This is a genomic window from Streptomyces sp. NPDC050806 (assembly GCF_055586425.1).
This window is the reverse complement of the sequence record NZ_JBVJIF010000009.1, coordinates 230,153-345,495: the sequence shown is the minus strand read 5'-3', so window position 1 is coordinate 345,495 and position 115,343 is coordinate 230,153. Positions and strand designations below refer to the sequence as shown.

The 115,343-nt window shown below is 73.2% G+C and carries 92 protein-coding genes, 4 tRNA genes and 1 pseudogene (2 of these 97 running past the window's edge); 53 read left to right on the top strand and 44 right to left on the bottom strand.

The genetic code is table 11. From position 1 onward, the window contains the following. Positions 1-629, bottom strand: the 5' portion of a protein-coding gene (locus ACZ6WH_RS28725) for a Gfo/Idh/MocA family oxidoreductase (RefSeq protein ID WP_469731790.1). The gene continues 490 nt to the left of window position 1, outside the view; only the first 629 of its 1,119 coding nucleotides appear in the window; its start codon is at positions 627-629; the stop codon falls past the left edge of the window. A gap of 56 nt (positions 630-685) precedes the next feature. On the opposite strand from ACZ6WH_RS28725, the gene ACZ6WH_RS28720 reads away from it, so the two are divergent. The 13 genes from ACZ6WH_RS28720 (at position 686) to ACZ6WH_RS28660 (ending at position 13,551) form a co-directional block, all read left to right on the top strand. Further along, entirely contained in the window at positions 686-1,846 is a 1,161-nt protein-coding gene (locus ACZ6WH_RS28720; protein ID WP_469731788.1) for an ROK family transcriptional regulator, read from the top strand. 34 nt (positions 1,847-1,880) lie between these two features. Next, the gene (locus ACZ6WH_RS28715; RefSeq protein ID WP_469731786.1) at positions 1,881-2,645 is read left to right on the top strand and encodes a GntR family transcriptional regulator; all 765 of its coding nucleotides are present in this window, start codon (positions 1,881-1,883) and stop codon (positions 2,643-2,645) included. Positions 2,646-2,830: 185 nt separating this feature from the next. Continuing rightward, positions 2,831-3,955: a TIGR03364 family FAD-dependent oxidoreductase gene (locus ACZ6WH_RS28710; RefSeq protein ID WP_469731785.1), complete on the top strand. Its 1,125-nt coding sequence runs from the start codon at positions 2,831-2,833 to the stop codon at positions 3,953-3,955. Positions 3,956-3,960: 5 nt separating this feature from the next. Beyond that, positions 3,961-4,671, top strand: coding sequence for a phosphonatase-like hydrolase (locus ACZ6WH_RS28705; RefSeq protein ID WP_469731783.1), 711 nt, complete (start codon positions 3,961-3,963; stop codon positions 4,669-4,671). Then, positions 4,655-5,776 (top strand): ABC transporter ATP-binding protein, encoded by a 1,122-nt coding sequence (locus ACZ6WH_RS28700; protein WP_469731781.1) that lies wholly within the window; start codon positions 4,655-4,657, stop codon positions 5,774-5,776. Before ACZ6WH_RS28705 ends, ACZ6WH_RS28700 begins: the two co-directional genes overlap by 17 nt. Further along, positions 5,769-6,677: a 2-aminoethylphosphonate ABC transporter permease subunit gene (locus ACZ6WH_RS28695; protein WP_469731779.1), complete on the top strand. Its 909-nt coding sequence runs from the start codon at positions 5,769-5,771 to the stop codon at positions 6,675-6,677. Before ACZ6WH_RS28700 ends, ACZ6WH_RS28695 begins: the two co-directional genes overlap by 8 nt. Then, positions 6,658-7,455 (top strand): ABC transporter permease, encoded by a 798-nt coding sequence (locus tag ACZ6WH_RS28690; RefSeq protein WP_469731777.1) that lies wholly within the window; start codon positions 6,658-6,660, stop codon positions 7,453-7,455. The genes ACZ6WH_RS28695 and ACZ6WH_RS28690 overlap by 20 nt, the downstream gene beginning before the upstream one ends. Before the next feature lie 33 nt (positions 7,456-7,488). Continuing rightward, positions 7,489-8,556, top strand: a complete 1,068-nt coding sequence (locus tag ACZ6WH_RS28685; protein WP_432854791.1) for a 2-aminoethylphosphonate ABC transporter substrate-binding protein — start codon at positions 7,489-7,491, stop codon at positions 8,554-8,556. Between the two features lie 149 nt (positions 8,557-8,705). Continuing rightward, positions 8,706-10,211, top strand: a complete 1,506-nt coding sequence (locus tag ACZ6WH_RS28680) for an alkaline phosphatase family protein (RefSeq protein ID WP_469731775.1) — start codon at positions 8,706-8,708, stop codon at positions 10,209-10,211. A gap of 107 nt (positions 10,212-10,318) precedes the next feature. Then, positions 10,319-11,098: an HAD-IIA family hydrolase gene (locus ACZ6WH_RS28675; RefSeq protein ID WP_052867035.1), complete on the top strand. Its 780-nt coding sequence runs from the start codon at positions 10,319-10,321 to the stop codon at positions 11,096-11,098. Between the two features lie 118 nt (positions 11,099-11,216). Then, on the top strand, positions 11,217-11,534 hold the full coding sequence (locus ACZ6WH_RS28670) for a hypothetical protein (protein ID WP_432854784.1): 318 nt from the start codon (positions 11,217-11,219) through the stop codon (positions 11,532-11,534). Further along, entirely contained in the window at positions 11,524-12,159 is a 636-nt protein-coding gene (locus ACZ6WH_RS28665; RefSeq protein WP_469731773.1) for a class F sortase, read from the top strand. The genes ACZ6WH_RS28670 and ACZ6WH_RS28665 overlap by 11 nt, the downstream gene beginning before the upstream one ends. Positions 12,160-12,486: 327 nt before the next feature. After that, positions 12,487-13,551 (top strand): glycoside hydrolase family 6 protein, encoded by a 1,065-nt coding sequence (locus ACZ6WH_RS28660; RefSeq protein WP_469731772.1) that lies wholly within the window; start codon positions 12,487-12,489, stop codon positions 13,549-13,551. Between the two features lie 69 nt (positions 13,552-13,620). On the opposite strand, the gene glxA is transcribed toward ACZ6WH_RS28660, so the two are convergent. The 4 genes from glxA to ACZ6WH_RS28640 all read right to left on the bottom strand — a co-directional run bounded on the left by glxA (position 13,621) and on the right by ACZ6WH_RS28640 (position 18,782). Next, entirely contained in the window at positions 13,621-15,594 is a 1,974-nt protein-coding gene (glxA, locus tag ACZ6WH_RS28655) for a radical copper oxidase GlxA (RefSeq protein WP_469731771.1), read from the bottom strand. Then, positions 15,591-17,522, bottom strand: coding sequence for a glycosyltransferase family 2 protein (locus tag ACZ6WH_RS28650; RefSeq protein ID WP_469731770.1), 1,932 nt, complete (start codon positions 17,520-17,522; stop codon positions 15,591-15,593). Before ACZ6WH_RS28650 ends, glxA begins: the two co-directional genes overlap by 4 nt. 396 nt (positions 17,523-17,918) lie before the next feature. Continuing rightward, positions 17,919-18,599 (bottom strand): FadR/GntR family transcriptional regulator, encoded by a 681-nt coding sequence (locus ACZ6WH_RS28645; protein ID WP_432854765.1) that lies wholly within the window; start codon positions 18,597-18,599, stop codon positions 17,919-17,921. A gap of 109 nt (positions 18,600-18,708) precedes the next feature. Then, positions 18,709-18,782, bottom strand: a tRNA-Lys gene (locus ACZ6WH_RS28640). 316 nt (positions 18,783-19,098) lie between these two features. Here ACZ6WH_RS28640 and ACZ6WH_RS28635 point away from each other — a divergent pair. The 4 genes from ACZ6WH_RS28635 (at position 19,099) to ACZ6WH_RS28620 (ending at position 23,075) form a co-directional block, all read left to right on the top strand. Next, positions 19,099-20,397 (top strand): peptidoglycan-binding protein, encoded by a 1,299-nt coding sequence (locus ACZ6WH_RS28635; RefSeq protein WP_469731769.1) that lies wholly within the window; start codon positions 19,099-19,101, stop codon positions 20,395-20,397. 11 nt (positions 20,398-20,408) lie between these two features. Beyond that, the gene (locus ACZ6WH_RS28630) at positions 20,409-21,911 is read left to right on the top strand and encodes an SPFH domain-containing protein (RefSeq protein WP_469731767.1); all 1,503 of its coding nucleotides are present in this window, start codon (positions 20,409-20,411) and stop codon (positions 21,909-21,911) included. Between the two features lie 9 nt (positions 21,912-21,920). Continuing rightward, positions 21,921-22,337: an SsgA family sporulation/cell division regulator gene (locus ACZ6WH_RS28625; RefSeq protein ID WP_469731765.1), complete on the top strand. Its 417-nt coding sequence runs from the start codon at positions 21,921-21,923 to the stop codon at positions 22,335-22,337. 144 nt (positions 22,338-22,481) lie between these two features. Beyond that, a complete protein-coding gene (locus ACZ6WH_RS28620; RefSeq protein ID WP_361562755.1) occupies positions 22,482-23,075 on the top strand; it encodes a lytic polysaccharide monooxygenase auxiliary activity family 9 protein in 594 nt (197 codons plus the stop codon). A gap of 66 nt (positions 23,076-23,141) precedes the next feature. Here ACZ6WH_RS28620 and ACZ6WH_RS28615 read toward each other — a convergent pair. From ACZ6WH_RS28615 to ehuB, 6 genes are all read right to left on the bottom strand, one after another. After that, positions 23,142-23,215, bottom strand: a tRNA-Lys gene (locus ACZ6WH_RS28615). 72 nt (positions 23,216-23,287) lie between these two features. Continuing rightward, the gene (locus ACZ6WH_RS28610) at positions 23,288-24,046 is read right to left on the bottom strand and encodes an IclR family transcriptional regulator (RefSeq protein ID WP_469731763.1); all 759 of its coding nucleotides are present in this window, start codon (positions 24,044-24,046) and stop codon (positions 23,288-23,290) included. Between the two features lie 285 nt (positions 24,047-24,331). Then, the gene (ehuA, locus tag ACZ6WH_RS28605; RefSeq protein ID WP_432864369.1) at positions 24,332-25,102 is read right to left on the bottom strand and encodes an ectoine/hydroxyectoine ABC transporter ATP-binding protein EhuA; all 771 of its coding nucleotides are present in this window, start codon (positions 25,100-25,102) and stop codon (positions 24,332-24,334) included. 34 nt (positions 25,103-25,136) lie between these two features. Then, positions 25,137-25,787 carry an ectoine/hydroxyectoine ABC transporter permease subunit EhuD gene (gene ehuD, locus ACZ6WH_RS28600; RefSeq protein WP_432854753.1) on the bottom strand — a complete coding sequence of 217 codons (651 nt, stop codon included), beginning with the start codon at positions 25,785-25,787 and terminating at the stop codon, positions 25,137-25,139. Continuing rightward, positions 25,784-26,539: an ectoine/hydroxyectoine ABC transporter permease subunit EhuC gene (gene ehuC / locus ACZ6WH_RS28595; RefSeq protein WP_469731761.1), complete on the bottom strand. Its 756-nt coding sequence runs from the start codon at positions 26,537-26,539 to the stop codon at positions 25,784-25,786. Before ehuC ends, ehuD begins: the two co-directional genes overlap by 4 nt. Beyond that, a complete protein-coding gene (gene ehuB, locus ACZ6WH_RS28590) occupies positions 26,536-27,468 on the bottom strand; it encodes an ectoine/hydroxyectoine ABC transporter substrate-binding protein EhuB (protein WP_469731759.1) in 933 nt (310 codons plus the stop codon). Before ehuB ends, ehuC begins: the two co-directional genes overlap by 4 nt. A 268-nt stretch (positions 27,469-27,736) precedes the next feature. Between ehuB and ACZ6WH_RS28585 the strand changes: the two genes are divergently transcribed. Beyond that, positions 27,737-28,258: a DUF3830 family protein gene (locus ACZ6WH_RS28585; RefSeq protein WP_432854744.1), complete on the top strand. Its 522-nt coding sequence runs from the start codon at positions 27,737-27,739 to the stop codon at positions 28,256-28,258. Positions 28,259-28,288: 30 nt separating this feature from the next. Here ACZ6WH_RS28585 and ACZ6WH_RS28580 read toward each other — a convergent pair whose 3' ends face one another. Together ACZ6WH_RS28580 and ACZ6WH_RS28575 are read right to left on the bottom strand one after the other, a co-directional pair. After that, positions 28,289-29,695 (bottom strand): amidase, encoded by a 1,407-nt coding sequence (locus ACZ6WH_RS28580; protein ID WP_469731756.1) that lies wholly within the window; start codon positions 29,693-29,695, stop codon positions 28,289-28,291. Between the two features lie 92 nt (positions 29,696-29,787). Continuing rightward, complete coding sequence (locus tag ACZ6WH_RS28575; protein WP_432854738.1) at positions 29,788-30,753, bottom strand: D-2-hydroxyacid dehydrogenase; 966 nt, start codon at positions 30,751-30,753, stop codon at positions 29,788-29,790. 200 nt (positions 30,754-30,953) lie between these two features. On the opposite strand from ACZ6WH_RS28575, the gene ACZ6WH_RS28570 reads away from it, so the two are divergent. The 3 genes from ACZ6WH_RS28570 to ACZ6WH_RS28560 all read left to right on the top strand — a co-directional run bounded on the left by ACZ6WH_RS28570 (position 30,954) and on the right by ACZ6WH_RS28560 (position 33,905). Continuing rightward, positions 30,954-31,847: a maleate cis-trans isomerase family protein gene (locus tag ACZ6WH_RS28570; protein WP_361562769.1), complete on the top strand. Its 894-nt coding sequence runs from the start codon at positions 30,954-30,956 to the stop codon at positions 31,845-31,847. A gap of 78 nt (positions 31,848-31,925) precedes the next feature. Beyond that, the gene (locus ACZ6WH_RS28565; RefSeq protein ID WP_432854735.1) at positions 31,926-32,654 is read left to right on the top strand and encodes a maleate cis-trans isomerase family protein; all 729 of its coding nucleotides are present in this window, start codon (positions 31,926-31,928) and stop codon (positions 32,652-32,654) included. 171 nt (positions 32,655-32,825) lie between these two features. Continuing rightward, positions 32,826-33,905: an LLM class flavin-dependent oxidoreductase gene (locus tag ACZ6WH_RS28560; RefSeq protein WP_469731969.1), complete on the top strand. Its 1,080-nt coding sequence runs from the start codon at positions 32,826-32,828 to the stop codon at positions 33,903-33,905. A 51-nt stretch (positions 33,906-33,956) separates the two neighbouring features. Here the strand turns inward: ACZ6WH_RS28560 and ACZ6WH_RS28555 are convergent, their stop codons facing one another. Continuing rightward, positions 33,957-35,879 carry a putative bifunctional diguanylate cyclase/phosphodiesterase gene (locus tag ACZ6WH_RS28555; RefSeq protein WP_469731753.1) on the bottom strand — a complete coding sequence of 641 codons (1,923 nt, stop codon included), beginning with the start codon at positions 35,877-35,879 and terminating at the stop codon, positions 33,957-33,959. A 314-nt stretch (positions 35,880-36,193) separates the two neighbouring features. Here ACZ6WH_RS28555 and ACZ6WH_RS28550 point away from each other — a divergent pair, with 314 nt between their 5' ends. Then, positions 36,194-37,432: a M6 family metalloprotease domain-containing protein gene (locus tag ACZ6WH_RS28550; RefSeq protein ID WP_469731751.1), complete on the top strand. Its 1,239-nt coding sequence runs from the start codon at positions 36,194-36,196 to the stop codon at positions 37,430-37,432. 76 nt (positions 37,433-37,508) lie between these two features. Here the strand turns inward: ACZ6WH_RS28550 and ACZ6WH_RS28545 are convergent. From ACZ6WH_RS28545 to ACZ6WH_RS28515, 7 genes are all read right to left on the bottom strand, one after another. Further along, a tRNA-Lys gene (locus ACZ6WH_RS28545) sits at positions 37,509-37,582 on the bottom strand. Between the two features lie 68 nt (positions 37,583-37,650). After that, the gene (locus tag ACZ6WH_RS28540) at positions 37,651-38,247 is read right to left on the bottom strand and encodes a hypothetical protein (protein WP_469731749.1); all 597 of its coding nucleotides are present in this window, start codon (positions 38,245-38,247) and stop codon (positions 37,651-37,653) included. Positions 38,248-38,423: 176 nt separating this feature from the next. Continuing rightward, positions 38,424-38,807, bottom strand: a complete 384-nt coding sequence (locus ACZ6WH_RS28535; protein WP_399711270.1) for a hypothetical protein — start codon at positions 38,805-38,807, stop codon at positions 38,424-38,426. Between the two features lie 90 nt (positions 38,808-38,897). Next, a complete protein-coding gene (locus ACZ6WH_RS28530) occupies positions 38,898-40,256 on the bottom strand; it encodes an AAA domain-containing protein (RefSeq protein ID WP_469731747.1) in 1,359 nt (452 codons plus the stop codon). After that, the gene (locus tag ACZ6WH_RS28525) at positions 40,253-41,839 is read right to left on the bottom strand and encodes a hypothetical protein (RefSeq protein WP_469731745.1); all 1,587 of its coding nucleotides are present in this window, start codon (positions 41,837-41,839) and stop codon (positions 40,253-40,255) included. Before ACZ6WH_RS28525 ends, ACZ6WH_RS28530 begins: the two co-directional genes overlap by 4 nt. After that, a complete protein-coding gene (locus ACZ6WH_RS28520) occupies positions 41,830-43,122 on the bottom strand; it encodes a hypothetical protein (protein WP_469731743.1) in 1,293 nt (430 codons plus the stop codon). Before ACZ6WH_RS28520 ends, ACZ6WH_RS28525 begins: the two co-directional genes overlap by 10 nt. Next, positions 43,031-43,969 (bottom strand): phosphatase PAP2 family protein, encoded by a 939-nt coding sequence (locus tag ACZ6WH_RS28515; RefSeq protein ID WP_469731741.1) that lies wholly within the window; start codon positions 43,967-43,969, stop codon positions 43,031-43,033. Before ACZ6WH_RS28515 ends, ACZ6WH_RS28520 begins: the two co-directional genes overlap by 92 nt. 207 nt (positions 43,970-44,176) lie before the next feature. Here ACZ6WH_RS28515 and ACZ6WH_RS28510 point away from each other — a divergent pair, with 207 nt between their 5' ends. After that, a complete protein-coding gene (locus ACZ6WH_RS28510) occupies positions 44,177-44,770 on the top strand; it encodes a histidine phosphatase family protein (protein ID WP_469731739.1) in 594 nt (197 codons plus the stop codon). Positions 44,771-44,795: 25 nt separating this feature from the next. Here ACZ6WH_RS28510 and ACZ6WH_RS28505 read toward each other — a convergent pair whose 3' ends face one another. Next, positions 44,796-46,223, bottom strand: a complete 1,428-nt coding sequence (locus ACZ6WH_RS28505) for a tetratricopeptide repeat protein (RefSeq protein WP_469731737.1) — start codon at positions 46,221-46,223, stop codon at positions 44,796-44,798. Positions 46,224-46,456: 233 nt separating this feature from the next. Here ACZ6WH_RS28505 and ACZ6WH_RS28500 point away from each other — a divergent pair, with 233 nt between their 5' ends. Together ACZ6WH_RS28500 and ACZ6WH_RS28495 are read left to right on the top strand one after the other, a co-directional pair. Beyond that, positions 46,457-46,897 (top strand): hypothetical protein, encoded by a 441-nt coding sequence (locus tag ACZ6WH_RS28500; RefSeq protein ID WP_469731735.1) that lies wholly within the window; start codon positions 46,457-46,459, stop codon positions 46,895-46,897. Between the two features lie 48 nt (positions 46,898-46,945). Next, positions 46,946-47,806, top strand: a complete 861-nt coding sequence (locus ACZ6WH_RS28495; protein ID WP_469731734.1) for a spermidine synthase — start codon at positions 46,946-46,948, stop codon at positions 47,804-47,806. Between the two features lie 25 nt (positions 47,807-47,831). On the opposite strand, the gene ACZ6WH_RS28490 is transcribed toward ACZ6WH_RS28495, so the two are convergent. Continuing rightward, entirely contained in the window at positions 47,832-48,407 is a 576-nt protein-coding gene (locus tag ACZ6WH_RS28490; protein WP_469731732.1) for a hypothetical protein, read from the bottom strand. A 154-nt stretch (positions 48,408-48,561) separates the two neighbouring features. On the opposite strand from ACZ6WH_RS28490, the gene ACZ6WH_RS28485 reads away from it, so the two are divergent. The 4 genes and pseudogenes from ACZ6WH_RS28485 to ACZ6WH_RS28470 all read left to right on the top strand — a co-directional run bounded on the left by ACZ6WH_RS28485 (position 48,562) and on the right by ACZ6WH_RS28470 (position 53,140). Continuing rightward, positions 48,562-49,254 carry a response regulator transcription factor gene (locus ACZ6WH_RS28485; protein ID WP_432854704.1) on the top strand — a complete coding sequence of 231 codons (693 nt, stop codon included), beginning with the start codon at positions 48,562-48,564 and terminating at the stop codon, positions 49,252-49,254. Positions 49,255-49,294: 40 nt separating this feature from the next. After that, entirely contained in the window at positions 49,295-50,707 is a 1,413-nt protein-coding gene (locus ACZ6WH_RS28480; protein ID WP_469731730.1) for a HAMP domain-containing sensor histidine kinase, read from the top strand. 318 nt (positions 50,708-51,025) lie between these two features. Next, a pseudogene (locus tag ACZ6WH_RS28475) lies at positions 51,026-51,916 on the top strand (chitinase); the annotation flags it as partial. A 186-nt stretch (positions 51,917-52,102) separates the two neighbouring features. Next, positions 52,103-53,140, top strand: a complete 1,038-nt coding sequence (locus ACZ6WH_RS28470; RefSeq protein WP_469731728.1) for a LacI family DNA-binding transcriptional regulator — start codon at positions 52,103-52,105, stop codon at positions 53,138-53,140. 7 nt (positions 53,141-53,147) lie between these two features. Here the strand turns inward: ACZ6WH_RS28470 and ACZ6WH_RS28465 are convergent, their stop codons facing one another. Continuing rightward, positions 53,148-54,041 carry a helix-turn-helix domain-containing protein gene (locus ACZ6WH_RS28465; RefSeq protein ID WP_469731726.1) on the bottom strand — a complete coding sequence of 298 codons (894 nt, stop codon included), beginning with the start codon at positions 54,039-54,041 and terminating at the stop codon, positions 53,148-53,150. Between the two features lie 122 nt (positions 54,042-54,163). On the opposite strand from ACZ6WH_RS28465, the gene ACZ6WH_RS28460 reads away from it, so the two are divergent. Then, on the top strand, positions 54,164-54,814 hold the full coding sequence (locus ACZ6WH_RS28460) for an NAD(P)-dependent oxidoreductase (RefSeq protein ID WP_469731724.1): 651 nt from the start codon (positions 54,164-54,166) through the stop codon (positions 54,812-54,814). Positions 54,815-54,893: 79 nt separating this feature from the next. On the opposite strand, the gene ACZ6WH_RS28455 is transcribed toward ACZ6WH_RS28460, so the two are convergent. The 4 genes from ACZ6WH_RS28455 to ACZ6WH_RS28440 all read right to left on the bottom strand — a co-directional run bounded on the left by ACZ6WH_RS28455 (position 54,894) and on the right by ACZ6WH_RS28440 (position 57,670). Beyond that, a tRNA-His gene (locus tag ACZ6WH_RS28455) sits at positions 54,894-54,969 on the bottom strand. 107 nt (positions 54,970-55,076) lie between these two features. Next, complete coding sequence (gene orn / locus ACZ6WH_RS28450) at positions 55,077-55,709, bottom strand: oligoribonuclease (RefSeq protein WP_469731722.1); 633 nt, start codon at positions 55,707-55,709, stop codon at positions 55,077-55,079. A 5-nt stretch (positions 55,710-55,714) separates the two neighbouring features. Beyond that, positions 55,715-56,995, bottom strand: a complete 1,281-nt coding sequence (locus ACZ6WH_RS28445; RefSeq protein ID WP_469731720.1) for a GlxA family transcriptional regulator — start codon at positions 56,993-56,995, stop codon at positions 55,715-55,717. A gap of 369 nt (positions 56,996-57,364) precedes the next feature. Continuing rightward, the gene (locus ACZ6WH_RS28440; protein ID WP_361562804.1) at positions 57,365-57,670 is read right to left on the bottom strand and encodes a hypothetical protein; all 306 of its coding nucleotides are present in this window, start codon (positions 57,668-57,670) and stop codon (positions 57,365-57,367) included. Between the two features lie 444 nt (positions 57,671-58,114). On the opposite strand from ACZ6WH_RS28440, the gene ACZ6WH_RS28435 reads away from it, so the two are divergent. Further along, the gene (locus ACZ6WH_RS28435; protein ID WP_361562806.1) at positions 58,115-58,636 is read left to right on the top strand and encodes a universal stress protein; all 522 of its coding nucleotides are present in this window, start codon (positions 58,115-58,117) and stop codon (positions 58,634-58,636) included. 411 nt (positions 58,637-59,047) lie between these two features. On the opposite strand, the gene glmS is transcribed toward ACZ6WH_RS28435, so the two are convergent. Both glmS and ACZ6WH_RS28425 read right to left on the bottom strand, forming a co-directional pair. Continuing rightward, the gene (glmS, locus tag ACZ6WH_RS28430) at positions 59,048-60,868 is read right to left on the bottom strand and encodes a glutamine--fructose-6-phosphate transaminase (isomerizing) (RefSeq protein WP_469731718.1); all 1,821 of its coding nucleotides are present in this window, start codon (positions 60,866-60,868) and stop codon (positions 59,048-59,050) included. Between the two features lie 43 nt (positions 60,869-60,911). Further along, entirely contained in the window at positions 60,912-61,187 is a 276-nt protein-coding gene (locus ACZ6WH_RS28425) for a hypothetical protein (RefSeq protein WP_052867002.1), read from the bottom strand. 200 nt (positions 61,188-61,387) lie between these two features. Here ACZ6WH_RS28425 and ACZ6WH_RS28420 point away from each other — a divergent pair, with 200 nt between their 5' ends. Beyond that, entirely contained in the window at positions 61,388-62,989 is a 1,602-nt protein-coding gene (locus ACZ6WH_RS28420) for a beta-N-acetylhexosaminidase (RefSeq protein ID WP_469731961.1), read from the top strand. Between the two features lie 50 nt (positions 62,990-63,039). Here ACZ6WH_RS28420 and ACZ6WH_RS28415 read toward each other — a convergent pair whose 3' ends face one another. Genes ACZ6WH_RS28415 through ACZ6WH_RS28400 form a run of 4 tightly spaced genes read right to left on the bottom strand, consistent with a single transcriptional unit; the run spans position 63,040 to position 68,751 of the window. Further along, complete coding sequence (locus tag ACZ6WH_RS28415; RefSeq protein WP_469731959.1) at positions 63,040-64,194, bottom strand: acyl-CoA dehydrogenase family protein; 1,155 nt, start codon at positions 64,192-64,194, stop codon at positions 63,040-63,042. Between the two features lie 11 nt (positions 64,195-64,205). Further along, complete coding sequence (locus ACZ6WH_RS28410) at positions 64,206-65,162, bottom strand: hydroxymethylglutaryl-CoA lyase (protein WP_469731716.1); 957 nt, start codon at positions 65,160-65,162, stop codon at positions 64,206-64,208. Beyond that, positions 65,159-67,123: an acetyl/propionyl/methylcrotonyl-CoA carboxylase subunit alpha gene (locus tag ACZ6WH_RS28405; RefSeq protein WP_469731714.1), complete on the bottom strand. Its 1,965-nt coding sequence runs from the start codon at positions 67,121-67,123 to the stop codon at positions 65,159-65,161. The genes ACZ6WH_RS28410 and ACZ6WH_RS28405 overlap by 4 nt, the downstream gene beginning before the upstream one ends. An 11-nt stretch (positions 67,124-67,134) precedes the next feature. After that, positions 67,135-68,751 (bottom strand): carboxyl transferase domain-containing protein, encoded by a 1,617-nt coding sequence (locus ACZ6WH_RS28400; protein ID WP_469731712.1) that lies wholly within the window; start codon positions 68,749-68,751, stop codon positions 67,135-67,137. 85 nt (positions 68,752-68,836) lie between these two features. On the opposite strand from ACZ6WH_RS28400, the gene ACZ6WH_RS28395 reads away from it, so the two are divergent. From ACZ6WH_RS28395 to ACZ6WH_RS28380, 4 genes are all read left to right on the top strand, one after another. Continuing rightward, complete coding sequence (locus tag ACZ6WH_RS28395) at positions 68,837-69,442, top strand: SACE_7040 family transcriptional regulator (protein ID WP_432854678.1); 606 nt, start codon at positions 68,837-68,839, stop codon at positions 69,440-69,442. A 218-nt stretch (positions 69,443-69,660) separates the two neighbouring features. Next, on the top strand, positions 69,661-70,818 hold the full coding sequence (locus ACZ6WH_RS28390) for an acyl-CoA dehydrogenase family protein (protein WP_469731709.1): 1,158 nt from the start codon (positions 69,661-69,663) through the stop codon (positions 70,816-70,818). Positions 70,819-70,841: 23 nt separating this feature from the next. Next, the gene (locus tag ACZ6WH_RS28385) at positions 70,842-71,732 is read left to right on the top strand and encodes an acyl-CoA thioesterase (RefSeq protein ID WP_469731707.1); all 891 of its coding nucleotides are present in this window, start codon (positions 70,842-70,844) and stop codon (positions 71,730-71,732) included. A 46-nt stretch (positions 71,733-71,778) separates the two neighbouring features. After that, complete coding sequence (locus tag ACZ6WH_RS28380) at positions 71,779-72,762, top strand: cation diffusion facilitator family transporter (RefSeq protein ID WP_469731705.1); 984 nt, start codon at positions 71,779-71,781, stop codon at positions 72,760-72,762. Between the two features lie 16 nt (positions 72,763-72,778). Here ACZ6WH_RS28380 and ACZ6WH_RS28375 read toward each other — a convergent pair whose 3' ends face one another. Further along, the gene (locus ACZ6WH_RS28375) at positions 72,779-73,576 is read right to left on the bottom strand and encodes a phosphatase (RefSeq protein ID WP_469731703.1); all 798 of its coding nucleotides are present in this window, start codon (positions 73,574-73,576) and stop codon (positions 72,779-72,781) included. A 125-nt stretch (positions 73,577-73,701) separates the two neighbouring features. Between ACZ6WH_RS28375 and ACZ6WH_RS28370 the strand changes: the two genes are divergently transcribed. The 6 genes from ACZ6WH_RS28370 (at position 73,702) to speB (ending at position 80,249) form a co-directional block, all read left to right on the top strand. Next, positions 73,702-74,775 (top strand): trypsin-like peptidase domain-containing protein, encoded by a 1,074-nt coding sequence (locus ACZ6WH_RS28370; protein ID WP_469731701.1) that lies wholly within the window; start codon positions 73,702-73,704, stop codon positions 74,773-74,775. Between the two features lie 180 nt (positions 74,776-74,955). Next, positions 74,956-76,089, top strand: coding sequence for a hypothetical protein (locus ACZ6WH_RS28365; protein ID WP_469731699.1), 1,134 nt, complete (start codon positions 74,956-74,958; stop codon positions 76,087-76,089). Continuing rightward, positions 76,089-77,027 carry a putative Ig domain-containing protein gene (locus tag ACZ6WH_RS28360; RefSeq protein WP_469731697.1) on the top strand — a complete coding sequence of 313 codons (939 nt, stop codon included), beginning with the start codon at positions 76,089-76,091 and terminating at the stop codon, positions 77,025-77,027. Before ACZ6WH_RS28365 ends, ACZ6WH_RS28360 begins: the two co-directional genes overlap by 1 nt. Before the next feature lie 32 nt (positions 77,028-77,059). Next, a complete protein-coding gene (locus ACZ6WH_RS28355) occupies positions 77,060-78,787 on the top strand; it encodes an SUMF1/EgtB/PvdO family nonheme iron enzyme (RefSeq protein ID WP_469731695.1) in 1,728 nt (575 codons plus the stop codon). Positions 78,788-78,823: 36 nt separating this feature from the next. After that, entirely contained in the window at positions 78,824-79,174 is a 351-nt protein-coding gene (locus tag ACZ6WH_RS28350) for a CU044_2847 family protein (RefSeq protein ID WP_469731693.1), read from the top strand. A 94-nt stretch (positions 79,175-79,268) separates the two neighbouring features. Further along, positions 79,269-80,249 carry an agmatinase gene (gene speB, locus ACZ6WH_RS28345; RefSeq protein WP_030614061.1) on the top strand — a complete coding sequence of 327 codons (981 nt, stop codon included), beginning with the start codon at positions 79,269-79,271 and terminating at the stop codon, positions 80,247-80,249. Positions 80,250-80,319: 70 nt separating this feature from the next. Here the strand turns inward: speB and ACZ6WH_RS28340 are convergent, their stop codons facing one another. Then, entirely contained in the window at positions 80,320-80,529 is a 210-nt protein-coding gene (locus ACZ6WH_RS28340) for a hypothetical protein (protein ID WP_469731691.1), read from the bottom strand. A gap of 259 nt (positions 80,530-80,788) precedes the next feature. Continuing rightward, positions 80,789-82,282, bottom strand: a complete 1,494-nt coding sequence (locus ACZ6WH_RS28335; RefSeq protein ID WP_469731689.1) for a PucR family transcriptional regulator ligand-binding domain-containing protein — start codon at positions 82,280-82,282, stop codon at positions 80,789-80,791. Between the two features lie 125 nt (positions 82,283-82,407). Between ACZ6WH_RS28335 and ACZ6WH_RS28330 the strand changes: the two genes are divergently transcribed. The 6 genes from ACZ6WH_RS28330 (at position 82,408) to ACZ6WH_RS28305 (ending at position 95,190) form a co-directional block, all read left to right on the top strand. After that, positions 82,408-83,868, top strand: a complete 1,461-nt coding sequence (locus ACZ6WH_RS28330; RefSeq protein WP_469731687.1) for a sodium:solute symporter family protein — start codon at positions 82,408-82,410, stop codon at positions 83,866-83,868. Further along, positions 83,808-85,607, top strand: a complete 1,800-nt coding sequence (locus ACZ6WH_RS28325; protein WP_469731685.1) for a thiamine pyrophosphate-binding protein — start codon at positions 83,808-83,810, stop codon at positions 85,605-85,607. Before ACZ6WH_RS28330 ends, ACZ6WH_RS28325 begins: the two co-directional genes overlap by 61 nt. Positions 85,608-85,711: 104 nt before the next feature. Next, positions 85,712-88,474: a discoidin domain-containing protein gene (locus ACZ6WH_RS28320; RefSeq protein ID WP_469731683.1), complete on the top strand. Its 2,763-nt coding sequence runs from the start codon at positions 85,712-85,714 to the stop codon at positions 88,472-88,474. A gap of 105 nt (positions 88,475-88,579) precedes the next feature. Then, a complete protein-coding gene (locus tag ACZ6WH_RS28315; protein ID WP_469731681.1) occupies positions 88,580-89,617 on the top strand; it encodes an esterase-like activity of phytase family protein in 1,038 nt (345 codons plus the stop codon). Between the two features lie 64 nt (positions 89,618-89,681). After that, positions 89,682-93,641 (top strand): ABC transporter ATP-binding protein, encoded by a 3,960-nt coding sequence (locus ACZ6WH_RS28310; RefSeq protein WP_469731679.1) that lies wholly within the window; start codon positions 89,682-89,684, stop codon positions 93,639-93,641. A gap of 106 nt (positions 93,642-93,747) precedes the next feature. Beyond that, on the top strand, positions 93,748-95,190 hold the full coding sequence (locus ACZ6WH_RS28305; protein WP_469731677.1) for a S28 family serine protease: 1,443 nt from the start codon (positions 93,748-93,750) through the stop codon (positions 95,188-95,190). 154 nt (positions 95,191-95,344) lie between these two features. On the opposite strand, the gene ACZ6WH_RS28300 is transcribed toward ACZ6WH_RS28305, so the two are convergent. From ACZ6WH_RS28300 to ACZ6WH_RS28275, 6 genes are all read right to left on the bottom strand, one after another. Then, on the bottom strand, positions 95,345-97,168 hold the full coding sequence (locus tag ACZ6WH_RS28300) for a phosphodiester glycosidase family protein (protein WP_469731675.1): 1,824 nt from the start codon (positions 97,166-97,168) through the stop codon (positions 95,345-95,347). Positions 97,169-97,420: 252 nt separating this feature from the next. After that, positions 97,421-98,212 (bottom strand): hypothetical protein, encoded by a 792-nt coding sequence (locus tag ACZ6WH_RS28295; RefSeq protein WP_469731674.1) that lies wholly within the window; start codon positions 98,210-98,212, stop codon positions 97,421-97,423. A gap of 279 nt (positions 98,213-98,491) precedes the next feature. Continuing rightward, a complete protein-coding gene (locus ACZ6WH_RS28290) occupies positions 98,492-100,363 on the bottom strand; it encodes a glycoside hydrolase family 3 protein (protein WP_469731672.1) in 1,872 nt (623 codons plus the stop codon). A gap of 1,791 nt (positions 100,364-102,154) precedes the next feature. Then, positions 102,155-102,964 (bottom strand): sugar phosphate isomerase/epimerase family protein, encoded by an 810-nt coding sequence (locus ACZ6WH_RS28285; protein ID WP_469731671.1) that lies wholly within the window; start codon positions 102,962-102,964, stop codon positions 102,155-102,157. Between the two features lie 200 nt (positions 102,965-103,164). Next, positions 103,165-104,298, bottom strand: coding sequence for a GNAT family N-acetyltransferase (locus tag ACZ6WH_RS28280; RefSeq protein ID WP_469731669.1), 1,134 nt, complete (start codon positions 104,296-104,298; stop codon positions 103,165-103,167). A gap of 32 nt (positions 104,299-104,330) precedes the next feature. After that, positions 104,331-105,461: a LacI family DNA-binding transcriptional regulator gene (locus ACZ6WH_RS28275; RefSeq protein WP_469731667.1), complete on the bottom strand. Its 1,131-nt coding sequence runs from the start codon at positions 105,459-105,461 to the stop codon at positions 104,331-104,333. A gap of 284 nt (positions 105,462-105,745) precedes the next feature. Between ACZ6WH_RS28275 and ACZ6WH_RS28270 the strand changes: the two genes are divergently transcribed. The 5 genes from ACZ6WH_RS28270 (at position 105,746) to ACZ6WH_RS28250 (ending at position 112,955) form a co-directional block, all read left to right on the top strand. After that, a complete protein-coding gene (locus tag ACZ6WH_RS28270; protein WP_432854614.1) occupies positions 105,746-106,897 on the top strand; it encodes a Gfo/Idh/MocA family protein in 1,152 nt (383 codons plus the stop codon). After that, positions 106,894-108,018, top strand: coding sequence for a dihydrodipicolinate synthase family protein (locus ACZ6WH_RS28265; protein ID WP_469731665.1), 1,125 nt, complete (start codon positions 106,894-106,896; stop codon positions 108,016-108,018). Before ACZ6WH_RS28270 ends, ACZ6WH_RS28265 begins: the two co-directional genes overlap by 4 nt. After that, positions 108,015-108,872 (top strand): sugar phosphate isomerase/epimerase family protein, encoded by an 858-nt coding sequence (locus tag ACZ6WH_RS28260; protein ID WP_469731663.1) that lies wholly within the window; start codon positions 108,015-108,017, stop codon positions 108,870-108,872. Before ACZ6WH_RS28265 ends, ACZ6WH_RS28260 begins: the two co-directional genes overlap by 4 nt. 372 nt (positions 108,873-109,244) lie before the next feature. Beyond that, positions 109,245-111,488 (top strand): SF1B family DNA helicase RecD2, encoded by a 2,244-nt coding sequence (recD2, locus tag ACZ6WH_RS28255; RefSeq protein ID WP_469731661.1) that lies wholly within the window; start codon positions 109,245-109,247, stop codon positions 111,486-111,488. A 177-nt stretch (positions 111,489-111,665) separates the two neighbouring features. After that, positions 111,666-112,955: a citrate synthase gene (locus ACZ6WH_RS28250; RefSeq protein WP_469731659.1), complete on the top strand. Its 1,290-nt coding sequence runs from the start codon at positions 111,666-111,668 to the stop codon at positions 112,953-112,955. 689 nt (positions 112,956-113,644) lie between these two features. On the opposite strand, the gene ACZ6WH_RS28245 is transcribed toward ACZ6WH_RS28250, so the two are convergent. Further along, a protein-coding gene (locus ACZ6WH_RS28245; RefSeq protein WP_469731657.1) for a heavy metal translocating P-type ATPase crosses the window boundary here: on the bottom strand, positions 113,645-115,343 show its 3' portion. 611 nt of this gene lie beyond the right edge of the window; 1,699 of the gene's 2,310 nt are visible here — the last part of the coding sequence; its start codon lies off the right edge, out of view — the gene reads right to left on this strand; its stop codon occupies positions 113,645-113,647.

The following is a 115,343-nucleotide window of genomic DNA, read 5'->3' as shown; positions in this document are numbered from 1 at the left end:
ACCGGGCCGAAGAGGGCCAGGGCCTGGTCGGCGACGTGGCTGCCCAGGTCGTACAGCAGTCCGCCGATCTCGGCCGGGTCGCCGGACTCGCGCCAGCCGCCCTTGGGCTTGGGCCGCCACCGCTCGAACCGGGACTCGAAGCGCCACACCTCGCCGAGCGCGCCCTCCTCGACCAGCTTGCGCAGGGTCAGGAAGTCGTTGTCCCAGCGGCGGTTCTGGAAGACGGAGAGGAGCAGCCCGCGCTCCTCGGCCAGCGCGGCGAGCCGCTCGGCCTCGGCCGCGGTCGCCGCGAGCGGCTTGTCGACGACGACCGGCAGGCCGGCCTCCAGGGCCGCGGTGGCGAGCGGGACGTGGGTCTTGTTGGGGGAGGCGAGGACGATCAGATCCAGCTCCGCCGCGCGGGCCAGCACCTCGTCGGGGGCGGCGACCGTACGCACCTGCGGGTGCTCGGCGCGGGCCTGCGCCTGCCGGTCGGGGCTGGAGGTGGAGACCGTGTCGAGGACCAGGCCCTCGGTCGCGGCGATCATCGGGGCGTGGAAGACGGAGCCGGCCAGGCCGTAACCGATGAGGCCGACGCGGAGGGGGCTGCCGGGGAGTGCGGTACCGGTGGAGTCGCTCGGGCTGCTCATGACTCCCACTTAAGCAACGCTGTTGCCAAAGTGCAAGCGATGCGGAGAATGGAGGAGTGAGCAGCGAAAACCCTCCCCACTCCGACCCGGCACCGACGACGCCCGGCGGCGCCAACCTCCCCCTGCTCCGCGGGCACAACGCGGCCGTGCTGCTAGGGCTGCTGCGCGCCGCGGGCGACGGCGGTGTCAGCCGGCTGGAGCTGGCCGAGCGCAGCGGGCTCACCCCGCAGGCGGTCAGCAAGATCACCGCACGGCTGCGGGAGGACGGGCTCGCCACCGAGGCCGGCCGGCGCGCCTCCACCGGCGGCAAGCCCCGTACGGTCCTGCGACTGGTCCCCGGCGCCCGGCACGCGATCGGGCTGCACCTGGACCGGGACGAGAGCGTCGCGGTCCTCGCCGACCTGGCCGGCGAGCCGGTCGCGGTCCGCCGCGCGCCGCTGGACCTGGGAGCCGGGGCGCACGAGGTGCTGGCGGCCGCCGCCGACCGGGTCGCCGAGGTGCGTGCCGCGGCGCCCGAGGCGCAGGTGATCGGCGCGGGCGTCGCCTGCCCCGGCCCGCTGGACCACCGGACGGGCGTCCTGCACCGGGTCACCGGCCTGCCGCAGTGGGACGGCTACCCGCTCCGCGACGCGCTCGCCGAACGGCTCGGCCTGCCGGTGGTGCTGGACAAGGACACCAACGCGGCGGCGCACGGCCTGGCGCAGCACGCGCGCGGCGCCGGCTCGTTCGGCTATCTGCACCTGGGTACGGGGCTGGGCGCCGGGCTGGTGCTCGACGGCGCCGTGCACCGCGGGGCCAGGACCGGAGCGGGCGAATTCGGGCACCAGGTGGTGCAGCTGGACGGGCCGCCGTGCGGCTGCGGCAAGCGCGGCTGCGTCGAGGCGCTCTGCCTGGCCGCGGTGGCGGTGGGCGACCCGGCGGAGGCGGCACGCGTGCTGGGCGTCGGCGCGGCCAACCTCGTCGAACTGCTCGACGTCGACCGGGTCCTGCTCGGCGGGCGTACGGTCCTGGCCGACCCCGATACGTACGTACGCGGGGTCGCCGCCTCGCTCGACGGCCAGCTGCGCGCGCACGGTGCCGGGGGCGCCCGCGCCGTACCGGTCGTGGCCGCGCCCGGAGGCCCGCACGCGGTGGCGCTCGGCGCGGCCCACCTCGTCCTCGCCTCCCTCTTCGCCGCGCCGCACGGGCCGTTCACCGCGGCGGGCCCGGCACGCTGAGCCGCGCGCCGGACGGGCGTGCGAGGATCGGCCGGTGGACTACCCGAAGGACCAGGCGCCCGGTGCGCCGATCAGAGCCGGCATCCCCGAGCACGGGCGCATCCCCAAGTACTACGCCGCGAAGGTGCGGATCGGCGAGCTGCTCGCCGAGCTGGGGGAGGGCGAGCCGCTGCCGACCGAGCGCGAACTGGCCCTGCGGTTCGAGGTGTCGCGGGAAACCCTGCGCCAGGCGCTGCGCGACCTGCTCCTCGAAGGCCGGATCCGTAGGCTCGGCCGGGGCACGGTGGTGGCCGGGCCCAAGCTCGAACAGCCGCTGGCGCTGGCGAGTTACACCGAGGGCGTGCGCAAGCAGGGCCGCCGCCCCGGGCGGCATCTCATCGGGCTGGACCGCTTCCCGTGCCCCGACCTGCTCGCCGCCGACCTCGATCTGCCGCCCGGCGAACCGGTGTGGCACATGGAGCGCGTGCTGCTCGCCGACGACGAGCGGGTCGGGCTGGAGAGCACGTACGTCGCGGTCGAACGGGCGCCCCGGCTCGACGCGGACTTCGAGCCGGACTCCTCCTTCTACGCCTACCTCCACGACCGGCTCGGCATCGGCTTCGGCGACGCGGACGAGCGGCTGGAGACGGTGCTCGCCACGCCGCGCGAGGCGCTGCTGATCGGTACGCCGGGGGCGCTGCCGATGCTGCTGATCCACCGGATCAGCCGCGATACGGCCGGGCGGCCGCTGGAGCGGGTGCGGACGCTGTTCCGGGGGGACCGGTTCTCGTTCACGGCGCGGCTCGGCGGCGCTCCCTAGAGGCGCGGGGAACTGCGCGCGCAACCACCGCGGTGGGGACGTGGACCACCGGCCGTACCCCTACGGCGAGTGCTGTCTCCAGATCACAAAAGGGTAACGGGTCTAGGCCAAGCTTGATGGCCTGTTAACCGTCCCGTTGCTGAACGGTCGGGGTCGGGTCACCCACCACGGCGAGCGTTTCGGCCATGCGAGTCATAGTTGTCGGAGCCGGCGTGCTGGGGACCATGCACGCCTGGCAGGCGGTCGAACGCGGCCACGAGGTCGTGCACATCGAGCGGGAGGCCGAGGCCCGCGGCGCCTCGGTACGGAACTTCGGACAGATCTGGGTGAGCGGCCGCGCGGGCGGCGAGGAGCTGGACACCGCGCTCCGCGCCCGCGCGCTGTGGGAGGAGATCGGCGCCCGGGTGCCGGGGCTCGGCTTCCGCGCCATCGGCTCGCTGACCGTCGTGAGGAACGCGGCCGAGCGGGCCGTCGCCGAGGCCGCCGCCCGCCGCCCGGACGCAGCCGCGCGCGGCTACAAGCTGCTGGACGCGGAGGAGGCCCGCGCGCTCAACCCCGCGCTGCGCGGCGACTTCCTCGGCGCCCTGTGGTGCGAGCGGGACGCGGCCGTCGAGCCCCGTGTCGCCCAGCGCGAACTGAAGCAGGCGCTGCTCGCCTCCGGCCGCTACACCTACCTCGGCGGGCGCGAGGTCCGCGACGTCCTCGACAACGGCATCGGCGTACGGGACGACCACGGCGACGTGCACCGCGGCGACGCGGTCGTGCTCTGCACCGGCGCCTGGCTGAGCGGCCTGGTCCGCGAGCTGCTGCCGGACCTCCCGGTCCGCCGCGTACGGCTGCAGATGATGCAGACCGACCCGCTCGGCGAGCCGCTGACCACCTCCGTCGCCGACGCGGACAGCTTCCGTTACTACCCCGCGTACGGCAGCGAGGCGCTGGACGCGCTCAACGCCGGCCAGCCGCAGGCCCCGACCGCCGCCGCGCACAAGATGCAGCTCCTGATGGTCCAGCGCGCGGACGGCGGGCTGACCATCGGCGACACGCACGAGTACGAGACGCCGTTCGCCTTCGACACCGTCGAGGAGCCCTACGAGCACCTGACCGGCGTCGTCGAATCGATCCTCGGCCGCCCGCTGCCGCGCGTCCGGCACCGCTGGGCCGGGGTGTACGCGCAGTGCACCGACACCGGCCGGGTGGTGCACCGCCAGCAGGCGAGCGACGGCGTGTGGCTGGTCACCGGGCCCGGCGGGCGCGGCATGACCTGCTCCCCGGCCATCGCCGAGAAGACCGCGAACGAACTGGGTTGGTGATCCCGTTGCACACGAACGAATCCATTGAGCTGGTCGTGCTCGACATGGCCGGTACGACCGTCGCCGACGGCGGCCTCGTCGAGCAGGCCTTCGACGCCGCGGCCCGTCAGCTGGGCGTCGAGCCCGGCACCCCCGACCACGCCGAGAAGCTCGCCTACGTGCGCGCCACCATGGGCGAGTCGAAGATCTCCGTCTTCCGTCACCTCTTCGGCGACGAGGACGCGGCCCGGCGCGCCAACGCCGCCTTCGAGCAGGCCTACGGCGAGCTGGTCGACGGCGGGCTGATCGCGCCCGTGCCCGGCGCCCGCGAGGCCGTCGAGGCGCTGCGGGCCGCGGGGATCACCGTCGTCCTCAGCACCGGGTTCGCCCGGGTCACCCAGGACGCGATCCTCGCCGCGCTCGGCTGGCAGGACCTCGTACCGCTCACCCTCTGCCCGGCCGACGCCGGCGGGCGCGGCCGCCCGTACCCCGACATGGTGCTCGCCGCGCTGCTGCGCACCGGTGCCACCGACGCGGTGCAGCGGATCGCGGTGGCCGGTGACACCTCCTACGACATGCTCTCCGGCCGCCGGGCCGGTGCCTCCGTCGTCGCCGGCGTGCTCACCGGCGCCCACGACAAGGAGCAGCTGACCTCCGCGGGCGCCACCCATGTCCTCGGCTCGGTCGCCGAACTGCCCGCCCTGCTGGGAGTGGTGAGCCATGACCGCCCCGCCTGACACCGCCGCGGCGCCCGCGGCGGCATCCGCCACGAAGCCCGCCGCCTCCGGCATCCGCTTCGAGAACGTCTCCGTCGCGTACGGCACGCACACCGTGCTGGACGGCCTCGACCTGACCGTCGAGCCCGGCGAGGTGATGGCCCTGCTCGGGCCCTCCGGCTCCGGCAAGACCACCGCGCTGCGGGCCGTCGCCGGATTCGTGACGCCGGCCTCCGGGCGGGTGCTGATCGGCGGCCGGGACGTCACCGGGCTCCCGCCGTACAAGCGCGGCATCGGCATGGTCGTCCAGAGCTACGCGCTCTTCCCGCACATGCGCGTCGCCGACAACGTCGCCTTCGGACTGAAGGCGCAGAAGGTGCCGCGCGGCGAGATCGCGGCGCGGGTCACCGAGGCGCTGGAGCTGACCGGCATGGCCGGGTACGCCCGGCGCTACCCGCGCGAGCTCTCCGGCGGCCAGCAGCAGCGCGTCGCCATCGCCCGCGCGCTGGCCATCCGGCCCGGCGTGCTCCTCCTGGACGAGCCGCTCTCCGCGCTGGACGCGCAGCTGCGCTCCGGGATGCTCGCCGAACTGGCCCGGCTCCACCGCGAACTGCCCGACGTGTCGATCCTGTACGTCACCCACGACCAGGTCGAGGCGCTCACCCTCGCCGACCGGATCGCGGTCATGGACCGGGCGCGGCTGCGGGACTGCGGTACGCCGAGGGAGCTGTACCGGGCGCCGCGCACCGAGTTCACCGCCTCCTTCGTGGGCAACGCCAACCTGCTGCCGGTCACGGCGGGGCCCGGCGACGCGGCCGTGACCTTCGGGGACACCGAGCTGGCGGTGCGCGGCACGGAGGGCGTGGCGCGCGGCGCGGCGGCCACCCTGTGCGTACGGCCGCACCTGGTCGGGCTGGGGGAGGGGCCGAACGCGCTGCGCGGCAGGCTCGCCGAACTCCAGTGGCGCGGCGCCACCCACCGGCTCTACGTCGAGGTCGCCGGGCACCGGGTCATGGCCGACGTGCGCGAGCTGCGGGAGGTGCCCGCCGTGGGTGCCGACGTGACCGTGCACTTCGCGCCGGACGACGCGGTGCTGATCCCCGCGGGGGCGGGTGCCGATGGCTAGCGTCACCCAGCGGGCGCGCCTCGGCGTCCCGCCCCGGTCGCGGATCCGGGCCGTACCGCGCGGCCTCTGGGCACTGCCGCCCCTCGCCGGTCTCGCGCTGGTGTTCCTCTACCCCCTCGTGCTGCTGGTGCGGCAGTCGTTCACGCCGGACGACGGCGGGCCGGTGACAGCCGCGTACGGAGAGGTGCTGGCCGAGGCGTCCTTCCGGGACGCGCTGGTCAACACCGTCCTGATCGCGGCCGGGGCGACCCTCGGCTGCCTGGTGCTCGGCTTCGCCCTCGCGCTGGTCGTCGCCTTCGTGCCGTTCCCCGGGGCGCGGGCGCTCGGCCGGTTCATCGACATCTTCCTGGCCTTCCCCTCGTTCCTGATCACCCTCGCCCTGCTGTTCGTCTACGGCTCGACGGGCGTGGCCAACGGGCTGTGGACCTCGGCGACCGGCGCCGCGAGCGGCCCGTTCGACTTCCTGCACACGCCCTGGGGCGTGCTGCTGGCGGAGATCACCTACTTCACGCCGTTCGTGATGCGCCCGCTGCTGGCCGCGTTCTCGCAGGTGGAGACCGGGCAGCTGGAGGCCGCCGCGTCGCTCGGCGCCCGGCCGTTGCGGATCGTGCGCACGGTGATCCTGCCCGAGGCGCTGCCCTCGCTCGCGGCGGGCGGGGCGCTCGTCCTGGTGATGTGCCTGAACGAGTTCGGGATCGTGCTGTTCACCGGTGCCAAGGACGTGGTCACGCTGCCGGTCCTCGTCCACACCAAGGCCATCCTCGACGGCGACTACACCGGTGCGTGCGTCGTCGCGGTCGTCAACATCGCGCTGTCCGTGGCGCTGTACGCCGGCTACCGGGCCCTGGTGGCGCGCACCGGCCGCGAGGGAGGTGCCCGCCGTGCTCGTGCACAGCAATAAGGCCAAGTGGACGGTCTGGGCGGGCTTCCTGCTCCTCTTCCTGCCGCTGTTCGCGCTGCCGTTCGCCGTCATCCTGGCCGCGTCCTTCGCCACCACCTGGAGCGGGGCGCTGCCCTCCGGGACGACGATGACGCACTACCAGGACATGGCCAAGGGCGACTCCCTGGACGCGCTGGTCACCAGCCTGCTGACCGCGCTCGCCGCGAGCCTGCTCGCGCTGGCGGCCGGGACCTGGGCGGCGCTGGCGGCGCAGCGCCTGGGCGGCCGGGGCAAGAAGGTGATCGACACGCTCTTCATGCTGCCGGTGGCGGTGCCCTCCGTCGCCGTCGGCCTCTCCCTGCTGGTCGCCTTCTCGCAGCCGCCGCTGCTGCTCAACGGCACCCGGCAGATCGTGATCATCGCCCATACGGTGCTGGTCACCGCGTTCGCCCACCAGTCGGTGAGCGCGGCGCTGGACCGGCTGGACCCCGCGTACGAGCAGAGCGCCGCGGCCCTCGGGGCCCGCCCCGCGTACGTCCTGTGGCGGGTCAAGCTGCCGCTGCTGCTGCCGTCCCTCACGGCGGCCACCGGACTCTGCTTCGCGCTGTCCATGGGCGAGCTGAGCGCCACGATGATGATCTATCCGCCCGACTGGCTGCCGCTGCCGGTCCAGATCTTCGCCACCACCGACCGGGGCGCCCTCTTCAGTGGCGCGGCCCTCGCGGTGGCCCTGATGGCCGCGACGCTGATCGTGCTCTTCGGCGTCTCCCGCATCCGTACCAGAGCCTCCTACCGCTGACGCGTACCGTTCCCCGAGGAGTCACGACCCGCCATGCGCAGTCACTCGTACCTCAAGCCGGTCGCCGCGACCGTCTCCGTCCTGGCGCTCGGCGCCGGGCTGACCGCCTGCGGCTCCACCGCCGCCGACCCGAACGCCAAGGAAGTCACCGTCTACAGCGCCGACGGCCTGAAGGGCGAGAAGGGCGACGGGTTCTACGACAAGGTCTTCAAGGACTTCGAGAAGAAGACCGGGATCAAGGTCAACTACGTCGAGGCCGGCTCCGGCGCGGCCGTGCAGCGGCTCGCCCGCGAGAAGATGAACACCCAGGCGGACGTGGTCGTCACGCTGCCCCCGTTCATCCAGCAGGCCGACGGCAAGGGCCTGCTGCAGAAGTACGAGCCCAAGGGGTACGACCAGGTGGCCGCCGCCGACCGGGACCCGGGCGGCAAGTGGACCTCCGTCGTCAACAACTACTTCTGCTTCATCCACAACAAGAAGCAGCTCAAGCAGCCCCCGGAGAGCTGGCAGGACCTGCTGGACGCCAAGTACAAGAACAAGCTCCAGTACTCCACGCCGGGCGTGGCCGGGGACGGCACCGCCGTCGTCATCAAGGCCATGCACGACCTCGGCGGCACCGACCGGGCCATGGACTACTTCAAGAAGCTCCAGGCCAACAACGTCGGCCCGTCCTCCTCCACCGGCCAGCTCGCGCCCAAGACCGCCAAGGGCGAACTGCTGGTCGCCAACGGCGACGTGCAGATGAACTACGCCAACATGAAGTCGATGCCGGACCAGGGCATCTTCTTCCCGGCGGCGAAGCCGGGCGGGAAGCCCTCCACCTTCGCGCTGCCGTACGCAGCGGGCCTGGTGAAGGACGCCCCGCACACCGAGAACGGCAAGAAGTTCCTGGACTACCTGCTCAGCCCGGAGGTCCAGCGGGAGGTCTCCTCGGTCGGCGGCGGCTTCGCGGCCCGCAAGGACGTCAAGGCCACCGACGAGAACGCCCGGAAGCTCGCGGAGATCATGAAGGGCGTCGAGATCTTCGAGCCGGACTGGCAGGACATCGACAAGAACCTCGACACCTACGTCGACGCCTGGAAGTCGGCCACCGGCAGCTGACGGCTCACCTCCCGTTCCCGCACTTCTCACCGCACGGCCCTGGCGCTCCGCGCAGTATCGCGGAATGGTAACGGGTCCAGACCCAACGCCCCTGTTCCGGCAGGGGCGTTGGAGTGTGCCGGGCGCATCGCACCCCACGGAGGAACACCTTGTCCGAGCTCAGCAGAAGATCCCTGCTCGCCGTCGCCACCGCCGGTCTCGCCGGCGCCGCGCTGGCCGCCGGGCCGCTCGCCGCCGTCGCCACCGCCGCGGCCCGCACCCCCAAGGTCCTGTTCATCGGCCTGGACGGGGCCGGCCGGCTGGACCGCGTACGGGACGCCGACACCCCCGTCCTCGACTCCCTCATGGCCGCCGGGATCACCGCGCCCACCAGCCTCTACGCGAGCCCGATGGCCCGCACCGAGTCGGCGCCCGGCTGGTCGACGCTGCTCACCGGCGTCTGGCCCGACAAGCACGGCGTCCGGGACAACAGCTTCAGCGGTGCGGACTACGGCAGCTACCCGGACTTCCTCACCCGCGTCGAACGCGCACGCGCCGCCCTGCGCACGTACGCCGTCGCCTCCTGGGCCCCGATCACCGAGCGGATCGTCTCGGCCGAGGTCGACACCCGCGTCGCCACCCCGTCCGCCGAGTACGACAAGGGCACCACCGCGCGGGCCGTCGCCGAGCTGACGGACGGGAACCCCGACGCGGTCTTCGTCCAGCTCGACAACGTCGACCACGCGGGCCACTCGTCCGGCGCCGCGAGCCGGGCGTACCTGGACGCGCTCCGCACCGCGGACGCCCAGGTCGGCGAGATGCTCACGGCCGTGAAAGCCCGGCCCTCCTACGCCGCCGAGGACTGGCTGGTCCTGATCAGCGCCGACCACGGCCACACCGACGCCGGCGGCCACGGCGGGAACAGCTGGGGCGAGCGGCAGACCTTCGTCCTGGCGTCCGGCGGCGGGCTGCCGGCCCGCACGGTCCGCGAGGACGTCCGGATCGTCGACGTGGCCGCCACCGCCCTGCGCCACCTCGGCATCACCGCCGACCCGGCCTGGCAGCTGGACGGCCGCCCCCTGCAGACCTCCGCGGCCGACGACTTCGACGCGCTGCGGCCGAAGCTGACCGGGCCCGTCGACGAGACCGGCGTCGGCTCCGGCGTGCTCGGCTTCACCCGCACCCCGCCGCCCGGCTGGTCCGTCGACAACTCCGCGATGGGCGGCGGCGGGATCACCGAGTGGCGCGGCTGGTCCTTCACCACCGACGAGTTCTGGACCAAGGCCGCCCCCGGCCAGCAGCGCGAGTCCAACGTCCGGGCGCGCGGCGTCTTCGCGGTCGCCGACGGCGACGAGTGGTCCGACGCGGCCACCACCGGCACCTTCGACTCCACCCTGGTCAGCCCCGCCTGGCCGGTGCAGGGCGGCGCGCCGGCCACGCTCTCCTTCTCCTCCCACTACCTCCAGGAGGGCACGCAGCGGGCCGAGGTGCTGGTCTCCTACGACGACGGCACCCCGGCCCCCGTCCGCACCTACACCGCCGACGCCGTCGCCCGGGCCGAGACCGTCGCCCTGGACGTGCCGTCCGGCGCCCGCACCGTGCGGGTCCGCTTCCGCTACACCGGAGGCAACAACTGGTACTGGGCGGTCGACGGGGTCAAGGTCACGGCCGGCTGACTTAGGCTGTGGGCGTCGGTCGTACGTACGTTTCGCCTGAGACGTGCGGCAACGGCCGGCGCCCTCGGCAGTCAGGCAGCAGTTCCCCGTACGGCAGGAGTCCGGCAGTGGCAGAGCGCAAGCCGATCGAGTCATGGCTCACCGACATGGACGGTGTGCTGATGCACGAAGGTGTGCCGGTGCCCGGCGCCGACGCCTTCATCAAGCGGCTGCGGGAATCGGGCAAGCCGTTCCTCGTGCTCACCAACAACTCGATCTACACCCCGCGCGACCTCCAGGCCCGGCTCGCCCGCATCGGCCTCGAAGTGCCGTACGAGTCGATCTGGACCTCGGCGCTGGCCACCGCGAAGTTCATGGACAGCCAGCGGCCGAACGGCACCGCGTACGTGATCGGCGAGGCCGGGCTCACCACGGCCCTGCACGACATCGGGTACATCCTCACCGACCACTCGCCGGACTACGTCGTCCTCGGCGAGACCCGCACCTACAGCTTCGAGGCCATCACCAAGGCCATCCGGCTCATCAACAACGGCGCCGCCTTCATCGCCACCAACCCCGACGAGACCGGCCCCTCCAACGAGGGCCCGCTGCCCGCGACCGGCTCGGTGGCCGCGCTGATCACCAAGGCGACCGGCCGCGCGCCGTACTTCGTCGGCAAGCCCAACCCGCTGATGATGCGGCACGGCCTGAACGCCATCGGCGCCCACTCCGAGACCTCCGCCATGATCGGCGACCGGATGGACACCGACGTGCTGGCCGGCCTGGAGGCCGGGATGGAGACCTTCCTCGTGCTCACCGGCCTGACCGGGCCCGGCGACATCGACAAGCACCCCTTCAAGCCGTCGCACGTCGTGGACTCCATCGCGGACCTCGTCCAGCTCGTATAGCCGGCGGCCGCACCACCCGTACGGAAGACCCCGCTCACCCCGACGGCGCACGGCCCGGGCCGCTCCGGATGCGGGCCGGGCCGCCGGGGCCGACCTTCGGAGATATCCGGAGGTGCGCATGAGTCCACCACGATTCACCGTCTGTACGTGCACGGCCGTCACCGCCTGCGTGGTGCTCGCCGGCACCGCGCAACCGGCGGGCCGCCCGGACACGCGGCCAGGCCCGGCCGCCACCGCGGGGGTGGCGGCACGGTCCGCGGTGCCCGCTGCCCAGGTCTCCACCCGGCCCCTCCCGCCGGCGGCGGACCGGAAGTCCGAGGGCGGCATGAACTCGGGCCGGTCGGCCGGGCTCGTGGTGGCCGGCGGCGTCGCCCTCGTCGTGATCGGCCGCATCGTGCACGTCGTGCGGAAGCGGGGTGGCGGTGATGCCGAATGAGCCCCTGGCCGCCACCGACGGATACGGCCGGCTGCTGACCGGTGTGGCCTGGGCCGTACTGCTGATCGGACTGTGGGTGTGGGGCCGCGGCCCGGCCGAGGGACAGCTGCCGGCCGCCACCACCGGGGACGTCGCCGCGGTGGGCCGCCCCCTCCTCCAGGAACTTCCCCGGGCGATCGACCCGCTGCCCGCCGCCCGGCCCACCGCCGTCGGCATCGGCGCGCTGGGCATGGCCCACGCGGACGTGATCCCCGGCGGCGCGGGCGCCACCGAGGGGACGCCGCCGGGCCGGGAGCCGGACGAGGTGGTCTGGGACGCGACGGGGACACAGCCGGGGCGGCCGGGCGTGGCGGTGCTGACCGGGCGGGGCGAGGCGGGGCCCGGACACGGCCCCTTCGCCGGACTGGCCGGAATCCACGCGGGAGAGACCGTACGGGTGGCCCGCTCGGACGGCAGCATCGCGGAGTTCACGGTGGAAGACGTACGGTCCCGCCCCGCAGGCCCGGCCGGCGCCCGGTGGACCCACGGGGCGCACGAGCGCGGCCGCGCCGAACTCCGGATCGTCGCGGAGGACCGCCCGCGCACCGTGGTCTTCGCGTATCTGACCGGCGTCAGCGGACCCTGAAGGAAGTGAGAGACGTGCGGAGGACGGAACGCGGATCGCCCGGCCCGGCCGGCGGTTCGCTCCCCCCTGAACCACCGGCCGACCGGTCCTCGACCGCCGCGATTCAGGACTGCGGGAGTTGCCCTGCCGCCGGCGGGAGGCGCCATGAAGCGCGCGTTCCAGGCCGGGGGCCGGGGCCAGAATCACACTTTAGAACGCCTGCGCGTCGCTCGTACAGGGGGCGACGAAAGCGGACCGTAACAGGTTGCCCACTCGCCGTCGCCGCACCACACGCATGTGCCAGGATTGCTGCGACCGGCCAAGTTCCGTGCTCCGAGGGGGGAGTGGATGTACGGCGTTGTACCCGGGTCCGGGGGGACTTCGAGCGGACGGCGCGGTGACCGCGGCGGACGAGGCGTCACCGTACCGGCGCTGGCGGCCCTGCTGCTGGCAGCCGCCGGCCTGGCGGGATGCTCCTCGTCCGACGAGCCCGACGAGGGTGCCGGGCCACCGGGCCAGCGGCCCAGGGCCACGGTGCCGTACTGGGTCAACCCGGACGGCAAGGCCGCCCGGCAGGCCGCCGCGTACCGCAAGAACGGCAAGCAGGACGACGCCCGGCTGATCAACCGCATCGCGGCACAGCCCGTCGCGGAGTGGATCGGCATCGACGACCCGCAGGGCGAGGCCCGCGGCTTCACCGAGGCGGCCGCGAAGGCGGACCGCGACGCGCTGCTGGTGCTCTACAACATCCCGCACCGCGACTGCGGCAGCTACTCCAAGGGCGGCGCCGCCGACGGCAACGCCTACCGCGCCTGGCTGGACGGCGTGGTCAAGGGCATCGGCGACCGGGCGACGACGGTGATCCTGGAGCCGGACGCGCTGCCGCACATCGAGGACAAGTGCACCCCCGAGGAGTTCCACGAGGAGCGGTACGCGCTGCTGACCGAGGCCGTCGGCAAGCTCAAGGCGCTGCCGCACACCAAGGTCTACCTCGACGCGGGCAACCCGCACTGGATCAAGGACCCCGGGCGGATGGTGGAGCCCCTGAAGCGGGCCGGCATCGAGAAGGCCGACGGCTTCGCTCTGAACATCTCCAACTACCAGACCACGGCGGAGAACGAGAAGTACGGCCGGCAGCTCTCCGCGATGGTGGGCGGCAAGCACTTCGTCATCGACACCAGCCGGAACGGCAACGGCCCGGCGCCGGGCGGCGACGACGCGGAGAACTGGTGCAATCCGCCGGGCCGGGCGCTCGGCGAGCCGCCGACCACGAAGACCGACGACGGGCTGGTGGACGCCTACCTCTGGATCAAGCGCCCCGGTGAGTCGGACGGCACGTGCAAGGGCGGCCCGCAGGCGGGCGCCTGGTGGCCGACGTACGCGCTGGCCCTGGCCCGCAACAGCCAGCAGTGACGCGGCGCGCAGGGACACGATGAGGGGGCGCCCCGCCCGCGGGGCGCCCCCTCCGTGCGTACCCGACGGTCAGCCGCGGTCCTCGGCGGCGGACGCCGCCGGCTTCGCGGCGGGCACCTTCAGCCACACCGCCTTCGACGGTGTGCCGTCCGCGTCGACGGCCATGACCATGTACCAGCCGGGCGGGACCAGGGACGGGTCCTTGGGCAGGGTCGCGGTCACGGTGTCGCCCTTCGTCGTGAAGTCCAGCGCGACGGAGCGCTGTTCGACGTTGGTGACATGGGTGAACGAGCCGGGCCGGATCAGCCGCAGCTTCTTCAGGGACCCGCTGTGCGCCGAGGTGAACGTCGCCGTGCCGCCCAGCCGTACGGTCGTGGGGCCCGCGGCCTTCAGGCCGGGGCGCGTCCCGTGGAAGAGGTACGGCGGGGTGTAGAGGTCGATCTGCTGCTGGAAGACGCCCGGCCTGGTGTTGTCCTTGTCGGCGAAGAGCGAGTCGGAGCCGAAGGTCATCACCCGGCCGTCGGGGAGCAGCAGCGCGCCGGAGTGGTAGTTCCGGCCGACCAGGGGGTCGGCGACGGGGCGCGAGGTGTTCGCCGCCGGGTCGTACAGCTCGGCCATGAGGACGTTGGAGTCGCTGCGGCCGCGGTAGTCGCCGGAGCCGTTGGTGGTCAGCACCGTGTCGTCCGGCATGATCACGCTGCTCGGGTAGCGGGCCTTCGCGTACAGGTCGGGGCCGTCGTGGAAGCGGGGCTTCGGGTCGGTGAGGTCCGCGATCCGGGTCCTGGCCGTGGCGCGCGGGTCCTCGCCGACTCCGCCGCCGCCGAGGACCATGTACCGCTGGTCCTGCGCGGGCGGCAGCAGCACGGACATCGACGTCTCCAGGATGTCCGGGTCGCTCATCCCGGGCACCACCCGGAACCTGTTGCTCTCCAGGTCCCAGATGCCGGGCGTGCGGCCCTTGTTGTCGGGGCCGTACCCGGCGTTCGAGCCGGTGTAGAAGACCTGGCCCCTGCCGGAGAGGAAGAGCGTCGGGTAGGTGGGGAAGAACCGCTGCTTCGGCAGGTAGGTCCACTTCTTGGTCTTCGGGTCGTAGAGCTCGTTCTTGCCGGGGACGACCTGGCCGATCTCGTCGAGGCCGGAGACCGAGAGGACCTTGCCGTCCTCCATGGAGGTCAGCGTCGGATACCAGCGGGCCTCGTTCATGGGGTCGACGCGGACGTACCGCTCGGCGACCGGGTCGAACTCGAAGGAGTCCTTGATGCCCTGGAAGTCCTTCTTGTCGAAGGACAGCTTCTGTGCGATGCCGTAGAAGTTCCGGGCGTCCGCGCCGGTCAGGCCGTGGATGCGGTAGTTGTCCTGGGCGCCGGTGGCGTGCGCGCGGCCCTCCTTGCGGGCCTCGACGTAGACCCGGCCCTCGCTGTGCTCGACCCGGACCTTCCCGGTGACCTTGTCCTTGATCTTCTTCGCTCGCGGCACCACGACCGGGTCCTTGGAGACGAAGGTCTTGCCGTTCTCCTTGCCGGTGAAGAGCGTGCCGGCGGGGAAGGTCTTCGGGCCGTCCGGGTCCTCGTTGTAGACGATCATCAGGCCACCGGCCTTCTTCACATCGCCCTTGAGGGTCTCGTAGCGCTGGGTGCCGCCCGCGACCAGCAGCTTGCCGTCCGGGAGCTGGGTGTGGCCGGAGCAGAAGAGGTCGACGGGCGTGGGGATGTTCTTGAAGGTGTTCTTCGCCGGGTCCCACAGGACCGTGCGGAAGGACTTGGCCTTGAAGTTCGCCGCGTTGTTGCCGGAGCCGGCGACCAGCAGGACCTTGCCGGTGTGCAGCAGGGCCGCGTGGATGGTGTTGATCCGGTACGCGTCGGGGACGTCGACCACGTCCCAGTGGCCGTTCCGCTCCTTGTACTCCGGCTGATTGATCTTGTACGAGTGGTACTGCTCCGAGGCGAAGCCGTACACCGCCGGGCCGTTCATCGCGGCCAGGGCGATCACCACCACCGCACCCACTCCCAACCGGCGGGTACGGCGGCTCGGTCGGTATCTCATCGGTTGGTTCCCCCCACGGGAATCTGCACGGTCTGCGCGATCCGGTCATCGGTGGCCGCGGGCACCGTGTCCACGGCGGCCGGTGGCTGTGGCTCTGGCTGCCGCTGCGTGGGCGGCGCGGCCGGGCCCGCCCGGTGGCGCGCGTCCCGGCGCAGGGTCCAGCGCCAGACGCCGATCGGGGTGCAGCAGACCAGCAGGGCCAGTACGGCCCAGACGATCATTGCCGGGTGGGCATGGCCGAAGAAGAAGGAGGCGATCAGGGAGGCGCCGAAGACCAGCAGGAAGAAGAGGTGCACCCGGAAGGTCCCGAAGAGGGTGTCGGGGCTGGAGGAGTCGCCCTTCGGGGTCACCACGAACTTGCTCTTGCGGCGCAGCGCCGCGTCGAAGAGGGAGCGCGCGTAGATCGGCGCGGAGAGCGCGGACATCAGCATGCCGGCGACCCCGCCGGAGCCCTCCGGCTCGTGGGGGGAGACGTTGTGCCGGCGGTTCCACACGTACAGGCCGATCTGGAGCGCCGAGGCGTTGCCGTAGAGCATCATCCACACGGCGGGGTCGATCTGGACGCCGGAGGCGCCGAGCCCGAGGAAGAGCGCGCAACTGAGGGCGGCGAGGATCCAGTTCAGCGCGGACATCGGGTAGAAGATGACCATCATGGAGTAGTTGAAGAGGCGGCCGGGGGACAGCGTGAAGGGCGCCTTCCAGAACTGATTGAGCAGCGTTTCGTACGTGCCGCGCGACCAGCGCAGCTGCTGGGTGAAGAAGTCCGTCCAGGCGGTCGGGCCCTCGCCGACGGCGAGCACGTCGGGGGTGTAGACCGAGCGCCACTTCCGGCCCGTCGCGGGGTTGCGGTGGCGGTGCATCTCGAAGCCGGTGGCCATGTCCTCGGTGATCGAGTCGTACAGCCCGCCGATCTGCTGCAGGGCCGTGATGCGCACCGCGTTGGAGGTGCCGACGAACATGGGGGCGCCGTAGCGGTTGCCGGCCCGCTGGATCAGCGCGTGGAAGAGGAACTGCTGCGACTCGGCGGCCTTGGTGACGAAGGTGTCGTAGTTGCCGTAGACCTGGGGGCCGATGACGAAGCCGACGTCGGGGTCGCGGAAGTAGCCGAGCATCCGCTCCAGGTAGTTCGGCAGGGGGACGTGGTCGGTGTCGACGGAGGCGAAGAAGTCGTAGTCGTCGCCGTGCGCCTGGAGCCAGGCGTTGTAGTTGCCGTGCTTCGTTCTTGCGCGGTGCGGGCCCTTCGCGCGGTTCCACTCCGGTATGCCGTGCCGGGTGAAGTGGTGCACCCCGAGTCTCGCGCAGACCTCTCTGACCGCGGGGTCGTCGCCCTCGTCCAGCAGCCAGACGTGCAGCAGGCCCCGGTGGCGGACCCGGACCGCGGCCTCCAGCGTCCTGGTGACCATCTCCAGCGGTTCCTTGCCGGGCACGAAGGAGGTGAGGAAGGCGACGCGGGTGCCGCTCTCGGGTATGACCGGTATCGGGTCACGGGCGACGAGAGTGGCGTGGGCGTTGGAGAGGACGTTCATGCAGCGAAAGAATTCGATCAGGCCGATCGAGACGAGCATGACCACGTCGAGGACGGGGAGGAAGGCGAACTGCGGGTAGTCCCGCTCGGTCCAGTGGGCGGGCTGGAGCAGCCAGGCGAGGAGTCCGAGGGAGACCAGCGGCGCCGCGCCGAGCAGCAGGGCGGCGCGCAATCGGTGCGGCTCGTCGGCGAGGAGGCTGCGGTACCGCACCTTGTACGGCTTGCCGGGCTCGGGCCTGGTCAGCGGTCCGGCGAGCCGGCTGTAGTGCTCGTAGTCGTAGCGCGGCAGCGGCGCGGGCTGCTGCGGGCGCCTGCGGTGCTGGCGCGGCAGGCGTAACCGCGTCGTCGCGGACGGGTCGTACTGTTGTTCCTGCCGGGCGCCGTGAGGCGTCGACGACGTCATGACTCCATCCCCCCGCACGCAGAACTGGCTGCGTGTCCGTCTGTTCCCCGCCCGAGCCGCTGGTCCCCCTGACCGGCTCGGGCTCCGTGGTCTCGGCCGCCCGCGCACTCAGCAGTGCGCCGCCCGCCTTCCGGTTGCCCGGTCGTGCCTCGCCATCATGGCAGCGCGCGGAGTTCCCCAACTCCTCGTTCGGCGCAGCCGATGGCCTTCCCCCACATGCTCGTCAAGGCCATCTTCGACCCATCCGCCACGTCAGGGTCCCTAACCGGCCTTCATGATCGCAAGGGCGGAATGAGGTGCTTACGGAAGGTGTGGGCGTATGAGTGGACTCGGAGTAGTGTGCGGCGGTCCGTGCGCCCCTCCGTCCGGCGGCCCCTCACCCGCCGGACGCACCCGTCAGCGCTCGCCTGAACTGCGCAGTCTGTGGCGGATGTTGTCGAAGTGGTGGCGGACGGCCCGCTCCGCGCGGGGCCCGTCGCCCTCCCGTACCGCCGCCACGATCTCCTCGTGCTGGCGCACCGTGGCCTCCGGGTCCCCGTGCGCCGGGACGAGGTCGGTACGCACCCGGTGGAAGGCGTCCCAGAACGCTTCGAGCACCTCGCTGAGCAGAAGATTGTCCAGGCCGCGATGGAGAGTGGCGTGGAATGCTCGGTCGGTGCCGGCCCGTACGCCGCCGGCCGCCGCCTCTGTCCGCATCCGCGCCACGATCGCGTCCAGCTCTGCCAGGTCCGCCGCCGGCACCCGCCCCGCCAGCCGCGCGATCAGTCCGGTTTCCACCGCCTCGCGCAGCTCCAGCAGCTGGAGCAGGCTGTCCTCGCCGCGGTAGTGCCCGGCCACCGTGCGGAAGGTCAGGCCCTCGATCATCGGGGCCATCGACATCGGCCCGACGTAGGTGCCGAAGCCGTGCCGGATCTCCACGATGCCCATCGCCTGGAGTGCCTTCAGCGCCTCGCGCACGGAGTTCCGGCTGACCCCGAGCAGCTCCATCAGCTCCGGCTCGGTCGGCAGGGGTGCGCCGGACGGCAGCCGCTGGTCGATGATCAGCCTCTTGATGCGCTCCTGGATGTCCCTCGCCATCCCGTGACTCTGCACCCCGGCCCACCCTTTTGACCAGCACTCCCGCGCAAAGCGCCGGTAAGAAACGACCGAGGCCCCCTCGTCGTGACGAGGGGGCCTCGGCCCTACGTGCGCCGCCAGGGACTCGAACCCCGGACCCGCTGATTAAGAGTCAGCTGCTCTAACCAACTGAGCTAGCGGCGCGCGCTGACCTGGAAAACTCTACACGAACTCCAGGGGTGCTCCGGGCCGCGTAAACCCGTCGGCGCCCCGCCGAACGTGTGAGGTGTGACACGCCTGCCGGAATCGGGGCAGGGCGGCTTTTCCTCCGCGTGTCGCGATCTCCGCCACGGTGCCCCGGCGCATTTCCGCCTGGTGGTTCGCCGGTTTTTGTACGGGGAAGAGTGTTTCAGCATGCAAGGTCATCAGTTGCCCCGTCAGCATGCGGTATGCGCCGGTAGTTGAGAGGCTGTGCCGGTGTGAGGCCTATGAGAAAGAAACGGCCGGAAGGGGAACGGGAATGACGGTGCCGGTGTTCGTCGAATTCGAGCCTGCGGACGACTGCCCCTGCGCGGGCTGCGCGCAGGAGCGGCGCCTCCTCGCGCTCGGGCGGCTCAGGGACGGCGGCCACCCCGCCGCGCACGGCGCCCGCCGCGCGCTGGTGCTGGCCGCCGCGGCCGGTACGGTCCTCGCCGGCTCGGCCGGCGACGGGCTGCCCGCCGATGTGCTGCCCGACGCCGGTCCGGCCGGCCGCGCGGCCGCCGACGCCGAGCCGGCGACGGCGCCGCAAGGGCAGGTCAGCGGGTTGTACGGCGGGGCGGGCAGCGGGCGGGCCCGGCTCGCAGCCGAGCCCCGCCCCACCACCCGCGCGGCGATCATCGCGCGGGCGAAGACCTGGATCGCGGCGCGGGTGCCCTACAACATGAACGGCTTCTGGTCCGACGGCTACCGCGAGGACTGCTCGGGCTTCGTCTCGATGGCCTGGGGGCTGGGCAGCAGCCAGTGGACCGGATCGCTCGACCGGTACGCCGTGCGGATAACGAAGGACGAGCTCAAGCCCGGCGACATCCTGCTCTACCACAACGCGGCCAACCCCTCGGCCGGCTCCCACGTGACCATCTTCGGCGGCTGGGCGGACGGCTCGCACTCGAAGTACGTCGCGTACGAACTGGCACCGGAACACGCCCGGAAGCGGGTCACCCCGTACGCCTACTGGAGCAACGCCGGCAAATACGTGCCCTACCGCTACCGGGGCCTGACCGGCGGCGGGCTGCCCGACACCGGGCTCCCGGACGTGGTGGCGGACGCCTTCCCGGGGCTCGGGCACTTCGGCCCGGGGTCCGACAACTCCTGGGTGACCCGGCTCGGGAAGCTGCTGGTCGCCCGGGGCGGCAGCGGTTTCTACCGCTCGGGGCCCGGCCCGCGCTGGAGCGCGGCGGACCGGGACGCCACCCGGGCCTTCCAGCGCGCCCAGGGCTGGCGCGGCGCGGAGGCCGACGGCATTCCCGGGCCCGACACCTGGGCGTACCTGATCGGCGGCAAGGGCCGGGACATCGGCGGCCGGGCCGCCGGCGCCAAGAGCGGCGGCTTCCCCGGCGTCCGCCACTTCCGGCCGGGCGCGGCCGGCAAGAACGTCACACAGCTCGGCCGGCAGCTCGTGAAGAAGGGCTACGGCAAGCACTACCTCTCCGGCCCCGGCCCGCGCTGGACGGAGGCGGACCGGCGGAACGTCGAGGCGTTCCAGCGCGCGCAGGGCTGGCGCGGCCGGGACGCCGACGGCTATCCGGGCCCCGAGACCTGGCGGCGACTCTTCCAATGACGGAGCACTTCATGGCAGGCAGAACGGACGGCGGACGCCCGGAGACCGCGTTCCCGGCGGAGCCGGCGGGCGGCGCGGGACAGACGTACGGGGTGGCGCCGCGGATGGTCCCCCTGATGGACCCCGACACGGGACTTCCCTTCGTGGACGAATTCGGCGTCGCGTCGGACGCCGTACGGCAGGCCCCGGCCGGCGCGCGTGCGGCGGACGCGGCCGGTGCCGAGGTCCGGTACCCGGCGCCCGAGGACGCCCGGCCCCCGGTCCCCGGCTGGGCGGCCGGCGAGGGCGAGCCGATGCCGGACCCGGCGCCCGTCCCGAGGCCGGAGCCCGGGCCCAGCCCGGAGCCGACCCCGGTTCCGGGGCCGGAGGACCTGCCGCCCACGGCCGGTATCGAGGCGGCCGAGGAGCTGCTCGACACCGCCGAACGCGCGGTCCTCAGCGACGCCCTCGGGGTGGTCGACGCCGGCAGCCGGGTGGCCTCGCCGGCCGCCGCCCCCGCCGACGCGGAGCCCTGGCCCGATGACGGGACGGAGCCCGCCGGGCCCGTGCCGGCCGGTGGTCTGCGCGCCCCCGCGGAGGACCCGTACCTCAGCGAGCGGCGCGGGCCCTCGCTCCCCGGTGGCGTCGCCCTGGTCGCCGGGCTGGCCGCGGCCGTCTGCTGCGGGGCGCTGCTGTGGTGGCACGGGATGCTGCCCGAGCAGGCGGCACGGCTGCTGCGGCTGCCGGCCCGGGGCCATTCCCCGCTGGCGGTCCGGGACGCGGCGCTGCTCGGCCTCGGTGGCGCGGCGGCGCTGTTCGCGCTCGGCGGGCTGGCCCGCGGCCGGGTCGGCAGCGCCTGGGTGCTCAGCCGCTTCGGGCGGTACCGCGGCACCGTCCGGCGGACCGGGCTGGTGTGGATCAGCCCGGTGCTGCGCCGCCGCCGGATCGACGTGCGGCTGCGCCACTGGCGGAGCGAGCCGATGCCGGCGGTGGACGCGGCCGGGGTGCGGCTGCGGGCCGTGGTGCTGGTGGTGTGGCGGGTCGTGGACGCGGCCCGGGCCCGGTACGAGGTCGACGATCACGTCGCCTACCTGCGCGAACAGGTGGAGGCTGCGACCGCGCGGGTGATCGGCCGGCTGGCCGCCGACGCGCCGCCCGCCGGCCCCGGAGGGCCCTCGCCGCAGAAGGGCGGCGCCCCGAGCGTCTGGGACGCGGAGGCGGTGGGCAACGCGCTGACCGCGCAGCTCGCGGCGGACTGCCGTCCGGTGGGCATCGAGGTGTTCTCCGCACAGCCCACCCGTGTCGAGTACGCGCCGGAGGTGGCGGCCGCCATGCACCGCAGGCAGGTCGCCGCGCTCGACGCCCGGCACCGCGACACCGTACTGACCTCGGTGGTGGACGCGGTGGACGACACCGTGCGGCGGCTCACCAGCCGGGGGCTGGTGGAGCTGGACGACTACGAGCGCAAGGCGCTGGTCAAGGACCTGACCGTGGCGTTCTACACCGCCCGCGGCAGCGCGGCGGCGCAGGAGTGAGGCGCCGTGGTGGCCGCCACGACCCGCACCCTCGAACTGCAGCTGCTGCTCGGTCCGGACACCGTCGTTCCGGTGGCGGGCCGGTTCGGCTACCGCAGTGACCGCCCGTACGAGGTCAGGGTCGCCTTCGTCAGCCAGGGCCGTACGGTCACGACCTGGGTGTTCTCGCGGGAGCTGCTGCTCGCCGGGCTGCGCGGCCCGGCGGGGGAGGGGAACGTGCGGATACGGCCCTTCCGGGACTCGGTCGGGCTCCGCCGGGTCCACATCGAGCTGCGGGCCGACGGCGGCGCGTGCGCGCTGACGGCCGAGGCCACCGACCTGGCGGCCTGGGTGCGGGCGACCGCCGAGGTGGTGCCGCCCGGGCAGGAGACCCGGTACCTGGATCTGGACGCGCACCTGGCGCGGCTGTTCGCCGAACGGAACTGACAGGTCCGGCTGAACGGGGGACGGGGGGCGGGTGACGAGCCGTGGAAATTGGTCTGGACAACTGCAACAGCCCTCATTACGCTGCGGCTTGGTCTAGACCGCAATGCAGCTCGGCGAACCCGCCCCCACGTTCAGGAGCGAAGCATGCGCAAGAAGATCAGTGTTGCCGTGGTCACCCTCGGCATAGCCGGCGCCTCCCTGGTCGCCACCGGCAGCGCCTCCAGCCACGGGTACGGCACCCAGCCCGCGAGCCGTCAGTCGCTGTGCGCCGCCGGCACCGTCAAGAACTGTGGCGCCATCCAGTACGAGCCGCAGAGCGTCGAGGGCCCCAAGGGCTTCCCGGCGGCGGGCCCCGCCGACGGCAAGATCTGTGCCGGCGGCAACTCCGGATTCGCGGAGCTCGACGACCCGCGCGGCGGCCAGTGGCCCGCCACGAACCTCAAGGCGGGCCAGGGCTTCAACTTCACCTGGAAGATGACCGCCCGGCACGCCACGACGGACTTCCGGTACTACATCACCAAGCAGGGCTGGGACCCGAGCAAGCCGCTCACCCGCGCGTCCCTGGAGTCGCAGCCCTTCATGAACGTGCCGCTCGGCGGCAAGCAGCCGCCGGAGGTCTGGAGCCAGCAGGGCACCGTGCCCACCGGCCACACGGGCCGCCACATCATCCTCGGCGTCTGGAACATCGCCGACACCGGCAACGCCTTCTACTCCTGCGCCGACGTCAACCTGTCGTAACGGCCGGCGGCCGGTCACCGCACACGACGAAGGCCCTCACCGGAGTGAGGGCCTTCGCCTTGTCTGTGCGCCGTCAGGGACTCGAACCCCGGACCCGCTGATTAAGAGTCAGCTGCTCTAACCAACTGAGCTAACGGCGCCTGCTGACGACGTAAATACTACCTGCTCCCGAGGGGTGCTCCTGACCATGTGGTCCCGGCCACACCCGGCGGTCAGATCGCCAGCGACAGCAGGACCGGGGCCGCCCTGCGGTTCAGGGTGTCGGCCGCCTTGCGCAGCCGGTGGGCGTGCTCCAGCGGCATCGACAGCGCGAGGCAGCCCACCGTGGCGCCGGCCGTGATCGGGACGGCCGCGCAGACCGTGCCGACGGCGTACTCCTGGAGGTCCAGGACCGGGACGGAGGCCGGCTGGCTGTCGAGCTTGTGGAAGAGCACCTTCTCGTTGGTGATCGTCCGGGAGGTGAGCCGGGCGGTCTTGTGCCGGGAGAGGTGGTCCCGCCGGCCGTCGTGGTCGAGCTGGGCGAGCAGGCATTTGCCCATCGCGCTCGCGTGCGCCGTGCGGTGGAACTCGGCCCACTCGTTGACCTTGGGGGCCTGCGGGCCGTCGGCGTAGTGCAGGATGCGCACCTCGCCGTCGATGTAGCGGCTGATGTAGACCGCGGCGCCGACGGAGTCGCGCAGCTCGTCCAGCGAGCTCTGGAGCTTGTCGTTGAGCGCCTGGGCCCGGCCGACGCCACCGCCCAGCAGGGTCAGCGACTCGCCGACCACGTACGCGCCGTCGGACAGCTGCTTGAGATAGCCCTCGCGGCGCAGCATCGCCAGCATGTGGCTGAGGTGGGCGGCGGGCAGCCCGGTCTCGCGCGCGATCTGGGTGTCGGTCGTGCCGGTGGCATGCCGGGAAACCGTTTCGAGAACGCGAAGTGCGTAGCGCACCGAGTGATAAGGCGCGGTGGGCTCGTACGTCGGCGCCACGGTGTCCCCCTAGCAGGTTGTGACCGTTTGCATCATCACCGTCGCCGCCCGTCACGGACAGCATGCGTCGCGCGGCCTTACCGGGTGGCGTGGCTCGTACCACGATAGCGGCCAACCTGGCGGACAGGAGGGGGTCTTGAGTGAAAATCGGCGTTCGGCGTCCTTCTGTTCAGCGATTCACCACCATGGCATATGCCCTGGTCATAGCCTCAACGGAAAAACAGCGGTCCGCCGCCCCCTGCCGGGGCGGCGGACCGCTGCCTTCCGTACGTACGGCGCCGTGCTTCAGAGCACCGCGCTGAGGAACTCCCGGGTGCGCTCGTGCTCGGGCTCCGTGAAGATCTTCTCCGGCGGCCCGGACTCGATGACCCGGCCGGAGTCGAACATCAGGACGTCGTCCGAGATGTCCCGGGCGAAGTTCATCTCGTGCGTGACGCACAGCATCGTGATGTCCGTGGTGTGCGCGATGTCCCGCAGCACGTCCAGGACGCCGGCCACCAGTTCCGGGTCGAGCGCCGAGGTGACCTCGTCCAGGAGCAGCACCTGCGGCCGCATGGCCAGGGCGCGCGCGATGGCGACCCGCTGCTGCTGGCCGCCGGAGAGCTGGGTGGGGTACTTGTCGACGTGCTCGGTCAGGCCCACCAGGTCCAGCAGCTCGTGGGCGCGCTCCTCGGCCGCCTCCTTGGACATCCCCAGCACGTGCACCGGCGCCTCGGTGACGTTCCGCAGCACCTTCATGTTGGGGAAGAGGTTGAACTGCTGGAAGACCATGCCGATGTTCTTGCGCACCTCGCGGGTGTGCCGCTCGCCGGCCGGTACGAGCCGCTCGCCCTTCTTCTCGTGGGTGAGGTACTCCCCGCCCACCCGGATCGTGCCCTCGTCCGGCTTGAGCAGCGTCATCAGCAGCCGCAGGATCGTGGTCTTGCCGGATCCGGACGGGCCGATCAGGGTGACGTGCTTGCCCGAGGAGACCGTGAAGTCCAGCGAGTCCAGGACCGTGTTGGTACCGAAGCGCTTGGTGACGCGGTCGAAGCGGATCAGCTCGCTGCCGTCCACCGCCGGGTTGGCCGTTGCTTTCGAGAGGTTGCTGTCAGCGGACAAGACGACGCTCCAGGGCTCGCAGGAGAAGGGAAGCCGGGTAGGCGATGACGATGAAGGCGATGCCGACGATCGTGTAGGGCTCGATCGTGTGGAACGTCTGCGAGGAGAACTGGCGGGCCTCGCCGAGCATCTCCAGTACGCCGATCACGAAGATCATCGGCGTGTCCTTGAGCATCGCGACGACGTAGTTGCCCAGCGCCGGCACGACGCGGCGGATCGCCTGCGGCAGGATCACCGCGCCCCAGGTCCGCGTGCGCGGCAGGCTGAGCGCGGTCGCCGCCTCCCACTGGCCCACCGGGACGCCGTCGATGCCGGCGCGGTAGACCTCGGCGATGTACGTCGAGTAGTGCAGGCCGAGGCCGATCACGCCGGTGGTCAGGGCCGAGAGCGTGATCCCCCACTCGGGGAGCACGTAGAAGAGGAAGAAGAGCTGGACGAGGAGGGGGGTGTTGCGGATGAACTCGGTGACCCCCACCACCGGCCAGCGGACCACGGCGTGCTCGGAGCGCTGCGCCATGGCCCAGACCAGCCCGAGGGCGAAGGCGATCAGCGAGCCGAGGGCCAGGGCCTCCAGGGTGACCAGCAGGCCGTGCCAGAACATCGGCATGAAGTCGCCGACGGCGTTCCAGTCCCACTTCACTGGCTCGCACCTCCCGCGGGGGCCGCGCCGGAGCGCGCGATGTCACCGACCTGGTCGGGGCCGAGCCTGCTGCGCAGGCCCGACCGCTTCTCCGGTGCCTTGCCGATGCCCGCCTTGGCGTGCCGCTCCACGACCCGCATCCCGCGCGTCAGGATGAACGCGAGGACGAAGTACATGACGAGGATGATCGTGTAGACGGGGGCGCTCTGGCCGGTGGCGTTGCGGACCAGCGAGGCGCCGAAGGCGATGTCGGCGACGCCCATGATCGAGACCAGCGCCGTGCCCTTGAGGAGCTCGATCAGCAGGTTGTTGAAGGGCGGCACCATCTCCGGCCAGGCCTGCGGAAGGATGATCTTCCGCAGCTGCTGGGCCGGGCTGAAGCTGAGGGCGATGCCCGCCTCGCGCTGGGCGGGGGCCACCGCGTTGAGGGCGCCGCGTACGACTTCCGAACCGTACGCGCCGTAGCTGAGCCCCAGGGCCAGCACGGCGGCCCACATGGGGACCAGCTGCCAGCCGAAGCCGATCGGCAGGACGAAGAAGATCCAGAACATCAGGATCAGCGCGGAGGTACCGCGGAAGATCTCGAAGTACGCGCCGGAGAGGAAGCGTACGATCCACATCCGGTGGGTACGCGCAAGGCCGATGACGAAAGCGACCACGGCGGCGAGTGCGGCGCTGAAGACCGTCAGCTGGACGGTGATCCAGACGCCTTTGAGGAGGAGTTCCCACAAACCCCAGCTGATTTCGCTCACGGCTTGCACCTCTCCTTGGCGGTGATGGTCGTCATCTGGTCCTCCGTGAAGCCGAAAGGCCGCATGACGTCGAGGAGTTCGCCGGTCTTCTTCATCTTGTGCAGCTCGCGGTTGAAGGCATCCCGCAGATTTGTCTCCGGGCTGCGGAAGGCGAAGGCGCCGACGTCGACCATCGGCTTTCCGCCCACGTACGGCGTGACCTCCTGGGTGGCCTCCGCCTTCGTCGTCTCGGTCTCCTTCACGACGTTGCGCACGGTGACCGCGGTGCCGACGAACACGTCGACCCGGCCCTGCTCCACCGCGAGCAGGCCGGCCAGCTGGTCGGGCAGGGTCGTGATGCGCTTGACCCCGGCCTCCTTGGCGTATCCGATCTCGGCGAAGCCGACGCCCGTCGCCATATGGGCGCCGGTCCTGGCTATGTCCTTGTAGGTGCGCAGGTTCTTCGGATTTCCCTTCGGCACGATGAAGGCGTCGAGCATCTGGTATTCGGGGTCCGCGAAGATGACCTGTTCGCAGCGGTCCGCGTTGATGTACATACCGGCCGCCACGACATCGAACTGGAGGGAATTCAGGCCGGTGATGAGCGAGCCGAATTCCGTGGCGAACGGTTCGACCTTCGCCACGCCCAGCCGTTTGAAAATGCGCTCGGCGATGACCGGCGCCGAGCCGGTCATCCTCCCGTCCTTGCCGATGTAGCTGTAGGGCTGCTCGCCCGCCAGTCCCAGCCGTACGGTGCCCTTGGCACGCAGCTGTTCCAGCAGATGTCCGCCGTCGCCGGTGTCGGCCGTCGACACCCGGCTGCAGGCGCTCGTCGCGCCCATCGCACCCGCCGCGCCGAGCGCCGCTACCCCCGCGAGCAGCGTGCGGCGGCGGAGGCCGCTTCCCGAACTTCGCCTGGATTGTTTGGTGTTCCCCATTGATGGAGCCATGGGCGCGCGACTACCCGAAGGCGGGGAACCTATGCCGATCGTTTCCGGCCCTTGATGCTTCCGGTACCGAAGGGGTTGTACACGGAGTTGCGGGGGAAAGTCCGGGTAACCACCGCTGTGTGCGGGGCGGTTGGGGCGGATGGGAAATGACTTGCCCCGAGTCCCCGGGGAAGTGTCCGTCGACGCCCTACGCTCGTCATGCCGGGTGATACATCACTAATGACCGGCAGTGACCGGTAAGCATGGTAATCAACCAAGAGGGGTCATCATGGCCGACCGATTCATCGAGGTCTCCCTGGACAAGCGCGGCGTGCGCTGCACGGCGAAGCTGCTCGACGACCGCGCCCCCGTCACCTGCGCCGCCATCTGGGACGCGCTCCCGCTCGGCGGCGACGTCTACCACGCCAAGTACGCCCGCAACGAGATCTACGCCCTGGTGCCGCCCTTCGCCCCCGAGGAGCCGCCCCTGGAGAACCCCACGATCACCCCGATCCCCGGCGACCTCTGCTACTTCACCTTCACCGACACCCAGCTGGCCACCTCCTCGTACGGCTACGAGGCGGCGGCCGAGGGGCAGGGCGGCAAGGCGGCGCACGCCGAGCGCGCCACCGTGATCGACCTCGCGCTCTTCTACGAGCGCAACAACCTGCTGATCAACGGTGACGCCGGCTGGGTGCCCGGCATCGTCTGGGGCTCCGTCGTGGACGGCCTGGACCGGATGGCCGACGCCTGCCAGGACCTCTGGCGGGCCGGCGCGATCGGCGAGACCCTCAGCTTCCGCCGGGCGTGAGCCGGCCCTGACCGCCGGCCGCGGCCGGGGTCAGCCCGCCAGTTCGGGGGCCGGGATGTCCGCCACCCCGGCCCCGTAGAGGGCGTGCGCGGCGCGCAGCACCAGCGCGTCCGCGTGCCGCGCCCCGACCAGCTGGAGGCCGATCGGCAGCCCGTCACCGTCCACGCCGCAGGGCAGCGACGCGGCGGGCTGCTGCGTCATGTTGAACGGGTACGTGAACGGCGTCCAGCCCGTCCAGTGCTCGTGCCCGGACCCCTTGGGCACCTCCACGCCCGCCTCGAACGCCGTGATCGGCTCGGTGGGCGTGACCAGCAGGTCGTACGTCTCGTGGAACCGGCCCAGCTGCCGGCCGAGGGCCATCCGCACGTCCACCGCCGCGAGATAGTCCAGCGCGCTGTAGCGCGTGCCCTGCTCGCAGACCACGCGCAGCGCCGGGTCCAGCAGCTCGCGCGCCTCCTCCCCGAGCGGCTGCACGACCCGCGCCGCGCCGCTGAACCAGAGGGTGTGGAACGCCTCCACCGGATCCTCGATCCGCGGGTCCACCTCCTCCACGTGCGCGCCCAGCTCGGCCAGCTTCTCCACGGCCCGCCGGACCGCCGCCGCCACCTCGGGCCGTACGTTCACGTCCCAGCCCAGGGCCGGGCTGTACGCCACCCGCAGCCCGGCCACCGGGCCCGACAGCTGTTCCAGGAAGGAGCCGGGCACCGGGGCCAGCTGGGACCAGTCCCGCGCGTCCGGCCCGGAGATCGCGTCCATCATCAGCGCGGCATCGGCCGCGTCCTTCGTCATCGGGCCCGCGTGGGCCAGCGTCCCGAACGGGCTCGACGGGTACATCGGCACCCGCCCGTACGTCGGCTTCATCGCGAAGATCCCGCAGAAGGAGGCGGGGATCCGGACCGAGCCGCCGCCGTCCGTGCCCAGGCTCAGCGGCCCGGCACCCAGCGCCACCGCCGCGGCGCTGCCCCCGCTGGAGCCGCCCGCGGTCCGGGACGGGTCGTACGGATTGCCGGTCACGCCCTGCAGCGGGCTGTCGGTGACGCCCTTCCAGGCGAACTCCGGGGTGGTCGTCTTCCCGATGAAGACGACGCCCTGCTCCCGCAGTCGGGCGACCGAGGGCGCGTCCTCGTCCCAGGTCTGGTTGGCCCGGACGGTCCGCGAGCCGCGCAGGGTCGGCCCGCCGCGCATCAGGAAGATGTCCTTCACGGTGACCGGCACGCCGTCCAGCGGCCCGGCCGTCGTGCCCGTCCGCCAGCGTTCCGCGGACTCCTTCGCGGCGGACAGCGCCTCGTCGGCCTCCAGCCGGGTGAAGGCGTTGACGTGCGGCTGCACCCGCTCCGCCCGTTCCAGCGCGGCCCGCGCCGCCTCGACCGGGGAGAACTCGCCGGCCGCGTAGCCGGCCGTGAGCCGCAGTGCTGTGAGATCCGCCAGTTGGGTCATCGAGCCCTCCATCGGGGGAGCGGAGTGTGCGGAATTTCCGGGCCCCGGCGGCTGGCCGGGGCCCGGCGGCATGGCGGGCGGCCGTACGGCGGCTACTGCACCGGCACGTACCCCAGCCGCTTGTCGACCACGTTCAGCAGCGGCTCGCCGGCCGCCCAGCGGTCGTAGTTGTCCATGAACTGCTCGGCGAGCGCGTCCCGCCAGCCGAGGGTGTCGCCGCACATGTGCGGCGAGACGATCAGGTGCGGGACGTCCCACAGCGGGCTGTCCGACGGCAGCGGCTCCTGCTGGAAGACGTCCAGCGCGGCGGCCGCGATCCGCCGGCCCCGCAGCGCCTCGACGAGGTCCGGCTCGACCACCATCGGGCCGCGTCCGACGTTGATGAACCGGGCCGACTCCGTCATCCGGCCGAACGCCGCCCGGCCGAAAAGTCCGTGCGTCTCGTCGGTCAGCGGCGCGGCGCACACCACCCAGTCGGCGGCCGGCAGCAGCCCGTCCAGCGCATTGCTCGCGTGCACCGTCCCGAACTGCGGATCACCCGTCCGCTCGCGCCGGCCGACCAGGTCGACCTTTACGCCGAGGCCTTTCAGCGTCTGCCCGATGGCCCGCCCGATCGGCCCGGAGCCGACCACCACGGCCCGGGAACCGGCCACCCGAAGAGTTTCCCGGTGCTGCCAGCGCCGCTGCCGCTGGAGTTCCCAGCTGCCATAAAAATCCTTGGCCATGGCAATCACGAGACCGGCGACGTACTCCGCGATGGGCTGCTCGAAAACGCCCCGCGCATTGGTCACAACGGTCTCGTCCTCGATGAGCCCGGGACAGAGCAGGCGGTCCACGCCGGCGCTCGCGGTGTGCACCCAGCCGGGCCGCGGGCCGCCGGCGGACCAGGCGTCGCGGATCGCGTCGGAGGTGAAATCCCAGGCCAAGAGCACATCGGCGGTAGGAAGTTGCTCGGCCAGGGTCTTCTCGTCCGCGAAGATCACCTCGGCCCTTCCGGACAGTCTGCCGAGCTTCGGCGGAGGGTCGGATCCGAGGACGAGGACGGTGTTTTCGGTCATGAGCCAGAAACCGTTCTGAAACGAGTGCCCCTTTAACTGAAAGAGGCGCCGACAGATGCCTGAGATGCGAGGATTGACCACGCTAGGAAGCCGTATCTACCGTGTCAACAACGGCTCTGTCCCGACGTCCCGGCTTGTGCCGGTTGTTTCAAAATCCCTGGCCAATGGCCTAGCCCTTTTCGTTCTTCTAGGGGCCATTCATGGACGTCTCTTTTCTGGGCGGCCCACAGCCGCAGTGCGGCGTGGGTGTCGTTGCACCCTTCGACTTCGCACTCGACCGCGAGCTGTGGCGCTGGGTCCCCGACGACGTGTCCCTCCACCTCACCCGCACCCCTTTCGTACCGGTCGAGGTCTCCCTCGACCTCGCCCGGCTCGTCAGTGAGCACGAGACGCTCCGGGAGGCGGTACAGGCACTGTCCGCGGTCGCCCCGCGGGTGGTCTCCTACGCCTGCACCTCGGGCAGTTTCGTCGGCGGCGTGGCGGGCGAGCGCGCCATGTGCTCCGCCATGCGGCAAGCCGGCGAAGTGCCCTCGGTGACCACCTCGGGGGCGCTGCTGGACGCGCTGTGCGAGATCGGCGCGCGGCGGATCGCGCTGGTCACGCCGTACACCAAATCCGTCACCGACTCCCTGGAGGACTATCTGGCGGAAGGCGGCATCACGGTCACCGGCCGCGCCTACCTCGGCCTGACCCGGCACATCTGGAAGGTGCCGTACCGGGACGTCGTCGACATGGCACGGCAGGCGGTGGTGGGCGCGGCCGACGCGCTCTTCATCAGCTGCACCAACCTCCCGACCTACGACGTGATCCCGCAGCTGGAGGCCGAGCTGCGGATGCCCGTCCTGTCGGCCAACCAGGTCACGATGTGGGGCGCGCTGCGCGCCATCGGCATCCACGCGGTAGGCCCCTATCAGGCCCTGCTCGACCCCGTCGCGAGACGCGGTCCCGCGGCGATGTCCGGATCACCGGAGATCCCGCAGCGGCACCACCCGGAGCCGGAGGCGGCCTTCGCCGGCCCGCCGGCGGCTCCGGAGGCCGAGCAGGCCGAGGGGCTCGACGCCCCGCCCTTTCCGGACGACCCGTACGAGGCCTGACCGCCCGTACGGCCCCGAACAGCACATCGGCGCACTCCGTCAGCACACCCGCACCCGCACGACGCATGGGAGTTCTGCATGGCAACGGTCGGCTTCCTCTACCCCGGCTACTCCGCCGAGGACGACTATCCCCGTATCGAGTCCCTCCTCGGCGGCGGCATCCGGCTGCCGCTGGTCCACACCGACATCGGTGAGGACGCGCACCGGGTGGACGCCCTGCTCGAAATGGGCTCGGCGGCGCGGCTGGCAGCCGGGGTCGCCGACCTGAAGGACCAGGGCGCGGAGGCCGTCGTGTGGGCCTGCACCAGCGCCAGCTTCGTCTTCGGCTGGGAGGGCGCGCAGGACCAGGTGCGGGAGCTGTCGGCCGTCGCCGGGCTGCCGGCCTCCAGTACGTCCTTCGCCTTCGCGCGGGCCGTACAGGCGCTGGGGGCCGAGCGCGTGGCCATCGCGGCGACCTATCCGGAGGACGTGGCCGAGCACTTCCACGCCTTCCTGAAGTCGGCGGGCACGGAGGTCGTCCAGACCCGCGGCAGCGGCATCATCACCGCCGCCGAAGTGGGCACCTGGGGCCTGGACGAGGTGCTGCACCTCGCGCGTACGGGGGACCACCCGGACGCCGAGGTGGTCCTGCTGCCGGACACCGCGCTGCACACCGCGGCGTACCTCCCCGCCGTGGAGGAGGCGCTGCGCAAGCCGGTGCTGACCGCCAACCAGGTCACCGTGTGGGAAGGGCTGCGGCTGCTGGACCGGGAGATCGTCCGGCCGGAGCTGGGCACCCTCTTCGCGGGACCCCGGCGGGAGGAGTGACCGGGGCCGCGGGAACCGGCCGCCGGGAATAAACGGAGTTCTACTCCGGTTGGCCGCGGGGAAGACCCGCGACCTAGGAGGACCCGCACCGTGAGCGGCCACCACGACGAAAGCCGGGGCCCGGCCCCAGAACCCGCCCGGGCCTCCGGCACGCCCGGCACCGACGAGGAGATCCGGGGCACGGCCCAGGGCACCGCGCCCGTACCGCTGTCCGTCCTGGACCTGCTGACCGTCGGCGCCGGGAACACCGCCACCGACGCGCTGCGCACCGCCGGTGAGATCGCGCGGACCGCGGAGCGCCGCGGCTACCACCGCTACTGGGTGGCCGAGCACCACTCCATGCCCGGCGTCGCCTCCTCCTCGCCGGCCGTCATCCTGGCCCACCTCGCCGCGCAGACCGAGTCCATCCGGCTCGGCTCCGGCGGCGTGATGCTGCCCAACCACGCCCCGCTGGTGATCGCCGAGCAGTTCGGCACCCTCGAAGCGATGGCTCCGGGCCGTGTCGACCTCGGCCTCGGCCGCGCGCCCGGCACGGACGGCGCCACCGCCGCCGCGCTGCGCCGCACCGACCGGCTCAACGAAGGTGCCGACGACTTCCCGCAGCAGCTCGCCGAGCTGATCCGCTTCCTGGACGACGACTTCCCCGACGGGCATCCCTACGCCCGCATCCACGCCGTTCCGGGCCCTGTGCAGGCGACCTCGCCCGGCGGCGTGCAGTCCGCGCACCGCCCGCCGGTCTGGCTGCTCGGCTCCTCCGGCTTCAGCGCCCGGCTGGCCGCGCAGCTCGGCCTGCCGTTCGCCTTCGCGCACCACTTCTCCGCGCAGAACACCATTCCCGCGCTGGACCTGTACCGCGAACACTTCCGCCCCTCGGCCGTACTGGACGAGCCGTACGCGCTGATCGGCGTCGGGGCGCTGGCGAGCGACACCGAGGCCGAGGCCCGCCGCCAGGTGCTGGCCGGCGCGCTCTCCATGATCCGGCTGCGCACGGGCCGCCCCGGCCTGGTGCCCACGCCGGAGGAGGCGGAGAGCCACCCGTACAGCATGGTCGAGGAGGACTTCGTCGAGAGCTGGCTCGGCAACGTCGTGTACGGCACGCCCGACGCGGTCCGCCAGGGCCTGGACGACCTCGCCAAGCGCACCGGCGCGAACGAGCTGATGATCACCGCCAACGCCCACGGCGGCGCGGCCCGCCTCCGCTCCTACGAGCTGATCGCGGACGCGTACGGGCTGCCGGGCGGCGGCGACTGACGGGGGGCCTCGGGACGGGGGACGGGGCTGCCGGGACGGTGACGGGTCCCGTCAGCCCCGCTTCCCCTCTTCGCCGTTCGCCGGCGGGTCCTCCCCGGTCATCGGCGGGCCCGCGAGCAGCGCCGGGACCCGGTCGGCGGGCAGCGGGCGGGAGTACAGCCAGCCCTGGCCGGTGTCGCAGCCGATGCGGCGCAGCCGTTCGGCCTGCTCGGCGTTCTCCACGCACTCCGCCGTGACCGTCAGGCCCAGCCGGTGGGCCAGCGCCACCAGCGCCTCGACGATGGTCTCGTCGGCCGGGTTCGGATGCTCGGCGGAGCGGAAGCCGCGGACGAAGGAGCCGTCGAGCTTCAGTACCGAGACCGGCAGCCGGCTGAGGTAGGCCAGGTTGGAGTAGCCGGTGCCGAAGTCGTCGATGGCGATGCGGACCCCCATGTCGCTGAGGGCCTGGAGGGCCTGGAGCGGCCGGCCGGCCGAGCCCATCACCGCCGACTCGGTCAGCTCCAGCTGGAGCAGCTCGGGCGGCAGGCCGGTCTCGTCCAGGATCCCGGCCACGTCCGCGACCAGGTCGGAGTCCCAGACCTGACGGACCGCCACGTTGACGCTCACGAAGAGCGGCGGCTCGTCGGGGCGCTCCAGCTGCCACGCGCGCGCCTGGTGGCAGGCGCGCTCCAGGACCCAGCGGCCCAGCTCGACGATGGCGCCGTTCTCCTCCGCCAATCCGATGAACCGATTCGGCGGAAGCGTTCCGAACTGCGGGTGCCGCCAGCGCACCAGCGCCTCCACCCCCTCGGCCCGGCCGTCGCCGAGCCCGACCAGCGGCTGGTACTCCAGCGTGAACTCGCCGCGGTCCACGGCCGGGCGCAGCGTGCTGGAGAGCGCCTGCCGGGTCATCCGGTGCGCGTTGCGCTCGGGGTCGAAGAGGGTCCAGCGGGCCTTGCCGTCCGCCTTGGCCCAGTACAGCGTGGTGTCGGCGGCCTGCATCAGGCCCGTCGCTGTCGTGCCGGCCGCGGCCCGTTCCACCACGCCGATGCTCGCCGAGACCGAGAGCCGCTGCCCCGCCAGGTCGAACGGGCGCTGCAACGCGTCCAGCACGGACTGCGCCAGGTCGGCCAGCTGTTCGGTACCGGTGGAGTCCTCGACCAGCAGCGCGAACTCGTCGCCGCCCAGCCGGGCCACCAGCTGACCGCCGCGCCCGGCCCGGCCGGCGGGGCGCTCGGCGCAGCGGGTCAGCCGCTCCGCCACGGCGCCCAGCAGCCGGTCGCCGACGCGGTGCCCGAGCGTGTCGTTGACCGCCTTGAAGCCGTCCAGGTCGAGGTAGCAGAGGCCGATCCGGCCGGTGCCGCCCCGGTCGTACGTCGCCGTCTCCAGCGCCGCGGCCAGCCGCTCGAAGAAGAGGGCGCGGTTGGGCAGCCGGGTCACCGGGTCGTGCATCTGGAGGTGGCGCAGCCGGGCCTGGAGGTCGTGCCGGTCGCTGACGTCCGTGACGGACAGCAGGACGTCGTCGCCGCCGGGCAGCGGCTCGACGCTCACCTCGGCCCACACCGAGTGGCCCGCGGGGTGCTTCAGCCGGCGGGTGCAGCGCAGCCGGTCGCTCCGGCCCGCCAGGACGTCGCGGTACGCGGCCCAGATGTGCGGGTCGCCGCCGAGGTCGGTGAGGTCGGCGGCGGAGGCGTCGGCCAGCGCGCGCGGGTCCTTGCCCAGCAGCTCGCCGAAGGCGGGGTTGGCGGCGATGACCAGCCCGTCCCGGCCGAGGACGGCCATCGGCAGCCGGGCGGCCTCGAAGGCGGCGCGGTAGCCGCCGGGGGAGGCGGGGAGGGGGGCGGGGGCGCCGGCGGGCGTGCCGTCGGGGGCCGCGGAGTGCTCGCCGCCCGTCCGGGTCTTCCCTGCGCTTCCGTTGGCCGAACCGTCACTCTGGGTGACCGTAGGCAGTGTGGCTCCGGAGGCGCGGCTCGTGCCGTCGGAGTGTCCGCTCACTGCTCGCTCCCGCTGGCGCTGGTCCGGTCGGTCGATCTCGGGGAAGGGGAATCCGCGGTGTAAGTGTGGCGATCATAGAGGTTTCCCGGACGGGCTAGCCAGCAACACAACCGTGAGTATCGGCATCTGTGGCAGATGTTTGATGGATTCTGTGCGCGTCTGTTCGCTGACTTGCTCTGACCGATCGATTGTGACGTTGGGTGATGACGCAGCGGGATGCCGCTGTCACTCAACTGGCTCCATGGAACAGGACGAAACCCCACGAACCCCCACAGGGTGGATGGGATGTTCCGACTGCGTTCCGGGAGGTCGATGTGCAGCACTCCCAGACACCCGACGGGGTGGACCACGGACCGCTGCGGCGGTTCGCCGCCATCGCCACGTCGTTGATCGCGCTCATCGCCACCTCCATCGTCGCCGCTCCGGCCACCGCCTCCGAGGCCACGCTCTCCTGCGCGCTGCCGCGCACCGGCGTCCACCACTCCGAGGGCCTGAACTCCTGGAACGGCACCTACGCGCGCCCGCTGCGCACGCTCGACGCCGTCATGATCTTCCTGTCCTTCCCCGACGCGCGGCCGCGCACGGCGCCCCGCCGGCTCGCCGCCGACTACTTCCCCGCCACCAGCCGCTTCTTCAGGACGGCCTCGTACGGAAAGTTCCGGCTGCGCCCGCACGTCCAGCGGGGCTGGGTGAAGATGCCGCGTACGTCCGCCGCGTACGGGATACAGCGCGACTGGGACGCCGCGGGGCGCACCGCGTACCTCGACGACGCGGTGGCGGCGGCCGACGCGCAGGTGGACTTCGGCCGGTACGACGTGGTCTACCTCGTCGCCGACCCCGAGGCGCCCGGCGTCGACCCCGACGCGACCAAGGTCGTCAACCTCGACCGGCCGCTGACGGCGGACGGCGCCCCGCTGCACCGTTTCGTCACCGTCTTCGAGAGCAACCCGCCGGACCGCAACGTCCTCGCCCACGAGACCGGCCACGTCTTCGACCTGCCGGACCTCTACCACCGGCCGGCCGACGGCATGGGCGACTGGGACACCTATGTAGGGGACTGGGACCTCATGGGCAGCCAGTTCGGCATGGCTCCCGAGCCCTTCGCCTGGCACAAGTGGAAGCTCGGCTGGATCGGCGACCGCCAGGTCGACTGCATCCCGGCGACCGGCAGCACGGTACGCACCCTGCGTCCGCTGGCCGCGCCGATGACCGTCGGCGGTGCGCAGCGGCCGCGGCTGCTGGTGGCCCGTACCGGGGAGAGCGGCGCGATCGCCGTGGAGGCGCGGGTCGCGGCCGGCAACGACCGGGGCCTGTGCCGCGAGGGCGTGCTCGTCTACCGCATCGACGGCGCGACGTCGTCCGGCGAGGGGCCCGTACGGGTGCTCGACGGCCACCCGGGCACCTCGGCCTGCTGGGGCGCCTCGGTCCACCCGCCGCTCGCGGACGCGCCGCTGGGCGTCGGCGAGAGCATGGACGCGGGGGACGGCGTACGGGTGGCGGTGACGGGCCGCACGGCGGCGGGTGACTGGTCGGTCCGGGTCACGCGGGAGTGACCGGCGGGGCCGGTGGACGGGCCGGGCCGGCATACGACGAAGGCCCTCACCGGAGTGAGGGCCTTCGTCTTGTCTGTGCGCCGTCAGGGACTCGAACCCCGGACCCGCTGATTAAGAGTCAGCTGCTCTAACCAACTGAGCTAACGGCGCCTGCTGACGTGGAAAACATTAGCACCCTGATCGGGGAGGGCAAAAATCGATTCGCCGCCGGTGGCCGTTCAGGCCCGGGCGGGCGCACGGGGCGGGGCCGGGCGTACGGCGTCCGGGGTGGCCGGGCTCTCCGCGGGGGCCGAGCGCGCCGCGCGTACGCACGCCCACAGCAGCACGTCCGGGCCGGGCAGCCAGGGCTTCCGCACATCGGGGGCGACCAGCCAGCGGGAGGCCGGCGGCGGCGCGCCCGGCGCGGCGGGACGGGGGTACAGCGGCGGGATGCTCACCGCGTCGCCCGCGCCGTGGCACAGCAGCGGCGGCACCGACCGCGCCCACTCCTCCCAGGCGAGCAGGGACGGCAGCCGCTGGGCGGTGCCGCGCGCGGCGAACAGCAGCAGCCGGTCGCGGTGCATCGCCACCGGCCCGGAGCCGGGGCCCGCCGCCCATAAACAGTCCGCCATCCGGCGGCCGAAGAGGGCGGGGGCGCTGATCACGTCGAAGACGGTGCCGCAGGGCAGCACGCTGGGCGCCGAGGGGTGGGTGGCCCACAGGTGGTGGACCCGGCGCGGGTGCGGGCTCGCCGAGGCGAGCCAGTCCGCGCCCGCGAGCGTGACGTACGACGCGTGGTGCAGGTCGGGGGCCGGGGGCTGGGGCCAGTCACTCATGCCGACAGGTTTACCGGTGGATGAGGTTCCGTTTCTGCGGTTCGGCGGAAATCGGGACACGGGAGAGTGAGTCGGAGTATCTTCAGGCCCGCATATGCCAACGGCCCATGATCAACACTTTGGTGATCATGAGCCGCGGTGCTGCGCCGCGCGCGCCGTCGGTCCGGCCGCCCCGGCTATCCGGCCTCGTCCGGGAGGCTGCCGCCCTGCCGTATCAGGGACCGGCCGAACTCCACCATCTTGCGGGCGTAGTCCTCGGTCCACTCGGCCCGCTCGGCGAGCACCGCCAGGGTCAGCCGGTCGAACCGCCGCGGGTCGGCCAGCTGCGCCGCCGCCATCGCCTGGAACTCCGTCGCCCGGTCGGCCGCCGCGCGGAAGGCCAGCGCCAGCTCCGTGGAGCGGGACAGCAGCTCGCGGGGGTCCTCGATCGACTCCAGGTCGAAGAAGTGCTCCGGATCCGCCGCGGCCTCGGGCGGCTCGAACAGCAGCGGCGCGGGTTTCAGCCGCCGGGGCGCGGAGGCCGCACCGCGCGGGTCGGGAGCCGACTGCGGCTCGGACATGTACCTACCTCCAGAATCGTCTGCCGCGTCCCATTGTCCCGCGCTCCGCAAGTACGCCCTGGCAGCGGCCGTACGCCCGCACCGCCACGGCTACGGCCGCCACGGCACCCGGTGCTCCGCCAGATGGGCCAGCACCGCGTGGTTCGCCTCCCAGCCGTCGGGGAACTTCACCGTGACCCCGAGCTGTACCGGCTCGGTGGACGGATGCTCGTCCAGCAGCTGGGCCACGCCCTCCCGGCACACCACGATGCAGGCGTGGCGGTGGCGCGAGGCCAGCACGCACAGCCGGCCGGTCTCCAGGTGGAAGGCGGTGGCGTCCGGGCGGCCGGACAGCGGGTGCAGGACGACCGTGACGTCGAACTCCCGCCCCTGGAGGCGGTTGGCCGTGTCCACCGTGACGCCCGTGACGCCCAGGCCGGCCAGCGCGGCCCGCACCGCCGACGCCTGGTCGCGGTGGGCCGTGCCGACCGCGAGCCGGTCGGCCGTCAGCGGCGCCGGGTCCGGCCCGCGCTCGCTGACCGTCGCGCCGCCGCGGTCCAGCAGCCGCCGCACCACCAGGGCCACGGCGTGCACGGCCTCCGGATCCGTACGGGGCGTACGCCGGGCGGGCAGTTCGAGCAGGCCCCAGCCGGTCTCCGCCGCCTCGTCCACCACCCGGTCCACCGCCGAGCCGTCCGACGGCACGCCCAGCGTCAGCCGCCGGTCGCCGTGGTCGGTCCCGCTGCGGAACGGGGTGTACGGGTAGAAGGCGTGCGACACCAGGGGCGCGGCCGAAGCGGGCAGCCGCCAGGACACCGGGAGGCGGTGCTGCGGCAGGTCCGGGTTGTGCGCCAGCAGGGTCGAGACCGCGCTCGCCGACGGGTCGTACGACAGCCCCGCCCACTGGTCGGCGCCCACCACGCTGAACGGGTCCAGCTGCCCCGGGTCGCCGACGAACAGCGCCCGCTCGAACAGGCCCGCCACGGTCAGCAGCGCGTCGGACCGCATCTGGTACGCCTCGTCCACGATGGCGTGCGGCCAGGGCTCGTCCACCTTCGTGTAGGCCCACTTGGCCGCGGTCGCGACGACGATCGGGAGGCCCTTGAGGTCGGCGGCCTTCGCGGCCGTACGGACCGAGGGGACCTCCTCCAGCGCCGGGTCGTACGCGCCCGGTTCGCTGCTGTGCAGCCGGCCGACGGGCAGCTCGGGATCCTTCTCGGCCAGCCGCAGCACGAGGTCGTCGACCTGCGCGTTGGTCTGCGCGACGACCATCAGCGGGCGCCCGGCGGCGGCCAGTTCGCGCGCGGCGCGCACCACGAGCGTCGACTTGCCCGCGCCCGGCGGCGAGTCCACGACGACGCCGCGCCGGTCGCCGTGCAGCGTGTCGTGGAGGATCGCCCCGGTCGCGGCGGCGGCCGCGGCGCCGGGGTCGAAGTCCGTACGGTCCGGCGCGGGGATTCCGCGGCTCACAGGAAGTCCTCCGCGGTCACGGGGTCGGGGTCGGGGAGCGGTACGGCGGCGGGCTCGGGCACGGCGGTCCGGGCGGCACCGTCACCGCCGGCGGACGGCGGCCCGCCGTGCGTCCACGGCGTCTCCTCCGGGTCGGGCAGCTCCGGGCCGCCGCGCGGCGCGTGCTCGAAGAGCGTCCAGCACACCCGGTCGCCCTTCTCCGGCACCGAGCCGGGCTCCGGGGTCCTGCCCCGCCCCATGCCGCCGGTCAGCCGCACCACCAGGGTGCCCGGCTGCTCCGGTACGTACGCCACGAACTCGGCGGTCTGCGTCTTCCCGCCGTCCATCGGGCGGTACAGCTTCGCCCGCTCCTCCAGCTGGGGCCGGTCGCCCGTGCGCAGCGTGACCAGCGGCCGCGGCATCGGGCGCCTGCCCTCGGACATCGCCATCTCGACCTCGGTCACCTCGCCCTCCACGGCCTCGCCGGTGAGCCGGCGCGCGGCCATCACCAGCGGGTCGTCCAGCGCCTCCTGCGCGTCCAGCCGGCCCTGCGCGGCCTCCCGCGAGGCGAGCTTCTGCGCGGCGGTGACCGCGTCGTCCAGCCGGGGCTGCGGCGGCTCGCCGGCCCGCACCCGGTCCCGGTGCGCGGTGTAGGACCAGCGGTCCCGCTTCCAGCGGTCGGCCACCCGCGCCCCCTCGGGCAGCGTGCGCAGCAGGTCGGCGGCGTGCCAGACCGCGTCCCACGTCGGCCGCAGCACCCCCGCCACCAGCGCGTCGAACTCCTCGCGCGCGCCCGGCACTCCGGCGTCGTACCGCCCGATGGCCGGCGCCAGCAGACCGTTGTCGAACGCGGGGTCCGTCGCGGGCCCGGCCGGCGGGCACCGCAGCTGCCCGGCCGCGTCCCTGGCGGTCTCGGCGCGGAGCGCGGCGTCCTGCCCCGACTCGCTCTCGGGTGGATCGATCCAGGCGAGCAGCGCCCCCAAGTGCTGGTCCTCGGCCAGGCTCTGACCGGTCGCCCAGTGCCGCGCGAGCAGGCCGGTCATCGGGAGCAGCAGGCTCGATCCGGGCACCCGGGCGCGCTCGCCGAAGTGCGTGAGCCAGCGGCCGAGCAGCGGGACGTGCGGCGGCGCGGGATGCGGGGTGTCCGGATCCTGCTCGGCGGTCCGCCGGAACCGCATGGACCGGCCCAGCAGCCGTACGAACTCCACGCCCGCCGCGCTCGGCACGAGCACCTGCGGCGCGTCGGCGCACAGCTCGGTCTCGACCGTGACCCGCTTGCCGGTCTCCGGGTCGGTCTCCTTGCGCTCGGCGGGCTCGACGTCGTCGGCGAAGGAGTCCACGTACGGCAGGACCGCGTCGGCCAGCTCGGAGAAGAAGGCGAACCGCAGGTCACGGTCGCGCGGCTGCGGCACCGTCAGCAGCAGCGGCCGCTCGCGGTCCGTCCCGACCAGCGCGCCGAGCGGCGCACCGGTCTCACCGGCGGTCGTCAGCGGGACGAACACCAGGGGCCGGTCGGTGAGCCGGCGGTGCCGCACGGTCGCCAGCGGCGTGGCCCGCCCCGCCGCCACGGCCTCCATCCTGGCCAGCACGTCGATCAGCGACATTCCGTCTCCTCACGCGCGTCGCGCTCGGCCGCAGGGGGCGGGGCCGGGGCGGGGACCGCGGGCGTCGGCCCCGCCGCGGCCAGTGCTTCGGCGCGCAGGGCCGCGGCGCGCCGCAGCGCCTCGGCGGCGGGGTCCGGCTCCTGCCCGTCGTCCGCCGGGCCCGACGCCGCCGCCAGCACCTCCCCGACCGTGCGCAGACCGCCCAGCTCGCCCCGGACACCGCGGCCCAGCGACTCCACCAGGTCCGCGTCCCGGGCCCGGCCCCGGCAGTGGAACGCCAGCTCGCACGCGGCCAGGCACTCCGGTGCGTACGCGGCGCCGACCGACTCCACGGCCTCGGCCAGCTCCTCGGCGGGCCGGGTGGCGGTCTTCCCGTCGTCCGCGAGCCGCAGGTCGAAGGTGGTGCCCTCGGGGAGCGCCGCGGCCAGCTCGTCGACCCGGGTGAGCCGGCCGAGCTGGCGGCGGGTCGTGGCCAGCTGCTTGCGGAGGTCGACCGGGGCCGCGGCCGGGAGGTTGGAGAAGTCCTTGGGGCAGACCAGCAGCGCCCGTTCGCCGACCCGCGGCGCGGGCCGGGCGTCCTCCTCGGCGGTGTGCCGCGCGACCTGCTCGGCGACCTGCTCCAGCGCGAGGGCGTACACGGCGGCCTGGCGGGCGGCCGCGCCCACCTTGGCCGTGTCGGCAGCGCCGTCGATCATCGGGAAGGACTTGATCTCGATGACGCTCCAGAGGCCGTCGGGGTGCACGACCACGGCGTCCGGCTCCAGATACGCCGGTGAACCGGCCACGTCCAGCGCGAGCATCGGATGGTCCAGGAAGGTCCAGCCGCCGCGCGCCGCCGCCTCCCGCAGCTCCAGCGCGGTCCGCGCGGCACGGCCCTGCGGGCCGGCCGCCGAGAGGTCGGGCGTGGCCGCCGCGCCGGGCTCCGGGTCCGCCGCGCCGCCGAGCTGCTCCCGCGCCAGCCGGACCAGCTCGGCGCCGCCGTCGGCCTTGACCCGCGCCTCGAAGGAATGGCCGCGCGCGATGGCGAACTGGGACTGGCCGAAGGGCGCGGGCGAGCCCAGCGCCCGGGCGAGCCCGGCCTTGTCCACGCCGGCGCCGTCCAGCAGCGCGCGGCGCCGGCAGCCGGGGTTGGCGGCCAGCGCCGCGAGCGCCCTGGCGTCCAGCGGGCGGGGCGGTACGGGGCCGCGCAGCTCAGCCAGGCGTGCGCGCAGCCCCGTCGCCGGCCGCGGCCGCGCTGCGCGTGCCGCTGCCGGCTCGGGCCGACTGTCGCGGAAAACGTTCACCTGCGGAAGTCTCGCATCCGTCACCGACATTCGCGGGAGGACCAGGCGTACCTCCGCTCGCGCGGGGAGCGATCACGCCACGCGCGGCGGCGGTGAGCCGGAGCGCCGGGCGGGCGAGCAGCAGCCCGAGGACCATGACGGCGCTGCCGGCGAGGGTGTCGAGAAAGTAGTGGTTGGCGGTGCCGAGGACCACGACCGTGATGAGCAGCGGATAGGCCATGCCCGCCGCCTTCGTGAGCCGCGAGCCGCCGTACAGCCAGAGCGCGACGCCGCACCACAGGGCCCAGCCGACGTGCAGGCTGGGCATCGCGGCGTACTGGTTCGTCAGCGCGCCCAGCCCTCGTGGCGCGCTCGCCTCGCCGCCCCACCAGCCGTACGAGGCGTACTCCGCCATCGTGTCGGTGAAGCCGTGCACCGCGGCCAGCAGCCGGGGCGGGCAGGTGGGCAGCAGGGTGAAGCCGGCCAGGCCGATCGTCGTGGAGAGCAGCAGCCAGGTCCGCATGAGGCGGTACCGGCCCGGGTGCCGGCGCCACAGCCACACGAGGACCGCGGGCGTGACCAGATAATGCAGGGCCGCGTACACGAAGGCGGCGGGTATGCCGAGCGCGGGCAGGCCCGAGAAGAGGCGGTTCAGCGGCCGCTCGAAGTCGATGTGCAGGAGTTGTTCCGCGTCCAGCAGCCGCACCCCGTGGCCGGTCGCGGCGGTCACGTCGCCCCTGGCCAGCAGCCGGCCCGCGGAGTACGCGGCGTAGACGAGCGCGAGGAGCGGCAGCTCGGCCCACCAGTGCGGCCGGGTGCCGCGCGCTACGGGGGTGTGCGGTGCGGCGTGCACCCGGAACGTACTCACCGTTTCCAGCCTTCATGTCAGTCGCTGTCAGCAGCGGTCAACCATACGCCTTATGTCCTGTTCGTTCCCTATGGGGGTGGCGTGGCCAGGGAGAACGCATGCGCGATGATGGGACGGACGGAGCGAGACGTACCGCCGCCGGCCCGTCCGGCGGCCGAACGAGCAAGGCCGGCGGCGAGCGGGTTCGCCCCGGTGAGAGGTAACCCCATGGCACCGCGCATCCTGCTGGCCCGGCACGGGCAGACGGAGTGGTCCCTGTCCGGCAAGCACACCGGCCACACGGACATCCCGCTCCTGGACGAGGGGCGGCGCGGCGCCAAGCTGCTCGGTGAACGGCTGCACCGCGCGCCCTGGAACGGGCTGCCGGGCGTCGAGGTGCGCACCAGCCCGCTGATCCGCGCCAAGGAGACCTGCGAGCTGGCCGGCTTCGGGGACCGCGCGACGGAGTGGGACGCCCTCAAGGAGATCGACTACGGCGCGTACGAGGGCCGGACGCCCGCCGAGATCAAGGCGGACCGGCCCGACTGGCTCATCTGGCGGGACGGCGTGCCCGAGGGCGAGACGCTCGCCGAGGTGTCCCGCCGGGTGGACGGCGTCATCGAGTGGGCCCGCTCGGCCGACCGCGACGTCCTGCTCTTCGCGCACGGCCACATCCTGCGCTCGCTGTGCGCCCGCTGGCTCGGCGAGGACATCTCCTTCGCCGCCCGGGTGCGCCTCGACCCGACCTCCCTGTCGGTGCTCGGCTGGGCCTACGGGGCCCCGGCCGTCGAGCGCTGGAACGACACGGGCCACCTGGGCTGAGCACGCGCCGCCGGACCGGCCGCGCTCAGGCCGTCCGGGCCGCCGCCAGCGCCTGTCGGTCCAGGAAGTCGGCGACGGCCGGAATGCGCCGCCGGGCCCGCAGCGTCCGCGCCGTACCGGCCAGCATCGAGCGGATGCGGGCCGAGCCGACCTCGCCCAGCAGGTCCAGGGCGCGCAGCCCGGCGGCGGCCGCCTCGTCGGGCGCGCCGCTGTGCGCCAGGTTGCCCGCCAGCTCCGCGGTGTACAGCGCGGTGTTGCGCGTGAAATGCGGGTCCTGGAGGGCGACCGCCCGACGCGCGTGCTCCGCGGCGCGCCCCTGTTCGCCCAGTGCCGACCAGCACTGCGCCTCCAGGCCGGCCAGCTCCGCCTCCCCGTAGAAGGACATCCACTCCGGGTCGGCGTCGGACGGGCCCCGGGCGAAGAGGCGGTGCGCACGCACCAGCGCCGCTTCGCAGGCCGCCCGGTCGCCGAGCCCCGCCCAGCCGCCCGCCTCGCGCAGCGCCAGCAGGGACAGCAGCCGGCGCGAGGAGAGGTGCTTGGCGGCGTGCTGGGCCGCCTGTGCCGCACGGACCGCCTCGCGCGGGCGCCCCGCGTCGCGGGCGAGGAACGCGGTGTTGCAGAACGCGTGCGACTCCAGCGCCGGATCGCCCGCCACCCGGGCGGTGGCCAGCGCCTCCGCGTAGTGCGAGCGGGCGTCCCCGAAGCGGCTGGAGTCGTGGGCCAGCCAGCCCACGGAGATGGCCAGTTCGCCGGCGCCCGAATGCAGCCGGTCGGCGACCGACTGGCGCTGTGCTCCGGCGTCCAGGAGCGCGTACGCGGCGCGCAGCGGCTGGGCCGCCCGCCGGTAGATGCCCTCCGCGCCGTGCCGGTCGTCCAGCAGCCGGATGCGGCGGACCGCGTCCTCCACGGCGGCGGCCTCGGCCCCGCCCACGTGGCGGGCACCCCCGGCGGGGGCGGTGCCCGGCAGGCCGTCGGCCGTGGCGCGGGTGGCGGGTACGGACCCCAGGGCCGCCAGGCCGGCGATCCCCAGGGCGGCGGCCGGGCCGCCGGTCATGAACGCGCGACGCAGCACGTCGCTCTCCTCGCAGCTCTCGGTGATGTGGTCGCGGTGCTCGGGTGGTGCTGCCGGAGGTGCGGCGCCCGTCTGCGTGCGCGCCCCTCGCCCGCGTACCCATTCGCGGGGGGCGAACCCCATGTCGGCCGGTGTGAGGCCGGGGAACATGTGCCGGAACACCCGTTCGTAGGCGTAGTTGGGACACCTGATCTCCCCGGCCTCGACGCGCCCCACGTAGCGCGCGTCGCACGAGACCTGCTCGCCGATCTCCCGGGCGGCCCGGCGCACGGCGGCCGCGAACTCGCCGGGCGACAACCGGCCCCGCAACTGCCTGAAAGCGGTGTTCGGCCGGGGCGGAACGTCGCGTACCGACTTCGACGGATCTGTGGGCGACGTCATGGCGGGCCTCTCCATGCCATCCGTGCGGCGACGCCGTGCCCTGGGCGGCACGGCGGGGAAGACCGTACCGTCTGTGATGGCCACGGCACGGAGAGTTTGTTTACAAAAGGGGTATCTCACGCGCCATCCGCCATGAAGTGCCATCCTTTACAGCGGTCCGACACCGTTGCTGTTGACGCCCTTTCGCGTTGCTCCAGGTGTAGGGAGCGGCGCGTCATGAGGAGGGGTTTCCCGTGCTGGAAGCCGGCGTGGACAAGAGTGTCGTAGGGACCGCTTCGCAGCCGTCGGGGGGCACCGGGGCCGCGGCGCCGGCCGACGACCTCGACCTCGATCTGGTCACGGTGCCGGCCCGGCAGGGCCTGGAGGCGGTGGACATCCTCCGGCTGCGGGACGGTGTCGGCCCGGTCCTGCACGACGGCGCGTGCGACACCCTCGGATTCCTGGTGCCGCCGGGCACGGCCGCCGGCTGGGACCTGCCGGGCAGTGCCTGTACGCAGACGTACGGCGGCGGGCGGGGGAGCGGCCGGCGGGACGCGGACGAGCCGCCGGTCGCGGGCACGGGCTGGCTGGTCCCCCCGGAGGGCGCGTTCGGCGCGGCCACCGACCCCGTGGTGCTGCGCGCCGCGCTCGGCGAGGCGGCCCGCACGATCGAGGCCGTCGACCGCTGCCGCTGAGCGGCACCTCCCCGGGCCCGCCCCGGACCTGCCGGGGATACTGGCCGGATGGCGAGGAACAGGCGGACGCGGGCGGCATCGGAGCCGGTGACGGCGGAGGTGACCGGCGGCCGGGCCGAGCTGCGGCCCGACCGGGACCGGCCGCGCGGCTGGACGCTGCTGATCGACGGTGCCCCGCAGTCGTTCGTCGACCTCGACGACCCGGCGTACCTGGACTTCGCCTACCAGCGGCGGCTGGGCCATGTCGCCGATCTCGCGGCCCCGGCCGGCAAGCCGCTTCGCGTCCTGCACCTCGGGGGCGGCGCGCTCACCCTGGCGCGTTACGTCGCGGCGACCCGGCCCCGCTCCACGCAGCAGGTCGTGGAGATCGACGCGCCTCTCGTGCAGTTCGTCAGGGAACGGCTGCCGCTGGACTCCGGTGCCCGTATCAAGGTGCGCGGCGGCGACGCCCGTGCCGGGCTCGCCAAGGTCCCGGACGGCTGGGCCGACCTGATCATCGCCGACGTGTTCGGCGGCGCCCGCACGCCCGCCCATCTGACCAGCACGGAGTTCGTCACCGAGGCGGCGCGGGCGCTGGCCCCCGGGGGCTGGTACGCGGCCAACCTCGCGGACGGCCCGCCGCTGGCGTTCGTCCGGTCCCAGATCGCCACCGTCGGCGCGGTCTTCGGCGAGCTGTGCCTGACCGCGGCGCCGCCCGTGCTGCGCGGCAAGCGCTTCGGGAACGCCGTACTGCTGGCGGCGGACGGGGCGCTGCCGGTGGCCGAGCTGACCCGGCGGGCCGCCACCGACCCGGAGTCCGGGCGGGTGGAACACGGCCCCGCGCTGCGGGACTTCGCCGGGGGCGCGGCGCCGGTCACGGACGCCACCGCGGTCGCCTCGCCCGCACCGCCGCCGGGCACGTTCGACTGACGGCGGCGGGACCCGAGGGCGGGTGCTACCGGGCGTGGTTGTCCGTCGTGACGACCGGCGGGTGGCCGTTCCAGGCGCAGATGACCGAGGTGCGGTCCTGGCCGCGGGTGAAGTCGACCCGGAGCCAGCCGTCCTGTTTCCACACCTGCATCTGCCAGCCGGCCCCCGGGGTCGCCGAGACCAGCTCCGCGTACGAGGACCGCACGTCCAGCACGACCCGGCCGCCGTCGGTGCGGTAGCCCTTGACCGTGCCGGTGCCCTCGTCCGGCGGGGGCGCGCTCGGGTCGGTGGTGGAGCGGGTCGGGGCCGGGCTGCTCGGGGGTGTCGCCGGCTCCTCCGGCCGCGTGGACTTGCGAGTGGGGGAGGGCGAGGGGGTGCCGGAGGGCTTGGGGCGGTGGGTGGAGGACACGCGGGGCGTGGCGCTGCTCTCGCCTCCGGGCTGCGCTCCGGGCGCATCGTCGGAGATCGGGAGCGCGCGCGGCGGGTCGTACGCCGTACCGGAGACCACGGTGTGCACGCCGAACCACGACAGCGTGACCGCGGCCCCGGTCGCCAGCGTCCAGGCCGCCGCGTGAACCAGTCCTCGTCGCACCCGGGCCATACTGCACCACCCCGATGCCGGGTACGAGCCGGGCCGGGGCTCGTACCGGAACGGCCGCACCGTGTACCGGACCGGGCCGCACTTCGTACGGAACGGACAGCGACCGTCAATGGCCGGTCAAGAAGCACACTCGAATGGCGTACGGTGCCGTCCCATGGCACGTGTGCTCGTGGTCGAGGACGACCAGTTCGTCCGCTCGGCCCTCATCCGGCATCTGTCCGACGCCGCCCACACCGTGCGCAGCGTCGGCACCGCCCTGGAGGCGCTGCGCGAAGTGGCGCAGGTCGGCTTCGACGTGGTCGTCCTCGACCTCGGCCTGCCCGACCTGGACGGCCGCGAGGCGCTGAAGATGCTGCGCGGGATCACCGACGTCCCCGTGATCGTCGCCACGGCGCGCGACGACGAGGCCGAGATCGTCCGGCTGCTCAACGACGGCGCCGACGACTACCTCACCAAGCCGTTCTCCGTGGAGCACCTGTCCGCGCGGATGGCCGCCGTACTGCGCCGGGCCCGCGCCCAGGGCCCCGGCGGTGGCCCGCCCTCCCGGGCCCTCCGGGTCGGCGGCCTGACCGTCGACCCGCTGCGCCGCCAGGCCGAGCTGGACGGCACACCGCTGGACCTCACCCGCCGCGAGTTCGACCTGCTGGCCTTCCTGGCGGAGCGGCCCGGCGTGGTCGTGGCCCGCAAGGAACTCCTCGCCGAGGTGTGGCAGCAGTCCTACGGCGACGACCAGACCATCGACGTCCACCTGTCCTGGCTGCGCCGCAAGCTCGGCGAGACCGCCGCCAGCCCCCGCTACCTGCACACCCTGCGCGGCGTTGGCGTCAAGCTGGAGCCCCCGCGGTGAGCGCCGCCGGCAGACCCGGCGCGGACGGGGGAGCGGCGGCATGAGGTGGGCGCTGGTCAAGGTCGCCCTCGCCGTCACGGCCATGGTGGTGATCGCCTTCGCCGTCCCCCTCGGCCTGGTCGTCAAGGAGCTGGCCAGGGACCGCGCGTTCGCCAACGCCGAGCGGCAGGCCGCAGCGATCGGCCCCGTACTGGCCATCACCACCGACCGCGCCGAGCTGACCCGCGCCGTCGCGAGCGCCGAGACCGGGCCCGGCGGCCAGCTCGGCGTGCACGTACCGGCGACGGGCCGGGGCGGCGCGCCCGCGGTGATCGGCGCGGGCCGGGCGAAGGACGCGGACGTGGCGCGCGCGGCCCGGTACGGCCGGGCGTCCGTGGCCACCGTCCGGGGCGGTTCCTCGCTGCTCCAGCCCACCGCCGTGGCCTCCGGCACCGCCGTCGTCGAGGTCTTCGTGCCCGAGGAGGCGGTGACCAACGGGGTGGCGACCTCCTGGGTGCTGCTCGCCGGCGTCGGGCTCGCCCTGATCGTCGGGTCGGTCGCGGTGGCCGACCGGTTGGGCACGCGGATGGTGCGGCCCGCCGAGCGGCTGGCGGGCGCCGCGCTCGACCTCGGCGACGGAAAGCTCGGCGTACGGGTCCTGGAGGACGGCCCGAAGGAGCTGCGGTCGGCGGCCGTGGCCTTCAACTCCATGGCCGACCAGGTCGTCCAGCTGCTGGCCAACGAACGCGAGCTGGCCGCCGACCTCAGCCACCGCCTCCGCACCCCGCTGACCGTGCTGCGGCTCAACGCGGCCTCGCTCGGCGAGGGTCCGGCCGCCGAGCACACCAGGGCCGCCGTCGCCCAGCTGGAGCGCGAGGTCGACCAGATCATCCGGACCGCGCGCGAGCAGCAGGCGCTGACCCAGCCGGCGGCAGCGGCGGCCGGGTGCGACGCGGCGGAGGTGATCCGGGAGCGGATGGGCTTCTGGTCGGCGCTCGCGGAGGACGAGGGGCGCACCGTACGGGTCGCGGGCGCGGACCGGCCGGTACGCGTCCCGGTGGCGCGCCCCGAGCTGGCCGCCGCACTGGACGCGCTGCTCGGCAATGTCTTCCGGCACACCTCCGAGGGCACCGCCTTCGCGGTGGACGTGCACAACGCCGAGGACGCGGTGATCGTGCTGGTGTCGGACGCCGGGCCGGGCATCGCCGACCCGGCGGCGGCGCTGCGCCGCGGCCACGGGGGCGGCGGCGACGGCTCGACCGGGCTCGGCCTGGACATCGTCCGCCGGCTCGCGGAGTCCACCGGCGGCGACGTCCGCATCGGCCGCTCCGTCCTGGGCGGTACCGAGGTACGCATCTGGCTCGCGCTGGACGGCCGGCGGGGCGCTCGGACGGGCCGCCGCCACCGGGCCCGCCGCCGGCTGGGCCGGCTCCGCCGGCGCACCCTCGCGGCCTCCCGCCGGGCCCGCGCTTAACCGGTCCCTTTCGGTTCCTTAAGCGGGCCATAAGTCCGCCGACCGGCGTGGCTTACCTGCCGATTGTCCGTTTCCAGGTCGCTAGCGTGCGGGACGTCACACCCCCCAGGACACGTCACCCCCCACGACAGTCACCCCCCCCACGAAATGACAGGCAGGCACCAGATGACTTCTCCGGCACACCGCCGCCGCACGAGCCGCACCGCCAAGCTGATCGGCGCCGGCGCCGCGGCGGCGCTCGCGGTCGGCGGCGGGTTCGCGGTCGCCGGCGCGGCCCGGGCGAGCAAGGCCGGGCCGGCCGAACAGGCGGCGGCCAAGGGCGCGTTCGCCCCGTACGCCGACACCTCGCTCAGCCCCGCGTACGACCTCGTGGACACGGCGGAGAAGACCGGCGTGCAGACCTTCAACCTCGCCTTCGTCACCTCCGGCGGCGGCTGCGACCCCAAGTGGGGCGGCAGCGGCGCACTGGACAGCGACCCGGTCGCCCAGCAGATACCGAAGCTGCGCGCCCAAGGCGGCGACGTACGCGTCTCGTTCGGCGGCGCCGCGGGATCGGAGCTGGGGCTCGCCTGCAAGTCGGCGGACGAACTGGCCGCGGCGTACAGCAAGGTCGTCGACGCCTACGACCTGAAGAAGGCCGACTTCGACATCGAGGGCGGCGCGCTCCCGGACACCGCGGCCAACACCCGCCGCGCCCAGGCCATCGCGCAGCTCCAGAAGGACCACCCGGACCTGGACGTCTCCTTCACCCTCCCCGTCATGCCCGAGGGCCTGACCCAGGACGGCGTGAACCTCCTGGCGGACGCCGAGAAGAACGGCGTCAAGATCTCCGCCGTCAACATCATGGCCATGGACTACGGCGCCTCCTACGACGGCGACATGGGCAAGTACGCGATCCAGGCCGCCACCGCCACCCAGAAGCAGGTCAAGGACGCGCTCGGGCTGAGCGAAGCGGACGCCTGGAAGGCGGTCGCGGTGACCCCGATGATCGGCGTCAACGACGTGGCGACCGAGACCTTCACCCTCGACGACGCCAAGGAGCTGGCGGACTTCGCCGCCACCAAGCACCTCGCGTGGCTGTCGATGTGGTCCGGCACCCGTGACAAGGCCTGCGAGGGCGGCTCGTCCGGTACGGCGCAGCCGACCTGCAGCTCCATCGACCAGCAGCCGCTGGACTTCACCAAGGCCCTCGGCGCATACCAGGGCTGACCCCGGACCACCCCCCACACCCCCCACACCAGCGGGGCGCAGCGGATCCCCACCCCCCCACGGCCGCTGCGTCCCGCTCCTCCGCTTGCGCCGTACCGCGCCGACCTGACGCCGCTTTCCGCCATTGCGTCGCGTTCCGCTGTGTAATGGCGGGAAACATTCGCGGCCGGGAGTCCGGAGGCAGCCATGGCAGCGGCAGGGCGCGGTGGACGGCGCGGCGGACGCCCCACACTCGAAGAGGTGGCGGCGCGGGCCGGCGTCGGCCGGGGCACCGTGTCCCGCGTGGTCAACGGCTCGCCCCGGGTGAGCCCGCGCACCCGGGCCGCGGTCGAGCGGGCCATCGCCGAGCTGGGGTACGTGCCGCACGGCGCGGCCCGCGCGCTGGCCGCCGACCGGACCGACGCGGTCGCGCTGGTCATTCCCGAACCGGAGACCCGGCTGTTCGCCGAGCCGTACTTCTCCGGCATCGTCCGCGGGGTCGGCGCCGGGCTCGCCGACACCGATCTCCAACTGCTGCTGATCCTCGTCCGTACGCCGAAGGAGCGCGAGCGGCTGGGCCAGTACCTCGCCGCGCACCGCGTGGACGGCGTACTGCTGGTCTCCGTGCACCAGGACGATCCGCTGCCCGACCTGCTGTCCCGGCTGGATCTGCCCGCGGTCCTGAGCGGTCGCCGTTCGGCGCGGGAGACCGTGCCCTACGTCGACTCCGACAACGCCGGCGGGGCCCGCGCCGCCGTCCGGCACCTCCTGGAGCGCGGCCGGCGGGTGGTCGCCACGGTCGCCGGGCCACCGGACATGTACGCCGCGCAGTGCCGGCTGGCCGGCTACCGCGAGGCGCTGGCCGACGCCGGGCACGGCGCCGACGAGGCGCTGATCGTCCCGGCGGACTTCACCGAGGACGGCGGGCGGCGGGCGATGGCCGCGCTGCTGGACCGCCGGCCGGACGTGGACGCGGTCTTCGCCGCCTCGGACGTGATGGCGGCCGGCGCGCTGGCCGTACTGCGGGAACGCGGCCGGCGGGTGCCGGCCGACGTGGCGCTGGTCGGGTTCGACGACTCGGCCGTGGCCCGCCATCTGGACCCGCCGCTGACCAGCGTGCGGCAGCCGATCGAGGAGATGGGCCGGGCGATGGCGCGGGTGCTGGTCGAGGAGCTCGGCGAACGCTCCCGGGAACGCCCGCAGCTCGTCCTGCCGACGGAACTGGTGGTGCGGGAGTCCTCGTAGCGGGCGCTCAGGCCGTCCCGCCGCGTACGCCCTGCCGGAAGGCGATCGGCGTGCTCCCCGTCCGGTGCAGGAAGAACTTGCTGAAGTTGGTCGCGTCCTCGAAGCCGAGGCGGCGGGCGATCCCGGCCGCCGGCTGGTCGCCGTGCGCGAGGAGCCGCTTGGCCTCCAGCACCACCCGGCGGTCGATGAACTCCTTCGCTCCGACGCCGGCGGCGGCCTCCGTCGCGCGGGAGAGGGTGCGCGGCGAATAGCCCAGCGCCCGCGCGTAGTCGGCGACCCGGCGGCTGGCCGCGAAGTCCCGCTCGACGGCGTCCCGGAAGCGCAGGAACGTCGCGGTCGCCGTGCAGTCGGCGGCGTCGCCCGCCGGGTCCCGCACCAGGTGCGCCGCGCGCAGCACCAGGACCGAGAGCAGGTGCCGCAGCACGTCCAGGTGCGCCTCCAGCGGCAGTCCGCACAGCGCGCCGAACTCGCGGTGCAGATGGTCCAGGGCGGCCCGCGCGGCCGCTCCGGCGGCCTCGTCCGGACGGCGCACGGCCGGGTCGTACCAGTCCTCCAGCCGGGCGGCCGCGGCCGTCGCCGGATCCAGGAAGCCCGACTCGAAGAGCACCAGGACGCCCTCGGCCGCCGTGAGGTCGCCGAAGTGCTGGACCTGGCCCGGCCGTACCCACAGCCAGTCGCCCGGCTCCAGCCGGTACCCGCGGAAGTCGGCGGTGTGGGAGAGCCGGCCCGCGTCCAGCGCGAGGAGGTGGTGGAAGCCGGGGCGGTGCGGCACGGCCAGCGCGCAGACATCGGCGCGGGCGCGCAGCTCGGCCAGCGTCATGACCTCCACGCCGGTGGGCCGCCCGGCGGGCGCCGAGAACGGGACCTCCGGGATGCCCTCCGGACGCTCATCACCGTGCATGTCGCATTCTCACCATCTCTCGTCTCACTCCTACCCCGGAATGTCCAGTTTCTGGCTCTAGCGTAGAAGAAGCCGCCACAAGCGTTGACGGAAAACGGAAATCAGCTCACCGGAGGAACCCCATGTCCAAGATCGCCCTCTTCGGCGCCAACGGCACCATCGGCAGCCGCGTCCTCGACGAGGCCCTGGAGCGCGGCCACCAGGTCACCGCGGTCGTCCGGGACCCCGCCAAGCTCACCCGGACCCACCCGAACCTCACCGTGACCACCGGTGACGTCCTGGACCCCGGCTCCGTGGCCGCGGCCGCCGAAGGCCAGGACGTACTGATCAGCGCGGTCGGCGGCGGCGACGGCCCGGGCCATGTCGCCACCATCGCGCCCTCCGCCGAGTCCCTGGTGGCCGGTCTGCGGAAGCTGGGCGACGCGGCGCCGCGGCTGATCGCGGTCGGCGGCGCCGGCTCGCTGCGCACGCCCGGCGGCACGCGGGTCTGGGACGCCGAGGGGCTGCCGGAGTTCCTGCTGCAGATCATGCACGCGCACGGCGACGCGCTGGACTTCTACCGCACCGTCACCGACGTGCGCTGGACCAACCTCAGCCCGGCGGCCCTGATCGAGCCCGGCACCCGTACCGGCGGCTATCGCACCGCCGTCGACGACCTCGTCACCGACGCGGACGGCAGCAGCCGGATCTCCACCGAGGACTACGCCGTCGCTCTCCTGGACGAGCTGGAGCGGCCCCGCCACACCGGCGAGCGCTTCACGGTCGGCTACTGACGGGCCGGACCCCGAACTCCCGGGGCAGGAAAAACGAGTGAGGGCCCCGGACGCCAAAGCGTCCGGGGCCCTCACTCGTTGGGGTGAGTAACGGGACTTGAACCCGCGACATCCTGGACCACAACCAGGTGCTCTACCAGCTGAGCTATACCCACCATGGCCGGTGCTGTGTGGTGTCTTGTTCCCCACCGGCTGAAGAAAAGTGTACAGGGTCCGAAGGGGTGCTCGCTCCCGGTTTCCCCCTGGCCGGGAGCGAGCTGCGTCACGATCCGCCGGCGCGCTCCGCCGCGGGGGTCTCCGCGGGCAGGACGTGCTTGGCGGCGATCGCCTTGGCGGTGTCGGAGTCGGGCCCCGGCTGCGGCACGAAGACCGCCTCCCGGTAGTACCGCAGCTCCGCGATCGACTCACGGATGTCGGCGAGCGCCCGGTGGTTGCCGTTCTTCTCCGGGCTGTTGAAGTACGCCCTCGGGTACCAGCGCCGCGCCAGCTCCTTCACCGACGAGACATCGACGATCCGGTAGTGGAGATAGTCCTCCAGCTCCGGCATGTCGCGCAGCAGGAAGCCGCGGTCGGTACCGACGGAGTTGCCGCACAGCGGGGCCTTGCCCGGCTCCGGTACGTGACTCCTGACGTAGTCCATGACCTGCCGCTCGGCGTCGGCGAGGGTCGTCCCGCCGTCCAGCTCCGCGAGCAGTCCCGAGGTGGTGTGCATGTCACGCACCACCTCGGGCATGGTCTCCAGGGCCTCGGCGGGGGGACGGATCACGATGTCCACCCCCTCGCCCAGGATGTTCAGCTCCGAGTCGGTGACCAGTGCGGCCACCTCGATGAGCGCGTCGTTCGCCAGCGAGAGCCCCGTCATCTCGCAGTCGATCCACACCATGCGATCGTTCATGCGTCTCACCCTACGGGGCGCTCCCGCTGGCTGGGCAGCACCGGGCGTCCGGTGGAGCGGCCGACGGCGGGCTCCCCGAGCCGGGACGCGTACGCGTCCGACTCCGGTTTGCCCGGTTCATGAGCGCCCAGTGGACCCCCCTGACCCGGCACCTGCGCGTGCGCCCCGAAGCGCTCGGCCGCCGGGGTCCCCGTGCGGTCCAGGCGCTCCGGCCGGTCGGACGAGCGGACCGCGGCCCCTGGTGGCTCCGCGGCGCCGTTCTGTGGCCGCCGGGCGCGGTAGGCCGCCCGGTAGGCCGCGGGGGAGGAGCCCAGCTGCCGCCGGAAGTGACCACGCAGCGCGACGGGGGAGCGGAAGCCGCAGCGGCCCGCCACCTCGTCCACCGAGTAGTCCGACGTCTCCAGCAGCCGCTGCGCCTGCAGTACGCGCTGAGTGATCAGCCACTGCAGGGGAGCGCTCCCAGTAAGTGAGCGGAACCGGCGGTCGAACGTCCGGCGGCTCATGTAAGCGCGCGCGGCGAGCGTCTCCACGTCGAACTGCTCGTGGAGGTGCTCCAGCGCCCAGGCGACGACCTCGGCCAGCGGGTCGGCGCCGATCTCCTCAGGTAATGACCTGTCGAGGTAACGCTGGTGCCCCAGCTCCGACGCGGTGCGCCGGGGCGGCACGACCAGCCGGCGGGCGAGCGCGTTGGCCGCGTCGGCGCCGTGGTCGGTCCGCACTATGTGGAGGCACAGGTCGATCCCGGCAGCCGTGCCCGCCGACGTCAGCACATCGCCGTCGTCGACGAACAGTTCGCGTGGATCGACATGGACGGACGGGTAACGCTTCGCGAGCGTCGGTGCGTACATCCAGTGGGTGGTCGCCGGACGGCCGTCCAGCAGCCCTGCGGCCGCCAGCACGAACGCGCCCGTGCACAGCCCGACGATGCGGGCCCCTTCTTCGTGCGCGCGCCGGAGTGCGTCCAGCGCGGCTGGTGGTGGCGCCTGGGTGATCGAACGCCAGGCGGGTACCACGACGGTACCTGCCCTGGAGATCGCTTCCAGTCCGTATGGAGCGGAAAGCTCCAGTCCGCCGGTCGTGCGCAAAGGCGCATCTTCGCCCGCGCACACAAGCAAGCGGTACCTCGGCACGCCCGCGTCCTGTCGGTCGATGCCGAATACGGAGAGCGGAATGGAGCTCTCGAAAATGGGGCCGCCACTGAAGAGGAGCACCGCGACTACTTCGCGGCGTCGTCGGGCGGCGAGCTTGCGTGCGGCATCTGGTACGGCAGCGGAGTCCTGGCTCATGGCACTAAGCCCCCCTCGGTCGTCTCGCCCTCTCGGTCCTGCACTGTTCCCCCGCCGTGATTGCCAAGATCGAATCTACTGTGTCCCGTGAGGATGGAGTGCCAAGTTCACCACCTGCTGGTAAGTCGATATGGCAACTTGGCGCGAAGCATTCGATCACGAAGCGTTCCACTCGTGGGCTCCGCTGGGAAGTACGCCTTACGCGCCTGCCCGTCCGTCGCGGGGTACAACCACGCCGTGCGGTCCCTCCCGTCCAGTTCAAAGGGCGGTTGAGGGTCGCTTTTGCCAAGGGATGTGCCGGGGGTCGAAGTTGGCTGAAAAGGGTCGCGGGTGCCCGCGCGAGCACCCCCGCACTCGTGCGTGAGCGCCTCAATCCCCCGGCGTGCGCCCCCCGCCGTGGCGCCCGCCCCGGTGCGCCCCCAGGCCCGTCCTGCCGTGCCGTCCACGGTGCACGGAGGCCCGTTCGACGGCCAGCCGGGCGGCGGTCCGCTCGGACTGCCGCAGCAGCGCCCGGCAGGCGCACGTGACCGCCGTGAGCCCGATGGCGGTGCCGGCCGCCCCGCCGAGCGACGAGCCGCACACGAGGAGGACAAGCGGAACCAGTGCGCAGCTGAACGAGGCCCAGCGGACCACATCGCTCACCGGGTCCACGGGCGGGTGAGGCGTACCGGGCAAGGGGGTCTCCTTCCGAGTGATCCGCACCGACCGCGCGGGACCACTGGAACAACGCCGGTGGCCACGGGGAGTCACCGCGAGGGGTTCGGACGGAGCAGAGGCCGTCGTACCGGAACAGGGGTCTCCGTATCGGACCGGCGGCCTCCGTATGAACGCGCTGGAGGCCATTGCCAACGGCGCGACGCTCCGGCATGCTCCGGGGAACGTTCGGGGGCGCTGTCCGGTCAAAAGGGACAAGCGCCGTTTACGGAGACTCTGGGCAGGGGAGGAGTGGCGCCGTACTCTTGGGGTAAGGGGTTGGGAAGATGATTCCCGGCCGTATTGTTCGGCATTGAACCATCGCCGTCGCCCCGCTCTCCGCCCAGTTCAGTCAACTGCCCGAACAAGTCAATCGCCGTTCCCCTCCGCCTCTGGGCACGAGGGCTCCCCTTCGCCGAGACACTCATGGCCGGTCACGAATTCCCCGAACCCGCGGACCGCAAGCAGGTCGCCGATCCGATGGCGGACCTCGAAGCGGCGGAACAGTCACACCACTCCTGCGACCCCGCCTTCCAGCACGGTGTGGTGGTCGGCTTCGACGGCTCGGTCTCCAGCGAGCGTGCCCTGGCCTACGCCATCGGCATGGCCCGGCGCTCGGGCTCCGGGCTGATCATCGTCCACGTCGCCAACCGGCTCCCCACGACCGTCTGGGCAGGCTGCGAGCCGCCCGTCTTCGTGGACGTCCCCGATCACCGTACGGAGGTCCTGGGGCTGGAGCTGGCCTGCGCCGACCATCTCGCCGAGCTCTCCTGGATCCTGGTCGAGCGGGGCGGCGACATCTGCCACGAACTGGAGGAGGTCGGCCGTGAGTACGCGGCCGACGCCATCGTGGTCGGCTCCACGCACGGCATCGTCGGGCGGATCTTCGGATCGGTCGCCGGGCGGCTCGCGCGCCGCGCGCAGCGACCGGTGATCGTCGTGCCGTGACGGCGGCCCGCCCGTCCACACCGTACGTATTCGGCCTCGTACCCTCGTCCACTCCAGGGCGTCGGTATGCCGTGACGAGACGTCACCCCCCGGTAGTAGTCGACAAATCTACTGACTCGTAGAGGTGGGTTGTGCGCTTGTGAGGGGTACAAGCCCTTCACACAGCGTGCTGCCGCCCGGGTGTGACGGTTCCCGGGGAGGCGGCATCACTGCCGGCGTTAGGGCGACGCCGGCACCGTGAGGTGGACCCCCGGCTCGTATGGTGGCGCGACCGGAGGTCCACCTCACTCTTTGCGGCTAAACCTCCCCCAGCTACCGCTGGGAGGTGCCCCCAGCCGCTCTCGCGGACCGGGTGCTCGCCATCGTGGTTCCTCAATTGATGGTTGCGGCGCCCGGTGATCTTTTTTGTTGCTATTCCACCGTCACGGACTTCGCCAGGTTGCGGGGCTTGTCGATGTCGCGGCCGAGGGTCAAGGCCGTGTGGTAGGCGAGGAGTTGGAGGGGGATGCCCATGAGGATGGGGTCCAGCTCCGGCTCGTTCTTCGGGACCACGATCGTGTGGTCCGCCTTCTCCTGCTCCGCGTGCGCGACGGCGAGGATGCGGCCGCTGCGGGCCTTGATCTCCTCCATCGCCGCGCGGTTCTTCTCCAGCAGGTCGTCGTCGGGGACGATCGCGACGGTCGGCATCGCCGGCTCGATGAGCGCCAGCGGGCCGTGCTTCAGCTCGGAGGCCGGGTACGCCTCGGCGTGGATGTAGGAGACCTCCTTGAGCTTCAGCGAGGCCTCGCGCGCCACCGGGTAGCCGCGGACGCGGCCGATGAACATCATCGACTTCGCATCCGCATACAGTTCGGCGAGCTTCTTGATCTCCGCCTCGTTCTCCAGGATCTCGGTGATCTGCTCGGGCAGCCGGCGCAGGCCGTCGATGATCCGCTTGCCGTCCGCCACGGACAGGTCGCGGATGCGGCCCAGGTGCAGCGCGAGCAGCGCGAAGGAGACCACCATGTTGGTGAAGCACTTGGTGGAGACCACGCAGACCTCCGGCCCGGCGTGCACGTAGATGCCGCCGTCGGTCTCCCGGGCGATCGCCGAGCCGACCACGTTCACCAGGCCCAGCACCCGCGCGCCCTTGCGCTTGAGCTCCTGGACGGCGGCGAGCACGTCGTAGGTCTCGCCGGACTGCGAGACCGCGACGTAGAGCGTGTCGGGGTCCACGACCGGGTTGCGGTAGCGGAATTCTGAGGCCGGCTCGGCGTCCGAGGGGATGCGCGCCAGCTCCTCGATCATCTGCGCGCCGATCTGGCCCGCGTGGTACGAGGTGCCGCAGCCCAGGATCTTGACCCGGCGGACGCCGCGCGCCTCGCGCGCGTCCAGGTTCAGGCCGCCCAGGTGCACGGTGGAGAAGCGGTCGTCGATCCGGCCGCGCAGCGCGCGGTCCACCGCGTCCGCCTGCTCGGAGATCTCCTTGTGCATGTACGTGTCGTGCGCGCCCATGTCGTAGGACTCGGCGGCGTACTCGACGGTCTCCGGGGAGGACGTGGTCCGGGAGCCCTCGGTGGTGTACGTGCGGTAGTCGTCGGCCTTGAGCGTGGCCATCTCGCCGTCGTCGAGGGTGACGACCTGGCGGGTGTGCGAGACCAGCGCGGCGACGTCGGAGGAGACGAACATCTCCTTCTCCCCGATGCCCAGGACGACGGGCGAGCCGTTGCGCGCGACCACGATGCGGTCGGCGAAGTCGGCGTGCAGCACGGCGATGCCGTACGTGCCCTCGATGTGCCGCAGCGCCTCGCGGACCTTCTCCTCCAGCGTGCCGGCCTCGGAGCGGCCGATGAGATGCGCGAGGACCTCGGTGTCGGTCTCGGAGGCGAACTGCACGCCCTCGGCGGTGAGCCGGGCGCGCAGGTCGGCGGCGTTGTCGATGATGCCGTTGTGGACGAGCGCGACCTTGCCCTCGGCGTCGGCGTGCGGGTGGGCGTTCTCGTCGTTGGGCGCGCCGTGGGTGGCCCAGCGGGTGTGGGCGATGCCGGTGGTGCCGGCGAACCGCTTCGGCAGCCGCGACTCCAGCTCCCGCACGCGGCCCCTGGCCTTGGCGGTCTTCAGCCCGCCGGCCTTGCCGGAGGCGTGGATGGCGATGCCGGCGGAGTCGTAACCCCGGTACTCCAGGCGCTGCAGACCCTCCAGGAGCAGCGGAGCGACATCACGCTTTCCGATATATCCGACGATTCCGCACATGGGTGGACCCTCCCTGATCGATGGTTCGTGGTGCTCCGCTGCTTCAGCCGTAGACGAGGCGGCGCAGCTGACGTATCGACAGCTCGGGCGGGGCCACGGCGCGGTGCGGCAGCTCGTGGGCGATCCGCTCGAAGATCGCGTCGTTGCGCAGGCCCTGGCCCTGCAGTTCGCGGTGTCTGCGGCGTACGAACACCTCGGTCGTCTCGTCGAAGTACGCGAGGACGTCCTGGATCACCCGGACCGCCTCGCCGCGCTGCAGCGGCGTACTGCGTACCAGGTGTTCCACCAGGTCCTCGTGGGACGGACGACGATCGAGCACCCGTCGATACTGCGGTGCCGGGCGCGCTTTCGCAAGAAATCTGCCCGATATCGGGCAGGCGTGTCGTCGAGTCGCCCGGACCGGCCGAACCGGAAATGGTCTACACCTTGACCCTCGGTGGGACGCACGGTACGCAAGGTGAGCGTTCGGTTGCTCCATGCCCTGCACGAAGCCCGCCGAAGGGATCACCCGTGTCACTCGTGAGACCGCACCGATTGTTCTGCTCCCTCCTCCTGGTGGCCGCGGCCGGCCTCGGCACGGCGGGCGGGGCGCCTGCCGCCGCGCGGCCCGCCGCCGACCCCGTGCCCCTGGACCGCGTCGTCCCCGCGCCGGTCTCGGTCCGCCCGGCCCCCGGCGCGCACCGCCTCACGGACCGGACCGCCATCCGGATCCCCGGGGCCACCGGCGAGACGAAGCGGGTCGCCGAGTACCTGGCGGGTGTGCTGCGGCCGTCGACCGGCTATGCGCTCCCCGTCACCGCGCGGGGCGGCGACGGCATCGTCCTCCGGCTCGCGTCCAGGGCGCCCGAGGCGCGGAAGCTCGGCTCCGAGGGCTACCGGCTCACCGTCACGGGCCGGGCCGTCACCCTCACCGCGGCACGCGCGGCCGGTCTCTTCCACGGTGTCCAGACGCTGCGCCAGCTGCTGCCCCCGGCGGCGGAGCGGCGCACGGCGCAGCCCGGGCCCTGGACGATCGCCGCCGGGACGATCACCGACACCCCGCGCTACGAGTACCGCAGCGCGATGCTCGACGTCTCCCGCCACTTCTTCTCCGTGGACAAGGTCAAGCGCTACATCGACCAGCTCGCGCTCTACAAGATCAACAAGCTGCATCTGCACCTCTCCGACGACCAGGGCTGGCGCATCGCGATCGACTCCTGGCCCCGGCTCACCACGTACGGCGGCTCCACCCAGGTCGGCGGCGGCCCCGGCGGCTTCTACACCAAGGCCGACTACAAGGAGATCGTCCGGTACGCGCAGAGCCGCTATCTGACCGTCGTCCCCGAGATCGACATGCCGGGCCACGCCAACGCGGCGCTCGCCTCGTACGCCGAGCTGAACTGCGACGGCGTCGCCCCGCCGCTCTACACCGGCACCGAGGTCGGCTTCAGCTCCTTCTGCGTGCCGAAGCAGGTGACGTACGACTTCGTGGACGACGTGATCCGCGAGCTGGCGGCGATGACGCCCGGCCCGTACCTCCACATCGGCGGCGACGAGGCGCACTCCACCAGCCACGAGGACTACGTCACCTTCATGAACAAGGTGCAGCCGGTGGTCGCGAAGTACGGCAAGACGGTGATCGGCTGGCACCAGCTGACCGGCGCGACGCCGGTGGAGGGCGCGGTGGCGCAGTACTGGGGCTACGACGCGACGGGCGCCGACGAGAAGGCGCAGGTGGTGGACGCCGCGAAGAAGGGCACGAGGCTGGTCGTCTCGCCTGCCGACCGGTCCTACCTGGACATGCAGTACAACAAGGACACCCCGTACGGGCTGCACTGGGCCGGGTACGTGTCGGTCCAGCGCTCCTACGACTGGGACCCGGGGAGCTATCTGGCGGGCGCGCCCGCGGACTCCGTCCTCGGCGTGGAGGCCCCGATGTGGGCCGAGACGCTGTCGGAGAGCGACCAGGTCGAGTTCATGGCCTTCCCCCGGCTGCCGGGCATCGCGGAGCTGGGCTGGTCCCCGGCGGCCGGGCACGACTGGGAGTCGTACCGCGAGCGGATCGCCGCGCAGGCGCCGCGGTGGGAGGCGCTGGGCATCGACTACTACCGGTCGCCGCAGATCCCCTGGCCGGCGAAGTGAGCCGGTGACCGAGCGGGCGGGCTCCGCGCCGGAGCCCGCCCGGAGGGGTGTTACAGCCCCAACTCCCGCGAAATCAGCATGCGCTGGACCTCGCTGGTGCCCTCGCCGATCTCCAGGATCTTGGAGTCGCGCCACATACGGGCGACGGGGTACTCGTTCATGAAGCCGTAGCCGCCGTGGATCTGGGTGGCCTCGCGGGCGTTGGTGACCGCGATCTCCGAGGAGTACAGCTTCGCCAGTGCGGCCTCCTTCTTGAAGCGTTCGCCGTGCACCAGCCGGGAGGCCGCGTCGCGCCAGGCCAGCCGGGAGGTGTGGGCGCGCATCTCCATGTCGGCGAGCTTGAACTGTATGGCCTGGTTCGCCCCGATCGGCTTCCCGAAGGACTTCCGCTCCTTGGCGTACCGCAGCGACTCGTCCACACAGCCCTGCGCGAGACCGGTGGCCAGCGCCGCGATGGCGATCCGGCCCTCGTCCAGGATGCGCAGGAACTGGGCGTAGCCCCGGCCCTCCTCGCCCAGCAGGTTGGCGGCCGGGACGCGCACGTCGGAGAAGGACAGCTCGCGGGTGTCGGAGGCGTTCCAGCCGACCTTGGAGTACGGGGCCGCGACCGTGAAGCCGGGGGTGCCGGCGGGCACGATGATCGCGGAGATCAGCGGGCGGCCGTCCTCTCTGTGGCCGGTGACGGCCGTGACCGTGACCAGGCCCGTGATGTCCGTACCCGAGTTGGTGATGAAGCACTTGCTGCCGTTGATCACCCACTCGTCGGTGGCCGCGTCCAGCCGCGCGGTGGTCTTCGTGCCGCCCGCGTCGGAGCCGGCCTCGGGCTCGGTCAGCCCGAACGCGCCCAGCATCTCGCCCGAGCAGAGCTTCGGCAGCCAGGTCTGCTTCTGCTCCTCCGTGCCGAAGTGGTACAGCGGCATCGCGCCGAGCGAGACGCCGGCCTCCAGGGTGATCGCCACCGAGGAGTCGACCCGGGCCAGCTCCTCCAGGGCGATGCCGAGCGCGAGGTAGTCGCCGCCCATGCCGCCGTACTCCTCGGGGAAGGGCAGCCCGAAGAGGCCCATCCGGCCCATCTCGCGCACGATCTCGTAGGGGAACTGGTGGTTCTCGTAGAACTCGCCGATCTTCGGCGCGACGACGTCGTGGGCGAACGCCTCGACCGTGGTGCGCAGTTCCTCCAGTTCGGAGGGGAGGCGGTGGTCCAGTGACATGGGGGTCACTCCTTGTGGGAGTCGAGGGAGGAGGAGAGAGCGCGGACGGTGCGGGACGGGCTCGGCCGGCCCAGCCGCTCCGCCATCCAGACGCTGGTGGCGGTCAGCCGCTCCAGGTCGACCCCGGTCTCGATGCCGAGGCCGCGGAGCATCCACACCAGGTCCTCGGTGGCGAGGTTGCCGGTGGCGCTCTTGGCGTACGGGCAGCCGCCCAGGCCGCCCGCCGAGGCGTCGACGGTGGTGACGCCGTGCTGCAGCGCGGCCAGGGTGTTGGCCAGCGCCTGTCCGTAGGTGTCGTGGAAGTGGACGCCGAGCACGTCCGTGCCGACGCCCGCTTCGTTCAGGGCGGTGAGCAGGGCCGTGACGTGGCCGGGCGTGGCGACGCCGATGGTGTCGCCCAGGCTCAGCTCGTCGCAGCCCTGGTCCAGCAGCGCCCGGCAGACCCGGACGACCTGGGGGACGGGCACCGGGCCCTCCCAGGGGTCGCCGAAGCACATGGAGAGGTAGCCGCGCACGTGCGCGCCCGCCTCCTTGGCGCGGGTGACGACCGGCGCGAACATCGCCAGCGCCTCGTCCACCGTGCGGTTGAGGTTGGCCTTGGCGAAGGACTCGGTGGCGCTGCCGAAGACCGCGATCCGGTCCGCGCCCAGGGCGAGCGCCCGGTCCAGGCCGCGCTCGTTCGGTACGAGCACCGGCAGCCGGACCCCGGGGACGTCGCGCACCATCGGGAACAGCTGCTCGGCGTCGGCCAGTTGGGGCACCCACTTGGGGTGCACGAAGCTGGTCGCCTCGACGGTGTCCAGCCCGGCGGCGGCCAGCCGGCGGACGAACTCCGCCTTGATCTCGGTGGGGACGACGCCCTGCTCGTTCTGCAGGCCGTCGCGCGCCCCGACCTCGTGGATACGGACGCGGGCCGGCAGGCCGGGCGAGGGGACGGGCATCGGCAGTCCGGCGGCGGTCATGACAGCTCCTCGACCGAGGCGGGCCGCGCATCGGCTTCGTCGGGGGTGATCACGGCCAGCACCTGGTCCATGGCGACCGTGCTGCCCGGCGTCACGTCGAGTTCGGCGACGGTGCCGGCGTGCGGCGCGGAGATGACGTGCTCCATCTTCATCGCCTCCACCACCAGCAGGCCCTGCCCGGCGGTGACACGGTCCCCGACCGCTGCCTTGACCACCGTGACCGTGCCGGGCATCGGCGCGGTGAGCGAGTCGGCGCCGTGCGCGCCGGCCGCCCCGGCGAGCGTGGCCGCCACCGGGTCGTGGTCCCGCACGTGCCAGGCGTCGCCGTCCCGGCCGAGCCACTCCCCGGCCCGTACGAAGGTGTGGCGTACGCCGTCGACGGTGACGGCCACCCGGTCCTCGGCGACCCGGCCCCGTCCTGCGGCGCGTACCGGCTCCTGGCCCGGCGCCCGCAGCCAGAAGGCGGGCGGGGCGGACTCGCCGCCCATGCGCCAGCCGCTCGGCACGGAGAACGGGTCGGTCCAGCCGGCACCGGAAGCGGCCGGCTCCAGCGCCGCCTGCCGCACCGCCGCCCCGGCGGCGTACACCTCGTCCGGCACGCCCCCGTCCACCAGGCCGTCCGCCTCGCGCTCCACCAGGCCGGTGTCCAGCTCCCCGGCCACGACCGCCGGGTGGGCCAGCAGGCGGCGCAGGAAGCCGGTGTTGGTCGGCACCCCGAGGATGACCGTCTCCGCGAGCGCGGCCCGCAGCCTGCGCAGCGCGGTCGCCCGGTCCGGGCCGTACGCGATCACCTTGGACAGCATCGGGTCGTACAGCGAGCCGACCTCCGTGCCCTCCGAGAGGCCGGAGTCCGTCCGCACCCCGTCGCCGGACGGCTCGTGCAGCGCGAGCACGGTGCCGCCGGAGGGCAGGAAGCCGCGGGAGGGGTCCTCGGCGCAGATCCGGGCCTCGACGGCGTGCCCGGTGAGGGTGATGCCGTCCTGGCCGTACGGCAGTTCCTCGCCCGCCGCGACCCGTAGCTGCCACTCGACCAGGTCCAGGCCCGTGACCAGCTCGGTGACCGGGTGCTCGACCTGGAGGCGGGTGTTCATCTCCATGAAGTAGTACGAGGCGGGGTCGTCGCCGGGGACGATGAACTCGACGGTGCCCGCGCCGACATATCCGCACGAGCGGGCCGCCTCCACGGCCGCCGCGCCCATCGCGGCGCGCGTCGCCTCGTCCAGCAGGACGCTCGGCGCCTCCTCGATGATCTTCTGGTGGCGGCGCTGGAGTGAGCACTCGCGCTCCCCGAGGTGGACGACGTTGCCGTGCCCGTCGGCCAGGACCTGGATCTCGATGTGGCGCGGGCGGTCGACCCACCGCTCCACCAGCAGGGTGTCGTCGCCGAAGGAGCCGCGGGCCTCGCGGCGGGCCGCCGCGATCTCGTCCGCGAGCAGCGCCTCGTCGCGGACCAGGCGCATGCCCTTGCCGCCGCCGCCCGCCGACGGCTTCAGGAGCACCGGCATGCCGATCTCCCGTGCGGCGGCGGCCAGTTCGGCATCGGTCAGGCCGCTGCCCGAGGAGCCCGGTACGACGGGCACGCCCGCGGCCCGCACCGTCTCCTTCGCGCGGATCTTGTCGCCCATCAGCGAGATCGCGTCGGCGGGCGGGCCGATGAAGACCAGGCCGGCGTCGGTGACCGCGCGCGCGAACGCGGCGTTCTCCGCGAGGAAGCCGTAGCCGGGGTGGATCGCCTCCGCGCCCGTACGGGCCGCCGCTTCGAGGAGGCGCTCGATGGAGAGGTAGCTCTCCGTCGCGGGCGGGGGGCCGATGCGTACGGCGGTGTCCGCCTCGCGTACGTGCCGCGCTTCGGCGTCCGCGTCGCTGAAGACGGCGACCGAGCGGATGCCCAGGGACCGGAGGGTGCGGATGACGCGGACCGCGATCTCGCCGCGGTTGGCGACCAGGACTGTGCTGAACATGGTGGAGGTCCTCACATCCGGAAGACGCCGAAGGCGGGGTCGGTCAGCGGGGCGTTGGCGCAGGCGGTGAGGGCCAGACCCAGCACCTGCCGGGTCTCCATCGGGTCGATCACGCCGTCGTCCCAGAGCCGCGCCGAGGCGTAGTAGGCATTGCCCTGCTGGTCGTACTGGGCGCGGATCGGGTCCTTGAAGGCCTCTTCCGCCTCGGCGGGCCACTCCTCGCCGCGCGCTTCGAGCTGGTCGCGCTTGACGGTCGCCAGGACCGAGGCGGCCTGCTCGCCGCCCATGACGGAGATCTTGGCGTTCGGCCACATCCACAGGAAGCGGGGGCTGTAGGCCCGGCCGCACATGGAGTAGTTGCCCGCGCCGTACGACCCGCCGATGACGACGGTCAGCTTCGGCACGCGGGTGCAGGCCACGGCGGTGACCATCTTGGCGCCGTGCTTGGCGATGCCGCCCGCCTCGTAGTCCTTGCCGACCATGAAGCCGGAGATGTTCTGGAGGAAGACCAGCGGGATGCCGCGCTGGTCGCACAGCTCGATGAAGTGCGCGCCCTTCTGGGCGGACTCGGAGAAGAGGATGCCGTTGTTGGCGACGATGCCGACCGGGTGGCCGTGCAGGTGCGCGAAGCCGGTGACCAGCGTCTGGCCGTACTCGGCCTTGAACTCCGCGAAGCGCGAGCCGTCCACGATCCGGGCGATGACCTCGCGGACGTCGTACGGCGTGCGGGAGTCGGCGGGGACCATGCCGTACAGCCCGGCCGGGTCCGCCTTGGGCTCCTCGGCCGTCCGCACGGTCCAGGGGAGGGGTGCCCGCTCGCCGAGCGTGCCGACGATGGTGCGGACGATGCGCAGGGCGTGCGCGTCGTCCTCGGCGAGGTGGTCGGTGACGCCGGAGGTGCGGGAGTGCACCTCGCCGCCGCCCAGCTCCTCGGCCGTGACGACCTCGCCGGTCGCGGCCTTCACCAGCGGCGGGCCGCCGAGGAAGATCGTGCCCTGGTTGCGCACGATCACCGCCTCGTCGCTCATCGCGGGGACGTAGGCGCCGCCGGCCGTGCAGGAGCCGAGGACGGCCGCGATCTGCGGGATCCCGGCGCCGGACATCCGGGCCTGGTTGTAGAAGATCCGCCCGAAGTGCTCGCGGTCGGGGAAGACCTCGTCCTGCATGGGCAGGAAGGCGCCGCCGGAGTCCACGAGGTAGACGCAGGGGAGGCGGTTCTCCAGGGCGACCTCCTGGGCACGGAGGTGCTTCTTCACGGTCATCGGGTAGTAGGTGCCGCCCTTGACCGTGGCGTCGTTGGCGACGATCACCACCTCGCGGCCCGACACCCGGCCGATGCCCGCGATGACGCCGGCCGCCGGGGCCGCCCCGTCGTACATCCCGTCCGCCGCCAGCGGGGCCAGCTCCAGGAACGGCGAGCCCGGGTCCAGCAGGGTGTCCACCCGGTCCCGGGGCAGCAGCTTGCCGCGTGCCGTGTGCCGTGCCCTGGCCTTCTCGCCGCCGCCCTGCCGGGCCGCCGCGAGCTTCGCGCGCAGCTCGTCCACGAGCGCGCGGTGCGCGGCCTCGTTGGCCCGCCAGGAGTCGGCCGCGGGGTCTGCGGCTGTCCCCAGTACCGGAGCCTGCTCCATCGTCGTACCCGCCCCTTGTTAGTGGTCGTTAACACGATTGCGTTCAGGTTAACGAGCACTAACCCGCCTGTCTACAATTGGAGCCATGAGCAGCACGAAGGCCCCCGCCGCCGTCAGCCGCCGCGAGCAGATCCTCAAAGAGGCCGCGCGGCTCTTCGCCGAGCGCGGGTTCCACGGCGTCGGCGTGGACGAGATAGGCGCCGCGGTCGGGATCTCCGGTCCCGGCCTGTACCGCCACTTCGCCGGCAAGGACGCGATGCTCGCCGAGCTGCTGGTCGGGATCAGCGAGCGGCTGCTGGACGGCGGCCGGCTGCGGGTCGCCGACGGCGGCGAGAGCGCCGAGCAGGTGCTGCACGCCCTCATCGAGGGACATATCGACTTCGCGCTGGACGACCGCCCGCTGATCACCGTGCACGACCGGGAGCTGGACCGGCTGCGCGAGGCGGACCGCAAGCGGGTCCGGCAGCTCCAGCGGCAGTACGTCGAGCTGTGGGTGGAGGTCGTCCGTGAGGTCTACCCGGCCTGTACGGAGTACGAGGCGCGGGCCGCCGTGCACGCCGTCTTCGGCCTGCTGAACTCCACCCCGCACCTGAGCCCGCGTGCCAGCCTGCCGCCCCGTACGGCCACGGAGGAGCTGCTCAAGCGGCTGGCGCTGGGCGCCTTCGGCGCGGCGGCCGGCCGGGAGGGCTGAGTACCGCCACTTTCACGGGCCCCGTCGGCAGCGATGCCGGCGGGGCCGCTGTGTTCCAGGCGACGCGGGTGACCTCTGGACAGGAAACGTGACCGCCGGGTAGCTTTCGCTGAGCAAGCGCTTAGCCAGAGATGGCAGCAACCATCAATTGAGTAACCACAGCGGTGAGCAGCCAGGTCCGCGAGAGCGGCGGCGGTTTAGCCGCAAAGGAGGCGGCAGTGCAGCGGACGGTATTCAACGAGGACCACGAGGCGTTCCGGGACACCATCCGCGCCTTCATCGAGGCCGAGGTCGTCCCCGTCTTCGACGACTGGTTCGCGGCCGGGCAGGTGCCCCGCGAGTTCTACTACAAGCTCGCCGAGCTGGGCCTCTTCGGCATCAACGTCCCCGAGGAGTTCGGCGGCGCCGGCCTGGAGTCGCACAAGTTCGAGGCCGTCCAGTACGAGGAGACCGCCCGCGCGGGCGTGAACTTCGGCGGCTCCGGCGTGCACGTGCTGCTCGCCCTGCCCTACATCAAGATGCTCGCCACCGACGAGCAGAAGAAGCGCTACCTGCCGAAGTTCGTCTCCGCCGAGGAGATGTGGGCGCTGGCGATGACCGAGCCGGGCACCGGCTCCGACCTCGCGGGCATGAAGACCACCGCCAAGCTCTCCGAGGACGGCACGCACTACGTCCTCAACGGCGCCAAGACCTTCATCACCGGCGGCGTGCACGCCGACCGCGTGATCGTCTGCGCCCGTACCTCCGCGCCGAAGGAGGACGACCGCCGCTTCGGCATCTCCCTCTTCGCCGTCGACACCAAGTCCGAGGGCTACTCCGTCGGCCGCAAGCTGGACAAGCTGGGCCTGAAGACCTCCGACACCGCCGAGCTGGCGTTCGTCGACGTGAAGGTGCCGACCGAGGACCTGCTCGGCGAGGAGAACAAGGGCTTCTACTACCTCGGCAAGAACCTGCCCTCCGAGCGCTGGGGCATCGCCTACGGCGCGTACGCGCAGGCCAAGGCCGCCGTCCGGTTCGCCCAGCAGTACGTGCAGGACCGCACCGTCTTCGGCAAGACCGTCGCGTCCTTCCAGAACACCAAGTTCGAGCTGGCCGCCTGCCAGGCCGAGGTGGACGCCGCCGAGGCCGTCGCCGACCGCGCCCTGGAGGCCCTGGACGCGGGCGAGCTGACCGCGGCCGAGGCCGCCTCCGCGAAGCTGTTCTGCACCGAGGTCGCGCACCGCGTCATCGACAAGTGCCTCCAGCTGCACGGCGGCTACGGCTACATGAACGAGTACCCGATCGCCCGCCTGTACGCCGACAACCGCGTCAACCGCATCTACGGCGGCACCAACGAGGTCATGAAGTCGATCATCGCCAAGTCGATGGGCCTCTGAGGTCCCGCCCTAGGCTGACGTACGTGAACGACGCACTGGAATCCCTCCTCGATCTGCTCACCCTGGAGCGGATCGAGGAGGACATCTACCGCGGGCAGTCACGCGCCGCCGTGGTCCCCCGGGTCTTCGGCGGGCAGGTGGCGGCCCAGGCGCTGGTCGCGGCGGGCCGTACGGTCCCCGCCGACCGTCCCCCGCACTCCCTGCACGCGTACTTCCTGCGGCCCGGGGACCCGGGCGCGCCGATCGTCTACACCGTCGACCGCATCCGCGACGGCCGGTCCTTCACCACCCGCCGGGTCGTCGCCGTCCAGCACGGCCAGCAGATCTTCCACCTCACCGCGTCCTTCCACGCGCACGAGGAGGGCATGGAGCACCAGGAGCCGATGCCCCGGGTGCCCGATCCGCTGACCCTGCCCACCGCCGCCGAGATGCTGCCGCGCTACGCGGACCGCTTCGTGGGCGAGGGCGTCGCCCAGCGGCTGCTGGAGGCGCGCGCCGCGGTGGACCTGCGGTACGTCGACGAGCCGCCGTTCGCCACGGCGGGCCGGGTGCGCGAGCCCCGGTCGCAGGTCTGGTTCCGTACCCAGGGCAAGCTCGACGGGGACACCGGCATCCCCCGGCCGCTGCTGGACATCTGCCTGGTCACCTACGTCTCCGACATGACGCTGCTGGACTCGGTGCTGCTCGCCCACGGGCGCGGCGGCTGGGCCGTCGGCGACGTGGTGGGCGCCAGCCTGGACCACGCGATGTGGTTCCACCGCCCCCTGAAGGCGGACGAATGGCTGCTGTACGACCAGGAGTCGCCGACCGCACAGGGCGGCCGCGGGCTGGGCAAGGGCCGCATCTTCACCGACGGGGGACAGCTCGCGGTGTCGGTGATCCAGGAGGGCGTGATCCGCGCGCCGCGCGCCTGAGCCGCCTTCCTCCGACCGCCGGGCGAATCGGGCATACTGCCGCTCCATGGGCAGCTCGGAGGACGCCGGGAACGCGGAGGAAGCCGGGAAGGCGGCCGGGGACGGTACGGGCGAGAGCACCGTCACCGTCCTCGTCGCCGCGGGGGCCAATCTCGGCATCGCCGCGGCCAAGACCGTGGGCGGCACGGTCAGCGGGTCCAGCGCGATGCTCTCCGAGGCCGCGCACTCCGTCGCCGACACGGTCACCGAACTGCTGCTGCTCACCGCTCTGAAGCGCAGCGCCCGGCCGGCCGACGAGGACCACCCGCTCGGCCACGGCCAGGAGCGCTACGTCTGGGCGCTGCTCGCCTCCGTCGCCACCTTCGTGGGCGGCGCCGTCTTCTCCGTGTACGACGGGATCCACACCCTCACCCACGGCGAGGAGCCGGGCGATCCGCTGGTCTCCTACGTGATCCTCGCCGTCGCCTTCCTCCTGGAGGGCTACTCGCTGCGCACCGGGCTGCGGCAGGCGCGCGGCGAGGCGGCGCGCCTGCACCGGCCGCTCGGCCACTACCTGCGGCGCACCCCGGACACCACCGTCAAGGCCGTCGTCATGGAGGACTCCGCGGCGCTGGCCGGGCTGCTGCTGGCGGCCGGCGGCCTGCTCGGCGGACAGCTCACCGGGTCGGGCGTCTGGGACGGCGTCGCCGCGGTCCTGATCGGGCTGCTGCTGGTGTACGTGGCGTGGGTGCTGGGCCGCAGCAACGCCCAGCTGCTCATCGGCCGCTCGCTCCCGCCGGACGTCCGGGACGCCGTACGGGAACGGCTGCGGGCCGTGCCCCAGGTGGCGGACGTCCTGGAGCTGGTCACGCTGGTCCAGGGGCCGGGCGAGGTGCTGATCGCGGCGAAGGTCGACTTCCGTGATCTGGCGACCGCCACGGAGATCGAGTGGGCCTGTGATGAGGCCGAGCGCGACCTCCGTGCCCGCTTCCCGGCGGTGCGCCGGGTCTTCCTGGACCCGACACCGGGGCGCGGGCAGGCGGCCCCCTGAGGCGTCTCCCGGCGGGTCAGTCCGCCAGGCCCGCAGCGCTGAGCAGGTACGCCGTCAGCGGGTCGTAGTAGCGCGGGCTGCGGACGTGGTCGTCCAGCGGGACCGTGACCTGCAGGGTGCCCTCCGCCTCGGCCAGGAAGAGCGCCGGGTCGTTGGAGTCCGCGTAGCCGACCGCGTCGATGCCGCGCTGCCCCGCGCAGCCCGCCCAGCCGTGGTCCGCGACCACCAGGTCCGGCAGCGGCTGCCCCGCCCGCTCCAGCCCGTCCAGGATCGCCGTCATCGGGCCCGGCGAGTGGGTGTGCCACAGCGTCGCGCCCCGCTCCAGCATCGCCACCTGGCCGAACTGGAACACCACGCCGTCGTCGGCGGTCAGCCCGTCCGGGACGACCACGATGTCGCAGCCCCGCGCCCGCAGCGCGGCGGCCGTGGCGATGTGCACGTCCAGCAGCCCGCCCGGGTGGCCGGTCGCGAGCAGCACCCGCCGCTGCCCGGCCGCCGCCTTGCGCAGCACCGCCGCCATCCGGTCCAGCGCGGCCACCGTCAGCTCGGGGTCGATGGTGTCCTGGCCGTGGCGGTGGTCGGGGTCGTCGTTGACGCCGCAGCGCTCGGCCATCACGGCGAGCACGTCCTGCTCGTCTCTCCACCGGTCGCCCAGTTCCAGGCCGAACCAGTAGTGACGGTCGCCGTTGGCGAGCTTGCGGTAGTGGTCGAGGTTGTTCTCACGCGGCGTGGCGACGTCACCGGCGATCCGGGTGCGCACGAGGTGGTCGATCAGTTCGGCGCGGCTGGGAGCAGGGGCGGAGGTTATCGGCATGAAGCCCATTGTGCCGGGGCGGATCGGCCGGAGGCGGGCGAGTTCCACTGCCCGGACATCCCACGCCCCCCTTCGTGCCTACGATCGCGGTGTTCCGGCGGCTCGGTACGGCGAGGGGAGCAGGGGTGGACAGGCGGGCGGCCAGACCGCTGTGGCAGGTGCGCATCAGGCGGGCGGAGGACGGACCGGTGCTCGGCGGGGGCGTGCTGTGCACCAATGGAACGGTGCTGACCTGCGCACATGTCGTCGGTCCCGGTGCCGGTGCCGGCCCCGGGGCGGACGACGGCCCGGCCGGTGTGCTGGTCGACTTCCCCTTCGTGGAGGGCGGGCAGGGCATACCGGCGCGCATCGTGCTGAGCCGTGCGGAGGCCCCCGTGGGCAGCCGGGACGACCTCGCCGTACTGCGGCCCTCCCGGGTGCCCGCCGGCGCCTGCCCCGCGCCGCTGGATGACGCCGAGATGCCGGCCGGGCACGGCTTCGGCGTGTACGGGTTCCCCGCCGGGCACCCGGACGGAGTGTGGGCCACCGGACGGCTGACGGGCCGCACGGCGGGCGGGCTCCTCCAGTTCACCGTCCCGGGCGCGCAGGGCCACCCGCCCGCGCGCGGCTTCAGCGGCTCGCCCGTCTGGGACACCGACCTGAGGGCGGTGGTCGGCATGGTGACCGCGGTGGACCGCGACACGGCGTTGCGGACCGCGTACGCCGTCCCCGTGGACGGGCTGCGCGCCCACTGGCCGGACCTCGCCGACCCGTACCCGGTACGGCTGTGGGTGCACGACCCCTACGGCACGCCCGCCCGGCTGGTGCCGCTGCGCGCCGGCGGGCCGGACCGGCGCGAGTTCTGGGTGGGGCGCAGCAACGGCACGGGCACCGAGGCGGACATCCTGCTGGCGTCCCGGCCGCCGCACGTGGTCAGCCGGTGGCACTGCCTGCTGGTGCACGAGTGGGGGCAGTGGTTCGTGCAGCTGCGGCCCGACGGGCCGCTGGCCTTCGTACGGCACGTGGGGAGCGAGCTGCCGCAGCCGGTGCCGCGGGGCGGGCGGACCCGGCTGCGCAACGGTGACCGGGTCCTCGTCCCGGCCGCGCTGCGCTCCGAGGACGCCGCCGCCGGGACGGCGCACGACGGCCCCGGAGCGACGCAACGGCCGTACTGGCAGCTGGAGTTCGTCGACGACGGCCAGACCAGTTCGCTTTCCTGACCCGCCGCGCACCGGCTCCCTTCCGTCAACTCCTTTACGTCAGGGTCTTTTTCGCTATACACCACTCAAAGGAGTGGCGCATGGGAACTTCGGTGCGGGAGCGGCCCGTCACGCCATAGTGAGGAGCTGTACGGAAAGTCGTATGTGGCCTCAACGTCGCCTGACATCAAGGGAGTAGGCGTGAAGAAACTACGGGGGACCTTCTTCTGGTGCGGGGTGGTGGGGACCGCGCTGGCGGTGCTCCTGGTGTCCTCGGGCGCGACGGGCGCGGTGCCGCCGCTCCAGGAGATGGTCGACCGCGGCGGGGTGTCGCAGGCCCTGGCGAGCGCGGTCCTCGCGGTCACCTTCTGGGTGCTGGCGATGCTGTTCGTCCGGCTGATGCAGAACACCCGGGAGGAGGTGGCGCTGGCCGCGTACCGGCCCGGCCGCCCCGCCGGCGGATACGGCAACAGCGAAGTGCACCGCATCCTGGGAAAGGCCGCCCTCGACGCGTCGCGCGACCCGGAGCGGGCCGAGTCCCTGGTGGCGGGCCGCTCCGCGGTGCACGCCGCGCGCTCCGAGACGCCGTACACCCTGATCCGCGCCCTGGTCTGGGCGCTGCCCGCGCTCGGGTTCATCGGCACGGCGGCGGAGATGGCCCGCTCCATCGGCGGGCTCGGCGGCGCGGTGGCCAGGACGACCTCGTACGCCGAGCTGAGCCACACGCTGGTGCGGGACGTCATTCCGCCGCTCGCCGGCGCGTTCAGCATCACCCTCTTCGCGCTCGGCTCCAGCGTGGTGTGCCACCTGCTGGTCTCGGTGGTGCACACCCAGGAGGAGCGGCTGCTGCTGGCGGTGGACGAGCGGGCGCTGGAGCAGCTCGGCAACGGCTCCCGCGGCGGCAATCGCGCCGACCTCGCCGGCCAGGCCCGCGCGGCACAGCTGCTGGGCGACTCCATGCAGACGGCGGCGACGACGGTGCAGGAGCTGAGCACCGAGCTGGAGCGGCTGCGCACCGAGGCGGCCGGGACCCGGCTGGGCGGCGAGGAGCGCCCGGACCGCTCCGAGGAGATCGTCCGCCAGCTGGCCACCATCGGGACGCAGCTGTCCGCCATCGGCGCCGGGCTGGACCGCGACATGGTCCTCACCCCGGTCCGGGTCCCGCGCGGGCCGGACGGCCGGACGATCCTGCCGGGCGACGACGACTTCGGTGACGGGCCCGCCGGTCCCGCCGGTCCCGGCGGGCCCGGCGGCCTGGGCGGCCCGCGCGGTCCCCAGGACTTCCGGGGCGGACCCGGTGGCTTCAACGGCGGCCGTGTGAACGGCGGGCTGTGATGCGCGGCCTCGGGGGATCGCGGAGCTTCGGGGGACGGCGCGGCGACGCGGACGGCGCCCCGGTGGAGCTGCGCTTCATCGACCTGCTGCTCATCATCATCGCCACCCTGATGTTCATGGCCGTGCTGCTGGCGCTGGTCAGCGCCAACGCCCCGGCCGACCGCCCGGACGAGAACCGCCCGCAGCCGGTCGAGGTCACCACCGCCGCCGCTCCGGACGCGGTGGCCGGCAAGGAGTACGCCCTCACGCTCGCCGCGGTCGGGGGCCGCCCGCCGTACCACTGGGACCGGGCCGCCGGCCGGCTCCCCGAGGGGCTGAAGCTGACCGGGGACGGCGTGGTCACCGGACGCGCCCGGCACGCCTCCGGGGAGTCCGGCGGGGACGGGCGCGCGGCGACCACGACGGTGCGGGTGCGGGACGCCGTGGGTCAGCGGGCGGAGCGCACGCTGCGGCTGGCTGTCGTGCGGGCCGCCGAGGCGGGCTCCCAGCGGCCGAGCCTGCGGGTGGTCGCCAAGACCCTGGCGCTGCCCGAGGCGCGGAAGGGCGCGAAGTACGCCACGCACCACTTCCGGGCCACGGCCGGCGACGGCCCGTACACCTGGCGGGCCGCCGGCACGCTGCCGCCCGGCATGCGGCTGTCCGGGGCGGGGGCGCTGAGCGGGACGCCGGAGAAGAGCGGCAGCTTCCTCTTCGCCGTACGGGTCACCGACAGCACGGGTGCCGCCGCCGAGCAGCAGGTCCGCATGGCGGTCGGCGAGCCGCGGGAGAAGCAGGCGGAGAGCGGCTTCTGGGGCGAGCTGTGGGCCTCGCCGTGGTACGTGCTCGTGCTGGCCGGGATCGGGACGCTCGTCGTCCTGGGCTTCCTCAAGGTGATCCTCTTCGGCGCGCGGGGCGGAGTCAGCCCCGGGGTCCCCGGACTCTTCGGAGGGCAGCGGTGAGACCGGGCAGGGCACGGGAAGGCGCACGGTAGATGGGACTGGCGGCAGGTGCCCGGCTGAGCACCGGGCATGAGGTGCGAGAGGTGCGCAGGGGCGGGTTCTCCGAGGTCGGCGTGGTCGAGGGCCGGCTCGGCGAACGGCTCGCGGTGAAGCGGATCCGCGGCGAGATCAGGGAACGGCTGGGGGAGGCGGCCGACCAGGCGTTCCTGCACGAGTGCCAGATCGCGGTGGCCCGCCTGGGCAACGCCCCGTACACCGCCCGCCCGGTGCTGGCCCTGCCCGCGCTGGAGACGACCGGCGACGGCACGGCGGACGGCGCGGGCGGCGGCGCGGCGGGCGCCCGGGTGGCCCTCGGGCCGGCCCTCTTCATGGAGTACGTCGACGGGCCTTCCCTGGAGGACCTGCTGGCCGCCGGGCGGCTCGCGCCCGGCCAGGCGGCGCGGGTCTGCGGCGGGGTGGCAGCGGCGCTCGCGCACGCGCACGAGGCCGGGGTCTGCCACCGCGACCTCAAGCCGACCAACGTCCTGCTCACCCGGGGCAACGACGTGCGGCTGATCGACTGGGGGCTGAGCGGCGCCGGCCAGTTCTCCGACGTCACCACCCGCATCGAGTACCTGTCACCGCAGCGGGCCGCGCAGCTGGACCTCGCCGAGCCGCCGGACGACGTGTACGCGCTCGGCATGCTCTTCCACGTGTGCCTGACCGGCCGGCTGGTGAACCACTGGCCGGGCGGGTCGCCCGACGCGCTCCGCGCCGACCTGGCGGCCTCCGGCGCCGACGTGCCGGAGGAGCTGGCGCACATCGTCGTCTCGATGCTCGCGCCGCGCGCCGAGGACAGGCCCACCGCCCGGTCCATCGCCGACATGCTGCTGCACGACGACATGGCGGGCGCCCTCGCCGACCGCGACCTGGACCTGCCGTACTGCCCGGACTGCGGCTACGTCTGCGGCACGGGCCCGGCCACGGCCCGCTGCCCGGTGTGCGGCGGCGGGCTGCTGCGCCGGGTGCCGCTCCCGCCCGCCGAGGGCATGGTGCGCATCGCGTCCGGCACCTTCGTGCACGGCCTCAGCGACTCCCAGGCGCGGCACGCCCTGATCGCCGCCCGGATGACGCCCGACGACGAGCAGGTGCGGCGGCTGACCGGCGGCGGCGGTCCGCGCCGGGTCTTCTGCCGGGCCTTCGACATCGACCGCACGCCGGTGACCAACGCCCAGTACGCCGCCTTCGTCCGGGCGGTGAACTACCCCGAACCGCCGGGCTTCACCGCGCTGCTCGCCGAGGCCCCCGACCACCCCGTGACCTCGGTGAGCTGGCGCGACGCGCTCTGCTACGCCCTGTGGTGCGGCAAGCGGCTGCCCACCCCGCTGGAGTGGGAGAAGGCGGCCCGCGGCCCGGACGACGACCGGATGTACCCATGGGGCAGCGCCTTCGAGCGGGAGCGCTGCCAGGGCAGGCCGAGCGGCCCCGCCGGCCGCGCCGGGATGGTGCCGACGCTGCCGGTCGGCTCGCTGCCCGGCGGACAGTCCCCCTGGGGCGTGCAGGAGATGAGCGGCAACGTCAACGAGTGGGTCGCCGAGGGGACGGTACCGGGGTACCGAGGAGTGCGCGGCGGCGCGACCGGCGAGGTGCTGGAGGTCTACGGCCTGGTGTCGTACCAGTCCCAGGCCCGTACGGAACACGCCGACCCGGCGATCGGCTTCCGCTGCGCGGCGGACGTGACCCACGGCACCGAGCCGTACGCGCCCGGCAGGACCCCCTGACCCGCAACGCACCCCGCGAGGAGAGAAGGTGACGGCATGACGGATCCGGCCGGGCTGGTGCGGTTCCCGCTGGACGGCGGCGGCGAGGTGATCGTCGAGACCGCCGGGGACGGCGCCGGGATGGTGGGCGCGGGCCGGGCCGACAGCGCCGTCGCGGACGGCACCACCACCTTCGACCGGGCCCTGGAGGGGGTACGGGGGGCCGCCGACGCGGCCCTGCGCTGCTTCGGCTCGCTGGCCCAGCGCCCGGACGAGGTGCAGATCCAGTTCGGCGTGAAGCTCACCGCGCAGGCCGGCGCGGTGATCACGAAGACCGGGGTGGAGGGGCACCTTCAGGTGACGGTGACCTGGTCCGGGCAGCGGGCGGCACCACCGGAGACGCCTTGAGGGCGCGGGGCATGGACGTCATGTCGAACGCCCCCTCCCCGCCTCACGGATATGTCCATGGGGCGAACGCCGTCCCGACCCTACGCTCGGCGCCATGACCACCGCATCTGCCGCTTCTTCAGAGCCCGTCGGCCCCGTCGACTCCTCCCGCGTCCCGCGCTACGCCGGCCCGGCGACCTTCGCCCGGCTGCCGCGCGTCGACGAGGTCGGCGGCCGCGCCGATGTGGCCGTCGTGGGCGTCCCGTTCGACACCGGTGTCTCCTACCGGCCCGGCGCCCGCTTCGGCGGCAACGCCATCCGCGAGGCCTCCCGCCTGCTGCGCCCGTACAACCCGGCCCAGGACGCCTCCCCCTTCGCGCTGGCCCAGGTCGCCGACGCGGGCGACATCGCCGCCAACCCGTTCAACATCAACGAGGCGGTCGAGACGGTCGAGGCCGCGGCCGACGACCTCCTCGGCACCGGCGCCCGCCTGATGACCCTCGGCGGCGACCACACCATCGCGCTGCCCCTGCTCCGCTCGGTCGCCAAGAAGCACGGCCCCGTCGCGCTGCTGCACTTCGACGCGCACCTGGACACCTGGGACACGTACTTCGGCGCGGAGTACACCCACGGCACGCCGTTCCGCCGCGCGGTGGAGGAGGGCATCCTCGACACCTCGGCCCTCTCGCACGTCGGCACCCGCGGCCCGCTGTACGGCAAGAAGGACCTCACCGACGACGAGAAGATGGGCTTCGGCATCGTCACCTCGGCGGACGTCATGCGCCGCGGCGTGGACGAGGTCGCCGACCAGCTCCGCCAGCGCATCGGGGACCGCCCGCTGTACATCTCCATCGACATCGACGTGCTGGACCCGGCGCACGCGCCCGGCACCGGCACCCCGGAGGCCGGCGGTCTCACCTCGCGCGAACTGCTGGAGATCCTGCGCGGCCTGGCCTCCTGCAACCTGGTCTCCGCCGACCTGGTCGAGGTGGCCCCGGCGTACGACCACGCCGAGATGACCTCGGTCGCGGCCTCGCACACCGCGTACGAGCTGACCACGATCATGAGCCGTCAGATCGCGGCGGCGCGCGGCTGACCCGCCGCGCGGAACGCGCCAGGGCCCCGGAACGGTGACCGTTCCGGGGCCCTGGTCGTACGGGCTCTGCTCAGAGGCCTGCGGTGGGCAGCGCGCCGGCCAGGCCGTTGGCCTTGGCGAGCGTGCCCTGGGCGAGGCCCTCGACGGCCTGGACGGCGGAGCCGTCGACGGTCACGGCGGCGTCGTAGCCGGCGATACCGGCACCGACGGTGGCGGCACCGGCGGCAATGCCGTCCAGCTCGCTGTCGGAGATCTCGGCGGTCTCGATGAAGTCACGCATGAGTTTTCTTCCCTTCAAGCACGGGGGACGCGGAAGAACGGGGTTTACGCCGGGAATAGTGCCGGGACTGAGGCCGTAAGGCAAGTTCCCTGCAATGGCCCGCGCATTACGCCGGAAATGGCCTGTCACATGCGCTGTGAAGTGCGGTTTTGAAAGCCGATGCCGCGGATGTCGGAAGTCGCCCGGTGGAATTCGGGAAGGGGTGCAGAAGGGCGGCGAGGTCCGGTGAAAAGGACATGTCCGTAATCGCGTCCGGAATTCAGGAAAGTGCACCGAGTGCGAACCACAGCTCCATCCGGACGTCCGGATCGTCGAGGTCGGTGTCCAGCAGCGCAGCGGCGCGGGCGACGCGCTGACGGACCGTGTTGCGGTGGATGCCGAGCGCCGTCGCCGTCCGGTCCCAGCTGCCGTGCAGGGAGAGCCAGGTGTGCAGCGTCCCGCGGAGCGCCGGGGCCCCGTCGAGCGGTGCCAGGACGGCCGCGGCGTGGGCCCGGGCCTCGGCGGGCGGGACCAGCGAGGCGAGGCCGCCGGCGGCGCCGACGCCGGGGGAGCGGTGGCGGACGAGCGGGCGCCGGCCCGCCACCGCGCGGCGCAGCGCCGCGGCCGCGTGCGCGTCACCGGCGGTCAGCCCGGAGACCGGTACGGGCTCGCTGACGCCGAGCGTCCAGCCGGGCTGCGGCCCGATCTCGCGGTCGGCGGGGACGAGGGCGCGCACGGCGTCGGCGCCCGGCGCGACCAGGGGGGTGCCGAGCCCGGCGGCCAGGGCGGCGGCGGGCGCGTCGTGGCCCCGCCGGGCGCGGGCGTGCACGACGGCCCAGTGCGCGTGCTTGAGCAGGGGCGCCACCTCGGCGGGGGAGTCCCCGAGCAGCAGCCGCACCAGCGCGGCCGAGTGCCCGCCGTCGGCCGCCGCCGCGTACGGGCCGGTGAGCAGCGACAGCAGGACCGCCGCCACGCCCACCACGGCGCGGGCCGCCGGGTCGGGCGGCGGCGCCACGACGGTGAGCGCGAGTGTCCGGTCCGGTGCCCGGCCGCCGAGCGCGTACGCGGCGAGTTGGTGGCCGGCCCCGTCGGCCGGTGACTCGCCCGCCGACGCCGGGCCGCCGGGGACCGTCACCCGGCGCGCGAGCCGCGCGACCGCCGTCAGCGCGGCGGCGGGCGGCCGGGTGCCGGCGGCGGCCAGCTCGTCCTCCCCGCCCGCGCCGGTCACCGCCGCCCAGCCGTCCACCCGGCGGGCGAGCGTGCGGAGCACCGCCGGCACCGGGTCGGGCCCGGCCGCCGCCGCTGCCAGGGCCCGCTGCCCCTCGCTGACGCGGGTCAGCTCGCGGTGCCGGGCCTCGGTCATGGCCTCCCAGACGGCGCTCTCCACCGCCGTGAACGGCGTCTCCTGCGGTACCTCCAGCAGCCGCAGCCCGTGCCGGTCGCAGGCCGCGACCAGCGCCCGCGGCACCGCGTCGTGCACCGGCGCGACCCCGAAGCCGAGCGCCACCGCGCCCGCCGCGACCGTGCGTTCCGCGTAGCCGTCGAGGTAGGCGCCGGCCCCCGCCGCCGCGTCCAGGTGCACCCCGGCCGTCAGCAGCAGCTCGCCGCCGAGCAGGTACGGCTCCGGGTCGGCCATCTCCGAGGTGTGCACCCAGTGGACGGTGGCGTCCGCGCGCGGCCCGGCGATCTGCCGCAGCCCGAGATCGGCACGGGCGCGCAGCGCGGAGAGCGGGACGCCGGGGGTGGGCGGCGAGGGGTGCGACGCGTCGGCCATGTGCGGATCATCCATTCCGGAGGGGCGGAGTGGAGGAAACGTACACTTCTTCGCCGCCGCGCCGTTTCCTAAGGTCAACCCACGAATTCCGCCCGCCCCGCTCCGCCCTGCCGAAGGGATGGCCCATGGCTGTCGACTACGCGGTGATCATCCTCTATCTGGCCGGCATGCTCGCCATGGGCTGGTGGGGCATGCGCCGCGCCCGTTCCAAGAGCGAATTCCTGGTCGCCGGAAGGCGTCTGGGGCCGTTCATGTACTCCGGGACCATGGCCGCGATCGTCCTCGGCGGCGCCTCCACCATCGGCGGCGTCGGCCTCGGCTACCAGTACGGCCTCTCCGGCGCCTGGATGGTCTTCACCATCGGCCTGGGCCTGCTCGCGCTGAGCGTCTTCTTCTCGGCCCGGATCGCCCGGCTGAAGGTCTACACCGTCTCCGAGATGCTGGACCTGCGCTACGGCGGCTCGGCGGGCGTCATCTCCGGCGTGGTGATGTGGGCGTACACCCTGATGCTCGCGGTCACCTCCACCATCGCGTACGCCACCATCTTCGACGTCCTCTTCGGCCTGGACCGCACGGTGTCGATCATCCTCGGCGGCGTGATCGTCGTCGCGTACTCCACCCTCGGCGGCATGTGGTCGATCACCCTCACCGACATGGTGCAGTTCGTGGTCAAGACGATCGGCGTCCTGCTGCTCCTGCTGCCCATCGCGGTCGTGAAGGCCGGTGGCTTCGGCGAGCTGCGCGCCGAACTGCCCGACTCCTACTTCGCCCCGCTCGGCATCGGCGCCCAGACCGTCTTCACCTACGTCCTCATCTACTCCTTCGGCATGCTGATCGGCCAGGACATCTGGCAGCGGGTATTCACCGCGCGCGGCGACCGCGTCGCACGGCTGGGCGGTACCGCGGCCGGCACGTACTGCCTGGTGTACGCGCTGGCCGGCGCGGTGATCGGCACGGCCGCCAAGGTGCTCTACCCCCATCTGGGCAGCCCGGACGACGCGTTCGCCACGATCGTGAAGGACGCGCTGCCGGTGGGCGTGCGCGGGCTGGTCCTCGCGGCGGCGCTCTCCGCGGTGATGTCCACGTCCTCGGGCGCGCTCATCGCCTGCGCGACGGTCGCCAACAACGACATCTGGTCCCGGCTCCGGGGGGCCGTCGGCCGCCGGGACCGCGCCGGGGAACACGACGAGGTGCGCGGCAACCGCGTCTTCATCCTCCTCATGGGCGCCGCCGTCATCTGTATCGCCATCGCCCTCAACGACGTCGTCCAGGCGCTGACCGTCGCCTACAACCTCCTCGTCGGCGGACTGCTGGTCCCGATCCTCGGCGGCCTGCTGTGGAAGCGCGGCACGGGCGCCGGCGCGCTGGCCGCTGTCGCGGCGGGCGGCGCGACGGTCATCGCCCTGATGTTCTGGCGAGGCGTCCTCGCCAACGAGCCGATCTACTACGGGCTGCTGGTGTCGCTGGCCGCGTACGTGACGGTGAGCCTGGCAAGCAGGCCGACGGACCCGGCGGTACTGGCGGAATGGCGCTCCCGCCTGGCGACCCCGGCCGAGCCCGGCAAATCAAGCCTGTCCGGCGTTTGAGGACGAGCGGCCGCCGGGCCGCGACAGACGCGAACCCCCACGCACCCGCAGAGAGGCACCACGTGAGCACCCCGCAGTCATCGGACAGGCCCGCGCAGCGAACCGGCGGCGACCTGGTGGTCGAGTCCCTGCAAGCCCTGGGCGCGCAGACCGTCTTCGGCCTCCCCGGCCAGCACGCCCTCGGCCTCTTCGACGCGCTGAGCCGCAGCGCCCTGCGGTACGTCGGGCTGCGCGTGGAGAACAACGCCGGGTTCGCCGCCGACGCCTACGCCCGCACGGCGCGTACCGTCGCCCCGCTGATGGTCTCCACCGGCCCCGGCGCGCTGATGACGCTCGCCGCGCTCCAGGAGTCCGCCGCCGCCTCGGCCCCGGTGCTGGCGATCGGCAGCCAGGTGCCGGCGGCCGGGCTCGGCGGTGGCCGCCACGGCTACCTGCACGAACTCCGGGACCAGAGCGCCTCGTTCCGTGACGTGGTGAAGTCCGTGCACAGCGCGCGCACGCAGTCGCAGATCCCGTCGGCGATCGCCGCGGCCTGGAAGTCGGCGCTGACGGCCCCGTACGGTCCGGTCTGGGTGGAGATCCCGCAGGACGTGCTGCTCGCGCCGACGGCGATCCCGGTGGTCACGGGCCTGGCAGCGGATCCGGAGGAGCTGACCCCGCGCCCCGAGCTGACCGCAGCGGCCGCCGGCCTGCTGACGAACGCGGAGCGTCCGGCGATCATCGCGGGCGGCGGGGTCGTACGGGCGGACGCCGCGGGCGAGCTGCGGCAGCTGGCGGAACGGCTGCGGGCTCCCGTGGTCACCACCTTCGGCGGCAAGGGCGCGTTCCCCTGGGCCCACCCCCTCTCCCTCCAGTCCTGGCTGGAGGACCGCCACACCACGGACTTCCTGGAGGACGCGGACGTCCTGCTGGTGGTGGGCTCGGGCCTGGGCGAACTCTCCTCGAACTACCACACCTTCGAGCCCCGCGGCCGGGTCATCCAGATCGAGGCCGACGCGGGCAAGCTGGAGGCCAACCACCCCGCGCTCGGCATCCACGCGGACGCCCGTCCCGCGCTCCGGGCGCTGCTGGAGACGGCAGGCACGCGCGAGGACGACACGGCACCCAAGCGCGTACGGGCGCTGCTGGACCGGGTGGCGGAGCGGATCGCGTCCCAGGACCTCACCCTGGAACAGGACGTGCTGGCCGCCGTCCGCGAGGCGCTGCCCGACGACGCGGTCAGCTGCTGGGACATGACGATCCTCGGCTACTGGGCCTGGTCGGCCTTCGACGCCCGCCACGCGAACACCATGCACTCGGCACAGGGCGCGGGTGGCCTCGGCTACGCCTTCCCGGCGGCGCTGGGCGCGGCCGCCGCGGACCCGGCGCGGCCCGTACTCGCGGTGAGCGGGGACGGCGGTGCCATGTACTCGCTCGCGGAGCTGGCCACGGCGCGCCAGTACGAGCTGCCGGTGACCTGGCTGATCGTGGACGACGGGGGGTACGGCATCCTCCGCGAGTACATGACGGACACGTTCGGGCGGGCGACCGGCACCGAGCTGGCGCGGCCGGACTTCGCGGCGCTCGCCGAGTCCTTCGGGGTGCCCGCGGTGACCAGCGCTCCCGAGCGGCTGCGGGAGGACCTGGCCGCGGCGCTGGCGGCCCCCGGCCCCTCCGTGGTGGTGCTCCCGGCGCTGCTGCGGATGTTCGCGCCGACGCATAGGGGTGATTCCGCGGATTCTCCGGCTTCGGAAAGTTAACAAAGCGCGCGGACCGTTGACGCGAACTGTTCATAACTTTAGGTTCGCTGCGGGCAACGCCCCGGCCTGCCCGCCCGTGCCCGACGAACCGTCGACGGAGAACAATGACGTACTCCCCACGTCCGCTGCCGCGCGCCGGCCGGCGGCTGCTCGTCCCCCTGCTCGCGGGCGCGCTCATCGCGGCCGTGCCCCCCGCCTCCTCGGCCGACGCGCCGGCCGGGGGCCGCGCCGCGGGCCCGGCGAAGGGCGCCACCCCCACCGCCGACGGCTCCTGCGCCTCGGACGGTCCCGGCTGGACGTCCACGTCCACCCGCATCGATCCCGAGGACAGCCACCACCCGTACGTCGCCAACGGCTACCTCGGGCAGCGGGTGCCGCCCAACGGGACCGGGTACGCGGCGACCGGCGGGAAGACCGGCTTCCCGCTCTACACGCCGCGCTACGACGGCGCCTTCGCCGCCGGGCTGTTCGCCGAGGGCCCCGAGTCGGTGAAGAAGCGGCAGGCCATCGCCGCACTGCCCACCTGGTCCACCCTGAACGTCGCCACCGGCGGCTCCGGTGGCGAGACCTTCAGCGCCGCCACGAAGCCCGGCCGGATCTCCCACTACCGGCAGACCCTGCTGATGCGCTGCGGCCTGGTCCGCACGTCGCTGACCTGGACCGCCGCCGACGGCCGCGCCACCGACCTGGTCTTCGACGTGCTCGCGGACCGCACCCGCGCGCACACCGGCGCGGTGCGGCTGCGGATGACGCCGCACTGGAGCGGCCCGGCCACCGTCACCGACACGCTCGACGGGCGCGGTGCCCGCCGGATCACGCAGACCGGCGGCGGCGCCCGCTCCGGCGACCGGACGCAGGACGTCACCTTCCGTACGAACGGCACGAACACGGCGGGCGCCGTCGCGTCGACGCTCCGTACGGGCCCGGGCATTCGTTCGGGAAGTGAACAGAAGGCCGCGGCAGCGAAGAAGCTGACGGTGCATCAGGGTGTCTCGTTCCCGGTGCACAAGGGACGGACGTACGAGGTCGCCAAGTACGTCGGCGTGGACACCGCGCTCACCTCCGACCACCCCAGGGACGCCGCCACCCGCGCCTCCCAGCAGGCCGCGGCGCGCGGCTGGGACGGCCTCTACCGCGACCACGCCGCCGCCTGGCAGAAGCTGTGGCGCTCCGACGTCGAGGTGCGCGGCCGGGAGCGGCGGGACCTCCAGGCGTGGGTGCGCTCCGCGCAGTACGGACTGCTCGCCAACTCCCGCGAGGGCTCCGGGGACAGCATCGCCCCGACCGGTCTGACCAGCGACAACTACGCCGGTGAGATCTTCTGGGACGCCGAGACCTGGATGTACCCGGGCCTGCTGGCGGCCCACCCGGACCTCGCCCGGTCCGTCGTGGACTACCGGTACCGGACCCGGGACGCCGCCCGCGCGAACGCCAGGAAGCTCGGCTACGACGGGCTGTTCTACCCCTGGACCAGCGGCGGCAAGGGCGACCTGTGGAAGGAGTGCCACAGCTGGGACCCGCCGCACTGCAAGACCCAGAACCATCTGATGGGCGACGTCTCGCTGGCCGCCTGGCAGTACTACCTCGCCACCAAGGACACCGGCTGGCTGCGCGAGCGCGGCTGGCCCGTCATGCAGGGCATCGCGCGGTTCTGGGCCTCCCGCGTGACCAAGAACGGTGACGGCAGCTACTCGGTCAAGAACGTCGCGGGCCCCGACGAGTACAGCAACGGCGTGGACGACGGCGTGTTCACCAACGCCGGTGCCGCCACCGCGCTCCGCCACGCCACCCGCGCCGCCGCCGTCCTCGGCAAGAAGGCCCCCGCCTCCTGGAACACCATCGCCGGCAAGCTGCGCATCCCGTACGACAAGAAGAAGCAGGTCTTCCAGCAGTACGACGGCTACAAGGGCACGACCATCAAGCAGGCGGACACCGTGCTGCTCCAGTACCCGCTGCAGTGGCCGATGTCCGACGCCGCCAAGGCGAAGACGCTGGACTACTACGCCGCGCACACCGACCCCGACGGCCCGGCGATGACCGACTCGGTGCACGCCATCGACGCCGCCGAGACCGGCGAGCCCGGCTGCGCGACCTACACCTACCTCCAGCGGTCGGTCCGGCCCTTCATGCGCGGCCCGTTCCACCTCTTCTCCGAGGCCCGCGGCGAGAAGGCCGGCGCCAACGACCCGCTGTCGGGCTCGCCCGCACAGGACTTCCTCACCGGCAAGGGCGGCTTCCTCCAGGTCTTCACCCACGGCCTCACCGGCCTGCGGCTGGGCGAGGACCGGATCACCCTGGACCCGACGCTGCCGCCGCAGCTCGCCGACGGCGTCACCCTGCGCGGCCTGCACTGGCAGGGCCGGACGTACGACGTCGCGCTCGGCGCGCACCACACCGAGGTGCGGCTGACCGGCGGCGAGCCGATGACGGTCGCCACCCCGGAGGGCGAGCGGGTCGTCAGCCGGGGTGCCCCGCTGCACCTGAAGACCCGCCGGCCCGACCAGGAGCCGACCGCCAACGCGGCCCGCTGCCGGCCGGCGAAGGCCACGTCCGAGGAGCCCGGGATGTACGCGGGCGCCGCGGTGGACGGCAACACCACCACCGCCTGGGTGCCCGACGCCACCACCGGCACCCTCACCGCCGACCTGGGCGGCGTCCGCCGCGTCGGCACGGTCACCCCGCACTGGACGGACAAGAAGCCCGAGTCGTACCGGATCCAGGTCTCCCGCGACGGGCGGCACTGGACCGGCACCGGCTACGACGGGAAGTCACCGGCGCGGTACGTACGGGTCACCGTGCACGGCAAGGACGGTGACAGGACCCGGCCCGGCATCACCGAGCTGACGGTGGCCGAAGCGAAGGACTGACCGGCGGCCGTTCCACGGGACGGAACGTGTGATGCGGGCGGGGCGCCCGGGGGAAGGAACCCCGGGCGCCCCGCCCGTCGCCGTCCCGCCACTGGAAGGACCCCCGTGCGCCTCACCGCCGCCGTACCCGCAGCCCTCGCCGCCGCGCTGCTCGCCGCCGGAACGCTCCCGGCGGCCGCGGCCCCGCCCGGAACGCCCGCCACCGGCCACGCCTGCTCGCCCCGCGTCTCCGTCGACCGCTGGTCCGACGCCCTGGACAAGCGCTCCGTCGACGGCACGTACGTCGGCAACTTCTCCGCGCTCGCCCGCGACACCGACGGCGACCTGCTCGCACTCTCCGACCGGTCCGCGCTGGTCACCCTCGACGGCCGGACCCGCGAGCCGCTGCGCGCCGTACCGCTCGCCGACGAGCACGGCGCGCCGCTGGACTCCGAGGGGCTGGTCGTCGAGGCGAACGGCGACCGGATCGTCACCTCCGAGACCGAGCCGTCGGTACGCCGCTACGACCGGGCGGGCCACCCGCGCGGCAGCCTCCCCGTCCCCGGCGCCCTGCGGGTCGCCCCGGCCGGCCGGTCCACCGGCAACCAGACCTTCGAAGGGCTGACCGCGGGCCCCGGCGGCCGCACCCTCATCGCGTCCATGGAGGGCGCGCTCACCGGCGACGGCACCGACGCGTGGGGCCGGTCCCTGCACCGCTTCCAGACCTGGGAGCGGCGGCCGCACGGCGACTACGCGCTCGGCCGGCAGTTCGCGTACCCGGTCGAGGCGGGCATGACCGTCCCCGAGATCACCGCGCTCGGCGACGGCCGCCTGCTCGTCCTGGAGCGCACCTTCACCCCGCAGGGCAACGTCATCCGCCTCTACCTCGCCGACCCCCGGCACGCCACCGCGACCCAGGACACCGAGCGGCTCACCGAGGCCGTGCGCCCCGCACGCAAGACCCTGCTCGCCGACCTCACCCGCTGCCCGTCCCTCGGCGCCCCCGCCAAGCAGCCGCAGCTCAATCCGCTGCTGGACAACATCGAGGGCATGACCGTGCTCGGCCGGCACGCGGGGCGGCTGCACCTCCTGCTGGTCAGCGACGACAACCAGAACCCGAAGCAGATCACGCGGCTGTACGACATGACCGTCCGTGTCCGGTGAGCGGCGTGCTGTGACGCCCACGGTTACGTGAATTGTTGCGGTGGGATGAAAACACCGGTCGGCGATGTTGGTGCCTTGCGGCAGGGAGTCGACCGGTGGGAGGCATCGCGTGGCGGGCACGGACACGGCAGAAGAGGGCTGGGCGCGGCGGCTGACGCGCACGTGCTGGCAGTACAGGAAGGACGTACTGCTCGCGCTCGGCTCCTCGCTCGCCGGGATGGCCGTCATGGCGCTGGTCCCGCTGGTGCCGAAGCTGATCATCGATGACGTGATCGTCAAGCACGAACGGTCCCTCGCCCCGTGGGCCGCCCTGCTGATCGTCGCCGCGCTCGCCGTCTACGTCCTCACCTACATCCGCCGGTTCTACGGCGGCCGGCTCGCGCTGGACGTGCAGCACGATCTGCGTACCCGCATGTACCGAGCGATCACCCGGCTGGACGGGCGGCGCCAGGACGAGCTGTCCACCGGCCAGGTGGTCGGCCGCGGCACCAGCGACCTCCAGCTCGTGCAGTCGCTGCTGTTCATGGTGCCGATGATGCTCGGCAACATCCTGCTGTTCGCCATCTCGCTGGTGATCATGGTGGTGCTGTCGCCGCTGCTCACCGTCGTCGCCCTCGCCGTGGCGCCCGCCCTGTGGTGGATAGCCAAGCGCAGCCGCGTCCGGCTCTTCCCGGCGACCTGGTACGCCCAGGGGCAGGCGGCGGCCGTGGCCGGCGTGGTCGACGGCGCCGTCTCCGGCGTCCGCGTCGTCAAGGGCTTCGGCCAGGAGGAGCAGGAGACCGGCAAGCTCCGCGAGGTCGGCCGGCGGCTCTTCGCCGGCCGGCTGCGCACCGTACGCCTCAACGCCCGCTACACCCCCGCGCTCCAGGCCGTACCCTCCCTCGGCCAGGTCGCGATGCTCGCCCTCGGCGGCTGGATGGCCACCCGCGGCCAGGTCTCGCTGGGTACCTTCGTGGCCTTCTCCACCTACCTCGCCCAGCTCGTCGGCCCGGTCCGGATGCTCGCCATGGTCCTCACCGTGGGCCAGCAGGCCCGCGCCGGCGTGGAGCGGGTCTTCGAGCTGATCGACACCGAGCCCGTCATCGAGGAGCGCCCCGACGCCGTCGAGCTGCCCGCCGACGCGCCCGCGACCGTGGAGTTCGAGCACGTCACGTTCCGGTACGGCGACGACACCGGCGCACACCCGGTCCTGGACGACTTCTCGCTGCGCATCGAGCCCGGCGAGACCGTCGCCGTGGTCGGCACCTCCGGCAGCGGCAAGTCCACCGTCTCCCTGCTCCTGCCCCGCTTCTACGACGCCGGCGCGGGCCGGGTGCTCGTCGGCGGCCGGGACGTGCGCGACCTGACCGCCGACTCGCTGCGCGGCGCCATCGGCCTGGTCCCCGAGACCAGCTTCCTCTTCTCCGACTCCATCCGGGACAACATCGCCTACGGCGCCCCGGACGCCACCGACGAGCAGATCCGCGCGGCGGCCCGCGCCGCCCAGGCCGACGGCTTCATCTCGGCCCTGCCCGACGGCTACGACACCGAGGTCGGCGAGCAGGGCCTGAGCCTGTCCGGCGGCCAGCGGCAGCGCGTCGCGCTGGCCCGCGCCATCGTCACCGACCCGCGCGTGCTGATCCTGGACGACGCCACCTCCGCGGTGGACGCCCGGGTCGAGCACGAGATCCACGAAGCGCTGCGCGGCGTCATGGCCGGCCGGACGACCCTGCTGATCGCGCACCGCGCCTCCACGCTGGCGCTCGCCGACCGGGTCGCGGTCCTCGACGCCGGCCGGCTGCTGGACATCGGTACGCGCGAGGAGCTGGAGGAGCGCTGCGAGCTGTACCGCAGGCTGCTCACCGACCCGGACGAGCTGGGCGGCGTGGAGCGGGACCCGGTGGGGCGGGCCGCGACGGCCGGGGCCCGCTCCGGGGAGGCGGCGGCCACCGGGCTGCTGGAGGGCCCGGCCACGGCCGGCGCCGAGGACACCCGGCCGCGCCGCGTGATCGACGGCGTCACGCCCGAGCTGTGGGTCCGTACCGAGGGGCCGGGCGACACCGGCCGGCAGGAGGGCGGCGGGGCACCTGACGCGGCCCTCGCCGGCCGGCCCGGCGGCATGGCCGGCGCCCTCGCCGGGATGCCCTCCCCCAAGCGCTCAACTTCGTTCGAGCAGGGGGCACCCCCATCCCCCGAGCTGCTGGAGAAGGTCGCGGCCCTGCCCCCGGCCACCGACACCCCCGACGTCGACGAGGAGCGGGCGGCCCGCCCGGAGAGCGCCTACGGCCTGCGCCGCCTGCTGGCCGGCTTCGGACGCCCGCTGCTGGTCGCGCTGGCGCTGGTCGCCGTGGACGCGGTCGCCGGACTGCTGCTGCCCGTACTGATCCGGCACGGCATCGACGACGGCGTCCAGCGCGCCGCGATCAACGGCGTCTGGGCCGCGTCCGCCGCGGCACTGATCGTCGTGCTCGCCCAGTGGGCCGCCCAGATCGGCTCCAACCGCATGACCGGGCGTACCGGCGAACGCGTCCTCTACGCGCTCCGCGTCAAGATCTTCGCCCAGCTCCAGCGCCTCGGCCTGGACTACTACGAGCGCGAACTGACCGGCCGGATCATGACGCGGATGACCACCGACGTCGACGCGCTCTCCACCTTCCTCCAGACCGGCCTGGTCACCGCCGTCGTCTCCGTCCTCACCTTCTTCGGCATCCTGGTCGCCCTGCTGGTCATCGACGTCCAGCTGGCCCTGGTCGTCTTCGCCACGCTGCCGCCGCTGATCATCGGCACGTACTTCTTCCGCAAGCAGAGCGTCAAGGCGTACGAGCTGGCACGCGAGCGGATCAGCGTCGTCAACGGCGACCTCCAGGAGAGCGTCGCCGGCCTCCGCATCGTCCAGGCGTTCCGCCGCGAGCGCAGCGGCACCGACCGCTTCACCGAGCGCAGCGCCGCGTACCGGCAGGCCCGCACCCGCGGCCAGTTCCTGATCTCGGTCTACTTCCCCTTCGTCCAGCTGCTGTCCTCGGTCGCCGCCGCGCTCGTCCTGATCGTGGGCGCCGACCGGGTCTCGGCGGGCACCCTGACCGCGGGCGCGCTGGTCGCCTACCTCCTCTACATCGACCTCTTCTTCGCCCCCGTGCAGCAGCTCTCCCAGGTCTTCGACGGCTACCAGCAGGCATCCGTGTCCCTGGGCCGCATCCAGGAACTGCTGCGCGAGCCGACCACCACCCCGGCGGCCGAGGAGCCCCGCCCGGTGCGGCAGCTGACGGGCGAGATCACCTTCGACGACGTGCACTTCCGGTACGCGACCGCCGACGGCGAGCAGGCCGAGGCCCTCTCCGGCATCGCGCTGACCATCCCCGCCGGCCAGACCGTCGCGTTCGTCGGCGAGACCGGCGCCGGCAAGTCCACCCTGGTCAAGCTGGTCGCCCGGTTCTACGACCCCACCACGGGGGCGGTCCGGATCGACGGCACCGACCTGCGCGACCTGGACCTGACCGGCTACCGCCACCGCCTCGGCGTCGTCCCGCAGGAGTCGTACCTCTTCCCCGGCACCGTCCGCGACGCCATCGCCTACGGGCGCCCCGACGCGACCGACGCCGAAGTGGAGGCCGCGGCCCGGGCGGTGGGCGCGCACGACATGATCGCCATGCTCGACGGCGGCTACCTCCACGAGGTCGCCGAGCGCGGCCGCAACCTCTCGGCCGGCCAGCGCCAGCTCCTCGCCCTGGCCCGGGCCGAACTGGTCGACCCCGACGTGCTGTTGCTCGACGAGGCGACCGCGGCACTCGACCTGGCGACCGAGTCCGTGGTGAACCACGCGACCGACCGCCTGGCCGGCCGCCGTACGACACTGGTCGTCGCGCACCGCCTCACCACCGCGGCCCGCGCCGACCGTGTCGTGGTGCTCGACGGAGGCCGCGTCGCCGAGGACGGGCCGCACGCCGAACTCGTCGCACGCGGCGGCCGCTACGCCGAACTGTGGCGGTCCTTCACCGGCGACTTCACAGGGGACGTCACGGGAGAGGAGGAGCGCGTACGGGTATGAGCGGAACCGTTGCCGGGTGTGACCGGAACCGCCGGTCGGGGGGTGGTCGGTGGCAGGCCGTACCGATAGGTTCAGCGCGACCTTTGCGAACCCCAGGGGAGGGCGCATGCGCAGAACGCTCAGATGGCTGTTGTCGCTCGTCGTGCTCATAGGCACGCTCGGCGCGGGAACCGCCACGGCAGGGGCGGCCACCGTCGCCGGGCCGACCGGTACGACCGCGGGCAGCCGCGCGGAGACGGACATCAAGGACCGCCTCCTCGCGATACCGGGAATGAGCCTCGTCCAGGAGAAGCCGGTCGACGGCTACCGCTACTTCGTCCTGAACTACACCCAGCCGGTCGACCACCGGCATCCGGGCAAGGGCACCTTCCAGCAGCGCATCACCGTGCTGCACAAGTCGACGGACCGCCCCACCGTCTTCTTCACCTCCGGCTACAACGTCTCCACCGAGCCGACCCGCAGTGAGCCCACCAAGCTCATCGACGGCAACCAGGTCTCCATGGAGTACCGCTACTTCACCCCGTCCCGGCCGAAGCCCGCGGACTGGAAGAAGCTGGACATCCAGCAGGCCGCCGCCGACCAGCACCGCATCTTCCGCGCGCTGAAGCCGGTCTACGCCAAGAACTGGATCGCCACCGGCGGCAGCAAGGGCGGCATGACGGCGACCTACTACCGCCGCTTCCACCCGCACGACATGAACGGCACCGTCGCCTACGTCGCGCCCAACGACGTGGTCAACGACGAGGACTCCGCCTACGACCGCTTCTTCGCCACCGTCGGCACCGCCCAGTGCCGCAAGGACCTCGCCGCGGTCGAGCGCGAGGCACTGAAGCGCCGCGGCGAGATGGTCGACCGCTTCCAGAAGAAGGCCGACGCCGAGGGCTGGACCTTCAAGCTCGCCGGGAACACCGACCGCGCGTACGAAATCATGGTCACCGACCTGGTCTTCGGCTTCTGGCAGTACCAGCCCGCCGCCACCGCCTGCGCCGAGGTCCCGAAGCCGACGGCCACCACGGACGCGCTGTGGGCCTGGATGGACAAGGTCGGCGGCTTCAGCAGCTACACCGACCAGGGCATGGAGCCCTACCTGCCGTACTACTACCAGGCGGGCACCCAGCTCGGTGAACCCGGCTACCAGTACCCGAACGTCGCGGACCTGCTCCGCTACCCGGGCATCAACAACTCCCGTACCTTCGTCCCGCGCGACATCCCCATGTCCTTCGACAAGAAGGCCATGCCGGACGTGGACCGCTGGGTGCGCCACCACGCCCAGCAGATGATGTTCGTCAACGGGCAGTACGACCCGTGGAGTTCGGAGCACTTCCGGGTCGGCAAGGGCGCGAAGGACTCCTACGTCTTCACCGTCCCCGGCGGCAACCACGGCTCCAACATCGCGAAGCTGAAGGAAGCCGACCGCACCAAGGCCACGGCCCGCCTCCTGAAGTGGGCCGGCGTGCAGCCCGCGGCGGGCGAGCCGGCGCCGGCGGCCCCGTACAACAAGAAGCTGGACAAGCAGCAGACCCAGCGGATGCCGCTGCTGCGTCCGTGAGCACGGGCGCAGCGTAGGGACGGGCGCGGCGTCATGACGAGCGCTCCTGCGTTGCGCAGGGACGGGCGCTTCCGCACAGCGTGATCCCCGGCGTGGGCCCGGGCGGCAACCCCGCCCGGGCCCACTGCCGTACCGGGCCCCGCGTCCGGCTTCCTCACCGCCGCAGCAACAGGGCGTCGCCGATGGGGCGTTCGCCGGTGGCGTCGGACGGCGTGGTGATGAGCCGGCCGTCGACGGCCATGCCCACGGAGCCGCCGCCGTCCAGGTTCATCGCCTGGGTGGCACCGAGGGACCTGATGAGCGCTGCGGCCTCGGTCAGGCCGAGCCCGTCGCTGCGGCCGGGCCGGCGGCCCTCGACGGCGAGCAGGAGAAGGCGCCCTGCCCGGTCGGTGCCGAGCACCATGCGCGGGTTGCGCTTGATGCCCCAGGAGTACCCGAACGAGCGGTCACCGGGATGTTCGATGCCGTCGCCCGCGAAGTCCACGGCCACCTTGCCGTCCCGGACCAGCTGCGGCCCGCCGTTGACGATGTCGTCGCGGCCGGTGAGCCGCACGGGGCGGCCGTCGGTGCCGGTGATCCGCTCGTGCAGCCGCACCGCGGAGCCGGGCGCGGCGTGCGCGCGCAGCCACCGCTCGCCCGCGCCGGTCCCGGCCAGCACGGAGCCGCCCGCCGGGACCGGGCCGCCGCGCGGCCGCAGCTCCCGCACCCGGCCGTCGGCGTCCAGCACCGCCTCCACGCCCGGCCCGGCGGGGGTCGCGGCCCCCAGCTCCGATGTGAAGCGGACGATCTCGTCCGGGTCGGTGCAGGTCACGTCGTGCAGCGGCCGCTCGGTGGGCGCGTCCCCGCCGGTGCCGCCGCAGTTGCGCACCTTCCCCGGCACCCGGTTGATGCCGTCCACCGGCTCCGTGGCACCGCCCGCCGTGACGGCCAGCTCCGTCCGCAGCCGCCGGAACTCGGGACGCAGGCCGTCGCCCCGCAGCACGGCGGCGACACGGCCGTTCGTCGCGGCGCTCTGCAGCCTCCCGCCGTACGCGGCGATGCCGGCCGCGGCCCCCGGTACGCCGTCCTTCCCCTCCATCACGAAGAACCCGGCGTTCACCGCGAGCAGCGCGTCCGACCGGGCCGCGAGGTCGCTGACCTTCTCCCGCCCGGCCACCCCCGCCCCGTAACCGGCGTCCAGCCGCCCTGTGTAGGCCCGGGGATCGATGACGGCGACCTTGACGCGCGCCAGCCCGGTACCAGGGGTGCCGTCGGCACCGGTCCACTCGCTCACCGCGTCGAAGCCGGCGGCCTTCAGCGCCGTGCGCGCGTCGTCGGCCCGGCCCTGGTCCCCGTACGTGCCGACGCGCACGCGCACACCCACCGTGCCCCGCTGCCGCGCCCCGGCCGGCCAGCGAACGTCCTCGGACCGCGGCGCGAATCCGGCGGCGCGCAGCGCACGGGCCAGCCCGTCGGCCGCCTCCCGGCCGTGCAGCACCGCGCCGCCCTGCCGCACGGTGACCGTCCAGTGATCGGCCCCGGGACGCCCGGCCAGCGTCCCCTCGTACAGGCCGACGCCGGGCGCGAGCCGCTCGTACCGCCGGTCGGTGAAATTCGGGGGGAGGGTGAATTTGGTGGGGAGGGCGAACTTCGCGGGGAGGGTGTGCGGTTGCGGGGCCCGCGCCGACCGGGTGGTGCCGTCCGGGCGGGTGGTGCCGTCCGTCCGGGCGGCGGGGGCCGAGCGGGCGAAAGCGGCGGGGGTCGTGGCTCCGGCCCCGGCTCCGGCTCCGGCCCCGGCACCGGCTCCGGCCCCGGCCTCGGCACCGGCTTCGGCCCGGTGCGTGGCCGGGCAGGGGATCAGGAATGTCGCGGCGAGCGCGGTCACGAGCACGGCGGACAGGGCGGGCGAGAGCGTGCGGGACGACGCGCGGGACGACATGCGGGAGGACGTGCGGGACGACGGCAGGGAGGCAGGCGGGACGGGACGGGGACGCGGCACCGGAACTCCTTCGGAACACGGCGGGGCGGGGCAGGGCACCGGGATGGCACCACGAAAACCCGTCGCGCGAAAGGAAAACGGGCGGAGGGGAGACGGGGGAGAGGTGACGGGTGGGTGACACCGGGGGCGGGCCCGGAGGCCGCGGGCCCGGCGGCCGCGGCGGGGCGCTTCGGCCCGGGCCGAGGCGGTGGGGCGCTTCGGCCCGGATCGATGCGGCGGGCGCGTCAGTCCGGTCCGAGGCGGTCGGGGGCGTCAGCCGGGACCGAGGCGGCGGGCGCAGCCCGTGGTGTGGTCGGGGAGCCGGAGGTACAGGGCCGTCCCGGAGGGGCACGAGGAGCGGGCCCGGACCGTCGCCGTCACCTCGTACTCGGGCCGGTGGCGCGTGCCGGAGCGCGATTCGCCGGAGTGCGACTCGTTGGAGTGCGAGCGGCCGGAGTGCGATTCACCGGAGCGAGACCCGCCGCACGGGGTCTCGCGGGCCTGGAGCCCGGTGGCCAGGTAGACGCAGTCGCCGGGCACCGTACGCGGGCCGCCGCCCCGGCCGGGATCTCCGGGGTGCGGCGCGCGCAGGTTGCGCATGCAGGCGTACCCCTGGGGGACCGAGCCGTCGCCGTCCTCGTCGGCATCCGGCCGGTGCTCGCTGATGTGCAGCACGAAGTCGGTACGGGCCGGGCAGCGCGCGCCCCCGCCCCGCCCTCCGGAGTGCCGCGCCAGCACCCGCGCCGCGGCGGCCCCGCTCCCGCAGCCCACCTCGTGGAAGGCCGCGCCGCGCCCCCGCGTGCTGCACTCGCCCCGGTCCAGGAACACCGCACCGTAACCCGGCGGGAGCATGCCGCTCGGGCGCGCACCGCCGGCGCCGTGCGGCCGGGCACCGGCCTGCTCCTGACAACCGGTCAGCAGCAGGACGAGGGCAAGGGCGAGTACGGAAACGAGGACGGAGCCGGAGACGAGGACTGAGCCGGGGACAGAGAGGAGGACGGAGCCGGGGACGGAGCCGAGGACACGGACGGGGACTCCTCCTGGCGTTCTGGCGTTCCGGGACATACCGGCCCAGCGTGGCCCGCCGTGACGGGCACACGCCAGCCGGGACCGGCGTATTGCGCACGCGGTACGAGGGATGCGGTACGGACACCCGCGATACCCGCCGTACGGAGGGGCGTGGGCACGCGCCGTCGCCGGGCCGGCGATCACGGGGCCACGACAGCGACGCCTGTGCGCCTGCCCCCCGTGCGCCTGCCCCCCGTGCGCCAGTCCCTCCCTACGGGTGTCCCTCCCTACGGGTGTCCCTCCGTACGGGTGCCGCTCAGTACGACTCGGTACGACTCAGTACGACAGGCCGTGGCCGATCGGGAAGAGCTCCTTCTTCGGGGTGTCGGCGCGCATGACGGGGACCGGCAGCCGGCCCTTCGGCTCCCGGCGGCCCGCGATCACCCGGGCCGCGGCGCGCAGCTCCACATCGGTCCACGAATAGCTCGCCAGCGCCGCCTTCACGCCGCTGAGCTGCGCGATGTCGTACGGGTTGCGGATCGCCAGCTGGACCACCGGCTTGCCGGACTCCAGCAGCGCCTGCACCAGCCCGCGCTGGGTCGACCCCGCGGTGACGTTGTACGTCGCCACGACCACCGCGTCGTGCTCGGCCAGCGCCGCCACCGCCGCGTCGGTCTGCGCCTTGGTGGGCGCGGTGCCCGTGGACAGCGCGGTGGCGGTGAAGCCCAGTTCGCCGAGGGTGCGGGCGAGCACGCCGGTGGGCGGGCCGCCGGTGCCCGACGGCGCGGCCGGGTCGGCGCCGACGACCAGGACCCGGCGGGACCGGTGCCGGGACAGCGGCAGCAACTTGCCGTCGTTGACCAGCAGCGTCGTGGTGCGGTCGGCGATCCGGTCGGCGGACTTCAGATGCCGGCGCGTGCCGACCGTACGGTCCACCGCGCGGCGCGAGGTGTACGGGTTCGCGAACAGCCCGCGGCGCTCCTTCATCGCGAGGATGCGCAGCAGCTTCTCGTCGATCTCCGGTTCGCGGACCTCGCCCTTGTCCACCGCGGTGAGCACACCGTTGTACGCGGCCTTCAGGTCCGGCGGGTTCAGCAGCTGGTCGACGCCGGCCTTCAGGGCGAGCACCGCCACCCGGTCGTCGCCGTACTTCTTCCGTACGCCTTCCATGCCGAGCGAGTCGGTGACCACCACGCCCCGGTAGCCGAGGCGCTCGCGGAGCACGCCCGTGAGGATCGGGCGGGACAGCGTGGCGGGGTCCTCGCTCGCGTCGAACGCGGGCACGACGATATGAGCCGTCATGATCGAGTCGATGCCCGCCGCGATGGCCGCCTTGAACGGCGGCGCGTCCAGCCGCTCCCACTCCTCGGCGGTGTGGTGGATGTACGGCAGGCCGACGTGGCTGTCGGTGTCGGTGTCGCCGTGCCCGGGGAAGTGCTTGGCCGTCGCGGCCACACCGGCCGACTGAAAGCCCTTCACCTCGGCGGCGACGTACCGCGCAACGGCCCGCGGGTCGGCGCCGAAGGACCGTACGCCGATGACCGGGTTCGCCGGGTTGACGTTGACGTCGGCGTCGGGCGCGTAGTCCTGGCGGATGCCCATGGCGTACAGCTCGGCGCCGGCGATCCGGCCCACCGTCTCCACGTCCTCGCGCGAGCCGCCCGCCCCCAGGGCCATCGCCCCGGGGAAGAGCGTGGCGGGGGCGCCGATGCGAGCCACTATCCCGTGCTCCTGGTCCGTGGCGATGATCAGCGGCACGGGGACCCGCTGGGCGGCGCCCGCCCGCTGGATGCCGTTCGAGAGGTCGGCGATCTGGTGCGGGTCGCGGGTGTTGTGCGCCCAGGAGAAGTAGATGATGCCGCCGACGTGGTACTTGGCGATCAGCTCGGCGGCGTTGGAGACGCCGATCTCCTTGCGGTTCGTCTCGACGTCGGCGGGGTCCGGGTCGGTGGCGGAGTGCCCGTACACCCGCATCACGAAGAGCTGGCCGACCTTCTCCTCCAGGCTCATGCGGGAGACGATCGCGCGCAGGCGGTCGTGCGTGCCGCGCGGGGTGGCGGGGGCGGCGTACGCGGTGCCGGCGGGGCCGGCGGAGGTGGCAGCCGCGGCGGCGGCCGCGGCGGCAGCGGTCAGGACGGTACGTCTGGAGTGCAGCGGTCGTCTGGAGTCGAGCTGGCGTCGGGAATCGGACTGGCGTCTGGAGTGCATGTGCGCTCCTTCCGGAGGGCTTCCTCGGAGGGCTTCCTCGGTACTGGTGGCCCCATGGGGCCCGGGCGCGGCACAGGCCGCTCCGGTCCGTCCGGGCCCAGGCGTATTGGCGTATTGAAGGAAACTGCCAGGGAGACACGGATATCCGGAAAACAATTGCCGGTCAATGCCCACACGCCAACCGGGTGACCGACCACTTGAGCCACGACTCGCCCCTCCCAACGCCCCGCGACAGCCCTCGGGACGGCTCGCGGCGACGGCCGCAACGGCCTGCGGCAGCCCTCCGGACGGCGAGCGGTGACGGCCGAGACGGCTTGCGGCAGCCCTCCGGGTGGCGTGCGGCGACGGCCGAGACGCCTCGCGGCAGCGCTCCGGACGCCTCGCGGCAGCGCTCCGGACGGCTTGCGGTGACGGCTCGGGCTTGCGGTGACGGCTCGGGCTTGCGGCGACGGTCCGGGCTTGCGGCGACGGTCCGGGGAGGGGTGCGCTTGCGGAGGGGCGCGCCTGCCGGGTGCCCTGCGGGGGGGCGCCTGCGGAGGGGACGGCGGGGTGCGGAGGGGGCGGAGGGAGCGGGGCCGTTACGGGGGGCGGCGACGACCCGCCGGAGCCGGGGGTGTGCTGGAGCAGGGCGTGGGCGCGCGCCACAGGTGAGTGGGGCTGCCTGGGGGAGGCAGCTGCAGCCGCCGGCGCAGCGCCGGCGTATGAACCGGCCGCGCGGCGAGGGCGGCATACGTGCGGTTCCAGTCGTGCTGCGTGTCGGTGTGCCTGCGGTTCCAGTCGCGCTGCGCGTCGATCAGGTCCTGAGGAGTCGTCAGGGGGCCGCCCCCCCGCCGGGCCGGGCGGGGCCGCTACGGCCGGAGCCGGGGGTGGCTCCGGCCGGAGGGAGATCCGCCACCGGCGCGTGAGGAGGGGGGTGCGCCGGTGGCGGTGTGCTGCCGGCCGCAGGCGGTGGAGAGGGTGGTCAGCGACGCAGCCAGCAGCGAGGCCGACACCGCTTTGCGGAGACTCACCGGCAGCACGTCGTTGTGACGGGCCGACGACGCGCCGGGTTCCCCGGAACGCCCCCATGCCGCCAGATTGGTACAGATTGGTACCACTGACACTCGGTGGACCTACCACCCGGTCCCACCGACCCCAACCACCCGCTTCCGGCGCTGCTCAACCGGGCCCTGCGGCCCCGCCCCGACGCTGCTCAGTCGGGCCCCCGCGGGCCCCGCCCGAACACTGCTCAGCCGGGCCCCGCAGCCCCGCCCCCCGCGCAGCCCACCCGGGCCTCGCTGCCCCGCCCCCGGCGCGGCTCGGTCGGGGCCCGCGGCCCTGCCCGGACGTTGCTCAGGCGGGGCCCGGGCCCCGCCTCGACGCTGCTCGGCCGGGCCTCGCCGCCCTGCCCCGGCGCTGCTCAGCCGGGCCCCGTGGCCCCGCCTCGACGCTGCTCGGCCGGGCCTCGCCGCCCTGCCCCGGCGCTGCTCAGCCGGGCCCCGTGGCCCCGCCTTGACGTGGCTCGGCCGGGGCCTGGCGCCCTGCCCCGGCGCGGCTCTTCCGGGCCCGTCGTCCCGCCCGACGCCGCTCAGCTGGGCCTCGCCGCCCTGCCTCGACGCTGCTCAGTCGGGCTCCGCGGCCCGGACACTGCTCAGCCCGGCCCTGACGCCCCGCCCCCGACACGGCTCGGTCGGGCCCGACGCCCCGGCCCGGTGCGGCTGGCCTCGCTGTCCCGCCTCGCCGTCCCGCCTCGACGCAGCTTGGCCGGGCCCTGTCCCTCTGCCCAGCCGTCGTTCCGTCCGGCCCGCGGCTCTACTTCCCGGCCACCTGCAGCAGGTGGTCCAGGTGTTCCCGGCCGGCGTGGAGCAGGTCGGGGAGCGGGGGCGCCGACGGGTACCACCGCTTCTCGTACTCCCAGCACAGCCACCCGTCCCAGCCGTCCCCGACGAGCGTTCCCAAACAGTCGGCCAGCGGCAGCACCCCGGCGCCGAGCGGCAGCGGCGTCCTGTCCTCGGCCGAGGCGATGTCCTTCACCTGTACGTAGCCCAGATGCGGCGCGAGCACGGCCTGCGTGGTGGTCGGGTCCTCGCCGCCCAGCCAGGTGTGCATCACGTCCCACAGCGCCCCGACCGACCCGTGCCCCACCGGCCCGAGCACCTGCGCCGCAGCAGCCCCCGTGCGGTGCGAGTCATGGGTCTCCAGCAGCACGGTCACCCCGCGGTCCGCGGCGAGCGGAGCGACGGCCCCGAGCCGGCGGGCGGCGTCCGCGTCGGCCTCAGCGGCCGGCCGGTCGCCCCCGCCGGGGAACACCCGTACGTACGAGGCGCCCAGGTCCGCCGCCAGTCCGACCAGCCCCGCCAGCTCGTCGGCCAGCGCCGCCTCGCCCGCCTCGTCCTGGGCCTCGGCGACCTTGGCGTACCCGGCGACGGTCAGGATCTCCACCCCGGCGTCCGCGAACTCCCGGGCCACCTCGGCACGCTCCTGAGCGCCCAGCCCCGTGTGCACCGGTTCCTCCGGATGGGCGCGCAGCTCCACCCCGTGGTACCCGGCGTCGACGGCGAGCCGGATCACGTCGCGCACCGGCATCCCGGGCACGCCCAGCGTCGAGAAGGCGAATCGCATAGCCCTACAGCCCTACCTTTCGCAGCACTTCGAGACGGCACTTCCAGAGAGCCCCGACAAGCTCCGGCTCCCCCCGGGGGCCCCTGCCTCCAGCTCCCGGCCCGCAGCTCGCCGCTTTCTGCTCCCAGTTTTCTGCCTCTGACACTCACCGGTACCCGGTACCTCGTCACCCACCCCCCCGGAACCGCCGTCCGGGCCCCTCACAGGGGCAAACGCCAGTCCTGCCCCACCAGGTCCTGCCCGAAACTGCGGTGCGGCCGCTCGGCGACCAGCTCGAACCCGGCGCGCTCGTAGATCCGCCGGGCGGACGTCAGCACGCTGTTGGTCCACAGCACCAGCTCGTCGTACCCGGCTTCCCGGGCGAAGTCCGTGCAGGCCGCCACCAGCCGCTCGCCGATGCCGTGCCCCCGCGCCTCCGGCTCCACGAGCAGCAACCGCAACCGGGCCCTGCGTATGCGTCCCGCCCCCTCCCCGTCCGCGCTCTTCCCGTGCGGGTCCTCCGCGCCCCCGTCCCCGGTCGCGTGTCCCGAGCCGTCCTCACCGTGCGCGGGCTCCGTGTCTGCCCTCTCCCCGTCCGCGTCCTCCGGTTCGTCCCGTACGCACAGCACCTGGCCGGCCCGATTGCCGTCCAGCTCGGCGATCCAGGCGCGGTCCCAGCGGGGGTCGAAGTGTGCGGCGAAGTCGGCGACGATCCGGGCCACCAGCGCCTCGTAGGAGAGGCCGAAGCCGTACTCGCGCGCGTACAGCTCGGCATTGCGCTGCACCATCCAGCCCAGGTCACCCGGGCGCGTGGTCCGCAACGTCACACGACCGGAGGCGGCTGGCGGCGCCTCCGCCCCACACCCGGGCCCCTCCACCCGGCCCCGCTCCGGGCCCTGCCCCTCTTCCCGGTTCTGCCCCCGTTCCCGGTCCGTGTCGCCGAGGACTTCGCGGATCGTCGCCATGGACTCCGTCAGCCGGGCGCGGTCCCGGTCCCGCACCTTGTCCAGGAGCCGGCCCGCCGTGTCCTGCGACCGCTCCTCCAGCACCGACGCCGCCTCCCGGCCGTGCGGGGTGAGGGCGATGCGCTGGCGGCGCGAGTCCTGCTCCGAGCGGCCGCGGGTGATCAGCTCGCGCTCCTCGAACTTGCCCAGCAGGCGGCTGAGGTACCCGGCGTCCAGGGAGAGCGCCACCCGCAGATCCGCGGCGTCCACCTGATCCTCGGTGTGGGCCAGCTCGTACAGCAGGCGGGCCTCGGTGAGGGTGTACGGGCTGTAGAGGTGGCGGCCGTAATCGAGCGCGCCGATGAGATTGGTGTAGAAGCGGTTGAAGCGACGGAACTCCTGGACGGTCATGGCATCCCCCAAAAACCTTGACTGAGTCAAGGTTAGGGCGGAGCCGTCGAATTGCGTATCACCAATTCGGATGAAAGCAGGGTGACGCCGGCTGACGGCGCCGGCTCCCGGCCCATCGCCAGCCGGCCGGCCAGCGCCCCGGCGTTGCCCAGCGGCAGCCGGACGGTCGTCAGCGCCGGTACCGCGTCCGCGCTGAACGGCAGATCGTCGAAACCGGCGACCGAGACGTCCTCGGGTACCCGCAGCCCGCGCTCGCGCAGCGCCGCGCAGACGCCGAGCGCGACCGTGTCGTTGGCCGCGACGACGGCGGTCAGGCGGTCGTCCCGCCGGAGGAGTTCGTGCGCCGCCGCGTACCCCGAGGCCCGGTCGTAGGCGCCGTGCACCGTGCGGCCGGGGACGTCCTCGACGCCGTGCGCGGCGAGTGCCGCGCGGTGGCCCTCCAGCCGGTGCCGGGTGGTGGTGAGCCGCTCGGGACCGGCGACGCAGCCGATGCGGCGGTGGCCCAGTTCGATCAGATGCTCCGTCAGCGCCCGCGCGCCGCCCCGGTTGTCGAACGCGACGGTCAGCGGGGCGGGGCCGGCCTCCACGGCACGTGCCGCCGCGCGGCCACCCGCCCGCCGGCCGTTCGCCGCCGGCGCCTCTGCCGCGCGGCCCTCCGCGGCCGCCTCCGCCGGCAGGGGCGGGCGGCCGCACAGCACGACCTGGGTGCCCGCCGCGGCCAGCCGGGCGATACGGGCCGCCAGCGCCGCCGTGTGGACGGGGTCCTCGACGGCGCCGCCGGTCAGCACCACGGCGCCGGCCCGTTGCCGGTGCAGCAGCGTGAGGTATGTCAGCTCGCGCTCCGGGGAGCCGCCGGTGTTGCAGACGACGGCCAGCTTCTCGCCGCCGGGTCCGCCGCCGCCGCTCATCTCGGTCTGCACGGCGCTGGCGAGCACGCCGAAGAACGGGTCGGCGACGTCGTTGACGAGGATGCCGACCAGGTCGGAGGTGGCCGCGGCGAGCGCGCTGGCCGGGCCGTTCGCGACGTACTCCAGCTCCGCGACGGCCCGCAGCACCCGGTCGCGAGTGGCCTCGGCCACCGGGTAGTTGCTGTTCAGCACGCGCGAGACGGTCGCCGCCGAGACTCCCGCCCGCGCGGCGACGTCCGCCAGTGTCACGGTCATGATCGCTCCCCGTCCCGTCCCGCGGCGCCACGCACGGCGTCGCCCCTCTTGTGGCGTCTCGCGTCGCAGGCTAGCTTCTCTCGCGATGGAAAGCGCTTTCTATGCGGACGGGGTGAGCAACTCCGAACGCTGGGCGTCCATGCGTGCCCGTGCCTGTCCGGCACCGCCGACCGAACGTCGCGGGGTGCCCGCGCACGCGTCCGGCCGCGCTTTCCCGTGCGCTGTCCGTTCGCGGACCACGTGGGCCGCGACAGGTACCACCGGTTGATGTGAGGGGTCGGGTTGTGACACGCAAGACCGTACGGATCGCCATGAACGGCGTGACCGGGCGTATGGGATACCGCCAGCACCTGCTCCGCTCGATCCTCGCCCTGCGCGAGCAGGGCGGCCTGGACGCGGGCGGGGGCACGGTGATCTGGCCGGAACCGGTCCTGGTGGGCCGCGCGGAGCACAAGCTCGCGGCCCTCGCCGACCGGCACGGCCTCACGGAGTGGACCACCGACCTGGACGCCGTGCTGGCCGACGACAGCATCGACATCTACTTCGACGCGCAGGTCACCGCCGCACGAGAGGAGGCGGTCAAGAAGGCGATCGCCGCCGGCAAGCACCTCTACGTGGAGAAGCCCACCGCCACCGGGCTGGCCGGCGCCCTCGAACTGGCGCGCCTGGCCCGCGAGGCCGGCATCAAGAGCGGCGTCGTCCAGGACAAGATCTTCCTGCCCGGCCTGCTGAAGCTGAAGCGGCTGGTCGAGGGCGGCTTCTTCGGGAAGATCCTGTCCGTACGGGGGGAGTTCGGCTACTGGGTCTTCGAGGGCGACTGGCAGGAGGCGCAGCGCCCCTCGTGGAACTACCGGGCCGAGGACGGCGGCGGCATCGCGACGGACATGTTCCCGCACTGGGAGTACGTGCTCCACGAGTTGTTCGGGCCCGTGCGCACCGTCCAGGCCCACCTGGCCACCCACATCCCGCGCCGCTGGGACGAGGCGGGCAAGCCGTACGAGGCCACCGCCGACGACGCCGCGTACGGGATCTTCCAGCTGGAGGGCGGCGCGGTCGCGCAGATCAACTCCTCCTGGGCGGTGCGCGTCAACCGGGACGAGCTGGTGGAGTTCCAGGTGGACGGCACCGAGGGGTCGGCCGTCGCGGGTCTGCGCCGCTGCCGGGTCCAGCACCGTTCGGCGACCCCGAAGCCGGTCTGGAACCCGGACCTGCCGGCCACGGAGGACTTCAGGACGCAGTGGCAGGAGGTCCCCGACAACGCCGAGTTCGACAACGGCTTCAAGGAGCAGTGGTCGCTCTTCCTGCGCCACGTGGTGCTCGACGAGCCGTGGCGGTGGGACCTCATGGCCGGCGCCCGCGGCGTACAACTGGCCGAGCTGGGCATCCGCTCGGCCGAGCAGGGGCGCCGCCTGGACGTACCGGAGCTGAGCCTGTGAGCGCCGCACCAGGAGGCCCTGCGAACGCCGCGCACCGAGGGGCCGCGCCCTTGACGTCCCGTACCGTCTTCGCCGCGGCGCACGTGGTCGCCGACCCGAACGCCGACACCACCCCCGACGGGCCGGCCGTCCTCGACTGGGACGCCACGCTCGCCTTCCGCCGCCACCTCTGGTCGCACGGCCTGGGGGTCGCCGAGGCCATGGACACCGCGCAGCGCGGCATGGGCCTGGACTGGGCGACCGCCGCCGAGCTGATCCGGAGGTCGGCAGCCGAGGCCCGGTCCGTCGGCGGCCGGATCGCCTGCGGCGTCGGCACCGACCAGCTCGCGCCCGGAGGTGCGGGCCTGTCGGACGTACGCGACGCCTACGAGGAGCAGCTCGCCGTCGTCGAGGAGGCCGGCGGGCAGCCGATCCTCATGGCATCACGGCAACTGGCGGCGGCCGCGACGGGCCCGGAGGCGTACGGGGAGCTGTACGGCGACCTGCTCCGGCAGAGCAGCGAGCCGGTCATCCTGCACTGGCTCGGGCCGATGTTCGACCCGGCACTGGCGGGCTACTGGGGCAGCGACGACCTCGACGCGGCCACCGAGACGTTCCTGCAGATCATCGCCGAGCACCCGGACAAGGTCGACGGCGTGAAGGTCTCGCTGCTCGACGCGGACCGTGAGGTCGCGCTCCGCCGCCGCCTACCGGACGGGGTGCGTTGCTACACGGGGGACGACTTCCACTACCCCGAACTGATCGCCGGTGATCAACGCGGCTTCAGCCACGCCCTGCTGGGCATCTTCGATCCGCTCGCGCCGCTGGCCGCCGAGGCGGTGCGACTGCTCGACACGGGGGACACCACCGCGTTCCACAAGGTGCTCGACCCGACGGTGGAGCTGTCGCGGCACCTCTTCGAAGCGCCGACCCGCTACTACAAGACCGGCGTGGTGCTGCTCGCCTGGCTCTCGGGCCACCAGTCGCACTTCACGATGGCCGGCGGCCTGCAGTCCGCCCGCTCCCTGCCCCACCTGCGCCGGGCGTACGAACTGGCCGACGGGCTCGGTCTGTTCCCCGACCCCGAGCTGGCCCGCGACCGCATGGCGAAGCTGACCGCCGTACTCGGAGGAGACGCATGACCGGCCCCGGAACGCGGGACGATCTCGCGCGCCTCAGTCTCAACCAGGAGACCGTCAAGCAGTGGTCGCTCCCGGAGCTCGCGGACGGCTGTGCGGCGGCCGGGCTGCGCCACGTGGGCCTGTGGCGCGAGCCGGTACAGAAGTACGGCGTCGAGGCGGCCGCGAAGCTCGTACGGGACGCCGGACTGACCGTCACCAGCCTGTGCCGCGGCGGCTTCTTCACCGCCGCCGACCCCGAAGCGCGCGCCGCAGCGCTGGACGACAACCGTGCCGCGGTCGACGAGGCTGCGGCGCTCGGCACGGACACGCTCGTGCTGGTGTCCGGCGGGCTCCCGCCCGGCAGCCGCGACCTGCGGGGTGCCCGGGAGCGGGTCGCCGAGGCACTGGCCGAGCTGGGGCCGTACGCCGCGGAGCGGGGCGTACGGCTGGCGATCGAGCCGCTGCACCCGATGTATGCGTCGGACCGCTGTGTCGTCTCCACGCTCGCCCAAGCGCTGGACCTCGCCGAACGGTTCCCCGCCGAGCAGGTCGGGGTGGTCGTGGACACGTACCACCTGTGGTGGGACGACACGGCAGGGGCGGGGATCGACCGGGCGGGGCGCGGCGGGCGGCTCGCGGCGTTCCAGCTCGCGGACTGGGTGACGCCGCTGCCCGAAGGCGTCCTGCTGGGCCGCGGGCAGCTCGGGGACGGCGCCGTGGACCTGCGGTGGTTCCGTGAGCGGACCGAGGCGGCGGGGCACACCGGTCCCATCGAGGTCGAGATCTTCAACCCGGCCCTGTGGGCGCGGGACGGGGCCGAGGTGCTGGCCGAGGTGATCGCCCGCTACCGGAAGCACGTACTGCCGGAGACGTGACGCGCACCGCCGCCGGCGGGACACGCGTAGGCCCGTGAGGAGCCGGGCGTGCGCGGGGCTCGTGGCGGCGGTGAACGCGCCGTGTGCGCCGTGCGTCCGGGCGCGGGCCGTGACAAGAACTGCGCCGAAAGAGGAGCGGAACGACGCAACCGTTCCGCCCCGTGGAGGGTCGTACAGGGCATCAGTGCCCGTGGGGGGAGTTCCGGGGGGATGACCGGGCGCCGATGAGGAGGGGGAACCCGAGGGGGGAATCGAGGGGCCCGGCAGCGCCGGGCCCCTCGAAGTGACCGCTCCGGCACCGGCCGTGCGGACCGGAACCGGGTTTTCCACAGGCCCCCGGGCCGTGTCCGACCCCGGCGGTACCGTCGGACCATGCAGCGATCGCACGGGGGAGGGCCCGGACATCCCGGAGGACTTGCCGTCGTCGAAGGCGTCCTGGAGCGGATCACCTACGCCAACGAGGAGAACGGCTATACCGTCGCGCGCGTCGACACCGGCCGCGGTGGCAACGACCTGCTGACGGTCGTCGGCGCGCTGCTCGGCGCCCAGCCCGGCGAATCGCTGCGCATGGAGGGCCGCTGGGGCTCCCACCCCCAGTACGGCCGCCAGTTCACCGTCGAGAACTACCGGACGGTCCTGCCCGCCACCGTCCAGGGCATCCGCCGCTACCTCGGCTCCGGCCTGATCAAGGGCATCGGCCCGCGCATCGCCGACCGCATCACCGAGCACTTCGGCACGGACACCCTCGACGTCATCGAGCAGGACCCGAAGCGGCTCATCGAGGTGCCGGGGCTCGGCCCGAAGCGGACGAAGATGATCGGCGCGGCCTGGGAGGAGCAGAAGGCCATCAAGGAGGTCATGGTCTTCCTCCAGGGTGTCGGGGTGTCGACCTCCATCGCGGTGCGCATCTACAAGAAGTACGGCGACGCCTCCATCTCCGTCGTACGCAACCAGCCGTACCGCCTCGCGGCCGACGTCTGGGGCATCGGCTTCCTGACCGCGGACCGCATCGCCCAGTCGGTCGGCATCCCGCACGACAGCCCGGACCGGGTGAAGGCCGGCCTGCAGTACGCGCTGTCCCAGTCCACCGACCAGGGGCACTGCTTCCTGCCCGAGGAGCAGCTGATCGCCGACTCCGTGAAGCTGCTCCAGGTCGACACCGGCCTGGTGATCGAGTGCCTGGCGGAGCTGGCGGCGGACCCGGAGGGCGTCGTACGGGAGACGGTGCCGGCGCCGGACGGCGGGGACCCCGTGACAGCCGTCTACCTGGTCCCCTTCCACCGCGCCGAGCTGTCCCTGGCCGGGCGGCTGCGGCGGCTCCTGCGCACCGAGGAGGACCGGATGCCGGCCTTCCGCGACGTCGCCTGGGACAAGGCGCTGGCGTGGCTCGCGGACCGCACGGGGGCGCAGCTCGCGCCCGAGCAGGAGGCGGCCGTGAAGCTGGCGCTGACCGAGAAGGTCGCCGTGCTCACCGGCGGCCCCGGCTGCGGCAAGTCCTTCACGGTCCGCTCGGTGGTGGAGCTGGCCCGCGCCAAGAAGGCGAAGGTGGTGCTGGCGGCGCCGACCGGACGGGCCGCCAAGCGGCTCTCGGAGCTGACCGGCGCGGAGGCCGCCACGGTGCACCGGCTGCTGGAGCTGAAGCCCGGCGGGGACGCCGCGTACGACCAGGACCGCCCGCTGGACGCCGACCTGGTGGTGGTCGACGAGGCGTCGATGCTGGACCTCCTGCTCGCCAACAAGCTGGTCAAGGCCGTGCCCCCGGGCGCCCACCTGCTCCTCGTGGGCGATGTCGACCAGCTGCCGTCCGTGGGGGCCGGTGAGGTGCTGCGCGACCTGCTCGCGGAGGGCGGCCCGGTGCCGGCCGTACGGCTGACCCGGATCTTCCGGCAGGCACAGCATTCGGGCGTGGTGACCAACGCGCACCGCATCAACGCCGGCACCCCGCCGGTCACGACCGGGCTGGCGGACTTCTTCCTCTTCCCGGAGGAGGGCACCGAGGAGGCCGGGCGGCTGACGGTCGACGTGGCGGCCCGGCGGATTCCCGCGAAGTTCGGCCTGGACCCGCGCCGGGACGTCCAGGTGCTGGCCCCGATGCACCGCGGCCCGGCCGGTGCCGGGGCGCTGAACGGCCTCCTGCAGCAGGCGGTCACCCCGGCGCGCCCCGACCTCCCCGAGCGCCGGTTCGGCGGCCGGGTTTTCCGCGTGGGCGACAAGGTCACCCAGATACGGAACAACTACGAGAAGGGCCGCAACGGCGTCTTCAACGGCACGGTCGGCGTGGTGACCTCCCTCAGCGTCGAGGAGCAGCGCCTGACGGTCCGCACCGACGAGGACGAGGAGGTGCCGTACGACTTCGACGAGCTGGACGAATTGGCCCACGCGTACGCGGTGACGATCCACCGTTCGCAGGGAAGTGAGTACCCGGCAGTGGTGATTCCTGTCACGACAGGGGCGTGGATGATGCTGCAGCGCAATCTTCTCTATACGGCAGTTACCCGGGCAAAGCGATTGGTGGTGCTGGTGGGGTCCCGCAAGGCCCTGGGCCAAGCGGTGCGGACGATATCGGCGGGTCGCAGGCACACCGCGCTGGATCACCGGCTTGGCGGCACGATGTGAGGTGTCACCCCTTTCCCCTTTGGGGCGAAGGGGAGCAAGATGGGGCAGCTGGGCGGCACTGAGTGCCGCGTTAAGGCCCTATGGCCGACCCCGAGTGCACAGGCAAGGTCCAAATGGGGGAAGGTATAGGCAGTCAGGGCACCTCGAAGAAGAGGCACAACGTCGGTGAGGGATGACGTGAGCGACAACTCTGTAGTACTGCGTTACGGGGACGGCGAATACAGCTACCCGGTCGTCGACAGCAGCGTCGGCGACAAGGGCTTCGACATCTCGAAGCTGCGCGCACAGACCGGTCTGGTGACCCTGGATTCCGGTTACGGCAACACGGCCGCGTATAAATCCGCGATCACCTATCTCGACGGTGAAGCGGGCATTCTCCGGTACCGCGGTTACCCGATCGAGCAGCTCGCGGAGCGCAGCTCGTTCATCGAGACCGCGTACCTGCTCATCAACGGCGAGCTGCCGACCGTCGATGAGCTGTCGTCCTTCAAGCAGGACATCACGTACCACACGCTGCTCCACGAGGACGTCAAGCGCTTCTACGACGGCTTCCCGCGGGACGCCCACCCGATGGCCATGCTGTCCTCGGTCGTCAGCGCGCTGTCCACCTTCTACCAGGACAGCCACAACCCGTTCGACGAGCAGCAGCGGTACCTCTCCAGCATCCGCCTGCTGGCCAAGCTGCCGACGATCGCGGCGTACGCGTACAAGAAGTCGGTCGGCCACCCGGTCGTCTACCCGCGGAACGACCTCGGCTACGTCGAGAACTTCCTGCGCATGACCTTCTCGGTGCCCGCCGCCGAGTACGAGCTGGACCCGGTCGTCACCAGCGCCCTGGACAAGCTGCTGATCCTGCACGCCGACCACGAGCAGAACTGCTCGACGTCGACCGTGCGCCTGGTCGGCTCCTCGCAGGCGAACCTCTTCGCCTCGATCTCCGCCGGCATCAACGCGCTGTGGGGCCCGCTGCACGGCGGCGCCAACCAGTCCGTGCTGGAGATGCTGGAGGGCATCCAGCGCGACGGCGGCGACGTCGACACCTTCATCCGCAAGGTGAAGAACAAGGAAGACGGCGTGAAGCTCATGGGCTTCGGGCACCGCGTCTACAAGAACTTCGATCCCCGGGCGAAGATCATCAAGGCGGCGGCGCACGACGTCCTCTCCGCGCTCGGCAAGTCCGACGAGCTGCTGGACATCGCGCTGAAGCTCGAGGAGCACGCGCTGGCCGACGACTACTTCGTCGAGCGCAAGCTCTACCCGAACGTGGACTTCTACACCGGCCTGATCTACCGGGCCATGGGCTTCCCGACCGAGATGTTCACCGTGCTCTTCGCGCTCGGCCGGCTCCCCGGCTGGATCGCCCAGTGGCACGAGATGATCAAGGAGCCGGGCTCCCGCATCGGCCGTCCGCGCCAGATCTACACCGGCGTGGTCGAGCGCGACTTCGTCCCGGTCGAGCAGCGCTGACACCGGACGCTCCGCAGACCGGTCCGCAGGGCGGGCCGGTCTCCTGCGTGCGGCGGCCACGAGCCCGGCGGGCTCCCCGGCCGTCAGGGCCCGGCCGGCGGCCGTGGCCCCGCGTCGTGAAGACGGAAACGTCGCGAAGGCCGAAGTGTCATGAAGGCGAAGGCGTCGCGAAAGCGGAAAGCGCCCCTCGCTCCAGATCCCCCCACGGGTCCGGAGCGGGGGGCGCTTCCCTTTCCCGGTTCGGATTCCCCCCACGGGATCCGTCCGGGCGTCCATTGAGGGCACCCTGCGCTACTGCCTTACGCGATCTGCCGGGACGCGCACGTACGGGAGGGCCGCTCAAAGCTCCCCGGGCACGTCGCCCCGGCTACGCGTAACCGGACGAAGTCCCCCAAGACCGGTCCGGTTGTCGAGTACAAGCCCCGCCGGGGTGCTTGTACTGCACGGTTAGACTCACGACCCCCTCGAATGGTTACGTCCGAACCTCTGTGATCTGGGTCTCTTGCCATATCGGGTGAATACGGTCAAGGGACTCGATCAGGAGATCGGGGCCCCAGTGTATGGGTGCGGTGCGGGTTGTGAGAACTGTGTGAAGGTCCCCAATCCGTGAAGAACCCCACGGGATTTCCGGGCGGGGGCGGGAATTCCGCACCCCCGCGGGACGTCCTCCCGGGGCATCGCGCCGGGCGCTACCGGAAGGACCGCAGCCGCAGGCTGTTCGTCACCACGAACACCGACGAGAACGCCATCGCGGCGCCCGCGATCATCGGGTCCAGCAGCCCGGCCACCGCGAGCGGGATCGCCGCGACGTTGTAGCCGAACGCCCAGAACAGATTGCCCTTGATGGTGCCGAGCGTACGCCGCGCGAGCCGGATGGCGTCGGCAGCCACGCGCAGATCCCCGCGGACGAGCGTGAGATCGCCGGCCTCGATGGCCGCGTCCGTACCGGTGCCGAGGGCCAGCCCCAGATCGGCCTGGGCCAGCGCGGCGGCGTCGTTCACGCCGTCCCCGACCATGGCCACCGACCGGCCCCGCTCCTGGAGCCGCCGGACGACCGCGACCTTGTCCTCCGGCATGACCTCGGCGAACACCTGGTCCGCCGCGATGCCCACCGCACGGGCGACGCTCGCCGCCACGGCCTCGTTGTCGCCGGTGAGCAGGACGGGCGTCAGGCCGAGCGCCCGCAGCCGCGTCACCGCCTCCGCACTGCCGTCCTTCACGGTGTCGGCGACGGACAGCACGCCACGCGCCCGCCCGTCCCACGCGACCAGGACGGCCGTACGCCCCGCGGCCTCGGCGCGGTCCCGGGCGTCGGCGAGCTCGGCGGGCAGGCCCGTGCCTTCGAAGCCGCCGCCAGGGGTCGTTGGAGCCGCGGTGCCCGGGTCCCCGGCCAGCAGCCGTTCCCGCCCCACCACGACCTCGTGGCCGTCCACCGTGCCGCGCACGCCAAGGCCCGGTACGTTCTCGAAACGCTCGACCGCGGGAAGGTCCCCCACGCGCTCCTGGGCGCCCTCCGCGACGGCGCGGGCCACCGGATGCTCGGACGCGTGCTCCAGGGCGCCTGCGAGCCGCAGCAGCGCCTTCTCGTCCGTGTCCGCCGCCGGGACCGCCTCGTACAGGCTCATCCGCCCGGTGGTGACCGTGCCGGTCTTGTCCAGGACGACCGTGTCGACCCGCCGGGTGGACTCCAGCACCTCGGGCCCCTTGATCAGGATGCCGAGCTGGGCGCCCCGGCCCGTACCCACCATCAGCGCGGTCGGCGTCGCCAGCCCCAGCGCGCACGGGCAGGCGATGATCAGGACCGCGACCGCCGCCGTGAACGACAGGGTGGCGTCCCCCGTCACCAGCAGCCGCACGACGAGCGTCGCGAGGGCGATCACCAGCACCACCGGCACGAAGACGGCGGAGATCCGGTCCGCGAGCCGCTGCGCCTCGGCCTTGCCGCTCTGCGCGTCCTCCACCAGCCGCGCCATCCCCGCGAGCCGGGTGTCGGCGCCGACGCGGGTGGCCTCGACGACCAGCCGGCCTGCGGTGTTCACGGTCGCGCCCGCCACCGCGTCACCCGGGCCCACGTCGACCGGTACGGACTCGCCGGTGAGCATCGAGGCGTCCACGGCCGACGCGCCCTGCAGCACGGTGCCGTCGGTGGCGATCTTCTCCCCGGGCCGTACGACGAACCGGTCGCCGACGGCCAGCCGGTCCACCGGCTCCCGTACCTCCCGGCCGTTCCGCAGGACCGTCACGTCCTTGGCGCCCAGCTCCATCAGCGCGCGCAGCGCCGCGCCCGCCTTCCGCTTGGAACGGGCCTCCAGATAGCGCCCGAGCAGCAGGAACGCCGTGACGCCGGCCGCCGCCTCCAGGTAGATCGCCGAGGAGCCGTCCCCGCCG

Coding starts and splice junctions, on each gene's coding strand:
- ACZ6WH_RS28490 (WP_469731732.1), bottom strand. CDS start 48,407: ATGGCCCGGGTGCGACGAGGACTGGTTCACGCGGCGGCCTGGACGCTG.
- ACZ6WH_RS28575 (WP_432854738.1), bottom strand. CDS start 30,753: ATGACCGAAAACACCGTCCTCGTCCTCGGATCCGACCCTCCGCCGAAG.
- ACZ6WH_RS28480 (WP_469731730.1), top strand. CDS start 49,295: ATGAGGTGGGCGCTGGTCAAGGTCGCCCTCGCCGTCACGGCCATGGTG.
- ACZ6WH_RS28665 (WP_469731773.1), top strand. CDS start 11,524: ATGCCGAATGAGCCCCTGGCCGCCACCGACGGATACGGCCGGCTGCTG.
- ACZ6WH_RS28355 (WP_469731695.1), top strand. CDS start 77,060: ATGGGACTGGCGGCAGGTGCCCGGCTGAGCACCGGGCATGAGGTGCGA.
- ACZ6WH_RS28330 (WP_469731687.1), top strand. CDS start 82,408: ATGGCTGTCGACTACGCGGTGATCATCCTCTATCTGGCCGGCATGCTC.
- recD2 (WP_469731661.1), top strand. CDS start 109,245: ATGCAGCGATCGCACGGGGGAGGGCCCGGACATCCCGGAGGACTTGCC.
- ACZ6WH_RS28285 (WP_469731671.1), bottom strand. CDS start 102,964: ATGCGATTCGCCTTCTCGACGCTGGGCGTGCCCGGGATGCCGGTGCGC.
- ACZ6WH_RS28535 (WP_399711270.1), bottom strand. CDS start 38,807: ATGTCCGAGCCGCAGTCGGCTCCCGACCCGCGCGGTGCGGCCTCCGCG.
- ACZ6WH_RS28620 (WP_361562755.1), top strand. CDS start 22,482: ATGCGCAAGAAGATCAGTGTTGCCGTGGTCACCCTCGGCATAGCCGGC.
- ACZ6WH_RS28360 (WP_469731697.1), top strand. CDS start 76,089: ATGCGCGGCCTCGGGGGATCGCGGAGCTTCGGGGGACGGCGCGGCGAC.
- ACZ6WH_RS28635 (WP_469731769.1), top strand. CDS start 19,099: ATGACGGTGCCGGTGTTCGTCGAATTCGAGCCTGCGGACGACTGCCCC.
- ACZ6WH_RS28380 (WP_469731705.1), top strand. CDS start 71,779: ATGGGCAGCTCGGAGGACGCCGGGAACGCGGAGGAAGCCGGGAAGGCG.
- ACZ6WH_RS28395 (WP_432854678.1), top strand. CDS start 68,837: ATGAGCAGCACGAAGGCCCCCGCCGCCGTCAGCCGCCGCGAGCAGATC.
- glmS (WP_469731718.1), bottom strand. CDS start 60,868: ATGTGCGGAATCGTCGGATATATCGGAAAGCGTGATGTCGCTCCGCTG.
- ACZ6WH_RS28685 (WP_432854791.1), top strand. CDS start 7,489: ATGCGCAGTCACTCGTACCTCAAGCCGGTCGCCGCGACCGTCTCCGTC.
- ACZ6WH_RS28485 (WP_432854704.1), top strand. CDS start 48,562: ATGGCACGTGTGCTCGTGGTCGAGGACGACCAGTTCGTCCGCTCGGCC.
- ACZ6WH_RS28670 (WP_432854784.1), top strand. CDS start 11,217: ATGAGTCCACCACGATTCACCGTCTGTACGTGCACGGCCGTCACCGCC.
- ACZ6WH_RS28495 (WP_469731734.1), top strand. CDS start 46,946: ATGGCGAGGAACAGGCGGACGCGGGCGGCATCGGAGCCGGTGACGGCG.
- ACZ6WH_RS28410 (WP_469731716.1), bottom strand. CDS start 65,162: ATGACCGCCGCCGGACTGCCGATGCCCGTCCCCTCGCCCGGCCTGCCG.
- ACZ6WH_RS28275 (WP_469731667.1), bottom strand. CDS start 105,461: ATGACCGTGACACTGGCGGACGTCGCCGCGCGGGCGGGAGTCTCGGCG.
- ACZ6WH_RS28540 (WP_469731749.1), bottom strand. CDS start 38,247: ATGAGTGACTGGCCCCAGCCCCCGGCCCCCGACCTGCACCACGCGTCG.
- ACZ6WH_RS28310 (WP_469731679.1), top strand. CDS start 89,682: ATGTTGGTGCCTTGCGGCAGGGAGTCGACCGGTGGGAGGCATCGCGTG.
- ACZ6WH_RS28660 (WP_469731772.1), top strand. CDS start 12,487: ATGTACGGCGTTGTACCCGGGTCCGGGGGGACTTCGAGCGGACGGCGC.
- ACZ6WH_RS28435 (WP_361562806.1), top strand. CDS start 58,115: ATGGCCGGTCACGAATTCCCCGAACCCGCGGACCGCAAGCAGGTCGCC.
- ACZ6WH_RS28645 (WP_432854765.1), bottom strand. CDS start 18,599: ATGGCGAGGGACATCCAGGAGCGCATCAAGAGGCTGATCATCGACCAG.
- ACZ6WH_RS28630 (WP_469731767.1), top strand. CDS start 20,409: ATGGCAGGCAGAACGGACGGCGGACGCCCGGAGACCGCGTTCCCGGCG.
- ACZ6WH_RS28325 (WP_469731685.1), top strand. CDS start 83,808: ATGGCGCTCCCGCCTGGCGACCCCGGCCGAGCCCGGCAAATCAAGCCT.
- ACZ6WH_RS28260 (WP_469731663.1), top strand. CDS start 108,015: ATGACCGGCCCCGGAACGCGGGACGATCTCGCGCGCCTCAGTCTCAAC.
- ACZ6WH_RS28465 (WP_469731726.1), bottom strand. CDS start 54,041: ATGCACGGTGATGAGCGTCCGGAGGGCATCCCGGAGGTCCCGTTCTCG.
- ACZ6WH_RS28470 (WP_469731728.1), top strand. CDS start 52,103: ATGGCAGCGGCAGGGCGCGGTGGACGGCGCGGCGGACGCCCCACACTC.
- ACZ6WH_RS28445 (WP_469731720.1), bottom strand. CDS start 56,995: ATGAGCCAGGACTCCGCTGCCGTACCAGATGCCGCACGCAAGCTCGCC.
- ACZ6WH_RS28290 (WP_469731672.1), bottom strand. CDS start 100,363: ATGCACTCCAGACGCCAGTCCGATTCCCGACGCCAGCTCGACTCCAGA.
- ACZ6WH_RS28695 (WP_469731779.1), top strand. CDS start 5,769: ATGGCTAGCGTCACCCAGCGGGCGCGCCTCGGCGTCCCGCCCCGGTCG.
- glxA (WP_469731771.1), bottom strand. CDS start 15,594: ATGAGATACCGACCGAGCCGCCGTACCCGCCGGTTGGGAGTGGGTGCG.
- ACZ6WH_RS28700 (WP_469731781.1), top strand. CDS start 4,655: ATGACCGCCCCGCCTGACACCGCCGCGGCGCCCGCGGCGGCATCCGCC.
- ACZ6WH_RS28505 (WP_469731737.1), bottom strand. CDS start 46,223: ATGACGTCGCCCACAGATCCGTCGAAGTCGGTACGCGACGTTCCGCCC.
- speB (WP_030614061.1), top strand. CDS start 79,269: ATGACCACCGCATCTGCCGCTTCTTCAGAGCCCGTCGGCCCCGTCGAC.
- ACZ6WH_RS28295 (WP_469731674.1), bottom strand. CDS start 98,212: ATGTCCCGGAACGCCAGAACGCCAGGAGGAGTCCCCGTCCGTGTCCTC.
- ACZ6WH_RS28335 (WP_469731689.1), bottom strand. CDS start 82,282: ATGGCCGACGCGTCGCACCCCTCGCCGCCCACCCCCGGCGTCCCGCTC.
- ehuB (WP_469731759.1), bottom strand. CDS start 27,468: ATGGCTCCATCAATGGGGAACACCAAACAATCCAGGCGAAGTTCGGGA.
- ACZ6WH_RS28400 (WP_469731712.1), bottom strand. CDS start 68,751: ATGGAGCAGGCTCCGGTACTGGGGACAGCCGCAGACCCCGCGGCCGAC.
- ACZ6WH_RS28650 (WP_469731770.1), bottom strand. CDS start 17,522: ATGACGTCGTCGACGCCTCACGGCGCCCGGCAGGAACAACAGTACGAC.
- ACZ6WH_RS28305 (WP_469731677.1), top strand. CDS start 93,748: ATGCGCAGAACGCTCAGATGGCTGTTGTCGCTCGTCGTGCTCATAGGC.
- ACZ6WH_RS28580 (WP_469731756.1), bottom strand. CDS start 29,695: ATGACCCAACTGGCGGATCTCACAGCACTGCGGCTCACGGCCGGCTAC.
- ACZ6WH_RS28350 (WP_469731693.1), top strand. CDS start 78,824: ATGACGGATCCGGCCGGGCTGGTGCGGTTCCCGCTGGACGGCGGCGGC.
- ACZ6WH_RS28570 (WP_361562769.1), top strand. CDS start 30,954: ATGGACGTCTCTTTTCTGGGCGGCCCACAGCCGCAGTGCGGCGTGGGT.
- ACZ6WH_RS28320 (WP_469731683.1), top strand. CDS start 85,712: ATGACGTACTCCCCACGTCCGCTGCCGCGCGCCGGCCGGCGGCTGCTC.
- ACZ6WH_RS28525 (WP_469731745.1), bottom strand. CDS start 41,839: ATGTCGCTGATCGACGTGCTGGCCAGGATGGAGGCCGTGGCGGCGGGG.
- ACZ6WH_RS28405 (WP_469731714.1), bottom strand. CDS start 67,123: ATGTTCAGCACAGTCCTGGTCGCCAACCGCGGCGAGATCGCGGTCCGC.
- ACZ6WH_RS28565 (WP_432854735.1), top strand. CDS start 31,926: ATGGCAACGGTCGGCTTCCTCTACCCCGGCTACTCCGCCGAGGACGAC.
- ACZ6WH_RS28585 (WP_432854744.1), top strand. CDS start 27,737: ATGGCCGACCGATTCATCGAGGTCTCCCTGGACAAGCGCGGCGTGCGC.
- orn (WP_469731722.1), bottom strand. CDS start 55,709: ATGAACGATCGCATGGTGTGGATCGACTGCGAGATGACGGGGCTCTCG.
- ACZ6WH_RS28340 (WP_469731691.1), bottom strand. CDS start 80,529: ATGCGTGACTTCATCGAGACCGCCGAGATCTCCGACAGCGAGCTGGAC.
- ACZ6WH_RS28460 (WP_469731724.1), top strand. CDS start 54,164: ATGTCCAAGATCGCCCTCTTCGGCGCCAACGGCACCATCGGCAGCCGC.
- ACZ6WH_RS28375 (WP_469731703.1), bottom strand. CDS start 73,576: ATGCCGATAACCTCCGCCCCTGCTCCCAGCCGCGCCGAACTGATCGAC.
- ACZ6WH_RS28710 (WP_469731785.1), top strand. CDS start 2,831: ATGCGAGTCATAGTTGTCGGAGCCGGCGTGCTGGGGACCATGCACGCC.
- ACZ6WH_RS28280 (WP_469731669.1), bottom strand. CDS start 104,298: ATGACCGTCCAGGAGTTCCGTCGCTTCAACCGCTTCTACACCAATCTC.
- ACZ6WH_RS28510 (WP_469731739.1), top strand. CDS start 44,177: ATGGCACCGCGCATCCTGCTGGCCCGGCACGGGCAGACGGAGTGGTCC.